The sequence below is a fragment of the Pseudomonas sp. MF7453 genome, assembly GCF_016405455.1.
In the GTDB taxonomy this organism is placed as follows: Bacteria; Pseudomonadota; Gammaproteobacteria; order Pseudomonadales; family Pseudomonadaceae; genus Aquipseudomonas; species Aquipseudomonas paralactis.
Genome location: NZ_JAEKCN010000003.1, coordinates 342027 through 439696, shown reverse-complemented (window position 1 = coordinate 439696; position 97670 = coordinate 342027). Strand labels below are relative to the sequence as shown.

The 97670-nt window shown below is 59.6% G+C and carries 87 protein-coding genes and 3 pseudogenes (1 of these 90 only partly in view); 37 read left to right on the top strand and 53 right to left on the bottom strand.

Features of this window, described 5'->3' with window-relative positions:
• Positions 1–3 precede the first annotated feature (3 nt).
• Both JFT63_RS07855 and JFT63_RS07850 read left to right on the top strand, forming a co-directional pair.
• On the top strand, positions 4–237 hold the full coding sequence (locus JFT63_RS07855; protein WP_186563110.1) for a hypothetical protein: 234 nt from the start codon (positions 4–6) through the stop codon (positions 235–237).
• A 162-nt stretch (positions 238–399) separates the two neighbouring features.
• A complete protein-coding gene (locus JFT63_RS07850) occupies positions 400–1182 on the top strand; it encodes a transporter substrate-binding domain-containing protein (RefSeq protein ID WP_198843726.1) in 783 nt (260 codons plus the stop codon).
• Between the two features lie 46 nt (positions 1183–1228).
• On the opposite strand, the gene JFT63_RS07845 is transcribed toward JFT63_RS07850, so the two are convergent.
• The 4 genes from JFT63_RS07845 to JFT63_RS07830 form a co-directional block, all read right to left on the bottom strand.
• Entirely contained in the window at positions 1229–1972 is a 744-nt protein-coding gene (locus tag JFT63_RS07845; RefSeq protein WP_198843725.1) for a YkgJ family cysteine cluster protein, read from the bottom strand.
• Positions 1973–2079: 107 nt separating this feature from the next.
• Positions 2080–2562: a GNAT family N-acetyltransferase gene (locus JFT63_RS07840; RefSeq protein WP_186563104.1), complete on the bottom strand. Its 483-nt coding sequence runs from the start codon at positions 2560–2562 to the stop codon at positions 2080–2082.
• A gap of 3 nt (positions 2563–2565) precedes the next feature.
• Entirely contained in the window at positions 2566–3468 is a 903-nt protein-coding gene (locus JFT63_RS07835; RefSeq protein WP_057701537.1) for a chemotaxis protein CheV, read from the bottom strand.
• A 176-nt stretch (positions 3469–3644) separates the two neighbouring features.
• Entirely contained in the window at positions 3645–4619 is a 975-nt protein-coding gene (locus tag JFT63_RS07830) for a 2-hydroxyacid dehydrogenase (RefSeq protein ID WP_057701536.1), read from the bottom strand.
• A 234-nt stretch (positions 4620–4853) separates the two neighbouring features.
• On the opposite strand from JFT63_RS07830, the gene JFT63_RS07825 reads away from it, so the two are divergent.
• Positions 4854–5246 (top strand): hypothetical protein, encoded by a 393-nt coding sequence (locus JFT63_RS07825; RefSeq protein WP_198843724.1) that lies wholly within the window; start codon positions 4854–4856, stop codon positions 5244–5246.
• Between the two features lie 54 nt (positions 5247–5300).
• Here JFT63_RS07825 and JFT63_RS07820 read toward each other — a convergent pair whose 3' ends face one another.
• Entirely contained in the window at positions 5301–6269 is a 969-nt protein-coding gene (locus JFT63_RS07820; protein WP_034134550.1) for a LysR family transcriptional regulator, read from the bottom strand.
• Between the two features lie 181 nt (positions 6270–6450).
• Between JFT63_RS07820 and JFT63_RS07815 the strand changes: the two genes are divergently transcribed.
• Genes JFT63_RS07815 through JFT63_RS07800 form a run of 4 tightly spaced genes read left to right on the top strand, consistent with a single transcriptional unit; the run spans position 6451 to position 11235 of the window.
• Positions 6451–7986 (top strand): efflux transporter outer membrane subunit, encoded by a 1536-nt coding sequence (locus tag JFT63_RS07815; protein WP_198706570.1) that lies wholly within the window; start codon positions 6451–6453, stop codon positions 7984–7986.
• 10 nt (positions 7987–7996) lie between these two features.
• Positions 7997–10174: an FUSC family protein gene (locus JFT63_RS07810; protein ID WP_198843723.1), complete on the top strand. Its 2178-nt coding sequence runs from the start codon at positions 7997–7999 to the stop codon at positions 10172–10174.
• Complete coding sequence (locus JFT63_RS07805) at positions 10164–10364, top strand: DUF1656 domain-containing protein (RefSeq protein ID WP_005784982.1); 201 nt, start codon at positions 10164–10166, stop codon at positions 10362–10364. The genes JFT63_RS07810 and JFT63_RS07805 overlap by 11 nt, the downstream gene beginning before the upstream one ends.
• Positions 10365–10374: 10 nt before the next feature.
• Positions 10375–11235 carry an efflux RND transporter periplasmic adaptor subunit gene (locus JFT63_RS07800; protein WP_198843722.1) on the top strand — a complete coding sequence of 287 codons (861 nt, stop codon included), beginning with the start codon at positions 10375–10377 and terminating at the stop codon, positions 11233–11235.
• A gap of 180 nt (positions 11236–11415) precedes the next feature.
• Here the strand turns inward: JFT63_RS07800 and JFT63_RS07795 are convergent, their stop codons facing one another.
• Both JFT63_RS07795 and JFT63_RS07790 read right to left on the bottom strand, forming a co-directional pair.
• Positions 11416–11817 (bottom strand): hypothetical protein, encoded by a 402-nt coding sequence (locus JFT63_RS07795; RefSeq protein ID WP_034126358.1) that lies wholly within the window; start codon positions 11815–11817, stop codon positions 11416–11418.
• Positions 11810–12997 carry an MFS transporter gene (locus tag JFT63_RS07790; protein ID WP_198843721.1) on the bottom strand — a complete coding sequence of 396 codons (1188 nt, stop codon included), beginning with the start codon at positions 12995–12997 and terminating at the stop codon, positions 11810–11812. The genes JFT63_RS07795 and JFT63_RS07790 overlap by 8 nt, the downstream gene beginning before the upstream one ends.
• Before the next feature lie 111 nt (positions 12998–13108).
• Between JFT63_RS07790 and JFT63_RS07785 the strand changes: the two genes are divergently transcribed.
• Positions 13109–13966 (top strand): LysR family transcriptional regulator, encoded by an 858-nt coding sequence (locus JFT63_RS07785; protein ID WP_198843720.1) that lies wholly within the window; start codon positions 13109–13111, stop codon positions 13964–13966.
• Here JFT63_RS07785 and JFT63_RS07780 read toward each other — a convergent pair.
• Positions 13963–14775: an SDR family oxidoreductase gene (locus tag JFT63_RS07780; RefSeq protein WP_198843719.1), complete on the bottom strand. Its 813-nt coding sequence runs from the start codon at positions 14773–14775 to the stop codon at positions 13963–13965. The two genes, JFT63_RS07785 and JFT63_RS07780, sit on opposite strands and share 4 nt — an antisense overlap.
• Positions 14776–14790: 15 nt before the next feature.
• Positions 14791–15255, bottom strand: coding sequence for a hypothetical protein (locus JFT63_RS07775; protein WP_034126362.1), 465 nt, complete (start codon positions 15253–15255; stop codon positions 14791–14793).
• A 443-nt stretch (positions 15256–15698) separates the two neighbouring features.
• Between JFT63_RS07775 and JFT63_RS07770 the strand changes: the two genes are divergently transcribed.
• On the top strand, positions 15699–19217 hold the full coding sequence (locus JFT63_RS07770) for a dermonecrotic toxin domain-containing protein (protein ID WP_233102237.1): 3519 nt from the start codon (positions 15699–15701) through the stop codon (positions 19215–19217).
• A gap of 303 nt (positions 19218–19520) precedes the next feature.
• On the opposite strand, the gene JFT63_RS07765 is transcribed toward JFT63_RS07770, so the two are convergent.
• The 25 genes and pseudogenes from JFT63_RS07765 to JFT63_RS07640 form a co-directional block, all read right to left on the bottom strand.
• A complete protein-coding gene (locus JFT63_RS07765) occupies positions 19521–20972 on the bottom strand; it encodes a mannose-1-phosphate guanylyltransferase/mannose-6-phosphate isomerase (protein ID WP_057701524.1) in 1452 nt (483 codons plus the stop codon).
• Positions 20973–21159: 187 nt separating this feature from the next.
• Positions 21160–21816: an alginate O-acetyltransferase AlgF gene (locus JFT63_RS07760; protein WP_198843717.1), complete on the bottom strand. Its 657-nt coding sequence runs from the start codon at positions 21814–21816 to the stop codon at positions 21160–21162.
• A gap of 16 nt (positions 21817–21832) precedes the next feature.
• A complete protein-coding gene (locus JFT63_RS07755; RefSeq protein WP_038448978.1) occupies positions 21833–23005 on the bottom strand; it encodes an alginate O-acetyltransferase in 1173 nt (390 codons plus the stop codon).
• Between the two features lie 11 nt (positions 23006–23016).
• Entirely contained in the window at positions 23017–24549 is a 1533-nt protein-coding gene (locus JFT63_RS07750) for an MBOAT family O-acyltransferase (RefSeq protein ID WP_032877692.1), read from the bottom strand.
• 228 nt (positions 24550–24777) lie between these two features.
• Entirely contained in the window at positions 24778–25887 is a 1110-nt protein-coding gene (locus tag JFT63_RS07745; RefSeq protein ID WP_198843716.1) for a mannuronate-specific alginate lyase, read from the bottom strand.
• An 8-nt stretch (positions 25888–25895) separates the two neighbouring features.
• Positions 25896–27344: an alginate O-acetyltransferase gene (locus JFT63_RS07740; protein WP_186561331.1), complete on the bottom strand. Its 1449-nt coding sequence runs from the start codon at positions 27342–27344 to the stop codon at positions 25896–25898.
• Positions 27345–27355: 11 nt separating this feature from the next.
• A complete protein-coding gene (algG, locus tag JFT63_RS07735; RefSeq protein WP_054921026.1) occupies positions 27356–28924 on the bottom strand; it encodes a mannuronan 5-epimerase AlgG in 1569 nt (522 codons plus the stop codon).
• Entirely contained in the window at positions 28924–30411 is a 1488-nt protein-coding gene (locus JFT63_RS07730) for an alginate export family protein (RefSeq protein ID WP_198843715.1), read from the bottom strand. Before JFT63_RS07730 ends, algG begins: the two co-directional genes overlap by 1 nt.
• Positions 30408–31928: an alginate biosynthesis TPR repeat lipoprotein AlgK gene (algK, locus tag JFT63_RS07725; protein ID WP_233102236.1), complete on the bottom strand. Its 1521-nt coding sequence runs from the start codon at positions 31926–31928 to the stop codon at positions 30408–30410. Before algK ends, JFT63_RS07730 begins: the two co-directional genes overlap by 4 nt.
• A gap of 8 nt (positions 31929–31936) precedes the next feature.
• Positions 31937–33103: an alginate biosynthesis protein Alg44 gene (locus tag JFT63_RS07720; RefSeq protein ID WP_005785015.1), complete on the bottom strand. Its 1167-nt coding sequence runs from the start codon at positions 33101–33103 to the stop codon at positions 31937–31939.
• Positions 33104–33140: 37 nt separating this feature from the next.
• Positions 33141–34622: a mannuronan synthase gene (gene alg8 / locus JFT63_RS07715; protein WP_198706559.1), complete on the bottom strand. Its 1482-nt coding sequence runs from the start codon at positions 34620–34622 to the stop codon at positions 33141–33143.
• 81 nt (positions 34623–34703) lie between these two features.
• Positions 34704–36020, bottom strand: a complete 1317-nt coding sequence (locus JFT63_RS07710; protein WP_198843714.1) for a nucleotide sugar dehydrogenase — start codon at positions 36018–36020, stop codon at positions 34704–34706.
• A gap of 878 nt (positions 36021–36898) precedes the next feature.
• Positions 36899–37678, bottom strand: coding sequence for a peroxide stress protein YaaA (yaaA, locus tag JFT63_RS07705; protein ID WP_198843713.1), 780 nt, complete (start codon positions 37676–37678; stop codon positions 36899–36901).
• A 244-nt stretch (positions 37679–37922) separates the two neighbouring features.
• Positions 37923–38021 (bottom strand): contractile injection system protein, VgrG/Pvc8 family, encoded by a 99-nt coding sequence (locus tag JFT63_RS29960; protein WP_244885944.1) that lies wholly within the window; start codon positions 38019–38021, stop codon positions 37923–37925.
• A 116-nt stretch (positions 38022–38137) separates the two neighbouring features.
• On the bottom strand, positions 38138–39040 hold the full coding sequence (locus JFT63_RS07695; protein WP_198843712.1) for a hypothetical protein: 903 nt from the start codon (positions 39038–39040) through the stop codon (positions 38138–38140).
• Positions 39037–39436 (bottom strand): annotated as a pseudogene (locus JFT63_RS07690) (bacteriophage T4 gp5 trimerisation domain-containing protein); the annotation flags it as partial. The pseudogene JFT63_RS07690 and the gene JFT63_RS07695, both read right to left, overlap by 4 nt.
• A gap of 3 nt (positions 39437–39439) precedes the next feature.
• Positions 39440–40102, bottom strand: a pseudogene (gene vgrG / locus JFT63_RS07685) (type VI secretion system tip protein VgrG); the annotation flags it as partial.
• Positions 40103–40108: 6 nt separating this feature from the next.
• Entirely contained in the window at positions 40109–40507 is a 399-nt protein-coding gene (locus tag JFT63_RS07680) for an immunity protein YezG family protein (RefSeq protein ID WP_198843710.1), read from the bottom strand.
• Between the two features lie 13 nt (positions 40508–40520).
• Positions 40521–41532: pseudogene (locus JFT63_RS30030) on the bottom strand (DNA/RNA non-specific endonuclease).
• A 138-nt stretch (positions 41533–41670) separates the two neighbouring features.
• Positions 41671–42126 (bottom strand): DUF4150 domain-containing protein, encoded by a 456-nt coding sequence (locus JFT63_RS29875; protein WP_269835566.1) that lies wholly within the window; start codon positions 42124–42126, stop codon positions 41671–41673.
• Positions 42127–42200: 74 nt separating this feature from the next.
• Positions 42201–43205, bottom strand: a complete 1005-nt coding sequence (locus tag JFT63_RS07660) for a hypothetical protein (RefSeq protein ID WP_057701513.1) — start codon at positions 43203–43205, stop codon at positions 42201–42203.
• A gap of 11 nt (positions 43206–43216) precedes the next feature.
• Positions 43217–44308 (bottom strand): hypothetical protein, encoded by a 1092-nt coding sequence (locus tag JFT63_RS07655; RefSeq protein WP_198843707.1) that lies wholly within the window; start codon positions 44306–44308, stop codon positions 43217–43219.
• A gap of 3 nt (positions 44309–44311) precedes the next feature.
• On the bottom strand, positions 44312–44668 hold the full coding sequence (locus tag JFT63_RS07650; RefSeq protein ID WP_057701512.1) for a DUF4150 domain-containing protein: 357 nt from the start codon (positions 44666–44668) through the stop codon (positions 44312–44314).
• Position 44669: 1 nt separating this feature from the next.
• Positions 44670–46019, bottom strand: a complete 1350-nt coding sequence (locus JFT63_RS07645; protein WP_198843706.1) for a DUF2169 family type VI secretion system accessory protein — start codon at positions 46017–46019, stop codon at positions 44670–44672.
• An 8-nt stretch (positions 46020–46027) separates the two neighbouring features.
• The gene (locus JFT63_RS07640; RefSeq protein WP_198843705.1) at positions 46028–48040 is read right to left on the bottom strand and encodes a type VI secretion system Vgr family protein; all 2013 of its coding nucleotides are present in this window, start codon (positions 48038–48040) and stop codon (positions 46028–46030) included.
• 285 nt (positions 48041–48325) lie between these two features.
• Here JFT63_RS07640 and JFT63_RS07635 point away from each other — a divergent pair, with 285 nt between their 5' ends.
• The 6 genes from JFT63_RS07635 to moaE all read left to right on the top strand — a co-directional run bounded on the left by JFT63_RS07635 (position 48326) and on the right by moaE (position 56570).
• Positions 48326–49450, top strand: coding sequence for a polysaccharide deacetylase family protein (locus JFT63_RS07635; protein WP_198843704.1), 1125 nt, complete (start codon positions 48326–48328; stop codon positions 49448–49450).
• 339 nt (positions 49451–49789) lie between these two features.
• A complete protein-coding gene (locus JFT63_RS07630) occupies positions 49790–51184 on the top strand; it encodes a PhoH family protein (RefSeq protein WP_057701508.1) in 1395 nt (464 codons plus the stop codon).
• 312 nt (positions 51185–51496) lie between these two features.
• The gene (locus JFT63_RS07625; RefSeq protein ID WP_198843703.1) at positions 51497–55225 is read left to right on the top strand and encodes an autotransporter domain-containing protein; all 3729 of its coding nucleotides are present in this window, start codon (positions 51497–51499) and stop codon (positions 55223–55225) included.
• 180 nt (positions 55226–55405) lie between these two features.
• The gene (moaC, locus tag JFT63_RS07620; protein ID WP_046071003.1) at positions 55406–55879 is read left to right on the top strand and encodes a cyclic pyranopterin monophosphate synthase MoaC; all 474 of its coding nucleotides are present in this window, start codon (positions 55406–55408) and stop codon (positions 55877–55879) included.
• Entirely contained in the window at positions 55876–56118 is a 243-nt protein-coding gene (moaD, locus tag JFT63_RS07615; protein ID WP_057701506.1) for a molybdopterin converting factor subunit 1, read from the top strand. Before moaC ends, moaD begins: the two co-directional genes overlap by 4 nt.
• Before the next feature lie 2 nt (positions 56119–56120).
• Positions 56121–56570, top strand: coding sequence for a molybdopterin synthase catalytic subunit MoaE (gene moaE, locus JFT63_RS07610; RefSeq protein WP_198843702.1), 450 nt, complete (start codon positions 56121–56123; stop codon positions 56568–56570).
• Between the two features lie 143 nt (positions 56571–56713).
• Here the strand turns inward: moaE and rhlB are convergent, their stop codons facing one another.
• Both rhlB and JFT63_RS07600 read right to left on the bottom strand, forming a co-directional pair.
• The gene (gene rhlB, locus JFT63_RS07605) at positions 56714–58180 is read right to left on the bottom strand and encodes an ATP-dependent RNA helicase RhlB (RefSeq protein ID WP_057701504.1); all 1467 of its coding nucleotides are present in this window, start codon (positions 58178–58180) and stop codon (positions 56714–56716) included.
• Positions 58181–58275: 95 nt separating this feature from the next.
• The gene (locus JFT63_RS07600) at positions 58276–58932 is read right to left on the bottom strand and encodes an alpha/beta hydrolase (RefSeq protein WP_057701503.1); all 657 of its coding nucleotides are present in this window, start codon (positions 58930–58932) and stop codon (positions 58276–58278) included.
• Between the two features lie 346 nt (positions 58933–59278).
• On the opposite strand from JFT63_RS07600, the gene JFT63_RS07595 reads away from it, so the two are divergent.
• From JFT63_RS07595 to JFT63_RS07580, 4 genes are all read left to right on the top strand, one after another.
• Positions 59279–60310, top strand: coding sequence for an amino acid ABC transporter substrate-binding protein (locus tag JFT63_RS07595; RefSeq protein WP_057701502.1), 1032 nt, complete (start codon positions 59279–59281; stop codon positions 60308–60310).
• Between the two features lie 72 nt (positions 60311–60382).
• A complete protein-coding gene (locus JFT63_RS07590; protein WP_198843701.1) occupies positions 60383–61564 on the top strand; it encodes an amino acid ABC transporter permease in 1182 nt (393 codons plus the stop codon).
• Between the two features lie 10 nt (positions 61565–61574).
• The gene (locus JFT63_RS07585; protein WP_014717022.1) at positions 61575–62672 is read left to right on the top strand and encodes an amino acid ABC transporter permease; all 1098 of its coding nucleotides are present in this window, start codon (positions 61575–61577) and stop codon (positions 62670–62672) included.
• A 10-nt stretch (positions 62673–62682) separates the two neighbouring features.
• Positions 62683–63447: an amino acid ABC transporter ATP-binding protein gene (locus tag JFT63_RS07580; protein WP_010444394.1), complete on the top strand. Its 765-nt coding sequence runs from the start codon at positions 62683–62685 to the stop codon at positions 63445–63447.
• Between the two features lie 159 nt (positions 63448–63606).
• Here the strand turns inward: JFT63_RS07580 and JFT63_RS07575 are convergent, their stop codons facing one another.
• Positions 63607–64095 carry a type II toxin-antitoxin system MqsA family antitoxin gene (locus JFT63_RS07575; RefSeq protein ID WP_198843700.1) on the bottom strand — a complete coding sequence of 163 codons (489 nt, stop codon included), beginning with the start codon at positions 64093–64095 and terminating at the stop codon, positions 63607–63609.
• Positions 64092–64403, bottom strand: coding sequence for a type II toxin-antitoxin system MqsR family toxin (locus JFT63_RS07570; protein ID WP_198706547.1), 312 nt, complete (start codon positions 64401–64403; stop codon positions 64092–64094). Before JFT63_RS07570 ends, JFT63_RS07575 begins: the two co-directional genes overlap by 4 nt.
• Before the next feature lie 159 nt (positions 64404–64562).
• On the opposite strand from JFT63_RS07570, the gene JFT63_RS07565 reads away from it, so the two are divergent.
• A complete protein-coding gene (locus JFT63_RS07565) occupies positions 64563–65222 on the top strand; it encodes a FadR/GntR family transcriptional regulator (protein ID WP_057701497.1) in 660 nt (219 codons plus the stop codon).
• Positions 65212–66477, top strand: a complete 1266-nt coding sequence (locus JFT63_RS07560; RefSeq protein ID WP_198843699.1) for a CynX/NimT family MFS transporter — start codon at positions 65212–65214, stop codon at positions 66475–66477. Before JFT63_RS07565 ends, JFT63_RS07560 begins: the two co-directional genes overlap by 11 nt.
• Here the strand turns inward: JFT63_RS07560 and JFT63_RS07555 are convergent.
• From JFT63_RS07555 to JFT63_RS07520, 8 genes are all read right to left on the bottom strand, one after another.
• On the bottom strand, positions 66474–67118 hold the full coding sequence (locus JFT63_RS07555) for a DUF1120 domain-containing protein (RefSeq protein WP_198843698.1): 645 nt from the start codon (positions 67116–67118) through the stop codon (positions 66474–66476). The two genes, JFT63_RS07560 and JFT63_RS07555, sit on opposite strands and share 4 nt — an antisense overlap.
• 11 nt (positions 67119–67129) lie before the next feature.
• Complete coding sequence (locus JFT63_RS07550; protein ID WP_198843697.1) at positions 67130–68269, bottom strand: DUF1120 domain-containing protein; 1140 nt, start codon at positions 68267–68269, stop codon at positions 67130–67132.
• 11 nt (positions 68270–68280) lie between these two features.
• Positions 68281–70695, bottom strand: coding sequence for a fimbria/pilus outer membrane usher protein (locus JFT63_RS07545; RefSeq protein WP_198843729.1), 2415 nt, complete (start codon positions 70693–70695; stop codon positions 68281–68283).
• 138 nt (positions 70696–70833) lie between these two features.
• Positions 70834–71538, bottom strand: a complete 705-nt coding sequence (locus tag JFT63_RS07540) for a fimbria/pilus chaperone family protein (protein WP_034128691.1) — start codon at positions 71536–71538, stop codon at positions 70834–70836.
• Positions 71539–71569: 31 nt separating this feature from the next.
• The gene (locus JFT63_RS07535) at positions 71570–72199 is read right to left on the bottom strand and encodes a DUF1120 domain-containing protein (protein ID WP_186561310.1); all 630 of its coding nucleotides are present in this window, start codon (positions 72197–72199) and stop codon (positions 71570–71572) included.
• Positions 72200–72278: 79 nt separating this feature from the next.
• On the bottom strand, positions 72279–72902 hold the full coding sequence (locus JFT63_RS07530) for a DUF1120 domain-containing protein (protein ID WP_057701495.1): 624 nt from the start codon (positions 72900–72902) through the stop codon (positions 72279–72281).
• Positions 72903–72914: 12 nt separating this feature from the next.
• Positions 72915–73529: a DUF1120 domain-containing protein gene (locus JFT63_RS07525; RefSeq protein WP_198843696.1), complete on the bottom strand. Its 615-nt coding sequence runs from the start codon at positions 73527–73529 to the stop codon at positions 72915–72917.
• A 34-nt stretch (positions 73530–73563) separates the two neighbouring features.
• Positions 73564–74319: a DUF1120 domain-containing protein gene (locus JFT63_RS07520; protein ID WP_332875224.1), complete on the bottom strand. Its 756-nt coding sequence runs from the start codon at positions 74317–74319 to the stop codon at positions 73564–73566.
• Positions 74320–74589: 270 nt separating this feature from the next.
• Between JFT63_RS07520 and JFT63_RS07515 the strand changes: the two genes are divergently transcribed.
• The 6 genes from JFT63_RS07515 to dacB all read left to right on the top strand — a co-directional run bounded on the left by JFT63_RS07515 (position 74590) and on the right by dacB (position 81587).
• Positions 74590–75408, top strand: coding sequence for a response regulator (locus JFT63_RS07515; protein ID WP_198843695.1), 819 nt, complete (start codon positions 74590–74592; stop codon positions 75406–75408).
• A 196-nt stretch (positions 75409–75604) separates the two neighbouring features.
• Entirely contained in the window at positions 75605–76240 is a 636-nt protein-coding gene (locus JFT63_RS07510; protein ID WP_034128686.1) for a response regulator transcription factor, read from the top strand.
• A gap of 408 nt (positions 76241–76648) precedes the next feature.
• Complete coding sequence (locus JFT63_RS07505; RefSeq protein ID WP_186561302.1) at positions 76649–77119, top strand: nuclear transport factor 2 family protein; 471 nt, start codon at positions 76649–76651, stop codon at positions 77117–77119.
• Between the two features lie 37 nt (positions 77120–77156).
• The gene (locus tag JFT63_RS07500) at positions 77157–77462 is read left to right on the top strand and encodes a GIY-YIG nuclease family protein (protein ID WP_057701490.1); all 306 of its coding nucleotides are present in this window, start codon (positions 77157–77159) and stop codon (positions 77460–77462) included.
• 83 nt (positions 77463–77545) lie between these two features.
• Positions 77546–79960 carry a TonB-dependent siderophore receptor gene (locus tag JFT63_RS07495; RefSeq protein WP_198843694.1) on the top strand — a complete coding sequence of 805 codons (2415 nt, stop codon included), beginning with the start codon at positions 77546–77548 and terminating at the stop codon, positions 79958–79960.
• Positions 79961–80129: 169 nt separating this feature from the next.
• Positions 80130–81587 (top strand): D-alanyl-D-alanine carboxypeptidase/D-alanyl-D-alanine endopeptidase, encoded by a 1458-nt coding sequence (gene dacB, locus JFT63_RS07490; RefSeq protein WP_198843693.1) that lies wholly within the window; start codon positions 80130–80132, stop codon positions 81585–81587.
• A gap of 1 nt (position 81588) precedes the next feature.
• Here the strand turns inward: dacB and JFT63_RS07485 are convergent, their stop codons facing one another.
• A complete protein-coding gene (locus tag JFT63_RS07485) occupies positions 81589–82368 on the bottom strand; it encodes an IclR family transcriptional regulator (protein WP_057701487.1) in 780 nt (259 codons plus the stop codon).
• Positions 82369–82488: 120 nt separating this feature from the next.
• On the opposite strand from JFT63_RS07485, the gene hmgA reads away from it, so the two are divergent.
• The 4 genes from hmgA (at position 82489) to JFT63_RS07465 (ending at position 87326) form a co-directional block, all read left to right on the top strand.
• The gene (gene hmgA, locus JFT63_RS07480) at positions 82489–83772 is read left to right on the top strand and encodes a homogentisate 1,2-dioxygenase (protein WP_198843692.1); all 1284 of its coding nucleotides are present in this window, start codon (positions 82489–82491) and stop codon (positions 83770–83772) included.
• Positions 83773–83775: 3 nt separating this feature from the next.
• On the top strand, positions 83776–85062 hold the full coding sequence (gene fahA, locus JFT63_RS07475) for a fumarylacetoacetase (protein ID WP_198843691.1): 1287 nt from the start codon (positions 83776–83778) through the stop codon (positions 85060–85062).
• 12 nt (positions 85063–85074) lie between these two features.
• A complete protein-coding gene (maiA, locus tag JFT63_RS07470; protein WP_198843690.1) occupies positions 85075–85710 on the top strand; it encodes a maleylacetoacetate isomerase in 636 nt (211 codons plus the stop codon).
• Positions 85711–85961: 251 nt separating this feature from the next.
• A complete protein-coding gene (locus tag JFT63_RS07465; RefSeq protein ID WP_198843689.1) occupies positions 85962–87326 on the top strand; it encodes an MFS transporter in 1365 nt (454 codons plus the stop codon).
• 108 nt (positions 87327–87434) lie between these two features.
• Here the strand turns inward: JFT63_RS07465 and JFT63_RS07460 are convergent, their stop codons facing one another.
• Positions 87435–88238: a SirB1 family protein gene (locus JFT63_RS07460; protein ID WP_198843688.1), complete on the bottom strand. Its 804-nt coding sequence runs from the start codon at positions 88236–88238 to the stop codon at positions 87435–87437.
• A 186-nt stretch (positions 88239–88424) separates the two neighbouring features.
• Here JFT63_RS07460 and JFT63_RS07455 point away from each other — a divergent pair, with 186 nt between their 5' ends.
• Positions 88425–89444 (top strand): Glu/Leu/Phe/Val dehydrogenase family protein, encoded by a 1020-nt coding sequence (locus JFT63_RS07455; RefSeq protein WP_198706531.1) that lies wholly within the window; start codon positions 88425–88427, stop codon positions 89442–89444.
• A gap of 55 nt (positions 89445–89499) precedes the next feature.
• On the opposite strand, the gene JFT63_RS07450 is transcribed toward JFT63_RS07455, so the two are convergent.
• Positions 89500–89760 carry a YebG family protein gene (locus JFT63_RS07450; protein WP_003188807.1) on the bottom strand — a complete coding sequence of 87 codons (261 nt, stop codon included), beginning with the start codon at positions 89758–89760 and terminating at the stop codon, positions 89500–89502.
• A 424-nt stretch (positions 89761–90184) separates the two neighbouring features.
• On the opposite strand from JFT63_RS07450, the gene JFT63_RS07445 reads away from it, so the two are divergent.
• From JFT63_RS07445 to JFT63_RS07440, 3 genes are all read left to right on the top strand, one after another.
• Positions 90185–90430, top strand: coding sequence for a DUF6124 family protein (locus JFT63_RS07445; protein ID WP_082629579.1), 246 nt, complete (start codon positions 90185–90187; stop codon positions 90428–90430).
• 178 nt (positions 90431–90608) lie between these two features.
• The gene (gene relB / locus JFT63_RS29525; RefSeq protein WP_057701480.1) at positions 90609–90791 is read left to right on the top strand and encodes a type II toxin-antitoxin system RelB family antitoxin; all 183 of its coding nucleotides are present in this window, start codon (positions 90609–90611) and stop codon (positions 90789–90791) included.
• 120 nt (positions 90792–90911) lie between these two features.
• Positions 90912–91400: a phosphate-starvation-inducible protein PsiE gene (locus tag JFT63_RS07440; protein ID WP_003188808.1), complete on the top strand. Its 489-nt coding sequence runs from the start codon at positions 90912–90914 to the stop codon at positions 91398–91400.
• Here JFT63_RS07440 and JFT63_RS07435 read toward each other — a convergent pair.
• From JFT63_RS07435 to JFT63_RS07425, 3 genes are all read right to left on the bottom strand, one after another.
• Positions 91397–91714: a DUF3509 domain-containing protein gene (locus JFT63_RS07435; protein ID WP_020301218.1), complete on the bottom strand. Its 318-nt coding sequence runs from the start codon at positions 91712–91714 to the stop codon at positions 91397–91399. The genes JFT63_RS07440 and JFT63_RS07435 overlap by 4 nt on opposite strands.
• Positions 91715–91981: 267 nt before the next feature.
• Positions 91982–93271 (bottom strand): serine/threonine transporter, encoded by a 1290-nt coding sequence (locus JFT63_RS07430; RefSeq protein WP_198843687.1) that lies wholly within the window; start codon positions 93269–93271, stop codon positions 91982–91984.
• Positions 93272–93332: 61 nt separating this feature from the next.
• Positions 93333–94709, bottom strand: a complete 1377-nt coding sequence (locus JFT63_RS07425; RefSeq protein WP_198843686.1) for an L-serine ammonia-lyase — start codon at positions 94707–94709, stop codon at positions 93333–93335.
• 137 nt (positions 94710–94846) lie between these two features.
• On the opposite strand from JFT63_RS07425, the gene JFT63_RS07420 reads away from it, so the two are divergent.
• Positions 94847–95794 carry a LysR substrate-binding domain-containing protein gene (locus JFT63_RS07420; protein ID WP_198843685.1) on the top strand — a complete coding sequence of 316 codons (948 nt, stop codon included), beginning with the start codon at positions 94847–94849 and terminating at the stop codon, positions 95792–95794.
• Between the two features lie 213 nt (positions 95795–96007).
• Positions 96008–96418, top strand: a complete 411-nt coding sequence (locus JFT63_RS07415) for an HPF/RaiA family ribosome-associated protein (RefSeq protein ID WP_005785111.1) — start codon at positions 96008–96010, stop codon at positions 96416–96418.
• Between the two features lie 54 nt (positions 96419–96472).
• On the opposite strand, the gene JFT63_RS07410 is transcribed toward JFT63_RS07415, so the two are convergent.
• Positions 96473–97670, bottom strand: the 3' portion of a protein-coding gene (locus tag JFT63_RS07410; protein ID WP_198843684.1) for an MFS transporter. 314 nt of this gene lie beyond the right edge of the window; the window shows 1198 of its 1512 coding nt (coding positions 315–1512); its start codon lies beyond the right edge, outside the window; it ends in the stop codon at positions 96473–96475.

Sequence of the window (97670 nt, the reverse complement as noted above, 5' to 3'; positions counted from 1 at the left end):
CCTATGACTTCCCCCACCCAACCCCCTGTCGAAGCGGCCGACTTCGTCGATTCGGCCACCGCCGACGGCGCTGAAAAAGCCGAGATCCCGGCGTTCAAGTTCCCCTTCAAACCGGGTGAACTGGCAGGCGCCAAGAATGCCAGCCAGCCCTGGTATAAAGGCGGCGCCAAAAACGGCCATACCAAGACGCCAGGCATGGCGCCCCCGGGCACCCGCCGTTCGATGGGTAAACGTTAAGGCTAAGGTTATGCCTGCGTTATAGGCACTTGCCTACGTTGCCTGTCGTTATTTCTACTTGTAGGTTCGCGGTCGATTCTTGAAAGCTTGCACAGCGTTTGCTTCGTCCCGATAACGCCTATCGGGACGCTGTGAGTCAGCTTTCCGGAATAGGACGTTCTCGTGGCCCTGATACACCTCTGTGCCGTGCTTGCCCTCTTGCTCTCGACGCTTGCCGTTGCTGGCGACATTCAACCGCGGCGCGAGATCCGCTTTGCCGTGGCCGCGCATTTTCCCCCGTTTCAAAGCCGTAACCCGCAAGGGCAACTGGTGGGGCTGAATATCGAACTGGGCAACGCTTTGTGTGTACAGCTCAACGTCCGCTGTATCTGGGTTGACCAAGTCGTCATGGAAAATTTTCCGGCCCTCGAAGCCAGGCAGTTTGATGCGATCATGGGCATGGCACCGACATGTCGACGCCGACAGCGGGTGAGTTTTACCGATGACCTCTACCCGATCAGCACCCGCCTGGTGGGCCGCAAAACTTCGGGTTTGACCCCTGATCGGCGCTCGCTCAAGGGCAAACGCGTGGGTGTACTGGTCAGGAGTAATCGTGAAGCCTTTGCGCTCTCGCAGTGGGCGCCGGCCGGGGTGATCATCAGAAGTTTCTGGCTTAACGACCAACTGGTTCAGAGCCTGGTGGCAGGTGATATCGATGCGACCCTGCAAGGTGCCGTGGAGATCCGTGAGGCACTGCTCGACAGGGCCGACGGCCTGGACTTCGGTTTCCTTGGGCCTGTGGTGTCATCGAGCCTGTTGGGCAGCAGCGTGGCGATCGCGGTGCGCAAACCCGATACCGCACTGCGCAATGAGCTGAACCATGCGCTTGAACAACTGATGCAAAACGGCGAGTACCAACGCATCCTCCAGCCCTATCGTCTGGATGTAGCGCCTTCCAGGTCGTGATGGCTGTGGATCCCCTGCGTGGGCGCACCATTAGCCTCCTCAGCGGTCAGGCCGCCCGCAACGAGATAAACGCATAGTTGGCCGGGACTTGGGTGGCAATCTGCGCCCCGGCGTCCAGCAGTTGTTCGGCGATGTCCATGCCGGACACATGGAACACCCATTCATTGGCCACGTTCGGCTGGACTGCCGCCTGCTCAATAGCCTGGGCAAATGCCTGCATATCCGGCAGGTAGGCGGTAAAACCGTCGCCCTTGAGTGCTGTGGTATGAATGCCGAGCAACGCACATACCGCCTCCTTGGTCTGCACGTCATCACGGTCGGCCTGGCGCGAGCGGCGGATCAGCTCAGCAAGCTCCTTGTCCATCAACTCGCCACCGACGATCAATGCCGGGCCCTGCTCCCAGGATTCTGGCGGGCAATCCTTGGCACTCGGGTTCAGCGGAATGTGCGGGTTGATCTCCATCGGATAGATTCGGCATACCAGCGGGCGCCGTTCATAGATGCGGCAAAGGTTGTCTTCGTCAAGATTCCGGCAGCGCCCGGCGTTATAGGCGGCAAAGGTAATTGCCACAAACGCCTCGGTAGTGCCGCTGGGCACGATCACCGAGCGGCGTTCGGCGTGTTCACGTTGTTGCAGGGGCAGGCCCAGGCCGTTGCCCAGGAAACCCTCGACCAGGACGATGACGTTACCGCCGTCCGCCGCCCAACTGCGGGCTTCTTCAAGGGTCAGGGGGACGTGATGGTCGCTGCAGCATTTGCCGCAACCTACGCAAGAAAATTGAGTGTTCATGGCGGATCTGTCACCAGGCTAGGTCAGAGGGCACGCTTGAGGGGTGACGGGTTTTTACCTCTATTCACCGCTCGGCACTCTGGAAGCAAGTTATGCGCCAGTGATTGTCAGTCTTTGGGCACTATGTCGCGCAGCACAAATCTCATACCGGCGCTTTCATACAGATGCCGGGCACGCAGGTTGCTCTCCAGCACCTTGAGATCCACATAGGGTTCGCCGCGCTGCTTGAACACCTGGAAGCTGTGCAGCAACAAGGCGCGGCCCAGCCCCTGGCCCTGGGCGCAAGGGTGTACCGCGAGGTTCTTGATGAAGGCGCTGGTCCAGCACTGGGCGACACCGAGAATGCCGTCGCCGTTGATGGCGACCAGGCACAACGTCGGGTCGCACTCGGCATCGGTCACGAACTGTCGGCGCCATTCATCCAGGCTGGCGACACGGCCGCCGCCCTGATCCTGGGTCAGGCGCAACACGGCATGGATCGCCGGGGCCAACTCATCACGGTAATGATCCAGCCGGGTATTCGCCGGCCACTGCGGGGCGGGCAGGCTGCCCGTGAGGTCGCGGCGCAGCAGCTGGAAATACTCGGCCACCGCTTACAGGCCCTTTTGCGCCACGGTTTGCGCGGCGATGACCAGGTACTTGGTCAACTCCGGCGAGGAGAATTTGGTGAGCACTGCATCGGCACCGGCCAGACGGGCTTTTTCGCTGTTCATCGCGCTGTCCAGGGAGGTGTGCAACAGCACGTAGAGGTCCTTGAAGTCCGGAGTTTCGCGCAGGGTGCGGGTGAGGGCGTAGCCGTCCATCTCGGACATTTCGATGTCCGACACCACCACATTGATCTGCTCGCCCGTGCCTTGCAGCTCCAGCAACACGTCAATGGCTTCCTTGGCACTGCGCGCGGTATGGCAGGTCAGGCCAAGGTTGCGCAGGGTGTGTACCGACTGCTGTAAGGCCACCTGGCTGTCGTCCACCACCAGGATGCGGGCGTTGCCCAGCACTTCGGCTTCTTCCATGGTCAGGTCGGTCGGCGCCGTTTCAATCGGTGCCGGGGCGATGCCGTGGATGACTTTTTCGATATCCAGCACCTGCACCAGGCCACCTTCCACCTGGGTTACCCCGGTGATAAACGCCCGATTGCCACCGGAGCCGTAGGGGGGTGGGCGGATGTCGGTGGTCAGGCAATGCACAATCTTGCTCACCGCCTGCACATGCAAGCCCTGCTTGGAACGGCTGACATCGGTGACGATCAGGCAGCCTCCGTCCGGGTCTTGCAAGGGCATTTCACCGAGGGCGCGGCTCAGGTCGATCACCGACAGCGAAGCGCCGCGCAAGGTGGCGATGCCTTTGACGTGCGGGTGGGACTCCGGCAGTTTGGTCAGCGGCGGGCAGGGGATGATCTCACTGACTTTCAACAGGTTGATGGCCATCAGCTTGCCGCTGCGCAAGGTAAAGAGCAGAAGCGAGAGCGAGTCTGCGCGGGCTTTGGTGGTGGACATAAAAACCTTCTGTGGATCAGGGATGACGATCTATACACCGTTATCGACCCTGGCCCCGAAAACTGTAGGAGCGAGCTTGCTCGCGAAGAACTTGAAAGCGCCGCGTTAAAACAGATTTTTCGCGTTATCGTTGACGTCTTTCGCGAGCAAGCTCGCTCCTACAGTGGGGCGGGGTATCAGCCCTTCCAGACCTGTGGGTTCACCAGATCCTGGGGGCGCTGGCCCAGCAGGGCGCTGCGCAGGTTGTCCAATGCGCGGTTGGCCATGGCTTCGCGGGTTTCACCGGTGGCCGAACCGATGTGCGGCAGGGTGACCGCATTGCTCAGTTGGAACAGCGGCGATTCGGCCAGCGGTTCCTTTTCATACACATCCAGCCCCGCACCGCGAATGCGCTGGCTTTGCAGGGCTTCGACCAGTGCCGGCTCATCCACCACCGGCCCGCGGGAGATATTGATCAGGATTGCGCTGGGTTTCATCAGCGCAAGCTCGCGGGTGCTGATCAGGTGATGGGTCTTGTCGCTCAGTGGTACCACCAGGCAAACGAAATCCGCCTCGGCCAGCAGTTGATCCAGGCTACGCAACTGCGCGCCCAGCTCTTGCTCCAGCGCGGTCTTGCGGCTGTTGCCGCTGTAGAGGATCGGCATATTGAAGCCCAGGCGCCCGCGCCGGGCCACGGCTGCGCCGATGTTGCCCATGCCGACGATGCCCAGGGTTTTGCCGTGTACATCGCAGCCAAACAATGGCGCGCCGACGCTGGCTTTCCATTGACCGGCCTTGGTCCAGGCGTCCAGCTCGGCCACCCGGCGGGCGCTGCTCATCAGCAGGGCGAAGGCCAGGTCGGCGGTGCTTTCGGTGAGCACATCAGGGGTATTGGTGAGCATGATCCCGCGCTCGTTGAAGTACGGCACGTCGTAGTTGTCGTAGCCCACCGACACACTGGACACCACTTCCAGCTTGCTCGCGCCTTCAAGCTGCTCACGGCCCAGCTTGCGACCCACACCGATCAAACCATGGACGTGGGGCAGGGCTTCGTTGAACTGCGCGTTGATGTCACCCAGCTTGGGGTTGGGCACGATCACCTCGAAATCCTGTTGCAGGCGTTCGATCATGGGCGCGGTGATGCGGCTGAAGGCCAGGACAGTCTTTTTCATTGCAGGCGGACTCGTCGACTACGGAAGAATGCCAAGCACGCTAACATTCCTGGTTAGGGTTGTCAGGCTGACATGTCCAATCAGAACTTTGCAGGTTTTTAACCTGTCAGCTGGCGCTTCATTAGTTTTAATGCATGTCAACTGTGAAGGTTACGAGCTGTTCGAACACTACACGAACGCCTATTTTCGCCTTTTGAGGCAGGTGTTGAGGCCTTTGAACAGGAGATAACCCTTATGTATATCAATGAAGAAATTGCTCGCATCAGAAAATTGCTGGCCACTGGTAAGGCGAACGATGAGATTGACACGAACTTGCCCAAAGCCCCCACGATCGATTTGATCGTCAACGGCGAGTTGCACGTCGACCGTGTGCCTGATACCGGGCTGGAGGTCGGGGTGGATTACGACACTATGCAGGTGGGGCAGAACATCGATGTGTATCTGTTCGGCAACAGGCCCGGGCCGGGCGACCATAACGTTTGCTTCACCGTGCAGGAGGTGAAGCCTCACACCGTTCTCTTCCCCAAAGCGTATGTTGAACAACTGTATAAAGACGAACTGGGTTTGTGTGTTTACTTCATTGATGGCGCACAAACCTCTAGCTGGACCACCTTCACCGTCAAGTGACACGCCATATCAATGCCTGCCGACCCTTTCAGGACGGTGCACGGCAGGCACGGCTCAATTGCTCAAGCGAGCACCACCCAAACCACCGCTCAACTCATACGCCACCAATTCTGCCTGGTGCGCCGCCAGAATCTCCGGCAACGAACCGCGCAGGTACTCGACCCAGGTCTTGATCTTCGCATCCAGGTATTGGCGCGAAGGGTAGATGGCGTACAGGTTCAATTCCTGGGAACGGTAGGTCGGCATCACCCGCACCAGTGTGCCGTTGCGCAGCCCTTCAATAGCGGCGTACACCGGCAGTAGGCCAACGCCCATGCCGCTGGTGATCGCGGTTTTCATCGCGTCGGCCGAGTTGACCAGAAACGGCGAGCTGTTGATTGCCACGCTTTCCTGGCCTTCAGGGCCGTTGAAGGTCCATTTATCCAGCTGTACCACCGGGCTGACCAGGCGCAGGCAGGCATGGTTGAGCAAATCCTGGGGCCGTTGTGCGCAACCTTTGGCCTTGACGTAGTCCGGCGAGGCACAGGCAATGCTGTAGGTGATGCCCAGGCGCTGGGACACGAACCCCGAATCCGGCAGTTCACTGGCCAGCACGATGGACACGTCGTAGCCCTCATCGAGCAAGTCCGGCACGCGGTTGGCCAGGGTCAGGTCGAAGGTCACGTCGGGGTGCGTGCGGCGGTAACGGGCAATCGCATCGATGACGAAGTGCTGGCCGATGCCGGTCATGGTGTGCACTTTGAGCTGCCCGGCGGGGCGGGCGTGGGCGTCGCTGGCCTCGGCTTCGGCTTCTTCGACGTAGGCCAGGATCTGCTCACAGCGCAGCAAATAGCGTTTGCCGGCTTCGGTCAGCGCGATGCGTCGGGTGGTGCGGTTGAGCAAGCGGGTTTGCAGGTGGGCCTCAAGGTTGGAGACCGCGCGCGAGACGTTGGCCGTGGTGGTGTCCAGTTGCACGGCGGCGGCGGTGAAGCTGCCGGCTTCGGCCACGCAACTGAAAGCGCGCATGTTTTGCAAAGTGTCCATGGAGTGTTCTCAAGGGAGATGACAAATTGTGACAGAAAGTTACGCCGACCAGTGATCCCTACCAACGGATTATCGCCTGAACGGTAACAAAGATTCACAGGAATGCCAGCTTATCGTCCTCCATGCCGCCGCCTAGAATTGCGCCACCTCTTGCGCAACACCTCTCAGGAATTCGCTTGCCGTGCCGCGTCACATCAGCAGAGAGCTGAAGACTCTCATCAATAGAGAGCTGAAGGCTCTCTGTGTTTGCGCCTTATCGTTAGCCATCGGCGGTTGCATCGGAACCGGAGGAATTGCTCCCCAAGGCCAGGCCCTCAACGCCAATACCCTGGCCACCGATGAAGCCATTCAAGACGCCGCTCAGGATGCCCATTGGCCCACCGCTCAATGGTGGCAAGCCTACGGCGACCCGCAGCTTAACCGTTGGGTCGCGCTGGCGACCCAGAACAGCCCCAGCCTGGCCATGGCTGCTGCACGCGTGCGACAAGCCCGAGCGCTGGCCGGGGTGGCTGAATCAGCCGAGTCATTGCAGATCAACAGTGACACTACTCTCAAGCGCCACAACTGGCCGAAAGATCAGTTCTATGGACCCGGTGAATTGAGCGGCGCCAATACCTGGGACAACAACTCGTCTCTGGGCCTGAGTTACGCCCTCGACCTGTGGGGCCGTGAAAGCAACAGCACTGAACGCGCCGTTGACCTGGCGCACATGAGCGCCGCCGAAGCGCGTCAGGCCCAGCTCGAATTGCAGAACAACGTGGTGCGCGCCTATATCCAGCTGTCGTTGCATTACGCCAACCGCGATATCGTCGCCGCCACCCTGGCCCAGCAACAGCAGATTCTCGACCTGGCCAACAAACGCCTGAACGCCGGGATCGGCACCCATTTTGACGTCAGCCAGGCCGAAACCCCGCTGCCGGAAACCCATCGCCAACTGGATGCCCTGGATGAGGAAATCGCCCTGAGCCGGAACCAGCTGGCGGCCCTGGCCGGCAAAGGACCGGGGGAGGGCGCACAGTTGCAACGTCCGACCCTGGCTCTCGCCGCGCCATTGAAACTGCCCTCACGTTTGCCAGCGCAACTGCTCGGCCAACGCCCGGATGTGGTCGCCAGCCGCTGGCAAGTGGCGGCCCAGGCCCGTGGCATCGATGTGGCCCACGCCGGTTTCTACCCCAACGTCGATCTGGTCGGCAGCCTCGGCTACATGGCCACGGGCGGCGGTATGCTGGAATTCCTGGCCGGCAAGAAATTCAACTACAACGTCGGTCCGGCGATCACCTTGCCGATCTTTGACGGCGGCCGCCTGCGTTCTCAATTAGGCGAGGCCAGTGCCGGCTATGACATCGCGGTCGCCCAGTACAACCAGACGCTGGTCAATGCGCTCAAGGGCATCAGCGACCAGTTGATCCGCCGCGAGTCCATGGACAAGCAGTCGGCCTTCGCCGCGCAGTCGGTGGCCTCGGCGCAGAAGACGTACGACATCGCCATGATCGCCTACCAGCGTGGCCTAACCGATTACCTCAATGTGCTCAACGCCCAGACCCTGCTGTTCCGTCAGCAACAGGTCGCGCAACAGGTGCAGGCGGCGCGTCTGAGTGCCCATGCCGAACTGGTGACGGCGTTGGGTGGCGGCCTCGGTGCCGGCAACGATGTGCCCCTGGATACCAAGACCCTCCCGAGCAAGACCCCGGCGGCGCTTGCCGTGTTCGACCACTGAGTAGGATTTGATGACTCCCTTGCCTGCACCGCTGCGCTGGTTGCATTCCCTTGAATGGCGCCGTGGCTTTTTCGACTGGGCACGCAGCGACGGCGTGACCTGGGTGTATATCTTCAAAGTGCTGGCCGCCGCGTTCCTCACGCTGTGGCTGGCGATGCGCCTGGAACTGCCGCAACCGCGCACCGCAATGATCACCGTATTTATTGTGATGCAGCCCCAGAGCGGCCAGGTGTTCGCCAAGAGTTTCTATCGCTTCCTCGGAACCCTGGCAGGCTCGGCGGTGATGGTGCTGCTGATCGCCTTGTTTGCGCAGAACACTGAACTGTTCCTCGGCGCGCTGGCGATCTGGGTAGGTATTTGCACCGCCGGCGCTACGCGCAACCGCAACTTCCGCGCCTATGGGTTTGTGCTTGCCGGCTACACCGCGGCGATGGTCGGCCTGCCGGCCCTGGCGCACCCGGACGGCGCCTTTATGGCGGCGGTGTGGCGGGTGCTGGAAATCTCTCTGGGGATTCTGTGCTCGACAGTGGTCAGCGCCGCCATCTTGCCGCAGACCTCCAGCGCCGCCATGCGTAACGCGTTGTACCAGCGCTTCGGCGTGTTCGCGCTGTTCGTCACCGACGGCCTGCGCGGGCGCAGCCAGCGGGAAGGGTTCGAGGCCAGCAACGTGCGCTTTATCGCCGAAGCCGTGGGCCTGGAAGGGTTGCGCAGCGTCACCGTGTTCGAAGACCCGCACATGCGTCGGCGCAACGGGCGGCTCAGTCGCCTCAACAGCGAATTCATGAGCATCACCACGCGCTTCAACGCCCTGCACCAGTTGCTTGAACGACTGCGCGCCGACGCGGCCGATCATGTGGTCGCAGCGATCAAACCCGGGCTGCAGGACCTGGCCGAAGTGCTCGACGGCTTCTCGGGTCGTGCTCTCACCAGCCCCGATGCGGCACGCCTGGCCAGCCAACTGAGCGCCTACAAGGACGGTTTGCCTGCCAAGGTGCGCAGCCTGCGCACCAGCTTTCAGGAGGGTGACCCTACCGAAGCCGAGCAATTGGATTTTCATACGGCCTACGAGCTGCTGTACCGCTTCGTCGACGACCTGCACAACTACGCACAAACCCACGCCTCACTGGCTGACCACCGCCATGCACGCGAAGACTGGCACGAAGCCTATACGCCCAAAACCAACTGGCTGGCCTGCGCCGCCGCCGGGGTGCGCGCCTCGTTTATCCTGATTGTGCTGGGCAGTTACTGGGTGGCCACCGCCTGGCCCAGCGGCGCTACCATGACCTTGATCGCGGCGGCGACGGTGGGCCTGTCTGCCGCTACGCCCAACCCCAAGCGCATGGCGTTTCAAATGGCTTGCGGCACGCTGATCGGTGCTTTGGTCGGCTTTGTCGAAATGTTCTTCGTGTTCCCCTGGATCGATGGCTTCCCGTTGCTGTGCGTGATGCTCGCACCGGTGATCATCTTCGGTGCCTTTCTTTCTTCACGCCCGCAATACGCCGGTGTGGGCGTGGGGCTGTTGATTTTCTTCAGCACCGGTTCGGTGCCGGACAACCTCACGGTCTACAACCCCTACACCTTTATTAACGACTACATCGCCATGGTTATCGGCATGTTGGTGTGCGCGGCAGCGGGGGCGATCATCCTGCCGCCCAACAGCCGCTGGCTGTGGCGCCGCCTGGAGCAGGACCTGCGTGAGCAGGTGGTGTATGCCATCAGCGGCAAGCTCAAGGGCCTGGCGTCGAGCTTTGAAAGCCGCACCCGCGACCTGTTGCACCAGGCTTATGGCCTCGCGGCCGGCCAGCCCCAGGTGCAACGTGATCTGCTGCGCTGGATGTTCGTGGTGCTGGAAGTCGGCCACGCCATCATCGAATTGCGCAAGGAGCAGGCGATCCTGCCAGTGCATCCGGCCTATGCCGAGTCTCAACCCTGGCGCCAGGCGATCCGCGTGATGGGCCGTTCGCTGGTGCGGTTGTTTCTGCAACCGAGCGCCAGCAATCTGGAGCGTGGCTTGGTTGCTGTCGACCATGCGATCAGCCGTGTGCAGGCCACCGACGAACCCTTCGCCCCGCACTTCGACACCTCGGCCCTGCGCCGGGTGAAGAGCTACCTGCACTTTATTCGCACCTCGCTGCTCGACCCGCAATCGCCCCTGGCCGCCCTCAAAGGAGCCCCGAATGCCTCGTGAAATTGCATTTCACGGCATCTATATGCCGACCATGACCCTGATGTTTTTGATTGCCGCGGGGCTGGCCTGGGCGATTGATCGCTTCCTGGCCGGGTTCGACCTGTACCGGTTTTTCTGGCACCCGGCGCTGCTGCGTCTGAGCCTGTTCGCTTGCCTGTTCGGCGCCCTGGCGCTGAGCGTCTACCGTTGAGAATGCCCCGATGAAAAAGTTTTTCAGCCTGCTCGCGACCTTGCTGGTTCTGGCCCTGGCGATCTGGATAGGCCGCACATTGTGGGTGCACTACATGCAAACGCCGTGGACCCGCGACGGTCGCGTACGTGCCGATATCATTAATGTGGCCGCTGACGTTACCGGCGAAGTGGTGGACGTGCCGGTACGCGATAACCAGTTGGTGAAAAAAGGCGACCTGCTGATGCAGATCGATCCTGAGCACTACCGTATCGCGGTCAAGCAGGCGCAATCGTTGGTGGCTTCACGCAAGGCCACCTGGGAAATGCGCAAGCTCAACGCCCATCGCCGCGCCGACCTCGACGCCCTGGTGATCTCCAGGGAAAACCGCGACGACGCCAGCAACATTGCCGACTCGGCCCTGGCCGATTATCAGCACGCCCTGGCGCAACTGGAGGCCGCCGAACTCAACTTGAAACGCACGCGAGTGCTGGCGGCGGTGGACGGTTATGTCACCAACCTCAACGTGCACCGTGGCGACTATGCGCGTATCGGCGAAGCGAAAATGGCCGTGGTGGATATAAACTCGTTCTGGGTGTATGGCTTCTTCGAAGAGACCAAGCTGCCCCACGTCAAGGTCGGGGATGAAGCCGATATGCAATTGATGAGCGGCGAAACCCTCAAGGGCCATGTAGAGAGCATCTCCCGTGGCATCTACGACCGCGACAACCCCGAGAGCCGCGAGCTGATTGCCGATGTGAACCCGACCTTCAACTGGGTGCGCTTGGCCCAGCGTGTGCCGGTGCGCATTCACATTGATGAAGTGCCGGAGGGCGTGTTGTTGGCGGCGGGGATTACTTGCACCGTGATCGTCAACCCAACACAAAACTAAAAAATGTGGGGGGCAAGCCCTAATGCCAGTCAGTTAAGGCTGTTGTAGGAGCGAGCTTGCTCGCGAAAAACTCATAGGCGCCGCGTTCATTCAGGAAGCACGCGTTATCGTTGCGGTTTTTCGCGAGCAAGCTCGCTCCTACAGAGGGCGATGTAAGCCCCCTCACACATTTAGACCGCTTTAAGCCTTGATAAAGGTTTCATGCAAGTGCCGCCACAGCAGCGCGCCACTGGCCTGTTTCTCGAACACCACCGTGGCGCGGCGGTCGGTCTGGGTGCCACTGTCGTCAATCTGATGCTCGCGATACGTGACCGTCGCGCCGCGTGCATGGCGGTCGATGCCGGTCATTTCACTCAGGGTGATTTTCAACCCCGGCCGCATACCGCCCAGGCGCGTGAACAAGGCATTGACCCCGGCCGTGTTGACCCGCGTACCGGTGGCGGGCGCCACCATGCTGAACTCGGGTGAGAAGCGCGCCAGCAAATTTTCCAGCGTGCCCTCAGGCGCAACCCCGGCAAACCATTGTTCGATCTCGACGTGGGTCTGGATCACTTCTTCAAAAAAATCACTGTAGTCAATCATGCTTGGGCTCGCTGCAAGGGTGAAGCAGCGCGCGTACCCTGGAAGCATCCAGGCGCAACACTGCGAAAAGCGGCATCAGGGTCAGAGCTGCCGCTATCGTGAAGGTTATGGTGAAGGAATCCAAGGCCGACAGCACTGCGCTGAGCACGGCGGCGCCCACGCAGAAGCTCACTTGCCGGTTCATGTTCCACAACGCGCTGGCGTGGCCCATACGCTCGGCGGGAATATCCAGAAAGGCCAGGGTTTGCGCGGTGCTGCTGCACAAGCTGCCGCCCAGGCCCATCAGAACGTAGGCCGCAATCATCAGCGCCGGCTCGTTGAGCAGCAGGATACCGCCGCATTGCAGCGCCATGCCGGCCAGCAACAGGGGTTTGGGGCCGCAGCGATTGAAGAGTCGTTTGCTCAGGTAGATTGCCACGGCCGAGGCCAGTGCCCACGGCAACATGAGCGCGCCGGTCTGGGTGGCGTCATACCCCAGGCCACGCACGTAGAGGATGGCGATCAGGCTGGTGCCAATAAATACCCCCGGAATGCACAGGTAGACCAGCATTGCCACGCGCAACATCGGGCTGGCGGCTTGTTTGAATATACCGACCAGGTCTAGAGAGGGACGCACGCTTGCAGGCACATCGGGTTTTATCCACAGCAGCGCCAGCAGCAGGGTCACTAGCGCCAGAGGCAGGTTGGCGTAGAAAATCCAACGCCAGGACAGGCTGTCGACAATCACCCCACCCAACGCCGGGGACAGCGCTGGCACCAGCAACGCCACCGACATCACCCGCGCCGTCAACTGGCTACGCTCGGCAGCCGGAAAGTGTCGGTAAGCCATGGCTTGCCCCACCGGAATCAGCAACCCGCCACCGAGCCCCTGCACAGCGCGCCAGCCAATCAACGCCTCAATGGAGCCAGCCTGGCCGACCATCGCCGATGCGCCGGCAAACAGCAGCAGGCTGGTGGCGATCAGCGTGCGTTCGCCCATGAGCGCCGCCAGCCACACACTTAAAGGAATAATCACCGTCAGCCCAAGCACGTAGGCATTGCTGATCCACGCCAGTTGCGTGACCGAGGCGGTTAGTTCGCGGGCGATGTCCGGATAGGCGACGGTGGCGACAAACATGTTCACCAGGTCCAGGGCAAAGCCCAGTAGAAAGATCCAGGCGATTTTCGAGCGGTAGGTCATGAACGCGATCCTGCGAATGAAGCGTGCAGGGTAGGGCGGGCGCAGGGTTTGAGATACGCCGGTTTGACTGTTAGTTTGTCAAAAATATTTTGACAACGGAGCGCGTGGCCCATGGTGAGTCTGGACCGATTCGACACCTTCAAGGCCGTGGTCGAGGCCGGCTCACTCACTGCCGCCGCGGATCTGCTCGGCCAGACCCGCGCCGTGGTCAGCTTCAACCTCAAACGCCTGGAGGCGGAACTGGGTGTCACCCTGCTCACCCGCAACACTCGGCAATTGGCACTCACCGATGCCGGTGAGCGCTTCTACCTGCGCTGCACGCGTATGCTCGAAGAAGCCCGCCTGGCGGTGGAAGAGGCTCGCTCTGAACATGCCCAGCTCAAGGGCACCCTGCGCATCACCACCACCGTCGAATATGCCCTGGCCGTGGTCGCCCCGGCGGTGGAAGCCTTTCGACGCCTGCACCCGGACCTGAATATTCACTTATCCACATCTTCCACCCACGCCGATTTGATCTCAGAACGTTTTGATGTGGCGATTCGCCTGGGTCGCCTGCTGGACTCCAATCATCGGGCGGTGCAGTTGTCGACGTTCGATGTGTTTGCTGTTGCGGCACCGCAGTTTGCCGAGGTTCAGACCCTGGAAGCGTTGGAGCAGGTCCCCCGACTGGGCCATGGCCGCTTGACCGAGTTGAGCGTGACCGACCCGGCGGGCATTCAACATCAATACCGTGCCGGGCCTGCTGCGTTGGTGGCTGACAGCGCGGCAGTGCTCCAGGCATTTGCCGTGCGCGGCCACGGTGTGGCGATCCTGCCGCAATGGCTGGTGCAGGAAGACCTGGAGGCCGGACGGCTGGTGCGTGTGCTGGCGGATCACCGCTTCGCCCCCCAAGGGGTCTACGCGATGTACCCCGATACCCGGCACCTGCCGCTGAAGGTGCGGGCGTTTATTGATTTTATGAAGGGCTAGAGGCTGCCACTCAAACCAAAGCGCTTCTTCAACACCTTCTCCAACAACCCCTTGGGCAACAGCGCCGCCATCAACGGCAGCGCGCGGCTGCCGTTGCCCGAGCGCAGCAGGCGCGGTGGCTGGGCGTGTTGCACGGCCTTGAGCACATCCGCTGCAAACTCACTGGCTGGGGTGGGATTGTCCTGGGAGGCCTGGCTGCGGGCACGAATGCCTTCGCGCAACGGCCACCAGGGCGACGTTTCGTTGAGCAGCAGTTCGGCCTGGGCACCGGCATTCTTTGCAAAACTGGTATTGATCGCCCCGGGTTGAACCTCCATGACGCGTACGTCAAACGGTGCCAGCTCCATGCGCAGGGCGTCGCTCAAGGCGTGGACAGCGGCTTTGGATGCGCAGTACGCACCGGCGAACGGCGTCACCAATACCCCGGAAACGCTGCCGATATTCACCACAATGCCCTTGCTGCGGCGCAGGGCGGGGAACAGCGCCTGGGTCACGCCGACGATGGAAAACACATTGGTTTGGAACTGGCGCTGCATCGCCTCGGTGCCGCCGTCGAGCAGCGGGCCCATGGCACCGTAGCCGGCGTTGTTGACCAATACATCCAGCTCGCTCAATTGCTCGGCCAGGCGTTGCAAGGCGGCACTGTCATTGACGTCCAACTGCACGGAATTGAAGCCTGCGGCCGCGAGGGCGGCGACGTCATCGGGCTGGCGGGCGCTGGCCCACACGTTGAAGCCTGCGGCCTTGAACGCATCGGCGAGGGCGCGGCCGATGCCGCTGGAACAACCGGTGATCAGTACGTTGGGCATGGATTCCATCCTTTGTCAGTCCGAGAAGCTGCCTTGCAGATGCTCGGCGCGAAATTCCAGAGTTTGTGGGCGATAGCCGGGGCGCAATGGCGGAGTGGGCAGGCAATCGTCCCAGGTCGCACCGGCCTGCAATTCACCGGGGCCACGGTAGCGCGGCGCGGCGTAGACGTTGTCGGCCAGATTGACGGTGTCCCCCGGTGCATAGGCCGCGACGCGCCAGCGCAGTTCGGTCAGCGGGACGTCGTTGCCATTGTTGAGGGTCAGTTTAAGCGGCCGGTCGGCGGGGCAGTCTTGCGGCGCGTAGGTGATGCGCAGCTCAAGGCGCGCCAGTTGCGACGCTTCGCGGTTGTCCAACCATACCACCCACACTGCGACAAACCCCAGGCCGACGGCAGCGGCCAGCGATACCGGCAGCGCCTTGGCCGGGTAGCGCAGCAGCAGGATCAGCCAGGTGATGATCAGAAGAACGCCGAAAAACATGGAGACCACCTCGAATTGGGAACGAGCATCCTAACTTAAGCGTAGGTGGGATTGATTACCTTGAGGTGAGTGCCGGGTTGATACGTGGTCTTATATTTTCAACAGAACTCACAGCGATCTGATAAGTGAACTTACATTCTTGGCAGGAACCGGGGCCCATTAAACGTCCACTTATCTGACGACCTACAGGGACGTAACGGTGACGTTAAACTCCTCTATGTAAGGTTCATTTCATGTTCGCAGCGACCGAAAACTCGACCCGCCGTGCTTCCCCACAAAGCGTTGTAGCCCCAAACGCATTGGCCGCCCAAACCGATATTGGCGCCGAAACATCTACGCAACTCCCTGGTCACCTGCCGCCGGTATCGACCTACGCGCCGGATGGTATTCCTCTTCCCGCCTCGGCCGGCATCTCCCCCGCCAGGCTGGAGTACCCACGGCTCATGCAGCAATTCAAGATTAGCCATCAGGAGGCGTTCGTCACCCAACACGCTCTTCAATCCCGCGACATGCAGCGTTTGCACGGTGAGCAGCCGAGCTTTCAGGACTTCGTGCGCGAGCAAGTGGACCAAATGTTTGCGCACGGCTCGCCCCTGAGGCCAAAAGACCTGATCTTCAAGCGCTGGGTCAGGCAGGACGATGGCTCTATCAAAACACTGTCGTCCGAGACGGTGCTGGAGGCCTTGAGAGGGAAGGTTGTGAATTTGCTGGTCAATCCTGGCCAGCAGCCCGTCGTTGACGACGGTGAACAGTCCGGCATTTTTACCCTGGGCACCGACGCCGGCCCGAGCACCCTTGTCATGCCACAGTTGACCCTGGATACGATTGCCCAGCGCATCGTCACGCAGTTTCCTGCGGCCCTTCAAACCTTCTGGACAACCCCCCGCCCGACGTTGAGAGACCCTCAGGTTCTACAGGCCCCTCAAGACCAGTTGTTGACCTTGCACAAGCAACAACTCTCGACGCTGGCGGCATTACGCGTGAGTGATGGAACATTGAGCGCGGCGAGCAAGCGGTTGATCGACGCAGCACTGCAATACCCTACGCTGGCTCAACGGGAAGCGGCCTTCCCCAATGGCGCCCGCCCAGGCGTCTACCCGCTTACCGTTGATGACGGTACCGAGCGGGGAGCCTTGATGGCGGGCTGCTTCCTGATCACCAGCACCGACGGTTCCGAAGCCACGCCCCCTGTCTGGGCGAAAGGACGGACTCTGGCACTCGATGAGGCCAATGGGCCGGTGGTGCTGTACACCCCGGGTGAGGGGTTCGAGGAGTTCGCGACGCCAGCCCTGGCGCGCCAGGCGATTGCAGAGCGCCTTGACGGGGCAGGTACCGACGCTGAGCTACTGTTGCAAACGCTGCCGTTGTCGTTACAAAACAAATCCGAGCCGCCCTCTGGCAACGATGTGATGTTGAGTGCCGACCCCTTGACGGGGGATGTGCTGGCCGAGGCCATCCCGTGGATGCTCAAGCGCCAGCAGGAGGAAGTCGTTGCAAATCTCGCCCAGGCATCGACACAGCCCCGGCTAACCAAGCGTATGGATGAGGCCGCTGACTGGTCGTACCTGCTCAGTGGCGACAACGCCATGGCGGCGCGGGATGAACAACTGGCTGACAAGCTGGCCCCCGAGTGGCTGAAAAACCTGAGCCCGGCACAGGAAGGAGTGTTTGATTACCTGGAACATTCCGAGGCACGCAGCGCAAATGCATTGGCTTCATCACTGGCAACCCTTCCTTCGCTGGGTGCCTTTTCCCGCGACCGGATGAACGAAGCGATCGAACGGCAGTTCCCTGCTGCACAGGTCGACGCGGACAAGCTGATGGTGCGGGTGGAAACCCGCTCCAATCCTCACACTGGCGGCCAAAGCAGCAGCCATACGCTCAGCATCAAGCACGACCGGGTATCGCTGACTGATCTGGCGCTGAAAAACCCCAGTGAGTTTCCAGCCGTCCAGTACGGCCACTTCACCCAGCTCACCTTCGAACTGCCGCTGACCGACACTCACGGTAACCCTCTGCTGGGCGACGATGGCAAGCAGGTCGTTCTGAATACCGAGCAACTCAAGGCGTTGGTCAACACTGCCGATGTGGGAGGCTCCTATACCAGGATGCTTAAGCAGGCGTTGACCACGGATGCTTCGTCGGGTGCTGCCGGCGAAGTCCGCAAAGCGTGGAAAACCCACCTGAGCGACATGCTGGATAAGGAGGCTTTTCTCGCAGCACTCAACCCCAATACCTACACCGTAGACGCTACCCAAGACACCAGTACCAAACGAGGGGCACAGTGGGTTGCGGCTGTTCTTGATTACCCGGACTCGGCTGACCGGCCTCTGGTGGATGGGAAAAAAATTGTCACCAATGCCCTTATCCAGCGTGGGTTGCCGGTTCAGGGCGCGATGGTGATTGGCAATGACACAGATGCGTCGCTGGTGCTGTGCACGCCGAATGCGCCCGATGGCGTGTGTTTTCGCGAAGTGGCGGATATGAACGCCCTGAACGCTTTGATGGAGAAAAAGGAGTGGAGGCTCTACACCGCGAGCAGAACGTCACCGGTCGATAAAAACGACGTGGTTAAAGCTGGCCAGGCAATCAAGGAAAGCGCATTCGATACGACGAAGAACCCATTGCGTATGCTGGATGCGCTCATCAAGGTGCTCAAGTTGACGAGCGCCCCGGTGACGCTCAAACCCTTCGACGGCAACTTTCAGGAGGAGCTGTACCAGCAGAAAGTAAAGTTACTCATCGATCACGCGGACCACCAAAGCGTCAGCAGCGCAGAAGTCGCGTACCAGTCGAGAATCAACAAAGTTCAGTTCGGCGTTGAGGTGGCCTCCATCTTCCTCGATTTGTTGCCAGTGCTCGGAAAAGGCATCTCCATGGGGGTCCGCTTAGGAAAGGCTGGAGTGACGGCCTTGCGCGCCAATGCCCGAGTCTTGCCGCGGCTACTCAAAAGTCCGGGCGCTATGCGTGCGGTTTACTCCGATTTCACGATGGCGGCCTCTGGTATTCCCAATGTGAGTGCCGTGCCGTTGCGGCCAGTGTTTAAAAAACCGGTGGTCCCGCCAGTCCCTCCAGTCATCGTCAGAGCACCATCGGCTGGCACGCGACCAAACGTCAGTCTGAGCGCCTTCTCCGTGTCGGAAGACGTCATCAAAGGACGCCCTTTGAGGCCAGACGGTACCTATAACGTGGGCAATGATTTTTACGTGCGGTTTACCGACAGTACCGGGGTTAACAAGGTGTATCAGATTGATTCGGCCTTCCACGCACGCGATGGGCGGGTCGCTATCGTGGATCCCCAGGCGCCATTGACGACGTCAAAGCTCTATAGGGTTCAAGCATTTCTGGAATCCGCCGGTAACGGTGAGTGGCGATTGAGCCGATTGCCGGGCGGGGCTCCCACTGCTACCGGGACATCCCGGCCGAGCAAGCGTCCGTTAGACCAAGGCAGCTCTTCAGGCCGCGTCAACATGACTAGCGGGGCAGGTGGCCCATCGGCCAATAAGCGACCAAGAGTGCCGGAAAGCTTTCCGGGTGAAAAAGCGCTGATGGAGCCACCGGTAAAAGGTGAGAATGTTTTTTATCACTACACCAGCGGTAAACCACATGCCGCAATCATGGCCGACAGGAGCCTTTCACCTTCAAGTTCAGATTTGATCGGTAACCGTCTGCCCGGAACGCGAGGCCGGCATTACTTTACCGACTTGGCGCCAGGGGATATGCCTACCCAAAAGATTTCAGAAACCATCTTTGGGAAGCGTAAATATGGCAATGCGATGGATAAAATGTCGCACTACTATGAAGTCAATACGTCGGGGTTAAATGTTATTCAAAGCCCTGATAATCCGCATATTTTCTATGTGGATGTACCGTTTCAAATTCCTTTGCAGTACCGGGGTGGCCCTGACGCTGAGTTAGTCGATCGCGTTATTTCTCATGGGAAAACGCCCATTTTAAAATAAGCCCATGGCGGGGGCCGATATTCGGTAAAGGCCAATGATGGCTGTTGTGTCCCACCCAACCGCGGCGGATAGGAGACGTAGGCGGCTGGCTGGGGTGGGTTACCTTGGAAGGTGTGTTGGTTGGACTGAGGTTATCGGGGCAAGCCCCTCCCACAGGTCCCGCGTCACACCCAAGTTGTGTAAATACCTACGCCCCCGATGAGGCCTGCACAGTCACCATAAATCTAAAGCAAAAAGCCCCCACCCAACCCACTGCGGATAGGGGACGCAATGGGCTGGGCGAGGGCTTCTTGTACGACTGTTTTATTGCGCGATAGTTTTTACCGACACGCCACGTTCAACCGGCGTCGAGCGACCGTAGATATCTTCGAACCGCTCGATATCGTCTTCACCCAGATAGCTGCCCGATTGCACTTCGATGATCTCCAACGGGATCTTGCCCGGGTTGCGCAGGCGGTGCACCGAGGCGATCGGGATGTAGGTGGACTGGTTCTCGCAGAGCAGGAACACGTTGTCGTCACAGGTGACTTCGGCGGTGCCGCTGACCACGATCCAGTGTTCGGCGCGGTGATGGTGCATCTGCAACGACAGGCACGCGCCCGGCTTGACCGAGATGTGCTTGACCTGGAAGCGTCCGCCCATGTCCACCGAGTCGTAGGAACCCCACGGACGATAGACCTCGCAGTGGTTCTGGGTTTCGCTGCGGCCCTGTTCGTTGAGGGTGTTGACCATCTGCTTGACGCCCTGGACCTTGTCCTTGTGGGCAATCATCATCGCGTCCTTGGTTTCCACCACCACGATGTTGTCCAGGCCGATCACCGACACCAGTTTGCCGTTGCCGTGCACCATGCAGTTGCGGCTGTCCTGGATCACCACGTCGCCTTTGCTCACGTTGCCGTTGGCGTCTTTGTCATTGACCGCCCACAGCGAGGCCCAGCAACCCACGTCGCTCCAACCGGCGGCCAGGGGCACCACGCAGGCGCGTTGGGTCTTTTCCATCACGGCATAGTCGATGGAATTGTCCGGGCAGCAGGCGAAGGTAGCATCGTCGAAGGTCACGGTGTCGTGGGTCTGCTCACTGCGCTCCAGGGTCAACACGCACGTGTCGTAGATGTCCGGATCGTGTTTTTTCAGCTCTTCGAGGAAGCGGCTGGCGCGGAACAGGAACATGCCGCTGTTCCAGAAGTAGCCACCGCTTTTGACAAACTCGATAGCGCGCTTTTCATCGGGCTTTTCCACAAACTGCTGCACACGGCTTACGCCTTCGGGCAGCAGCGAGTCGTTGGTGGACTTGATATAGCCATAGCCGGTTTCCGGACGGGTCGCCGGTACGCCGAACAGCACCATCTCGCCACGCTCGGCGGCGACGGTAGCCAGGGCCAGCGCACGTTGCAGGGCTTTCTGGTCGTCGATCACGTGGTCGGCGGGCAGCACCAGCATCAGCTCGTCACGGCCTTCGTTGACCAGCATCATCGCGGTCAGGGCCACGGCCGGCGCGGTGTTGCGGCCAAAGGGTTCCATCAGGATGCGCTGGCATTCGAGCTTGCGCGCGCTCAGTTGCTCGTTGACGATGAAACGGTGGTCCTTGTTGCAGACCACGATGGGGGCGTCCATACCTTCGAACACCAGGCGTTCCAGGGTTTGCTGGAACAAGGTGTGTTCGCCGGTCAGGGCCAGGAATTGCTTGGGAAACTGTTTACGCGAAAGCGGCCAAAGACGTGAGCCACTACCACCGGAAAGGATTACTGGGATCATGGGTGTTTCTCCTTGAATCGATATGGGTCAGAGCTACGAAGGTTTGTCGTTTCACTCTTGTTTTTGTCTCGGTCCTGAGCTGAAAACCGTTCAGTGTGGGAGCTGGCTTGCCTGCGATGGCGCCTTCAAGACCGCCATCGCAGGCAAGCCAGCTCCCACAAGGGGGCGTGTCAACTCAGGGAAATAATCAGCGGGTCGACACGGGGCGTTTCACCCAGACTGGCGAGAGGCTCGAACCCGAGCCGGTGACATACAGCACCGCGGCCTCACCACGCTCCAGCGCAACCGGCTTCACATCGCCGACTTTCTTGTCACCGTCATACAACGCCAGGCTCACTTTCACCGGGTTGATCTCACGCTCGCCACGGCCTTTGGCAGCCACCGACTTGACCACGTCGGTCTTGCCGTCGGCAGTTTTCAGGCTCAGAGCCTTGTCGCTGAGGTTTTGCACGCGCACCAGGGATTTTTGCTTGTTCTTGAACGGCGGTTCTTCGATCAATTGCGGCTGGCCGCTGCCGCTGTTGACCAGGGTGTAGTAGTGGTCGGCGGCGAGTTTGACCGGCACGGTCTGGCTGCCGACCTTGGCGCTGTAGTCACCGCCGGGCATGAAGCTGAAGTCACTGCTGGCCAGCGGTGCAACGTCGCTGAGGTTGGTGGCGCCGACGGTGGCGCTGACTTCCTGGTTGCTGGCGTTGTAGATGCGCACGAAGCTCGAACCCTTTGGCGCGGTTGGGCCGTAGAGGGCGGCGTCACCGGCAGCGAAGGCCGACAGGGATACGACGCTCAGGCCTGCTGCGATAGCCAGGGTTTTAGCGAGACGACGAGGAGTAGTAGTGAAAGTCATGTGAGTTACCTCTCTTTCAGTTTTGCGCCCGGTCGGGCGTCTCGGATTTAGGTGTGTTGATTGCCATGTTCTGTTGGCGCGAACCGGCTTGTTTAAGCTGCGCAACCCAGGCTGGGTCGGCATCACCGATTTCGTTGTTGATAGGCAGATAACGTTCAGGAAACTCCCAGATCAGCACCTGAGGCGGGCTGTTCTTGAAGTCGTCACTTTTGAGGTAGCTGAGCATCGGCAGGATCGGGCCGTGGCCATCTTCGGCGTAGCTGACCACGTCGCTGTGCAAGGCTTGTTTGAGCGCACCCACGAAGTTCCAGTTGGGGTTGGCGCTGTAGCTGGTGCCCACCAGGGCCACCGGGGTTTCGCTGTCGCTGAACAGCGCGTCATCACCTTTCTCTTCGGCCAGGTGGGTGACGCGTTTTTCCAGCGGCTCTTTAGGTGGCATCAGGTTTTCGAACAGCGGGTCCAGGGGCAGGAACAAACGCAAGTCACCTTTATGTGGCTCGGTTTTCTCAGCCTCGGTGACAAAACGCTGCGGCTCGCCGCTCAGTGGGGTCTTTTCGGCAATCGCCTTGGCCAATTGCTTGGCGGCGACTTCGGCACCGTCCGGTGTCCAGTGAGTATCGGTGCGCAGGAACACCTGCTTGCCGGCTAGCTTGGCCTGTTGCAGCGGGCCGAGCAGATCTGGAGCTGGAATGTTGTCCGCCGCCACTCGGGCATGGAAGTCCTGGTACAGGTTGGCGTGCACGCTGGCCGGTTTGACTTCACCCAAATGCTCCGGATACAGGCGTACCTTGGCCGGCACGATCGCCATCACCAGTTGGATACCCTGAGCCTTGAGCTTCTGGCGCACGCCTTCGACCAGCGCGTAGTTGCCTTGCAGGTTCTGGTCTTCGTTGACGGCGGGGTTGAATTCCTCGTCGCTGTACAGCCAGTGATCGCGGCCCAGCACCACGCCAGGGCGGCCTTCATTGAACAGCTTGTAGTCCAGCGCCGCCCACAGGTTGGTGCCCAGGCGCTTGATCGGGAACTCGTCGTCGTAGTGGGTCTCGACGGCTTTGGTCCAGCGACCGTTGAGCACGGTGGCATCGGCGTTGGTGCTGAAGCCAAAGAAGCTGCGCAGCGACCAGGCGCCAAGTGCCAGCAACAGCACCAGGAACAGGCTTATGTAGAGGACGCGTAATGAACGGGTCATGGTCGGCTCCCTCAGAATTGGAAGTAAAGGAACGGCGAGAAACTCTGCGCCGACAGTTTCAGGATCGACGCCACGAACAGCAGCAGCACCGCCGCGCGCATGGCGTAGCGTGGCCAGTCAGCGGTCCAGTAGGCCGGTTGCACGGCAGCGTCACGGCCCACGCTGAAACCGGGCTCGTGGATGCTGCCAGGGTTGTCGCCCGGTACGGCCTTGATCAGGCTCGGGTCGGCTGGCTTGGTTTTGTCGGCAGGGCGGTTGGTGTAGAAGTCGCGCAGGCCGAAGAACGCCAGCGTTGCATAGGCCACCACCAGGGTTGCCACTTGCAGGCCGGTAAGGTTGGCGCGGTTGAGTTCCGACAGCGACCACTCGCTGAAGCTGAACATCGCACCGTACATACGCCCGGCAACGTGCAGGTTTTCGGCGCGGAAGATCACCCAGCCCATTACCACCAGCAGGAAGGTGAAGGCCCAGCGCAACACATTGAAACTGCGCGGCGCGGTGTTCAGGCCGATGGCTTTTTCAATCGCCAGCCACATGCCGTGCCAGGCGCCCCACACGATGTAGGTGATGTTGGCGCCGTGCCACAGGCCGCCGAGCAGCATGGTCAGGAACAGGTTGCGGTAAGTGGTCAGGGTGCCTTTGCGGTTGCCGCCAAGGGTGATGTACAGGTAGTCACGCAGCCAGGTGGACAGGCTGATGTGCCAGCGCCGCCAGAACTCGGTGATCGACTGGCTGATGTAGGGCTGCTTGAAGTTTTCCATGAAGCGAAAACCCATCATCAAGCCCAAGCCAATGGCCATGTCGCTGTAGCCGGAGAAGTCAAAATACAGCTGCGCGGTGTAGGCCAGCGCGCCGAGCCAGGCGTCGCCCGTGGTGGGGTTTTGCAGGGCGAAGCAATGGTCGGCCACCACCGCCAGGGTGTCGGCAATAAAGACCTTCTTGATGAAACCCTGCATGAACCGCGTGCAGCCTTCGGAGAATTTATCCAGGGTGTGGGTGCGGTTGTTGAACTGGTCGGCCAGATCGCGAAAACGCAGCACGGGACCGGCGATCAGGTGCGGGAAAATCGCCACGAACGCCGCGAAGTCGATCAGGTTGCGGGTCGCCGGGGTGTCACCACGGTACACGTCGATGATGTAGCTGATGGACTCGAAGATGTAGAACGAGATCCCGATCGGCAACAACACGTGGGTGAGGATGAACGGCTCCAGGCCCGCGGACTTCATCATCACATTGATGCTGTCGACGCCGAAGTTGGCGTACTTGAAGTAGCCGAGGATGCACAGGTCGACCGCCACGCCAAGCAACAGCCAGCGCTGTGCCGGTTTGGTGCGCACGCCGGCGGCACCGACCTTGAGGCCGATCCAGTAATTCCACAGCGTGACGGCCGCGAACAGCGCCAGGAAGTCCACTCGCCACCAGGCGTAGAACACGTAGCTGGCAATCAGCAGCAGCAGGTTGCGATAGCGTTGCCCGCTCAAGTAGTACAAGCCGAGAAAGATCGGCAAGAACAGAAACAGGAACACATTGGACGAGAAAACCATCCCGATCTCTCCATGTTTAACCAACAGTCAAGGGCCAGAGCCCCCCCAAACCCCCCCACGATTTCGGGGGAGGTTGTATTGCAATTTCACTGAAGGAACCGGGTTAACGGTGGGAGCTGGCTTGCCTGCGATGGCGGTGTTTCAGTCGACATCAATGTTGAATGTCAGGCCCCTATCGCAGGCAAGCCAGCTCCCACAGTTGGACCGAGTCCAACCGGGAGCTATGTATCAGCTGCCTTTGTTGCCTTTTTCATGCGCCGGGTCGTAGACCTTGGTCAGGTCACCACCCAGACGGAAGGTCTTGAACGGTTGCATGCCATGCTTGCGTTCGATCACATCCGGCGCGCAGGTGTAGAGGGTGCAGAAGGGCTCAAGCCAGGCAAATTTCATGTCTTCCTTGAGGTCCTTCATGTCCTGCTCTTTGCCGTTCTTTTGCTCGAAGATGTCCGGGTCTTTCACCCCGGCCAGCACCTTGTCACCCAGGCGCTTGAGCGCGCTGTTGTTTTCCTGGCGCAGGTCCACGCCGTTGACCAGGGCAAAGCTGGCGATCATCGACAGCGGCGGCAGCGCGTAGTTGTGGTACGACAGGGCGCGCTGCTGGCGCTTCAATTCGTTCGGCAGGAAACCCTGATCATCGACCTGGTTCACGCCGACCTTGTATTCCTTCACCGCCCAGTCAAACAGGTCGCGGCGGTTGGTAGCGATGGACGTTGCCATCACCGACCAGGCGGCCCAGTAGGAGTGGTTGTTGGTTTTTTCCAGGGGCAGGTTGTCCCAGTCGCTCACCACCTGGTCGGCCAGCTTGTTGAACCAGGCTTCGATCAGTTGCGACTCCTGCTGGTGGTTGGCCAGCGGGTGCGACTCGGAGAACTTCAGGCGCACATAGGCCGAGGCCATGCTACCCAGCGCCCATTTGCGCATGGACTTGCCGGTGTGGTTGAAGTCTTTGGACATCAACGCATCCGCCTTGGCCCACGACACCAGCCAGTTCAGCGTGCATTCGAGCTGCTGCGGGCGGCCGTCACGCATAAACTGCATCACGCGTTTGCTGGTGTCTTTTTCCAGCTTGGTGATGTCGGCGGTGCTGTCGCGAAAGGCTTTTTCGGACTGCACATTCAGGGTCGAGCGCGCCTTGTCCGAACCTTCGTACTTGCTGCGAAACTGCAATGGCCCGGTGTAGGGCGTTGGCATGGTGTCGCAGTTTTCCTTGAAGTCGCCGGTCTTGAACGCTTCGATCGGTGCGAAGTAACCCTGGGGCGGCCGCAGCGGCGCGGCCGCATTCACGGAACCGGCAAACACGGCCAGGCCCAGCAGGGTAGGGAGCAATAACTTTTGCATAAGTAACCTCACTTCCCGAGTTGGGCGGTCTGCTGACCACCGCTTGGGAATACGTTGCGTGTGCAAATTTTCGCTTCAACCTTCTGCGCCGCAGCGCCCGCTTCAGGGCCCTGCACTTCCACGGCCAGCAAGTTCTGCGAGGCCCAGTCTTCATCGGTGCGCAGTTCAAAGGCGAAACGCCCGTCTGTATCGGATGTTTCGGGTTTCTCGATCTTGATGTCCTCGTGGCGCCCGTTCATGTACCAGAGGGTGGCTTGCAAGGTTTTCACCGACGGATCGGCGAAGCGGATATCGACCTGATGGTTGGCGTTGCGCAGGTCTTTGTTCGCGCTGTTGACCATCAGTTCGTTTTTGCCCGGTTTGAGCGTGGTACTGGCCGACATCTGCGCGGTCTTGCCTTCGCAACCGTTGTCCAGCAGCGCCATCATCTGGCGGTAGATGGTTTCCTGGTCGAGACGGTACAGCGGCGAGAATTCCCAGATCAGGATCTTCGGCGGGGTCTTCTGGAACTCGTCGCTGCCCAGGTACTGCAGCATCGAGCCTTCCAGGCCACCGCCGGGGAAGGCGACGTTGAGGATGTCGGCACCGATTTCTTCTTCGAGGAAGCCGGCGAAGTTGTAGTTCTTGCCACTGTGGCTGGTGCCCACCAGGGTGATCTGCGGGTTGCCCGAATCGCTGAACAGGTCACCGTCACCGGCCTCGCCCTTGGGTTCGGTGGTGAACTGGTCCATGTACTGGATCGCATAGCTGGTGCCGCACAGTTGCCCGGCCATGTTGTGCAGGGTGCCGGTCTTGCCCATGCGGCCCGAGCGCTTGGTCTCGAACTCACGCTTGGGAATCTCGGCATATTCCGGCATCTGCTTGACCTTGGCCGCGACGATTTTCGCGGTGCGCTGGGCGCCGTATGGGGTCCAGTGCTGGTCGCCACGGAAGTAGAAATCGTGGGCCGGTAACTCATCCGGCAACTGCTCGTTGGTCAGCGGCGACAGGTCTGGTACCACGTAGCCCATCTTGGCGAAACGACCGAGCATGGTCTTGTAGTTGGTCAGGGCCTTGTCGAAATCGTACTTGGCCTTTTCCTCGGGGTTGAGCTTGTTGCGGTTCACCAGGCCACGGGTTGGCTGGTAGACCACCACCAGTTCCACGCCCTTGCTCTTGAACGCATCGTGCAACTGCTGCATGCGCTTGTAGCCGGCCGGGGTGGTGTCGAACTCGGTGCGCAGGTCTTCCTGGGTACGGAACAACCAGTCGCCCTGGGCTTGTACCAGGGTGGTGAAGTTCTGCTGGTAGCGCGTGGTGTAGTTCTTCGCGTCATGGGCGGCCGGGCACAGGCTGCAGCACGGTTCGGCGGTGAAGGTAGGCGCTTTGACTTCATCGGCGCGTACGCCCTGGCTGGCCGCCAGCAGGCCGAGGGTCAGACCCGAGAGGCTCAGCAATTTGATCATGTGTGGGTGCATAAGGGTCATCCTCAGTCCTGCAATTCGGTCTGGCGTTCGACGGGGTCGATCAGCACGGCTTTCTGCTGGCGCACCAGCAGGTCGAGAATTTCTTCCTGGCGGTCGCCCAGGATGCCGGAGAAGCTGATGCCGCTGGATTTGGTCGGCGCCAGCATCGACACGCGATACAGCTCGATACTCAACGGCGAGTCGATGGACAGTGGCCCGCTGCCGTTACCCGCCAGTTCACCGCCGACCACGATCAGCGAGACCTTGGCGTCAAACGGGTCGAGGGCGATGTCGCGGTCGGTGTCGGTCAAGTCCTTGATGTGGCCGTACACGCCGGTCAGCCCGTTGGCCATCGAGGTGTTTTCGTAGAGCTTGATGTTCACGCTGTTGCGCACGCGGATCCCGTGGCGCCGATTGCTGATCACCTTGTTGCCCCACAGCAGGTTGTCGCCGCTCTCATAGAGAGTGATGCCGTCGGTGTGGTTGCGGTAGATCTCGTTGTCGGCGATCAGGTTGTTGACGCTGTTACGGTCGATCACCAGGCCCGAGAGCTTGTTGTCGTAGCTGCGGTTGTTGAAGATGAAGCTGTCGTTCACTTCCCGGGAAATGATGATGCCGTGTTTCTTTTTGGTGCCGTACACGGTGTTGTCCGCGATGATCAGGCCGTGGGAACGGTCATGGGGGTCAATGCCGTAGACGATGTTGTCTTTGTAGGTGTTGCCCTTGATCACAAAGCCCGTGGTCTCGTAGCAGTAGAAGCCGTACCACATGTCCGAGAACTCGGAGTCAATGATCCAGCCGGTCGGCTCGGGGCGCTTGAGTACCTTGGCCATGTTCGGCGTGTACTGGGAAATACTCACCCCGTACGACTTACTGTTGGCGTAGCCGAAGCTGGCCATCTTGGTTTTGGAGATATAGGTCTCGGTGCCGCCCCAGGCCAGCAGGAACGGGCGGAATTCCTTGGCCGACTTGAACAGCGCCGGGCCGTTGGTTTTTTCATCCCAGCCGGTGACCTTGGTGTCACGCACGAACAACTGGCCGTCGTTGATCAAGAACGAGCCAGCTTGTTGGGACAGGCGCAACTCCTGGGTGTTCTTGTCGATATCGAGGATGCCTTTACGGCCCACCACGATCGGCAACTTGGCCAGGAACACGCCCGGCGACGTTTCGCTGAAGTACTGCTTGGGCACCTTGCCCAGCAGGTCCTTGAGGTTCATGTAGCCGTCGTCGACGAAGATCGCCTGGGGGATGCCGTGTTGGCGCACTACCCATTCGGCCATCTTGTTATCGCCGCCGATAAAGTCCTTGAGCGCGTCTTCCTGCATCATGCGGCGGATGCTGATTTTGCCGACTTTGGTCTTGACGATTTTCTTTTCCATCGCCTGCGCGGTGTAGCCCGACAGGTCGGGCAGCGCCGGCTTGGCCATTTCCAGCGGCGCGGTGGGCGGGCTGGAAATGGTGTAGGTCTTGGCCTGTTGCAGTTCCTTGGCGATGATCGGCGCCTTGGCCGCCGTATCGGCGAACGCTGTGGCGCTGGCCATCAGCATTGCCGCGACGAGTAGGCTTTGAGCATTCATGGCGCAGGCTCCCATCAGAATTTCCAGACCACGTCGACAAACGCGCGGTGCATGTAGGAGTCGACCTGGCTGCCATAGGCATCGCCGGGCTTGAACACGCCGGCGCGCAAACGCACCAGGGCCGACGGCTCGTCGATCGATTGGCTCAGCGCGGCGGGCAGCAAGCCTTTCTTGAAGTACTTGGTGACCACCAGGTCCATCTCTTGGCCGAGGTCTTTCTTGCCGTCTTCAAGGGGCAGGGAGGTGCTGGAGAGGATCGCGCCGGTAACGTCATCAGTGTTGTTCTGCACCGCGTCGATACCGTTGCTGCCCACCGGCTTGTTGCCGTCCACGCGCCAGAACTTGTGGTACACCAGGCTGGCGTCGTAGTCCTCGCGCAGTTGCCAGGAACCGAACAGGCTCATGGACTGCATGTTGTTCATTTCGCCGCGAAACGCTTCACCGAAGCGATGCACGCGGGACTGGGTGCCGGTCCAGTTCGAACGGTTGCTTTGCAGGCCGTTCTGTTCGTACTCGGCACTGGCGCGCGAGTACGCTGCACCCACTTGCCACTGCGGATCCAGGCGCAGGCGCACGCCGATATCGGTGGCCCAGCCGCTCAGGTCATCGCTGCGCTTGGCGGAGGTGGGGCGGCTGCCGTCGGCGTTCAAGGCGTTGACCTTGTCGCGGTCGCCTTTCATGCCGGTGATGCTCGCCCAGTAGTTGACGGTGTTGGTGTTGCGCCAGTTGTAGGCGTCGCTGTTGGCTTCGATGCCCAGCCAGGTCAGGTCGCCGTTTTCGCGCTTGTCCAACGGGTCGCTGGCGACGCCCGGTTCGGCGTAGTCGAGCTTGCCGTCGTCATGGGTGTGGTGGCCGCGCAGGCCGATCCACTGGCCCGGTGTCCACTGGTAGGCGGCGTCGGCGTAGAAGTGCTGGCGGTCCTTGTCGACCGGCGACAATTCCTTGAGGTCGGTGCGGTATTCGCTGAAGCGTTCGGCGGCGCCGACATTGGCCTTGAGCAAGGTGGTGTCGAAGGTCCAGTTCAACGCTTCGATGTTGGTGTCGCGCCACTGGCCGTCATCATTGCGCAGACGCTGGCGGCCGAACTTGAGAATCTCGCCGGGGTAGGGCGTGAAGCCGCTGTAGCCGACCCAGAACTCGCGCAGGGCCAGGTAGTTTTTCTTGGCCTTGCGATCGTCGTTGCTGGACTGTTCGGTAGTGTCATCGGTCGACTGTTGCAGGGTGTCGGTCTCGATGATGTCGCTGGAGGTCACTGCCTGGCCCATGGCGTAGGCACTCCACGCGCCGCTTTCGCCGTAAATCCAGGGGCGCAGGTCGATGCCGATGCCGTTGACGTCGCCGCCTTTTTGGGTGCCGAGGTCGCGGTCGTCTTCAGACTGCGCGGTGGCTTTGACTTCCAGGCCGAAGTTCTTGGCTTCGGTCAGCGCGGCCAGGGTCGGGCACGACCACAGCAGGGCGAAGGACAGGCCGATACCGGCCTTGACGAATGGGTTGAGCTTCATAGGGATTCCTCGCCGTCTTCTTCTTGCAGGGCGTGCAGTTGCAGCGTGCTTTGGGCCAGGGTGCCGCGGGCGGCCAGTTCCTGTTGCACCAGGCGTTGGCCTTCGGCGCGTTGCTCAGGCGTCAGCGGCGCTTCGAGCTGGGTGGCCAGGTCATTGGCCTCTGGCGTGTCCTGGGCCTTGGCCAGTTGGCTGAAGACATAGGCGTTCAACGGGTCTGGCTTGGTGCCCTTGCCTTGGGAAAACAGTTGGGCGATGGCGAAGTCGGCGCTGTTCTGGCCGTTGCGCGCTGCGGTCAGCAGGTGGTCCAGGGCTTTTTGCGGGTAAACCTTGCCCAGGTAGCCACGGCGGTAGATCTGGCCGAGGTAGTAATCGGCGGCCACTTCCCGGCCCACGGCTTTCTCGAAATGCGCCTCGGCAGCCTTGGCATCGGCCGGCACCCACTTGCCTTCGTAGTAGAGCTTGCCCAGCAGCAATTCGGCGCGTGGCTGGTCGGCGGCGCGGCCGTTGTCCAGGTACTTCATCATCTGCTCGACGTCGCCCAGTTCGGGGAAGTCGTAGAGCAGTTGCGCCAGGCTGACCCAGGACGCCGGGTAGCCAGGGGCGATTTTTTCCAGCAACGCCTGGGCGGTTTTTTCGTCTGGCGTGCCGAGGGTGGCATCACCGAGTACGCGGGCGACGCTGTCGACGCGCTGGGCGGTGACGGTGCCACGGCTATAGCCTGCTTCCATTTGCTTGAGCAGTTCGGCCTGTTGTTCCGGCTGCTGTTTTTTTTGATAGACCGTGGCCAGCTCCACGTAGCAAATATCCGTGGTGTTCAGCGCGGCTTTGCAGATGCGCTCCACATCGTCCAGATGCTGGTCGTAGGTGCCCTGGGTGCGATACAGCAGCACCTGGGCCAGACCGGCCTCCGGGTAACCCGCCGCCTGCCATTGGCTGATCTGCTGTTGGGCATTCACGTTGGGAAAGCTGTGGGGATATTGCAGGTACAGCATCGCCAGCGGGATCAAGGTATTGCCTTCGCCATTGGCAAAGGCTTTTTTCAGCAGCGTTTCGGCTTCGTGGTGTTCGGCTTCGCTGGCGCCGGGCTTGGCCGCCAGCAGGCGACCCAGGCGTGCCTGGGCGCGTGGCGAGGTGTCCGCCGCTGCCCGGTAAGTGGCTTCGGCCTGCTGGATCTGCGCCGGGTCGCGGGTGCTGACCTGGATATCGGCCAGGCCCACCTGGGCCTCGCTGTAGCCCAGTTCCGCCAGTTGCTGGTAATTCTGCTGCGCGGTGACGGTGTCGCCACGCTTGAGGGCTTCGTTGGCCAGGCGCTGGTCGGGCAGGCCCGCGCAACCGGCCAGGCTCACGGCCAGTGCCAGCGCGCAGTACGCAGAGGCCAAGTGAAATCTGCTCTGTATGGGAGCTGGCTTGCCTGCGATGGCATCGCTGCGGTGCAACTGATGCACCGAGTCGCCTGCATCGCGGGCAAGCCCGGCTCCCACATGGGTCAACGGTGTATTTGGAAGAGTCACAGGCATGTCCTCGCTTACAGACCGTGAGCCATGGCTTTGTCGATCAGCCAGTTCAGGGATGGGCCACGGTCACTGGTGACTTCCACCGGGCGGCCGGCGTAGGTGCTGTCCAGCGGTGCGTCGGGCTTGATCTGCACACGGATGTCAGAGGACAGGTCGGCGCTGTTCAGGCTGGTGCTGCTGACGATGGTGCCGGTGCGCACCTGTTCTTCGTCGGCGACCTGGAAGCTCACCGGCGTACCTGGGCGAACATCGCCAAACTGGCGGTAGGTGAAGCGGGCTTCAACATTAGCCTGGCTGCCACGCGGCACCAGTTGAAAGATCACATCGCCCTTGCTGGCGTACTGGCCGTCGGCGACCAGTTGCTGGGCGACCACGCAATCGCACGGCGACGTCAGGGTGCCGGTCATTTGCTTGCCGAACAGCTCTTCAACCTTGGCCGGTTGCAGTTGGTCTTCGTCCAGGTGGCCCTTGAGTACGTCGAGCATACTGGTGCTGAACGTCGCCAGTGGCGCGCCCTTGGCCGCTACCGAGTCACCTTTGAGCAGGCTCTGCACGGTGCCGTCACGCGGCATGGTCACGTTCATGCCCGGTACGCTCACAAGGCCCGCCTGGGCGTGGCTGACGAAGTACATGCCGTACAGCGATTTGAACACAAAGCCGAAGGCGGCCAGGCCAACGAGGAAAATCGCCAGGCTGAACGTCACCGCCCGCAGGCGACCGAACGCGGTCATGCCGCTGCCGCCGTCCTTGACCTTGCGCGCCTTGGTGAAGTTGTCGCGTTGCAGGGTCGCCAACACATCGCCCATGGTCACGATGTCGCCGGACAGGTGCGAAGTGATCAGGTGACGCAGGGTAGAAATATCCTGGGCATCGAGGTTCTGGAACTGGCAGCCGGTGCGGCCGGTCTGGCGGTCGTAGGAGCGAATCTGCAGCTCCACATCCATGGCCAGGCCGAGGTTATCAATCACGAACTGCAGGCGGCCCTTGTGCACTTGGCCGACGGTGAGCGGCTGGGTGGCGGTAAAGGCCAGGCCACCGGCGGACAGGTCGATCACGCGTGCTTCAGTTGGCGTGCGGTCGCTGTTGAAGAAGCGCAGCTTGGCCGGGATTTTCACCCGGGCGTGCTGGCGCTGGGCTTCGGATTCGTGGACAACGTTGGCGTTTACTTGGCTGTTCATAGTATTCGATTTCCTAGTTAATTCAGGCTTGGCAGGGTCAGACCATCATCAGCAACACGGCAACGAAGATGCTGCCGGCGGAGAAGGTCATGGTCCGAGACGACCAGGTGTTGAACCAACGTTGAAAGCTGGCCAAATCGCGGGTCAGTTTGGTGTCCTGGCGGGTCCAGGACTGTTGATCAAGGCGGAAGAACACGTAGATCTTCACCAGCGCGCCCATGATCTGGTTGTAATAGAGAATCAGCGGGTAGGCCGGGCCGATCTTGTGGCCGGAGCACGACAACAGCAGGGTGAGGATCAGGCGGGTGATGCCGATCCACAGCAGGTAGGCGAGGATGAACGCGCCGCCATACTTGAAGGTGGCGATCATGGCCACAGTCAGGCCGAGCAGGGAGGTCCACATCGACACGCGCTGGTCGAACAGCACCACGCTGGTGAACAGGCCCAGGCGACGCACGCCCAGGCCCAGGGCACGGGAGTTCTGGCGCAGGTTGTTGCCGTACCAGCGGAACATCAGTTTGCGGCTGGCCTTGATAAAGCTTTTTTCCGGCGGGTGTTCCACGGTGTTGATGGCGGCGTCCGGCACGTAGAAGGTGTCGTAGCCCAGGCGCATCAGGCTGAACCAGCTGGACTTGTCATCGCCGGTGAGGAACTTGAAGCGGCCCAGGCGCCAGTGTTGCAGCGAGTCGCTTTCCACGTCGGCGATAAAACCCGGGTCAGTCACTACGCTGGCGCGGAACACCGACATGCGCCCGGTCATGGTCAGCACGCGCTTGGACAGGGCCATGGAGCACATGTTGATGTGGCGTTGGGCGAAGCGCAGCTTGTGCCACTCGCTCATGATGTAGCCGCCGCGCACTTCGCAGAATTCGTTGGTGGTCAGGCCGCCGACATTGCCGAACAGCTGGAACCAGGGGACAGTCTTGCGCACCACGCCTTCGGCCAGCACGGTGTCGCCATCGATCACGGCAACCACGGCGCGGTCGTCCGGCAGGTGGCGCGAGATGGCGCGAAAACCGAAGGCCAGGCCGTCACGCTTGCCGGTACCGGCGATGCGCACGAAGTCGAGCTTGACGTGAGCCGGCGGGTTCAGCTTTTCCCAGAGGCTTTTCACCAGCAGCTCATCGGACATTTCCACCAGCGAGCAGACCACGGTGGTCGGGAAGCCGCAGTCGATGGCTTCGCGAATCACCGAGCTGTAGACCTGTGCGGTGGTCAGCGCATCGATACGAAAACTGGTGACCATCAGGAACACATGGGACGGGTCGGCTGCCTTGCCCAGCTTGCGCACTTTGCGGCGCAGGTGCGGGTACACCACGTACAGGAACAACATGCCGCGAAAGAAATGCGTCGCACCCATCGAGTAGCGCCAGATACCCACAGCGCCAATCAGGAAAATAAAATTCTTCGATTGCGAATCGAAGGTACTCGCCGGCAACAGCAGGGCGAGACCCATCAACAGGCTGAGGAATAACAGCCAGCCGGCCGATTGCAGAAATACATGTTTTAACTTGGACATAAGCGTCATCCGGAAGGGGAGGAGGCTTCAGGCTACAAGCGCTTTTGCAAGCCGCTGGCAGCCTGAAACTTGCCGTTGCTGTTACCAGCAAATACCTTCAGTACGGCCACTCACGCTGGTGGCCTTGGACATGAAGCCCACCAGGTCGACCACTTGCTTGCCTTCCGGAGCGTTATGCGCCAGGGCACGGAACTTCTCGTCACGGTTACCGAGGATGATCACGTCGGAGTTGTTGATCACATCCTCGAAATCCGAGTTGAGCAGGGACGACACGTGCGGGATCTTGCCTTCGATGTAGTCCTTGTTCGCGCCGTGCACGCGGGCGTATTCGACGTTGCTGTCGTAGATGCTCAGGTCGTAGCCCTTGCCGATCAGCATTTCCGCCAGTTCTACCAAGGGGCTTTCACGCAGGTCATCGGTACCGGCCTTGAAGCTCAGGCCCAGCAGGGCGACTTTGCGCTTGTCGTGGCTGGAGACGATGTCGAAGGCGTTTTGCACCTGGGATTCGTTGCTGCGCATCAGCGAGTTGAGCAACGGTGCTTCCACGTCCAGGGAGCCGGCGCGGTAGGTCAGGGCACGCACGTCTTTTGGCAGGCACGAACCGCCGAAAGCAAAGCCTGGGCGCATGTAGTACTGGGACAGGTTGAGGGTCTTGTCCTGGCAGACCACTTCCATCACTTCACGACCGTCAACGCCGACGGCCTTGGCGATGTTGCCGATCTCGTTGGCGAAGGTGACTTTGGTGGCGTGCCATACGTTGCAGGTGTACTTGATCATTTCGGCGACGGCGATGTCCTTGCGGATGATCGGCGCGTCGAGTTCTTCGTACAACGACTGCAGGACGTCGCCGGAGGCTTTGTCGAACTCGCCGATAACGGTCATCGGTGGCAGGTCGTAGTCGGCGATGGCAGTGGATTCGCGCAGGAATTCCGGGTTGACCGCAACGCCGAAGTCGACGCCGGCTTTCTTGCCGGAGCAGTCTTCCAGGATCGGGATTACCACGTTGGCGACAGTGCCCGGCAGTACGGTGCTGCGCACCACGATGGTGTGGCGGGTGGTCTTGTCACGCAGCACAAAACCGATCTCGCGGCATACCGACTCGATGTAGTTCAGTTCCAGGTCGCCGTTCTTCTTGCTTGGCGTGCCGACGCAAATCATTGACAGGTCGGTATCGCGAATCGCCTCGGCGAAGTTGGTAGTGCCACGCAGTCGGCCCGTCTGGATACCCTGGCTCAACAGCTCGCCCAGACCCGGTTCAACAATCGGCGACTTACCGGCATTGATCAGGTCGATCTTTTCCTTGGAAATGTCTACGCCGACCACTTCGTGGCCACGGGCAGACAGGCAACCGGCACACACGGCGCCAACGTAACCCAAACCAAATATGCTGATGCGCATCGCAATTACCTCTTTGTTTAATTCATGCCATTAAATGGCCGGAGTTCATGTTTGCAAGCGTCACTGATGCCGCGAAAGTTAGGCGAATAGACGCCGACTTACCGCGTGCAGGCATGTTGAATAACGAGTGACTAACTATTGCACTCAAGTTGTGCGCAACGAGGCCTTATTATTGGGGCTTGCCCTGAAATGCAGCCGTGCTTCCTTGGCGGAAGGCTCCGGCGCCGGTGCGGCAAGGTTTTGATGCAGGCAAAATGCCTTTTTTATCAATGCCTTGTGTGTTTGCACGGGCTCATTTAGGTCAGCGCTGCCTTGGCCTGCAGAGGATAGCAATGCGTACTTATCGCCACCCTTAACTCGATCAGTTGATGTTATGACCATAGAACCAAAGTGCTTTATGACAACTTGGCTACTTCCGTTGGTCGTTATGTAAGTCATCTCTTACGTAAGCAGAGAATTTCGTTACCGGTGGTATGAGCGGTGCTTCAGGACGAAGTTCCGGGCCACTCATCCCCTTTCCCGAAATTTTTTGAAATATTAGAAAAGATGGCACTGGTACTATATTGATAGCACTTGCTATTTAGGCCAGTAGTTATGGGGAGTTGGTGCGAGGGGATAGTTTTGTGCCACTACCGTTTAAAAAAAGTGGTGCCACTACGAAAAAAACCGACGGGTGTCGAGTGAAGAAATCGTTAGGGTTGTGTCTTGATGTTTTTCTGGCGACAAATAAATGACGATCGATGGGGTGAAATGCAGGCAAAAAATGTGGGAGCTGGCTTGCCTGCGATAGCGGTGTATCAGCGACATGTGAGTCGGCTGACCCTCCGCTATCGCAGGCAAGCCAGCTCCCACAGTTGATTTTGGTGGCTGTACAGGCCTTATTCCGGTGCGTGTTCGCGCAAAAACACCAGGTTATCCGGCTTGGATTGCTCCGCATTGAAGCGGTAACCCTGCACATCGAACTGCTTGAGCTTCGCCGGGTCGTTGATGCGTTCTTCAATCACAAACCGGCTCATCATGCCCCGGGCCTTTTTCGCGTAGAAGCTGATGATCTTGTACTGGCCGTTCTTCAAGTCCTTGAACTCGGTGTTGATGATCCGTGCGTTCAGGGCCGTGCGCTTGACCGCCGAGAAGTACTCATTGGAGGCCAGGTTAAGCAGCACATCGTCGCCTTGTTCAGCCAGGGCTTCATTCAACCATTCGCTGATGCGTGTGCCCCAGAACGCGTAAAGGTCCTTGCCGCGGGCGTTGGCCAGCTTGGTGCCCATCTCCAGACGATACGGCATCATCAGGTCCAGCGGACGCAGCAGGCCGTACAGGCCCGAGAGCATACGCAGATGGTCCTGGGCATAGCTGAAATCGGCATCGCTGAAAGTCTCGGCATTCAGGCCGGTATACACATCGCCCTTGAACGCCAGCAGCGCCTGCTTGGCGTTGGCCGGAGTGAAGGCCGGCGTCCAGCTGCCGAAGCGCGCGGCGTTGAGGCCACCGATCTTGTCGGAGACGTGCATCAACTCACTGATTTGCGCCGGGCTCAGTTCGCGCAGTTGCTCGATCAGTTCCTGGGAGTGGTCCAGGTACTGCGGCTGGGTGAAGCGCGCAGTGACCGGCTTGGACTCGAAGTCGAGGGTTTTGGCGGGGGAAATCACCATCAGCATGAAGTTGGCTCCTGGAATCGTGGCGTGTAGCGTGGGCGCGATTCTAGGGGGTTGGGCGTTTTGACTCCACCTATGATGGTGATAGGCACATTATAGCGGCCGAGGTAGCCGTAGCGTTCGTCCTTGTGCTGGTTTTTCGGGTCTTGTTCGCCGGTAGCGGTGTGCTGCTGGTTGTAGCGCGGGTGTTCGAAGGTGTAGAGCAGACTTTCCTCGCCGGCCTAGATTTCGCAGCGGATGTCGGATGCTAAGCCAGCATGCTGGTGATGATGTCGGGCACGGTCTGGTTCTGGAAAGTTCGCCAGTTGGAGCGCAGGTTGAAACGCGCCAGAGTCGGTTCGACCACGGAGGTGTAGCGGGTACGGCTAAAGCTGTTGTCACCCGGCTGCCAGGTCGAGCATGCGGTAGACGTGGTGATCTGATACTCGACTTTCTGTGCAAGGATTTTCGTCCTCGATGCTTTCAGTTATCGAGAGGAAACTCTTTTTTGAATTTATCAATAACATTATTAAAGTGTTCATTATTTGGTTCGATGAGAGTAGCAGGGAGCTGAGCTAGTGAGTGTTGCATTAGTGGGTGATCAAAGCTTGATGGATTTTTAAGGTTAGCCCACTCCCGGATTCTGAGAAATGCAAGAATTTCGTATGGGAAGAGCATGCGTTCTTCATAATCAAATTCAAGCACGTTATTCTGTTGTGGTGTTCTTGCATTTGAAAGGTGAAAGTCCGCCATTGAAGAAATTAATACTTGTAAGAGTGCCTGGTCTGCAGTGTCCCAGTTAATGAGGGCTTGCTGGTATGGGGAGAGTTCTGGCGGGTATGAGTATGGTGATGTGTCTATGTCTTTGTTAGTGCTTTTTGCGTAGAGCTCTATCAGAAACCAGAAGTGGCGAAATAGCGTGCCTACTTGATGTTTCTCATTGTTCTGGAAGTTCAGTAGTGGCGTATCTAGACCCCTTATTATTATGTTGAATAGTAGGGCGCATTGATTCTTCCAGCCCGAAATTGCTGCCAGGGAAAGTGAAAGCACTGACACTGCCGGGAGAATTGATCCGCCTTTTCCGCTATTGGCCAGTGTTTCTTTCAGCTCAACCATTTGGCCATAATAGAACGATGCATTTGCCAGTTCTTTAAAGTCGTGGTTGTTGTTAAGTGCAGTGCTTTCATAGTGAATTAGATGCCAGGTTGCTAGATTTTCGGCTTGATCTCCTAAGGTGTGCGCAATATCTTGTCCATTCAGGTAGTCGGTAAATGCCCTTGCCGGCTCATCTAGAAATAGTTCTTTTGGTGTGGGGGTGCTGATCCAGTTATTTATCCATTTTCTGACTTTTTTATCAAGCTTAATTGTATTTGTAATTGAATTCATTTGTTATGTCCTTGTTGCTGGGTTGTAAGTTTTGCCGATCGATTGGGAAGCTTGCTGCATCCTTTCTTAAGATTATCTACAAATACATCATACTTTTCGTGTGCCGGAGGAAGTTTGTTTTTTTTGCATCTTGTAACCAGCCTTGTTGTTTCGAACATTGTGCATCGTAGTCGGAACTTTGCTGTAGTTACCGCTCCACTGATGGTTACGCTGCGGTTGCCACCGATGCTGATGGTTTCGTTCTGGCCGACGTCCTCCGCGCGGTGGTTGCCGATTGAGATGGTTGCGTTGTGCTCGACCCGCTCCTTGCGGTCCTTGCCGACGAAGATGCCGTTGTTGTTTTTGATAGGGACGTCGTTATTTTTTGGCATGGATAAGCACCTCTTGGTGCCCCAGCTCATCCTCAAAGCGCAGCTCATTGAAGCCATCGCTTTTATGGGTTCGGCTCTTGATGGTGATCCGCGTCTTGTGTTTGGGCAGCTCATACGGCGGCAAATTGGTCACGCGGTAGTTGCGGCCCGTGGTGATGGGCTGGTCGGGGTCGCCATCCAAAAAGCTGATGATCAGTTCCTGATCCACACGCGGCAGGGCCATGGCGCCCCAGGTCGCACCGGTCCAACCGTGAGCCACACGCATCCAGCACCTACTCTGGTCGTTGTTTTTGTCCGAGCGGTCCCACGTGAACTGCACTTTTACTCGCCCCCCTTCATCGCAACATTCTTCGGCGGCGAGGCGGGCGATGAAATCGAGGTCGGTTTCACCGGCCTGAACGCAGTATTCGCGAGGTTGGTGTTCGAAGCAGATTTCGCTGCGGATGTCGGTCAGTTTCTGCTCGGCCAGCATGCTGGTGATGATGTCGGGCACGGTCTGGCTTTGAAAAATTCGCCAGTTGGAACGCAGGTTGAAACGCGCCAGATTCGGTTCGACTACGGCGGTGTAGCGGGTGCGGCGAAAGCCGGTGTCGCCTTGTTGGAACAGGCTAACCAGGCCGTGGACGTAGCGCACCAGGGGGGGGCAACCGCCGGTTGCCAAATATGTGTGGCTTTCATGAAGAGTGCGCAATCAATATTAATACCAATCGATTTGTGGTGTTTCACCTAGATTGTGTTTTATCCATGTTTCACGCCTTTCGGAACTTAAGCCGAAATCGGAAATGTCTTCGTACCCTAAATCAAGACTCATTTTAAGGTCTTTGGAAAGGTGAAAGGTGGCGGTGGTCCATGGTGAATTAGTGTCCTTTTTGTATATGCGTCGAAGTGTTTGGAAGTGTTCTTCCAGTTCTTCTATATTCTCGTTTATGTAGCCGTAACTGCCTTGAGGCTTTTTGTAGAAGATACTTATGCTCCAAACGTCTTCAATCATCTCGGTTCTTATCCATGCTTCTATGAAGTCATCAGGCACGGTGTCAATTAAAAATTGACCGATTAGAGTATAGACTTGCTCTTGTGGTGGTAGGTTCTCTTGCATGAATTACTCCTGGCTATCCGCCATACTTATTTGCATAGGTTATTGGGTCTTGTGGTATGCCATCTATCCATTGCTTAATTGTTACTTTGTCGGGTCTGAGTGAGTCTCCATTGTATCTTGGGTTTATTTCGATGCGTACATCTTTGTTGTCTTTTAATGCTTTTTCCCAAGAATTTTCTAGCTTTTTGTAGGCGCTGTTATTGAAATTGCCATTTTGTGCAAAATGGTTCATCTCGTCAGTCGGGCCGTCAAACCGACGTCCTATGAAATGCCCGCCTTGGTCATCAGGTAGTCGATCTTTTCCTCCTGCAGTTTTTTTGGGCATTTTGGTTTCTCGTCTGAGACTTGTTTAGCGTTAAAGTGCCTTCAACTTTTGTCACTCGTCCATGACTGTCAAGCTGATATGTGTATCCGTTTTTTGTATGCGTAGTCGGCCTTTGTGGTTGTATCTTTGCGCCGTTGTCTGCTTTTGGGGCTAAAGGCTGCTCCGACGCATGTCGTTCTGCTGCATTTTTTGAAAGTCGTTCCGATGCCTCTTTTTCCCCACGTTCCGCTGACTCTTTTATTGCTCTCTGCGTTGCCTGTTGCGCGGCCTCTGATCCGAGACGGTTCGCGCCCTTGCCAACCAGCACACCTCCCTTTATTGCATCTCCCACAAATGGTATCGCCGCGACTGCGCAGAGGCCAGCATTGACTGCATCGCCCTCTGCCGCATAGATCCCTGCGTTGATCAGGTCCGGGATAGCCCCCAGTCCAGGCACGAAGCCCAACGCGTCCAAGCCGCCGTGAACCCATGGGCTCGCGCTGCCCCACCAGCCTTTTTCCGAATCTGTTTCGGCCTTGATCGGCGGATTGGCCTGCGCGGCGGGGACCGCAGCGGGTGCGGTTTCTCCCACCACGCGGCCAATGGTATTGCCATTGGCGTTCGTCCCACCTGGAGTTCGATTCAGGCGTGGATGAGGGTAGTCGGGCAGGGGAACAGGTAGTGCTTCTTTTTGTAGCGCCACATACTCGGCATAGGTCATTTCCTGTTGGGTCAGGAGCGTCGCTCCTTCATAGACCTGAACAGTCACGCCCCAGCCGTTCTCAAAACTAGCGAAGACCTTGCCGCCATAAGGTACGAAGGACCTGTTGACGTTGATCTCTAATGGCTCCGCCATGCTCTAGACCCCATTCATCCAAAACATGTCGTCATGGCGCACCACCAACTTGCCTTCGGCGCGTACGCTGCTGCTCTTCTCCAACGGGTAGCATTTGCCGCCGACTGTGTTGCTCTTGATGCCTTTGGCAGCGCCGGCTCCATCACCCTTGGTAGTCGGTACCAGGCTCTTGTCGAACACCACCACTGGCCTGCCGTTGGCACGTACCGATTTGGCCACGCCGGTGGCAGTTTTCAGCTCGGCAGTGACCGGGTAGGGCACCGGTGGTATGGCGCTGCCCATCGGCGTCTTGCACACGTCGGGGACGATACTGACGACCTTCCATTTGCCTTGTTTGCGAGCGATGACGTTATCGTCCTTTGTTGATGCAGTTACGATTGCGAACTTCCATGCGTAGGAGGTTTGAAGGTCGTGAACGCAACCGATTAGACTCGGCCAACACAAGCCGCCCGTATCCATGTCCGATCTGGTTACGGCAACTCGATCTGAATGAATCGTTGAATATGCCTTTTGGCTTAAAAGCAGGTCACCCACTAAATGTTATCAATGTGTTCAAATATATCCCACTTAGCTCCGTCAAATCTAAGTAGCTCTTTTGCAGCTAGGGCCCATAACACTCCATTTTTGCTCTCAATGGTGTCTATTTCTCTTATTTTGTGAGCGTTATGTATGTCTAGGGGGATGGGCTTGCCATCAATTATTGTGTATATGCCGTCACTGGCTCCGATATAAAACGTGTTTTTGTAATTGGTTATGGAATAGAAATCGCAATCCATGTTCTTTCTGTGATGAACTTTGAAACCCGTGTGGGCATTCCCACAAAGAAGAGTTCCTCTGGAGCCGACGATCCAAATTTCTTGTGGTGACATTACGTGCATTCCATATAGACATGCTTTGGTCACTGCTGGCAAGGTTGACCAGTTTATTCCATTGTAATAGGCGATGAAGCCATCATCGCCTATTGTATAAATTTCGGACTCGCTGCTGCCGTTTATATCAAGAAGGTCAATGCTTTCTGGAGCTGGCGCAATCAAATTTTTCGAGTGCTTGTCGTTCGGAGCTTGGTTAAAGATTTTTGAGTGGGGCTGGAGAATGCCGTCGTCGAAATGTTTCCAATTGCTAGATGAATCTTTCTTGTAAATTTGACCATGATATCCACAGGCATAAATCGACTCTCCTATGCAGCGGATGCGGCTCATGTAACCAAAATTTTGACCATGGCCGGAGAGCCCTGCATCTAAGATTCTATCGATCCTGCTCCCGTCTCTGCTGTAATATTCCACTTCGCCTTCCTCACTAAGCGCGCAAACTTGTCTGGGTGAGTTTTTTGTTTCTGGGATGAGGCAAGTTGATACGACTCTCCATCTGTTTAAGTCGTGATGGAACCATTTTTGTGCCGTCTGATCTTGATAGAAAAACAGTCGAGAAAATGGCGTGTCCCTGTCAAGAGAATCTAGGGTGCATGCCATATAATACATATTCTTATCAATGGCTGTCCCGGCGCCCATGGTTACTTTCGAATGTGCTCTTACTTTCATTGTTTACTCCTTTAAAAGGATCCTGGTCCGCCGGAAGATTTGGAACCATAAATTTCCTTTGGGATTGTTTTTGCGAATCTTCCATACGGATCAGCCCTAACGATGAAGTCTGGCCCCATTCCTTTAGCTTGGTGGTAAGTTCGAAGTTGCAATAATAGATCTTTTTGCCTGCAACCTGTTACCTTGCTGGCTGCCTTTGCACCAAGTGTTTCAAGTGCTATCAAGGGCGCGGTACCTTTAGGGGTGCTGATTAACGCTAACTTGTGCTCATCGGCATCGTAATATTTATGAATACGGCCATGCTCATCTTGTCGCCCCTTACCCCTAACACAAATTACCAAACCTTCTGAGTTGTTGAGACCTCCAGGAATTCGATCAGGGCCAGATGGATTCCCAAGTCGAAACGCTCGGTCTGGTACTACGTGGTGCCCGGTTAAAGGGGTGCACGGTGATTTTCCATTGATTTTATAAGGTCGCAGTATACATTTGCTTCTGCCCTTGGCTTTTGCTTGCCCTCTTCCTATTTTGCTAGAAGCTCTTTCAAGTTTTCCGGCATGCTTTCCGACTAGTACACCTCCTTTGACGACACCTCCTGCGAAAGGGATCATAGCGAGTGCTGAGGTCGCAGCGCCAGTATAGTCACCCCGTACGATGCTGATCGCGGCGCTAGCTCCACCGGTCACGATACCTAGTCCCGGTACAAGGCTAGCTACATCTAGACCAAGTTGCACTCCATCAAGCACTTTATCTGTCGTGCTGGTCTCTTCATCTGTCTCGTTGTCAACGGAAGGGTTTGCCTGTGCAGCAGGAACGTCAGTAGATGCTGTTTCCCCAACTACACGCCCCAATGTGTTTCCATTTGAATTCGTCCCGCCAACGGGGTTTTCTTTATTGGGATGGGGGTAGTCTGGGAGTTCATATTCAGGGACCCTTTCGCGAAATTTGTCATATTCTTCATGAGTTAGTGCTTGCTGGTATTGGATTGCGTTTCCGTCCCAGATCTGCACAGTTACACCGCTACCGCTTTCGAATGTTGCGATACTTTTGGTATCACCAATTGGGCGCTGAAATTTCCTGATATTTATGTTTAGGGGCTCAGTCACACACTACACCCCGTTCATCCAAAATAGATCGCCATTGCGCACCATCAACTTGCCTTCAGCTTTCACGGTGCTGCTTTTCTCCAAGGGGTAGCACTTGCCACCCACTGTATTGCTCTTGATACCTTTGGCGGCACCGGCTCCATCACCTTTGGTGCTGGGAACCAGACTCTTGTTGAACACCACCACCGGTTCGCCGTTCACACGTACCGACCTGGCCACGCCAGTGGCGGTTTTCAGTTCGGCGGTGACGGGGTAGGGAACGGGTGGGATGGCGCTGCCCATCGGGGTTTTGCACACGTCGGGGACGATGCTGACGACCTTCCATTTATCTTGCCTGCGGGCGATGACGTTGTCGGCCATGTCAGAGCATCTCCTTGGCTGTGCGCTTGATCAGCAGTGCGTTCGGATCTGTCTCGAAACGAGCTTCCAGAACGCGGATATCCAGGTGATTGGGCAGGCTGATGCGATGGGTCAGCGCCAAGGTCATGGCTTCGGTGTCGATGCGCAGCGTATCGGTGAGCATGGGCAGCGGCAGCATGGCGCCGTTGTGCAGGCGCATCAGGACAAACGGGCGATGGCCGGGCAGTTCGACGCACAATGTGCCGTCGGGTGTAGGGCCTGGGGCGGTCAGGTTGAACAGTTCAAGACGAAACGCGGGCGGCGGAAATTCGATCTGTTGATCAACCGGCGCACCGTTCCAGTAGGCAAAGTCGAAATCCCGTGGCAAGCCCGGCCAGCGTTCCCGCTGCCAGACCTCGTCATAGCTCCCGGCCAAGGGCAGGCGAGGCGCCCAGGCACGCCCAACCACGCCGAATCCAACCGGTTGGTTTTTGTAGCTGGCCGCGAGCTGCGCCATGCCACGGGCGTCCGGTTCATCCTCGGGGTGTTTGACCCGATCCAGACGCCACACCGGTTTGTCGATGGGCTCTATCTGTGGCGCGCGGAGTTCGCGCAGCGGCTTGTCCAGTTGATAGCCAAGGTCTTCTTGACGCTTGTCGATCCAGCCGCAGCCCAGTGGGTTGCTGTAGCAAACTTCGTTGAGCAGATAGGGCGGGGTGTTTTCATCAATCGCGTGCTCGGGATTAGGCACTACGCTGCTGCCACCGAAGGCATATTCCCAGCGCAGCGGAACACACGTTGCGGGCTGAGGCTCGGACAATTGCCAGCCGCCGAACAAGCTGTGACGGAAGTGGCGAGGGCCGGTGAATTTCAGGTGCTTGTCCAACAAGTAATGGCGCCTCGGCGCATCGGCCCGACGCTTAAAAGCTTCTTGCCGGGCGGCTTGCCATTCCATTAGCTGGTACTCGGTCAGTCGTTCGCCGGGACTCAGCGGCGTCGGCAGGGGCACCTCGATGCTGGGCGGCGGCGCCAGCGGAGCACTGATGCGCAGCCCGGCGGTCCACTGCGTTGCTGGTTGGCCTTGTGGCGCATGAGCATGGCCCGCAACGATCACATCACAGCGTGGTTTGAATGGCGCCAGGTCGCTTTCCTCGCAGACGCTGCTTGCCCCTTCCTCGCCGTAGTAGCGATCAGCGGTGCATAGGGCCAACGGATCCTCATCCAGTACCTCGGCCCGAAACTGCCCCGGTTGGTCGTCAATGGGTATCAACCGATAGCCCACCTTCAAAACCAGCACCGGGTACTCTTGGTCGTCCATGCCCAGGGCACTGAAACACAGCGCATCAAAAGGCGTCAGATTGCGAAATTCCATGACGCCCCCTAGTTGATATCCACGTCTTTGCCGTTGATCTGCACCGCGCCGCTGGCGCTGAAATCGAAGGTGCGGCCATTGATCAGTACGGTGCCGTCGGACTTCATTACCAAGGTGGATTTGCCCACCGTGACCTTGAATTCATCCCCCGCGTCGATGGTGAATTTCTTGCCCACCGCCACCGATTTGTGGATGCCGACCTGCTCGCTTTGGCTCAGGCCCACGGTAGTGTTCATGGCCGCGCCAACGCTGGTTTGGTAGGCCGCGCCAATGGTCAGCGCCTTGGCCAAGCCGATGGTTTCGGCTTTGGCCAGCTTGATGGTCTCTGCCTTGTTGCCACCGATGGTTACGCTGCGGTTGGCACCGATGCTGATGGTTTCGTTCTGGCCGACGTCCTCGGTGCGGTGGTCACCGATGGAGATGGTTTCGTTGTGCTCGACTCGCTCCTTGCGGTCGTTGCCAACGAAGATGCCGTTGTTGTTTTTGATGTGGACGTTCTTGTCCTTTTCGGCATGGATAAACACTTCCTGATGCCCGAGTTCATCCTCAAAACGCAGCTCATTGAAGCCTTCGCCTTTATGAGTTCGGCTTTTGATGGTCATCCGTGTCTTGTGCTTGGGCAGCTCATACGGTGGCAGGTTGGTTTGCCGGTATGCCCGACCGATAGCGATAGGCTGATCGGCATCGCCATCAAGGTAGCCGATGATCAGTTCCTGACCCACACGTGGGATGGCCATGGCGCCCCAAAGCTCTCCCGCCCAGCCTTGAGCTACACGAATCCAGCATGAGCTGTGATCGTTGTTTTTGTCCGAGCGATCCCACGGAAACTGAACTTTCACCCGGCCCCATTCATCGCAATAAATCTCCTCCCCTGGCGGCCCAACCACCGTGGCAATCTGTGGGCCGTCGATGCAGGGTTTGTCGCGCAGCGGGGCTTTCCAGTCGGAGGTCCAGCGGATGGCGCTGGCGGTCATTTCATAAGAGCTACCGTGGTCGCTGCCGAACGCCTCTTCCTCCAGGCTGGTGTGCTGCTTGCCTTCGTGGGTGATGGTGATGGTGCGCCAGCGGTCGTTGAAGTCTTCGCGGGGATGTTCGTTGAGGTCGAACGCCAGCCCCGGTTGCAGGCGCGCGTCGTCACCGGCCAGGTGCGCCAGTTTGGCGTCATTGCGCAGGGCGGTCAGCCGGGTCTTGGTGAAGGGTTTGCCGGCGATGTCGCGTTTGTAGCGGCCGGGGTAGTCGTAGCGCTCGTAGTCCTTGTGCTGGTTTTTCAGGTCCTGGTCGCCGGTGGCGGTGTGCTGTTGGTCGTAGCGCGGGTGGGTGAAGGTGTAGTCGCGTTGTACCTGGCGTGCGGTGCGTACTTGTTCGGTGTAGTGAAAACGGGTCAAGGCCGGTTCTGTGGCATCGCCGCCGGCCATGGGTTGGTAGATCACGGGGCAATTTTTGTGCGTGCCGATGGTGCCCAGGCCGCCGACGCGGTCGGTGAGGACGAGGGTGTGGCCGTCGTCGCGGTGTTCGAAGGTGTAGAGCAGGCCTTCTTCGGCGGCGAGGCGGGCGATGAAATCGAGGTCGGTTTCGCCGGCCTGTACGCAGTATTCGCGGGGTTGGTGATCGAAGCAGATTTCGCGGCGGATGTCGGTCAGTCGGTGCTCGGCAAGCACGTTGGTGATGATGTCGGGCACGGTCTGGCCCTGGAAGATGCGCCAGTTGGAGCGCAGGTCGAAACGCGCCAGGGTCGGTTCGATGATGGCGGTGTAGCGGGTGCGATGGAAGCCGGTGTCGCCCTGGGTGAACAGGCTGACCAGACCATGAACGTAACGTACTGGGGTTTCACCACGCCATATGGTGAATAACCCCGCCAAGTCGAGCACCCGATTGAAGTCGATGGCCGCGTTGTGGCTGGCCAGTTGCAGTTCCAGTTTGAACGGCTGTGACAGGCCTTCTTCAAGCGTGAAGGACACCACATCGAAGGCATCGCCTTTCAAGGGCTCGAATGTGAAGCGCATATCGCTTTGGCGGGGCATGGAACTTCCTTCTTTCCTGTTGACCCGCCAATTGCAATTGCCGTCAGCCGGGACACGATGGGGAACATGCTGCTCGCAGAGCCGCAGATGGGCCGATCTTAGGAAGCCGTAAGCGAGCCCTTCAATAGGGTGGAGGGAATCAAGAGGTCTCTTACTTATTGGAGGGGCAATAGCTGTAGGACTTATCCGTCATGGCCAGCCAGAGGCCCGTCGAACCTGGCCAATGCCATCTGGGCGGACGTGATCAGCTATAGTGGCCGACGACTCTGCAGAGGGAGACCCCGTGTGCGATTAGCGCTTTTATTGTCCGCTTGCCTGCTGTGCCTGAATGCCCAGGCCGCGCCGGTGGATGTCGCCAGCCTCGACCGCAACACCTGGCCGGAAAAACTCAGCAGCCCGGCGCTGTTCGATGTGGCCTCGCGGGCGGAAATCCTGATGTTTGCCCATGGTTTAATCGCCAGCGAAGCCCAGGACGAAACCGCGCTCAAGCAACGGCTGGGGCTTAAGATCATCAACCTGGCCGCCATCGATGACCTGCGTCGCCAGCTCTGGCAACGGCTGTTGGAGAACTACACATTCGCCCAGCAGAGCTGCGAAGAAGATGCCTCGTTCTGTTACCTGGTGGAAAACATGGACGATCTGCGCGAGCAGGCCGGCAAGTTCGAGGTCAGTGACAACTCTTTCTATATAGGCTGGGCTGCCCCCAGTCGGCACTTTCACGAACGCTATCTGGACGAGTTGTTGCGCAAGGCCGCGCTGTTTCCGCAGATCAGCAGTGAAGTGGCGCGCTTTGGCGATCATGAGCGCAATGGCGACGAGCTCAACGATCGCATGTTCTTGCTGACCTTCGACGGTGGCCCGGCGTTGATGGGCGGTAATACCGATTGGCTGACCGACTACCTGCGCAAGCAAAAGATGAACGCGATGTTCTTTGTCCTTGGCAGCAGCTTGCAAACCCGCGTGGAGCGCAGTTCCGCCGCCGATGTGCAGGCGCTGTACCAAGGGCAGTGCGTGGGGCTTCAGGGCTGGCAGTACCGCTCCCACAGCCATTGGGTCGACTGGCAAAGCTCCATCACCCGCAGTGCCGGGCTGGTGCAAAATCTGCTGCCGGAAAACTATGTGCCGCTGTTCCGTCCGCCCTATGGGCAGCGCCGTGCGGACAGCCAGGGCTTCTTCCAGCAACAGGGTTTGCAGGTGGCGTTATGGGACATCGATTCCCAGGACGAGCCGGGCAAGCTCAAGGCCGATGAGTCGGCGCAACGGGTGCTGACATTGATGCTGCTATGGCGCAAAGGCGTGATCGTGTTTCACGACACCCAGGACAAGGCGCGGGTGGCATTGCCGATGGTATTGCAGGCAACGGCGCAGAGTGGCCTGGGTTGGCAGGAGTGTCGCGAGGCATTTCGATGAAGTGCCCGGCTTTGCTGGGGATGGGGTGTTTTCGGGGCGATTTGCTGCGACATTTCGATGCAGGCGGACTTCCGACTTTAACGGGGTACATGGTACTCGGCTAGTGCTATTCGTCATCCTGAAAAATAAACTTCAAAAAAGCGTCAAAGTGCTTTTTCCTGTCATGGGTTTTGCGGTATTACGAAGTCAGACCGCCGAAACCTGCAACACAGGTGGCGTCTTCCAAGACTCCGCATGTGGGCACTGCACTTGACGTCCCTCAGGTGCATTCGGTGGTCGAATCGAGGCGCAGCACCGCCCAGGTATTGCGTCGACTGGCTCCCACAAAGGTGACCGAGTATGGATGATCATGGACGTAACCCTTCTTCCGACCAGCCAATCCTTTATGTGCTTGATACCAACGTATTGATTCACGATCCAAACGCATTGCTTAACTTTGAAGAACACCACGTCGCCATTCCGATGATCGTGCTTGAGGAGCTCGATAAACTCAAAAGCGGCCACCACAGCGTTGCCGCCGAATGCCGCCAGGCCATCCGCCTGATCGACAAAACCCTGGGCGAAGCCTCGCCCGAGGACGTTGAGGTCGGTGTGCCGATCCAGCGTGGCAAAAGCGGGCCCAAGGGCTTGCTGTCGATCCTGATGAGCAAGCGCAGCGAGCCCAACAGCCTGCTGCCGGAAAACCTCAACGACAATAAAATCATCAACCAATTGATCGACCTGCACGCTCGCGACAAGGACCTGCGCGTAGTGCTGGTGACCAAAGACATCAATATGCGCCTCAAGGCACGAGCGTGTGGGATCGCTGCCGAGGACTACAGTACCGACCAACTGGTCGACGATGTGTCGATGCTGTCGCGGGGTTATCACATGATGACCGGCTCGTTCTGGGACCGTGTCAGCAAGGTCGAAACCCGTCAGGACCATGGCCGCACCTGGCACCAGGTGCAATTGACCGACAACCTGCCGGCCGTGCATATCAATGAATTCATCGTCGACGAGCAGGGCTTCGTGGGCTGGATCAAAGAGATCCAGGTCGACAAGCTGCTGATTCTCGACCTGCATCAGGAACCCCTGTTGCACCAGGAAGCCTGGGGCCTGAAACCGCGTGATATCTACCAGAGCCTGGCGCTGTATGCGCTGCTCGATCCGGACATTCACCTGGTCAACCTGACCGGCGCCGCAGGTTCGGGGAAAACCATCCTCGCCCTGGCCGCCGCCATCGAACAAACCATGGTGACCAAACGCTATCGCCGCATCATCGCCACCCGCAGCGTGCAGGGCCTGGACCAGGAAATCGGCTTTTTACCCGGCACCGAAGCGGAAAAAATGGAGCCGTGGCTGGGGGCGATCACCGACAACCTCGAAGCCTTGCACATGGATGACGAAAACACCCATGGCAGCGTCGACTACATCCTCAGCAAAGTGCCGTTGCAGTTCAAATCACTCAACTACATCCGAGGTCGCAGCTTCCAGCAAAGCCTGATCCTGATCGATGAATGTCAGAACCTTACACCGCACCAGATGAAAACCATCATCACCCGTGCCGGCGCCGGTTCCAAAGTGGTGTGCCTGGGCAACCTGGCGCAGATCGACACCCCTTACCTGTCCGCGACCAGCTCCGGGCTGACCTACCTGACGGAACGCTTCAAGGATTTCCCGAACGGCGTGCATATTGCGCTGCAGGGTGTGCCTCGTTCGATTCTGGCTGAATACGCCGAATCTCACCTGTAACCGCCTACTCACCAAAAAGTGGCTAAGTGCCACGAACTGCCCCGGATTTTTCACGAAGTCCGGGGTTTTTGTTGTGCGCGACATTTGTCTGCGATAACGCGTCCTGGGTGCTTGTGGTTTTTGTAATTATTTTGTTACATTTTTTCTTGCGGTAAAAAAACAACAAGAACTCTGCGTGACCCCGTCGGAGCACTCCTCCTTGATTCGACGAACGTTTTGAAGACCTGTCTAGGTTCTTCACCGTGACCCTGCCTATTACAAAAGCCCGATACATCGCTCATTGACGACGCACATATCCAAAGGGAAAGGAAAATGGACGTAGCAGGTAATGGCTTCACTTTGTCGCAACACAAGCACGCCACTCGTTTCAAGCAGATGCCTCTAACACCCATCGCGCTCGGCCTGGCTCTTTGGCTGGGCCAGGGAACCATGGCCTGGGCCGAAGACAATCCGTACACGTCTCAAGTACTGGAATCGGCATTCCGCAGAGCCGTCGCCTCGTTCGGCCCCGGCACCGACGTGTACAAGAATCTGCGGTTTGCCTACTCGGATATCGTCGACCTGGCGGCCAAGGACTTCGCTGCCCAGTCCGGCAAGTTCGACTCGGCCCTCAAACAGAACTACGAACTGCAACCCGAAAACCTCACCATCGGTGCCATGCTCGGCGATACTCGGCGGCCACTGGATTACACCTCGCGCCTGGATTACTACCGCAGTCGGCTGTTCAGCAACAGCGGCCGCTACACCACCAATATTCTCGATTTTTCCAAGGCCATCATCGCCAACCTGCCGGCCGCCAAACCTTACACCTACGTAGAACCGGGCGTGAGCAGCAACCTCAGCGGGCAGTTGAATGCAGGCCAGTCCTGGGCTGGCGCAACCGGCGACTGGAGCGCCAACGCGCAAACCTGGAAGACCCCGGAAGCCCAGGTCAACTCCGGCCTGGACCGCACCAACGCGTATTACGCCTATGCCCTGGGCATCACTGGCAAGGGGGTCAATGTTGGCGTGCTTGACTCGGGCATCCTCACCGAACACTCCGAGTTCCAGGGCAAGAACGCCCAGGGCCAGGAGCGGGTACAGGCGGTGACCTCCACTGGGGAGTACTACGCCACTCATCCACGCTACCGTCTTGAAGTGCCCAGCGGCGAGTTCAAGCAGGGTGAACATTTCAGTATTCCCGGGGAATATGATCCGGCGTTCAATGATGGTCACGGTACGGAAATGTCCGGTGTGCTCGGCGCCAGCCGCAACGGCACCGGTATGCACGGGATCGCCTTCGACGCGAATATCTTTGTCGCCAATACCGGCGGCAGCGACAACGACCGGTACCAGGGCTCCAACGACCTCGACTACAACGCGTTCATGGCCAGCTACAACGCCCTGGCGGCAAAGAACGTGGCGATCGTCAACCAGAGCTGGGGGCAAAGCTCGCGCGATGACGTGGAGAACCACTTTGGCAATGTTGGCGACAGCGCCGCGCAAAACCTGCGTGACATGACCGCCGCCTATCGCCCGTTCTGGGACAAGGCCCACGCCGGGCGCAAAACCTGGATGGACGCTATGGCCGATGCGGCCCGTGAGAACACCTTTATCCAGATCATCTCGGCGGGCAACGACAGCCACGGTGCCAACCCGGACACCAATGCGAACCTGCCGTTTTTCAAACCGGATATCGAAGCTAAGTTCCTCTCCATCACCGGCTACGACGAGACCAGCGCCCAGGTCTACAACCGCTGCGGCACCTCGAAGTGGTGGTGTGTGATGGGCGTTTCGGGCATCCCGTCCACAGGGCCTGAGGGTGAAATTATGCCCAACGCCAACGGGACCTCCGCGGCTGCGCCGAGTGTTTCCGGAGCCTTGGCCTTGGTGATCCAGCGCTTTCCTTACATGACCGCCAGTCAGGCGCGGGATGTGTTGCTGACCACCTCCAGCCTGCAAGCGCCGGATGGCCCGGACACACCTGTCGGTGAACTGACGGGCGGCCGCACCTACGACAACCTGCAACCGGTGCATGATGCCGCGCCGGGCACGCCGCAAGTGCCGGGTGTGGTCAGCGGATGGGGCTTGCCCAATCTGCAAAAAGCCATGCAAGGGCCGGGGCAGTTCCTGGGTGCCGTGGCGGTGGCCTTGCCTACCGGTACCCGCGATATCTGGGCCAACCCGATTTCCGATGAAGCCATTCGCGCCCGCGGCGTAGAAGACGCTGCCGAGCAGGCCGTTTGGGCGGCGACCAAGCAGCAAAAGGGCTGGCTCAATGGCCTGCCCGCCAATGCCTCGACCGACGATCAGTTCGAATACGAGATCGGTCATGCCCGGGAGCAGGCGATGCTCACCCGTGGCCAGGACCTGCTCACCGGCACCACCTACGTCGGTAGCCTGGTCAAGTCCGGAGATGGCGAGCTGGTATTGGAAGGCCATAACACCTATTCAGGCAGTACTTGGGTACGCGGTGGCAAATTGTCGGTGGACGGTGCGTTGGCCTCGGCCGTGACGGTGGATGGCAGTGCCGTGGGCACCCGTAATGCGGACAATGGCGTAGTGACCACAGTGGGCGGCATCCTGGCCGGCAACGGCACGGTGGGCGCCTTGACCGTCAACAATGGCGGGCGCGTGGCGCCGGGGCATTCAATTGGCACACTGCGCGCTGGCGACGTGACCTTCAATCCAGGCTCGGTGTATGCCGTCGAAGTCGGTGCCAATGGCCAGAGCGACCAGATCCAAAGCAGTGGCGTGGCCACGCTCAATGGCGGTGTGGTGAACGTTTCCCTGGAGAACAGCCCCAACCTGCTGTCTGCCAGCGAGGCGCGCAGCTTGCTGGGCCAGCAGTTCACCATTCTCAGCGCCAGCCAGGGTATCAATGGTCAGTTTGCGGCGTTCGCGCCCAACTACCTGTTCATCGGCACGCAACTCGCTTACCAACCGAACCAACTGACCCTGGCGATTGCGCGCAACCAGACCAGCTTCGCCAGCGTCGCACAGACGCGCAACGAACGCGCGGTGGCGACGGCGGCGGAGACACTTGGGGCTGGCAGCGCGGTATACGAAAGCCTGTTGGCTTCCGATTCCGCCGCCCAGGCTCGGGATGCATTCAAGCAATTGTCGGGGCAACTGCATTCGGATGTTGCGGCGGCGCAAATGGCCGACAGTCGATACCTTCGCGAAGCGGTCAATGCTCGTCTGCAGCAGGCCCAGGCACTGGACTCCAGCGCGCAGATCGATAGCCGTGACAACGGCGGCTGGGTGCAACTGCTCGGTGGGCGCAATAACGTCAGCGGTGATAACAACGCCAGTGGCTATTCCTCGTCCACCAGTGGTGTGTTGCTGGGGCTGGATACCGAGGTCAGCGACGGCTGGCGCGTAGGGGCGGCGACCGGTTATACCCAGAGCCACCTCAATGGCCAGTCGGCTTCAGCGGACAGCGACAACTATCACCTGTCGGTGTATGGCGGTAAGCGCTTCGAGGCGATTGCCTTGCGCCTGGGTGGCGCCACCACTTGGCACCGTCTGGATACTTCGCGGCGGGTGGCTTACGCCAACCAGTCGGACTACGCCAAGGCCGATTACAATGCGCGCACCGACCAAGTGTTTGCCGAGATCGGCTACACCCAGTGGACACCATTCGAACCCTTCGCCAACCTCACATACCTGAACTATCAGAGCGACTCGTTCAAGGAAAAAGGCGGTGCTGCAGCCTTGCATGCCAGCAAGCAAAGCCAGGACGCGACACTTTCTACGGTGGGCCTGCGTGCGCATACGCAGTTGCCGGTCAGCTCCACCTCGGCAGTGACGTTGCGTGGTGAGCTGGGTTGGGAGCATCAGTTCGGTGATACCGATCGCGAAGCCTCGCTGAGGTTTGCCGGCAGCGACACCGCTTTTGCCGTCAACAGCGTACCCGTAGCCCGGGATGGCGCGGTGATCAAAGCCAGTGCGGAAATGGCCCTGACCAAGGACACCCTGGTGTCGTTGAACTACAGCGGCTTGTTGTCCAACCGTGGTAACAACAACGGGATCAATGCCGGGTTTACCTTCCTGTTCTAACCTTGAATGTAGGAGCGAGCTTGCTCGCGAAAAACGTCAACGATAACGCGTGCACCCTGGGTAAACGCGGCGCCTGTGAGTTTTTCGCGAGCAAGCTCGCTCCTACAGAATGGGATAAACAGCCCTGCGCAAATTTGACCCACAGGTTTACAATCGCTGCTCCTGATCAGGAGTATCGCTGTGCTGACTCATCTCGATTCCCAAGGTCGCGCCCATATGGTCGACGTCACCGACAAAGCCGTGACGTTCCGTGAGGCCGTGGCCGAAGCGCGGGTGCGCATGTTGCCCGAAACCCTGACAATGATTGTCGACGGCGCTCACCCCAAGGGCGACGTATTTGCCGTGGCCCGCATTGCCGGGATCCAGGCGGCAAAAAAAACCAGTGACTTGATCCCCTTGTGTCATCCGCTGATGCTCACGGGCGTCAAGGTCGAACTGCGCGCTGATGGCGTGGACGCCGTGCATATCCTGGCGCGCTGCAAACTCTCCGGCCAGACCGGCGTCGAGATGGAAGCGCTGACCGCGGCCAGCGTCGCTGCGCTGACGATCTACGACATGTGCAAGGCCGTGGACCGTGGCATGACCATCGAGAGTATTCGCCTGCTGGAAAAGCTGGGCGGTAAAAGCGGGCATTTCAAGGCGGACCAGGTATGAGCATCAACGTATTGTTTTTTGCGCGTTACGCCGAAGCGGTGGGCTTTGATTCGCTGGAGATGGAAGGTGAGTTTGCTACGGTCGATGCTGTGCGCCTGGCGCTGGCCGGTGATCCGGAGTTTGCAGTGCTCAACGAGACCAGCCTGATGTGCGCACGCAACGAAGAACTGTGCGACCTCGATGAGCCGGTGCAAGCCGGTGATGAAATCGCCTTCTTCCCGCCAGTGACCGGGGGCTGACCATGGCCATTCGTGTGCAGCTCGAAGCCTTTGATCCCGGTGCCGAAGTCAACGCCATGCACGCGGCCAATGTGGGCGTAGGCGCGGTGGTGAGTTTTGTCGGGTATGTGCGCGACTTCAATGACGGGCGCGAGGTGTCGGGGATGTTTCTGGAGCACTACCCGGGCATGACTGAAAAGGCCCTGGCCAAGATCGCCGTTGAGGCTGAGCAGCGCTGGCCGTTGCTCAAGTTGGAGGTGCTGCACCGTATTGGCGAGCTGGAGCCGGGTGAGCCGATTGTGTTTGTCGGCGCGGCCAGTGCGCACCGGCAGGCAGCGTTTGATGCCTGTGCGTTTGTGATGGATTACTTGAAGATGCGGGCGCCGTTCTGGAAAAAGGAAAACACCAGCGAGGGGGCGCGTTGGGTAGAAGGGCGCAGCAGTGACCACGCCGCAGCGGATCGCTGGAAGTAGCCAGCCAGACGCAGAAACCAATGTGGGAGCTGGCTTGCCTGCGATAGCATCACCTCGGCGTGACTGAAAAACCGAGGTGTCTGCATCGCAGGCAAGCCAGCTTCCACACAAGCCCGCTCCCGCATTTTTTACCGCATTTGAGCTTAAGGGCGTTTGCGTTCTACGGCCCGCAACAAATGCGTCGGCGGTGTCTCACAGCTGATCTTGCGCCCCAGCAACGCCTCGATGGACGGCAACTGGTACGAGTCATCCTCGCCCGCAAAGCTGATCGACACACCCGCAGCCCCAGCACGTCCGGTACGGCCGATGCGGTGCACGTAGTCGTCCGGCACTTCCGGCAGGGTGAAGTTGATCACATGGCTGATGCCGTCGATGTGGATCCCGCGTCCGGCTACATCGGTAGCCACCAACACTCGGATCTTGCCTTCGCGGAAACCTTCCAGGGTCTTGATGCGTTTGTGCTGCGGCACATCGCCGGATAGCTGCGCGGCATTGACGCCGTCGCGCACCAGGCGTTCTTCGATGCGGCGCACTTCGTCCTTGCGGTTGGCAAAGACCATCACGCGTTCCCAACCATTGTCGTTGACCAGGTTGTAGAGCAGCTTGTACTTGTCGGCACCGGCCACGGCGTAGATATGTTGCTCGACGTTTTCGCTGGCGACATTGAGCGCTTCGATCTCGACGATCGACGGGTCGGTTGTCCACTGCTTGGCGAGGTTCATCACGTCTTCGGTGAAGGTGGCGGAGAACAGCAGGGTCTGGCGCTCGGCTTTTGGCGGGGTCTGGCGAATGATCTGGCGTACTTGGGGGATAAAGCCCATGTCGAGCATCCGGTCGGCTTCGTCCAGCACCATCACTTCGACCATGTCCAGGTGCACGTCGCCGCGCTGGTTGAAGTCGAGCAGGCGGCCCGGGGTGGCGACGAGGATGTCGCAGTGACGGGCTTCAAGGTGCTTGAGCTGCTTGTCGAAGTCCATGCCGCCCACAAACGTCATAACGTTGAGGCCGGTGTACTTGGTCAGGTCGGCGGCGTCCTTGGCGATCTGCACCACCAGCTCGCGGGTCGGGGCGATGATCAGCGCACGCGGTTCACCCATGTAGCGCTCTTTGGGCGGCGGCGTTTGCAGCAGCTGGGTGATGATCGAGATCAGGAACGCGGCGGTCTTGCCGGTGCCGGTCTGGGCACGACCGATGGCGTCTTTGCCCGCCAGAGTAAAGCCCAGCACCTGCGCCTGGATCGGCGTGCAGTACGGGAAGCCCAGGTCCTGGATGGCGTGCATCAGTTCCGGAGCCAGTTTGAAGTCGTGGAAGCGGGTTTTGCCTTCCTGGGGTTCGACGACGAAGTCTTCGAGTTTCCACGGGGTCACAGGCGGCTTGGGCGCGCGTTCGCGACGAGGCTTGGCCGCAGGCGTTGGGGCGGCCTCGGCCGGCGTTACCTGTTCAGGCGGCGCCACCGTGGTTTTTTTCGGTGAGGCGCCAGGCGCGGTGCGGCCAGGCTGGGGACCGTCATTGCGGCTGCCGGGCTTGGGGGCAAGAGCACTGGGAACAGGCGCGAGCGGCTCAGCCTCGCTTTTGCCGAACATCTTCTTGAGTGCTTTGAGCACGGTCATCTCATTAATTGATTAAGGAATGTACGCCGGCCAGTGTAATGCAAGAATCGGGCGCGGCGTAGTGCGTCTGTCATACGGCTACATAAACGCGGGTTTCAGCGCAGGCGTTCAGTCAACCAGGCGCCGATATCGCGTATCTCTTCGGGTAACACTTCGTGGCCCATTGGGTATTCCTGCCATGTCACGGTGACACTACGGGTCTTCAAATGCTCGTAGGCGCTGCGGCCCATGGCGTTCTGCACAACGTCATCGTACTGGCCATGCAGGCAGAGGACGGGGATGCGTTGCTGGCTGGCGGACAATTCCAGTTCATCGTCGAAGGTGGGTGCATAGGTGGAGAGGGCAATTACGCCACCCAGTGGACCCTCCCAGTGTTTGAATGCTGTGTGGAAAACCACTGCGCCACCCTGGGAAAAGCCCGCGAGGAAAATTCGCGAAGCGTCTATTCCGGTTCTCTTTTGTGCCTCGATCAAATCCGTGACCATTTTGGCCGACGTTTCCAGTTCTTCCAGGCTGATCGAACGCGCCGGGCTCATGGCCTTGATGTCGTACCAGCTTGGCATCTCATAACCGCCGTTGATGGTCACCGGGCGCATCGGCGCCTGAGGCAAAACGAAGCGCGTGGTCAGCAAGCTTTCCTGCAGCGCCTCGGCCACCGGCAGGAAGTCGTAGCGATCGGCACCCAGGCCATGCAACCAGATAACGCAAGCGTCTGCGGGCTTGGTGGGCTGAAGAATCAAGGGGTCGGTCATGTCTGCTCCATATATGTGCGCGCGCTTCGATTGGGGGCGTCGGGACGGTGCGCGACAGGTTGATCTGTTAAGAGAATGTCGCAAGGGTGAATCTTTTACCACTGAACAAGACGGGCAACGACTCGGCCAGCACTCTGGTACGCGCCTTGCTATGTGTAGGTCGATGTCAGAACTCTCCCAGGGCGGTAACACTATCAGTGACTGCCGCCTGTGGGAAAGCAACTGGAATTACCGCAAAAATCTCATGCTGCTTGACCCCAAAAAAAGCCAACACGGGTCGATATCGCCTCATAAGGGTGCGCTGAGGTTGGAGCTCCGACACAACAAGAGCAATTGGAGGTATGTAATGAAGGTATTGAAGTCCACCCTGGCCATCGTCACCGCGGCGGCTGTACTGGGTGTCAGTGGTTTTGCCCAGGCGGGCGCCACCCTGGATGCCGTGCAGAAAAAAGGTTTTGTGCAATGTGGCGTGAGTGACGGCTTGCCGGGTTTCTCGGTGCCGGATGCCAGCGGCAAGATCCTCGGGATCGACGCTGACTATTGCCGCGCCGTAGCCGCTGCGGTTTTTGGTGACGCCACCAAGGTCAAGTTCAGCCAGTTGAATGCCAAGGAGCGTTTCACCGCGCTGCAATCGGGCGAAGTCGACATCCTGTCGCGCAACACCACCATGACCAGTTCCCGCGATGCGGGCATGGGCCTGAAATTCCCGGGCTTCATCACCTACTATGACGGTATCGGCTTTCTGGTTAACAACAAGCTGGGCGTGAAAAGTGCCAAGGAGCTGGACGGTGCCACCATCTGCATCCAGGCCGGTACCACCACCGAGCTGAACGTCTCCGACTACTTCCGCGCCAACAACCTCAAATACACTCCGATCACCTTCGACACTTCCGATGAAAGCGCCAAGTCGCTGGAATCCGGGCGTTGCGACGTGCTGACTTCCGACAAGTCCCAACTGTTTGCCCAGCGCAGCAAGCTGGCTTCGCCGAAAGATTACGTGGTGCTGCCGGAAACCATTTCCAAGGAGCCGCTGGGCCCGGTCGTGCGTAACGGTGACGACGAGTGGCTGGCCATCGTGCGCTGGGTGGGTTACGCCATGCTCAACGCCGAAGAGGCCGGTGTGACCTCCAAGAACGTCGAAGCTGAAGCCAAGGCCACCAAGAACCCGGACGTTGCGCGTCTGCTCGGTGCCGACGGCGAATACGGCAAAGACCTGAAAGTGAAGAAGGACTGGGTGGTACAGATCGTCAAGCAGGTGGGTAACTACGGCGAGATGTTCGAGCGCAACCTGGGCAAGAGCACGCCGCTGGAAATCGACCGTGGCCTGAACGCGCTGTGGAACAACGGCGGTATCCAGTACGCACCCCCTGTGCGCTGATCGCTGATGGTTCTATCACCCGGTGGGCCAACCGCCGGGTGATGTTCTGTTCCATTACTTGCGGGGCATTCCATGCAAAATCTAATCGGCGCACCCAAGCAGAAGCTCAGCTTCAGCGATCCCAAAGTGCGCGCGTGGCTCTTCCAGATCATCACCATTGTGGCGGTGGTCTCGCTGGGCTGGTACCTGTTTCACAACACCCAGACCAACCTGCAACACCGGGGCATTACTTCCGGTTTCGACTTTCTTGAGCGCAGTGCCGGCTTTGGCATCGCGCAGCATTTGATCGACTACACCGAATCGGACAGCTATGCCCGGGTGTTTGTCATCGGCCTGCTCAACACTTTGCTGGTGACCGTCATCGGTGTGGTGCTGGCAACCCTGCTCGGCTTCATCATCGGCGTGGCGCGCTTGTCGCCCAACTGGATGATCAACAAGCTGGCGACGGTCTATGTGGAGGTGTTCCGCAACATTCCGCCGCTGCTGCAAATCCTGTTCTGGTACTTCGCGGTGTTCCTGACCATGCCAGGGCCGCGCAACAGCCATAACTTCGGTGACACCTTCTTTGTCAGCAGCCGTGGCTTGAACATGCCGGCAGCACTGGCGTCCGATGGGTTCTGGCCGTTTGTCGCCAGCCTGTTGGTCGCTATCGTTGCCATCGTGCTGATGACCCGCTGGGCCAACAAGCGCTTCGAAGCGACGGGGGTTCCTTTCCATAAATTCTGGGCGGGCCTGGCGCTGCTGGTGGTGATCCCGGCGTTGTGCGTGTTGATCTTCGGTACGCCATTGCATTGGGAAATGCCCAAGCTTGCTGGCTTCAACTTCGTCGGCGGCTGGGTACTGATCCCTGAGCTGTTGGCGTTGACCCTGGCGCTGACGGTGTACACGGCAGCGTTCATTGCCGAGATCGTGCGCTCGGGCATCAAGTCCGTCAGCCATGGCCAGACCGAAGCGGCACGTTCACTGGGCCTGCGCCCGGGGCCGACGCTGCGCAAGGTCATCATCCCGCAAGCGTTGCGCGTGATCATTCCGCCGCTGACCAGCCAATACCTGAACCTGGCGAAAAACTCGTCGTTGGCCGCCGGTATCGGTTATCCGGAAATGGTTTCGCTGTTTGCCGGCACGGTGCTCAACCAGACCGGCCAGGCCATTGAAGTCATTGCCATCACCATGAGCGTGTACCTGGCGATCAGCATCAGCATTTCCTTGCTGATGAACTGGTACAACAAGCGCATTGCGCTGATCGAGCGGTGAGGACACACCCATGACTACGCATACGTTCAAACCTGATATGCCACCGCCGAGCAAAGTCTTCGGGCCGGTGGCCTGGATGCGCGCCAACTTGTTCTCGAGCTGGCTCAATACACTGCTGACCTTGCTGGCGATCTACCTGGTGTACCTGGTGGTGCCACCGATCCTGCACTGGGCCATCCTCGATGCCAACTGGGTGGGCACCACCCGCGCCGATTGCACCAAAGAGGGCGCCTGCTGGGTGTTTATCCAACAGCGCTTCGGGCAGTTCATGTATGGCTATTACCCGGTCGACCTGCGCTGGCGCGTAGACATGACGGTCTGGCTGGCCATCGTCGGCGTGGCGCCGTTGTTCATCTCGCGTTTCCCACGCAAGGCGATTTACGGCCTGGGCTTTCTGGTGCTGTACCCGATCATCGCCTACTGCTTGCTGCACGGCGGTGTGTTCGGGCTGAGCAACGTGGCGACCAGCCAATGGGGCGGCCTGATGCTGACCCTGGTGATCGCCACCGTGGGCATCGCCGGCGCCTTGCCGCTAGGCATTGTGCTGGCGCTGGGACGGCGTTCGAACATGCCGGCCATTCGGGTGGTCTGCGTGACCTTCATCGAGTTCTGGCGCGGCGTGCCGTTGATCACGGTGCTGTTCATGTCGTCGGTGATGCTGCCGCTGTTCCTGCCCGAAGGCATGAACTTCGACAAGCTGCTGCGGGCGTTGATCGGTGTGATCCTGTTCCAGTCGGCCTATGTGGCCGAAGTGGTGCGCGGTGGTTTGCAGGCGATTCCCAAGGGCCAATATGAAGCCGCTGCGGCGATGGGTCTGGGCTATTGGCGCAGCATGGGCCTGGTGATTTTGCCGCAAGCCTTGAAGATGGTGATCCCTGGGATCGTCAACACTTTCATTGCCCTGTTCAAGGACACCAGCCTTGTGATCATCATCGGCCTGTTCGACTTGCTCAACAGCGTCAAGCAAGCCGCCGCCGACCCCAAATGGCTGGGCATGGCCACCGAAGGCTACGTGTTCGCCGCCCTGGTGTTCTGGATTTTCTGTTTTGGTATGTCGCGCTATTCCATGCATCTGGAACGCAAGCTCGACACTGGCCACAAGCGTTAGGAGTTTTTTGATGAGCGAAGCAATCAAACAGCCTGTGAGCCCTGAAGGCATTATTCAGATGCAGGGCGTCAACAAGTGGTACGGGCAGTTCCACGTGTTGAAAGACATCAACCTCAACGTCAAGCAGGGGGAGCGTATCGTGCTGTGCGGCCCGTCGGGCTCGGGCAAGTCCACCACCATCCGCTGCCTCAACCGCCTTGAAGAGCACCAGCAAGGCCGCATTGTGGTCGATGGGGTGGAGCTGACCAACGACCTCAAGCAAATCGAAGCGATCCGTCGTGAAGTGGGCATGGTGTTCCAGCACTTCAATCTGTTCCCACACCTGACCATCCTGCAAAACTGCACGCTGGCGCCGATGTGGGTGCGCAAGATGCCCAAGCGCAAGGCCGAGGAAATCGCCATGCATTACCTGGAGCGCGTGCGCATTCCGGAGCAGGCCCACAAGTTTCCCGGGCAGCTTTCAGGTGGCCAGCAACAGCGTGTGGCGATTGCCCGTGCGCTGTGCATGAAACCCAAAATCATGCTGTTCGATGAGCCGACGTCGGCGCTGGACCCGGAGATGGTCAAAGAGGTACTGGACACCATGATCGGCCTGGCCGAAGACGGCATGACCATGTTGTGCGTGACCCACGAAATGGGCTTTGCCCGCACCGTGGCCAACCGCGTGATATTCATGGACAAGGGCGAGATCGTCGAGCAGGCGGCGCCGAATGACTTCTTTGATAACCCGCAGAATGAGCGGACCAAGTTGTTCTTGAGCCAGATACTGCATTGATGGAAGGTTAAAAAATAAACCTGGCCTGATACCGTTCAGTTAAGGCTTTTTGTAGGAGCGAGCTTGCTCGCGAAAAACTCACAGGCGCCGCGTTCAATCAGGAAACACGCGTTATCGTTGACGTTTCTCGCGAGCAAGCTCGCTCCTACACGGCATGGTTCAGGAGGCTTGGGCCGCACGTTGTTGCTGATCTTTTGCAATGAGCAGGCGATTGAGGTCATCGCCGACATTGAGCGCCTCGATCTCGGCCAGCAGATGCGGATGCTTATCCAGTAGGCGCATAAGTGTAAACAATGGTTCAGGAGGGAAAACCTCAGCCCTTTCGTAGCGAGAAAACGAGTTTTGCCCGCGCACAGTCAACAGCTTCACTGCCTCCTTCTGAGTGAGGTGCAGTTTGCGACGGATTCGCTTCATTTCAGCCGCGATGATTTTTTTGCCATCCATCAATAATCGGTCACTGGCGTCGGAATAACGCTCTGCGCTGTCATCGTCATGATCGAATTCGATTTCCTTACAAACCTGGCATTCCCAGCCCGCGATGTTTGGAATGTCGCGCATCATGCCGCGTGTGTTGATGGTGAAGGTGCGACCTGCGAAATACTGCATTCCATCATGGGTTCCGCAATTCACGCATTGTTGGGTTTTCATAAGGTTTTCTCCTTGAAGGAGATTACGGGAGCTTCGCCGCCTGGGCGGTGAGTCACCTTGATGTAAATCTCCATACCGTACATTTTGATCAGATAGACGTCCTGCCATATCCGGTGATCTGCATAGGTTGTCATCGATTTGTACAACATTCGCGTTTCAAGGGCGCAAACCGCCAACCGCATCTGGCCGATGCTCAATTCAAGTTGTCGAGCGCTCTCCCGCGCGGTTGCAGTAAAGGCTCTGTTGCCCAGCCGGATGACTTGCGCCTTGATCAGGGCTAAATCGTAATGAGGTGTGTACTTTTCCATAAGACACCTGAGTCCAATAATTACCCTCTGAGGGTAATTTTACCAATCGAAAATACTGCTCCTTTCCCTGCCTAAAAACCCTAGTGCGTTGCCTTTGTAGGTGACTCCTAATAGGCTGTAGGAAAATTCATCCCATGATTGGACGAAAGCGTTAAACCCATGACAGACATCGCCCCGCTGATCAAACGCTCGCTGGTTGACCAGGCGCTGGAACAACTGCGTTTGCGCATTGCGCAGGGTGTGTGGGCCGTTGGCGAACGCCTGCCCACCGAGCCCGAACTGTGCGCCGAGCTGGGTATCAGCCGTAACACCGTGCGTGAAGCCATGCGTGTATTGGCATTCTCCGGGTTGATCGAAATTCGTCAGGGCGACGGCAGTTATCTGCGCTCGATGACCGACCCGTTGGGCACGATGCGTGCGTTGTCCCATTGCACCCTGGGGCAGGCGCAGGAGACGCGGCAAATTCTGGAAGTGGAAGCCATCGGCCTCGCTGCACAACGCCGCACTGCAAGTGACCTGCGAGCATTGCGCACTGCGCTGGATGCCAGCGCCGCGCTGTATCAGGGCGACCTCGAGGCCTATATCAGCGCCGACCTGGCGTTTCACCAACGTTTGGTGGATGCCGCACACAACCCGGCCTTGAGCGAGCTGTATCAGTATTTCTCCGCCATCGTCGGCGCGCAGTTGCGCCAGACCCTGAACCTTTCACCGCGTCGCCAGGCCGTGTTCGACTTGCACATTGCCCTGCTTGACGCCGTGGAGCAGCAAGACCCCGAACGTGCCAAATCCCTCTGCCGGCAGTTGATCAATGAACCCTGAAACCCAACACACACCCGAACTTGAAGAGTTGTTGATTGACGCCGAGGCCGATGATGACGTGGTGCAAGATAGCCACCCGCTGGTGAGCCGGCCCTGGTTGCTGTTGCTGGGCCTGATCCTGGTGGCGCTCAACTTGCGCCCGGCATTGTCGAGCCTGTCGCCGCTGTTGGCTGATGTCTCCAGCAGCCTGGGCCTGTCGGCCGCGCAAGCCGGTTTACTGACTACCCTGCCGGTGTTGTGCCTGGGCCTGTTCGCGCCCACTGCGCCGATCCTGGCCCGACGCTTTGGGGCTGAGCGGGTGGTGTTCGGCGTCTTGCTGGCGCTGGCTGGCGGGATCATCCTGCGCAGTTCATTCGGGGAAGTGGGCCTGTTTGCCGGCAGCCTGATTGCCGGCGCCAGCATTGGCATCATCGGCGTATTGCTGCCGTGTATCGTCAAGCGCGACTTCGCCGCACGTGCGGGCGCCATGACCGGCGTCTACACCATGGCCCTGTGCCTGGGCGCCGCATTGGCGGCAGGGGCCACGGTACCGTTGAGTCATTACTTCGGCGACAGTTGGCCCCTTGGCCTGGGGTTCTGGATTCTGCCAGCGCTATTGGCGGCGTTGTTCTGGTTGCCGCAAGTCGGGCAGAAGCACGGCGCCCATCGCGTCGCTTACCGTGTGAAGGGGCTGCTGCGTGACCCGCTGGCCTGGCAAGTGACCTTGTACATGGGCCTGCAATCGTCCCTGGCCTACATCGTGTTCGGCTGGTTGCCGTCGATTCTGATCGGTCGTGGCCTGAGTGCCACAGAGGCAGGACTGGCGTTGTCCGGCTCGATCATTGTGCAATTGTTCAGTTCCCTGGCCGCGCCATGGCTGGCCACCCGTGGCAAGGACCAGCGCCTGGCGATTGTGGTGGTGATGCTGCTGACCCTCGGCGGCCTGTTCGGTTGCCTGTATGCGCCGCTGGACGGTTTGTGGGGATGGGCGATTCTGCTCGGCCTGGGGCAGGGCGGTACCTTCAGCCTGGCGCTGACCTTGATTGTGCTGCGCTCGCGTGACGCTCACGTAGCCGCCAACCTGTCGAGCATGGCCCAGGGGGTCGGTTATACCCTGGCGTCCCTTGGCCCTTTCGCTGTGGGCGTGGTGCATGACTGGACCGGCGGCTGGACGGCCATCGGCTGGATCTTCGCAGTGATCGGCCTCGGCGCCATCGTGGCGGGCCTGGGCGCCGGACGTGCGCGCTACGTGTGCGTCACCTGCGAGAGGGTCTAGAGATAAACCACCTCCAGCGTGGCCGAGCCGTCAATCGGGGTTTGCGTGCTCAAGTCCAGATTCTTGCGAGCATTGATCACGGTCTGCACCGTGACGTGGCTGCCTATTATGCCAATGGCGGTGGGGCCGCTGACGCTGCCCTCGATCGACGTAAAGCCCAGGTAGCTGCGGGAACCGATGTCGATGGGGTTGAGGTTGGACGTGCGCCATGCCAGGCCCCCGGTGGTGGATTCGGTGCCGTAGAGTTGCCCGTTGTTGCTGGCCTGGGTCTGCCGAGGATCGAAGGTCATGGAGTAGACGCCCAGGGGCGTGCCGTTGCTGTCGAATCCCAGCCCGTAGTAAATCTCGCTTTCGACCAGGGTCGAGTCGCTGCGGTTGTCTTGCATGCGCAGGGCATAACGTACCGGGCCGGTACACGCCATGCCGAAGAACAGGGTCTTGGCGGGAAGACGGGTGCGGGTTTCCAGGTTCAAGTCTTGTTGAGATATTTTGCCGTAGTCAATCAGACCGCCGTTTGACAGTTGTGGCAGGCACGCGGCGGGCGTGACCAACCCCTGGACGCTGAGGTCCACCGTCGAGGCCGCCAGCGCCGCCTGAGCGCTGGTCAATAACAGCAGGCTGCAAAGGGCAGGAATTTTCATGGTACGCACTCCTACAAGTAAATGATTTCGAGGGTGCCGGACCCATTGATACGCACGACGTCGCGCAGATCCAGCGATTGGATGGGGGCCAGGTACGTCTTGATGCGCATCGTGCCGGTCAGGACCTGTATGGCGAGCGGGCCCGTAGTCACGCCGGTCTTGTCGGTAAAGCCCATGAGGCTGTTGGCAGCCATGGGGATCTGCCGCGCAGTGGAACTGCTCCAGGCTGCGCCATTGCTGGTGGAGTCAGTGCGATACAGCGTGGACACGCTGTCGGCGCTGAATTCCGCTGGGTCGACCGTCAGGTAGAAACGTCCGATTTTGTTGTTGCTGGCGTCCAGGTCCAGGCCATAGGCCGTTTCATCGGTGCCGCCGGTAGCCGAGCCATCGCGGTTGTCTTTCATGCGCAGGCCGAAGCGGGCCGGAGCATCGCAGGTCACGCTCAGACGTACGGTGCGCGTGGGTAGCGGTGTTTCGTGGGTGGCACTCAGATCCTTGGCGTACAGCGTGCCGTAGTCCACGACGCCCTGGTCCGACAGTGTCGGTTGGCAGGCGGTCGGCGCGAAGTGGGCGCGCAACGTGAGCTCGCGGTAACGCCCGCTTGCGCTGTGGTACATCATCCCGCTGACTTCCCAGGTGGTGGCGTCGCGTACCTGGGTGACGGCCGGGTCGGCCCAGGCGCGCAGCGTCAACTGCAACGCCAGGGTTTTGCCCTGCAATACCGTGCCTTGGTGCAGCGGCGCGATGCCATGGTCGGGCCGCCATTCCAGCACGCTGGCGCTGCTCACCGGCGCCTGGCCTGCGCCGGGCAACAAGCCCAGTTCCACCGCCCGACCGTCGAGTACGGCGTTGCCGACCTCGATGGCGTAGCTGCCGTTGGGAGTGAATTGCAGGTGTTGCGCGGAGGCGGCGGTGCCGCGATAAAACAGGCTCAGGTCCTGGGCCTGGGGGCAGGTGAACGTCAGGCTCAAACGGCGCTCGCCGAGCAGGCGTTGCGGCGCACTGTCGCTTTGCGCCAGGCGACTCATCAAGCCCAAATCCACCAGCGGTTCGCTGAGGTTGATTTGGCATTCCTCAAAGGCTTGAGCAGTGCCGGCAAACGCGAGCAATAACCCCAGGCTCACGTGGCGCAAACAGATTGCAGGGTGCATGGCAGTAGTTCTCATGGTGTGTGGCAACGAGCAGGTGCGGTTTCGAAATACACCGTAGGGTCGGCTTTTGCCGGCAGTTCGTAGCGCAATTCACAGCGTTCGCCTTGCGAGGTGGTGATCCACAGCGCTCCTTGGTCCAGCACATTGGGCAGGAACACCTGGCTGGCGTCCTGCACCAAGGTGATGAACTCACCTGTGTTCGTCGTAACGGACGCTCCCACCGGCATGGGGTTTCCCCGATCGTCGCTGACGGTGAGCAGCATGCGGCGGGTCAGGCCCACGCCGAACTCGACCCGATCGACAGCGCCACGCCCGGCCGAGATCACCGCCAGGCCATTGTTGATGTCGGCGTTGCGCGGTAGAGAGCGGGTCTGCACTTCCACTGGGCTGCGCCCGTAGGCGGCCACCTGCGACACCACGGCCTGGCCTTGCCAGTCGGTCCATACCGGGCCACTGGGGGTGCTGAGTTTGATGCCGCTCATGTCGCCGACGGAAACCAGAGCGAAGGTGTCGCGCACCGGGTAGGGGGTAAATGTCATACCGTCGCCATGCACGACCACACCGCCGCGGGCGCCGCCCTGGTAGCTCGAACGCTCGGCATCGGAGCGGCTGTAGCTCAAGTCGAGTTGGGTATAGCGTGGCAATGCCGAAATGCCCACGCTGGTTTCCACTTCATGGTCACTGCTGTCGTGTTCGGCGCTGACGCGGTAGCTCAGTTGGTCGTCAAGCTGTTCGGTCAGGCCCAGACCGGTACGGTTTTGGCCGCCGGAGTTGCGCACCCAACTGCGCAGCCGGCGGCTTTCGCCCAACGGCACGCTGACAGTGAGGTAGACCGCGTTGTCCTGTTGCTGGCGTCCGCCCATCTGCCACTCGGCACTGGCCGATAACGAGACTGCGCCAATGCTCGTGCCCCACGCTGCGAGCGCGCGGCTACTGCTGTTGCCATCGAAGGTGCTCGAACGTGAAACGCCGGCGCTGAATGCGCCCAACTGCGGATGTGACCACCCCAGGTTGATACTTTGCTGGTCGCGATAGCGTGAGTTGCGCTGACTGCCGTCGCGCTCGTAGGTGCTTTCCTCCAGTTCGCGGTAGCCGCTGCTGCGCCAGGAATTGGCGGCGCTGAACGACCATCGCTCGCTCAGGCGCTGTGACCAGGAAAGATCGGTCTGCACGCCCGAGACTTTTTCCCACGACTGGGTGTTGGACAATTGGGTAGACACCTGTATCTGACTGTCCAGCCACGGCAGCCAGCCCAAGCTAGCGCCCGCCGAGCGATACTCGCCGGTCGCCAGCACGCCACTGCCCAGGGTCAGTTGCGGATGCAAGTTCCCGGTCCAACCGGCGCTGACCACCCACGGCGCCTCTGCTTCGGCCCCGCCGACGTTACGTACGCGCCCCGCTGCGACCGAATACCCGGGCGCAGGCAGGCCGAGACCGAGCATGGCGGCGGGTACAGTGAAACGTCGTTCCCCGCCGACACTTTCCTTGACCGTGACTTCGACATCCGAGCGCGTATTCAGGCGACGTACATCGTTCAGCACAAACGGCCCGGCAGGCACCACGGTGGAGTGAATCAGCGCGCCGTTCTGGCGCACTTCTACCTGTGCCGGGCTGTTGGCGATCCCCTGGATTTGTGCGCTCTGGCCTTGCTCCTGAAGGGCGTGCTCGGTCAGCACCTGGACGCCGGTGATCTGTGCGCCAGACAACACCGGGTTATAGAGGTTGATCTGCCCGGCCTGCAGCACTGCCTGATGGCTGGCGAAGGTCCGTTGCGCATAGGCCTCCAAGTGGGTGCTGCGCGATAAGCCATCCTGCCAGGTCTGCACCTGGCGGCTGCGCACGATCCAGTCGCCGGCGTTGAAGCCGACTTCGGTATTGGCTGAGCCAAACCGGCTGGCGTCTTCGCCGAAGCGGTTGTAGAACCCGCTCAGGTCGTAGTTGAGCATCCCGGCAAACCCGCCGGTCTGGTAGCCCGAGATATCCTGTTGCACGGGGCGCAGTGCTTCGGTGGGCACGACCAGTGCCAACGTCAGTGTCGACGGGTCCGGTTCCACCAGGCTTTGCGGATACCGCACGAGAAAATCCTGACAACCCACGGGTTCAGCGGGTATCACCAGGTTGGCGGCGTCCAGCAACGCACGGTCCAGGCAGGGGTTGCCCTGTGGATCGAAACTGACCTCCAGGCGTCCCCGGCGCAGGCCATTGACCCGCAGGTTGACGCTATGACGGCCGGCGGCAAAGCGCGGTGTTGCCAGCAGCAGGCTGGCCAACTGTGGATCGATGCCGCGCTGATGCAAGGTCTGGGCGTCGAAGCCTGCGGGGCTGCTGTCGTCGGCCCACGCGTTGTCCGGCATAAGCGCATACAGCAGCAACACCAGCGGCAAGGCTGGGCGAATGGGCACGGCTTCGCCGTCACGGTAACTCAATACTGTTTTCACGCAAGGTACTCGTTTAGTGAACGCACAGCCCTCATTGGGTTCGGGGCTTTGGGCGTTCTGGTGACGGTCGATAAGCCGTCACTTCGTTATCCAGGCGGCGGTCTTGGCGACGCCTGTGGTTTTCTGTCAGAGGGTGATGGGGGCGTCGTAGGCCTTGACCGCAAACCCGTACACAGTGGCCGGTTGCAGCCTCACCGTCTTGGCTTGGCCACCGCTGGCAGGCACGCTCAAGGCTTCACCTGGCAGCACGTAGGTGCGCGGCAGCATCGCCTTGCCGTCGCCGGGCAACAGTCGCAGCTCCTGGGCCAGGCGCACCACATAAGGCGTGTCATTACGCACCTGCAATTGGCCGTCGCGCAGGGTCCATGTCAGGCCGGTCCAGGGGCTGCGATTGGGTGCCAGGCCCTTGGGATGCACAATCACCGGCAGGTTCTGGCGCACGGTCACGCCCACGCGGGCATGACCGGCGGCAGTGGCTGCGCGGCCCTGGGGCATGCCTTCGAACACGGCGCGTTTGAGCCGCTGGGTGAGCAACGGTTTTTGGTTTTGCAGAATAAAGCGCACCAACTGGGATTTGGACGCTTCGACTCGGGACAGCGGCGGCGTCACCACCAGCAGGGGTTCGGTGTCTTCCGGAATATCCTGCAAGGTCACATGCAACAACGAGAGCTGGCTGTCGGAGTTGGTCACCGAAACGGAAGCTTCACCATCGGCCTCGTGGACGATCACCACGGAGGTGTCCGGGACCATGCCGTCAGCCTTTGCTTGGTTGCCGAATATCAGCAGCAGGGCAATAAGGCCGAACGCGGTGTTTGAGCATGTCATCGTCATGATGGGTTTTCCATTAGGCGAAATGAGTGGGTCAGAGGTAACGCAAATCCAGGACGATGGAGCCGTCGAGGGGCACTTCCTGATTCAGGGTCAGGTACTGCGAAAAGTTGATGGCGGTGTCCACTTGAAGCTGGACCCTCAACTGGCTGATGAAGTCGGGCTGACGGTCGCCCGTCGGAGCAAATGCCATATAGGATCGTGGATAGCCATTGGGCTCGGGCGTCCAGCTTTCGCCGCTGTTGGTGGAGGCCAGGACTTGCATGGCCTGGGAGTCCCCCACTGGGTTGCGGTACGACAACGCCACGGAGCCGAGACGCTCGTCCGGTGCATGGATGTTTCTGCCCAGCCCATAGAAAAAATCCGGTGCCAGGGAAGACTCCGCACGATTGTCGATACCCACCAGCGCAAACAGCATGGGCCTGGCGCATTGCACCTGCAGTTCGAGTTGTCGGCTGGGCAGCACGGTGAATTCGTCGACAAGGAGGGTGTGTGCGGGGATCTTTCCGTGGTCGACAAAGCCTTCATCCGACAGCTCGATATAGCAGGCATCCGGTGTCACGCGACCGGTTACCGTAAGCTCGGCAGCGGTGCCCGCACTGGCCTTGGCCGCAGCGCACAGGGATAACAACAGCACGGTAAAGAAACGGGTGAACATAGTCATCGATTCATCACTGGCACGGGTGAGCACAGCCCACGGCGAAGCCCATGCCCTTCAAGGGTAAGGGCATGGGGGCCATGGGTCAGAGGTACTTCACTTCAAGGGTGGCGGAGCCGTCGATGGTCACTTCGTTGCTCAGGTCCATGCCATCGGCGCGGTTGATAGCGGTGTACACGTTCAGGTCGACGGTCAAATCCTTAACTGCCAGGGGCTGGGTGTGGTCCTCCATCGAGGCCACCGACATGTACAGGCCTGCGTCCCACTCTGGCCATCTCATCCAATTCTGAAGGTCAGTGGAGGAAATCGTCTGCACTACCACGCCTTCATCGGCGACCGGGTTGCTCATGCGGATGTAGTAATAACCCAGTTGCTGGGTCTCGTTGATAAAGCCCAGCCCATAATATCCTGAGCCTGACGGGCTTGAAGTTGCACGGTTATCCACCGAGTGCAGGGCAAACTGAATCGGGGCGTCACAATTGACTGTCATTGCCAGGGTCTGTCTACCGAGAAATGTCTCCCTGTCTGTATTCAAGTCCTTGGCGGAAATCTTGCCATGGTCGATCACGCCACCGCCGGACAAGCTGGGTGTGCAAGCGCTGGGCACGATCAGGCCTTTGACGGCCAGGTCCACGCTGGAGGCAGCGAAGGTGGTGGCCGAGCCGAGCAGCAATACGCCGGCGGCCAGGGTGGTCAATCGGGTTTTCATCGTAGGGACTCCTTAAAGGTAATTGACTTGTACGGTGGCGTGACCGTCGATAGGGACTTCGTCGGTCAACGTCAGGTTGTTGGCAGGTGCGATGTGGGTGATCAGGCGGATCTCGGCGTCCAGTTCCTGAACTGCAATCGGTATCACGTCGTCGCTGTGGGCGATCGCCGTCAGCAAGGTATGGCTGAGCATCACCGAAGGCATCCAGGTCACGCCGCCATCCCTTGAGGTGATGGTGCGCACGGAGACGCCGTCGGCCACGGGCAAATAGAGACCCAGCCCGGCATCGCCGACTTTTTCATCGCTGGGTGTGGTGCCCAGCCCATGCCAGCTGAAGTGGCTGGCGGCGGTGCCTGAACGGTTGTCGATGGTGTTGAGGGTGAAGTACGTCGGCCCGTCGCAGCGCACACTCAACAGCATGGTTTCCCTGGGCAGATCGGTGTAGGTATCGGTGTTGAGGTCCTTGACCGACACCTTGCCGAAGTCCACAGTCCCGCCGCCTGCGATGACTGGTGAGCAAGCGCTGGGGGTGATGCTGCCGCGCACGAGCAAGTCTGTGTTGCTGGCGGCGAAAGCGGTCGGGCAGAGCAGCAAGGCACCTAGCAGGCTGGATGCAAAAACATTCATGTCAGTGAATCTCCTTGGGCATGGGGCAGAGGCGTTATAGGTATTTGACTTCAAGCGTGGCGGACCCGTTGATTGGAACCTCTGTGGTCAGATCCATTCCTGCTGTCGGCGCGATGATGGTTGCCACCATGAGGTCTGCCAACACCTGCTGGACCGGGGTGGGTGCCCAGCTGCCGGTGGTGTTGTCGCCAAACGAAGCGAGGTAGGAGGCTGGCCACATGTCACCCGGGAAACTTGCCCGCCAGGTGAGGCCGTTATCCGAGGACTCAATCATGGAGATCGCTGCGCCATCGGCGATCGGATTGCTTAAGGTCAGGGAGAAACTGCCTAATTTTTTTCCGCTGACCAAGCCCAGGCCATAGCTGTTCATCGGATCGTGGGCGTCACCAACGTTATCAATGCCCTTCAGGGCTAGCAGGGTTGGCGCATCGCACGTGATGCCCAGTTGCAGGTTGTGACTTTTAAGCACGGTCCATCCATCCAGCCTCAAATCCTTGGCCGAAATTTTTCCGTGGTCGACAATCCCGCCGCTTGAAAGGCTAGGTGCACAGGCGCTGGGTGTGATCAGCCCTTTGACGGCCAGGTCCACGCTGCTGGCTGCGAATACCGATGAACTCATGGCGAGCAGCAGGGCACTGCTCAATAGGGCTACAGGGCTCTTCATTTTTCTGTTTTTTCCATTGCAGGCTGGCAGATAGAGGTGTGTGCAACGCAACGCCCGCGCTGGTGTCGGCGAGTGGTTGTCGATGCGACGGTCTCGATATTTTTTGCGGCTGCCGGGGAGTGGCAAGCCGTCCCTCTTTTGGGGTGGGGCACAATTTAGCGAGGAGCGTGCGCGGGGGAAATACAACTAATACGACATTGGCAGGGTGGATCGAATAGGGTGAGTTCGCGTTTTTTCGTAGTTGTTGTATCGGCTTTAAGCCATTCAAAAGGTTATTGGTTTTTTGTCGATAGCATTCAAAGGAATGTGGCGATCGTTGCTGCCTGAGTAGGCCTCTATGGCTATTGCGCCAGTGCCGAAGGTTGCTGCCGGATCAATAGCTACGAAGAGGTACTGATGGGTTCGCTGTCAGGTTCAACCGCAGGCGCGAGCCGCAAATCGAAATCGCCTGTTACTCCCCCGCCTCACTGGCGGCAGTTGCATGTCCTGGTGGCGGAGGACCATTCAGCCCACCGTCTATTGCTGGGTTGCTTGCTGCAAAAACTCGGGTTGGGCCATGAGCTGGTCGCCGACGGGTATCTCGGGCGGGTGGCTTATGCCCGTCGGCCCTTTGACCTGGTGATCACTGATTGCCAGATGCCCGTCATGGACGGTTACAGCATGGCCCGCGCCATTCGCCAATATGAGCACCACTTCGGCTTGAGGCGAGTGCCGATCATCGCGTTGACCGCCGACCTGCAAAACGACAGCCCCCAGCGCTGCTGCGACGCGGGCATCGATGCGTGGCTACTCAAGCCTCTGACCCTGGAACAATTACGTGCCGTACTGGCGCGATGGCTCCCGGATGCCGATCACGTGCCCATCGGTGAGGAGTCTGTTGCGCGGGTTTCGGGGTGGCCCGCCCGCGCGAGCCTGGTCGCGACGTTTGGCAGCGAACAAGTGGTCAATCAACTGTTGGAAAATCTGCTGGTCGAGGCTTGGCAAGATCACGACCTGTTAGGTCGTGCCTGTGCCGCATTGAACGCATCATTGACCGCTGAACGCCTGCATCGATTGACGGGTAGCCTGGTGTTTGTAGGAGCGGCGGGGCTGGAGTCCTGTGCGGTGAGGTTGATCGAGCAGGTTCAGCGCGATGGCGTGTCTGCGCACCAGGCGGAGTTGGTATTGTTCCAGGCACGCTTGCGCACCTATCTCGATTATCTGTCCACTCTATGAAAGGTGTTTGCAGAGGGTTTAAGTTATTTGGAAGTCTAGTTTTTGCTGTAGGTAGTTTCCTATTATGTTGTAGTCCAAAAAGTAGCCACTACTAAACATTGGTTTCGGCTGCAAGCGGGTCTTTGTTAGCAGTTGTTGATAATCGCTGGCAGGGGTATTTTGCGCGGATTCAAGTTGCCACCATTCGTAGGTATCTATGCTTCGAGTAATTATTGCTGACGATCACCCTATTGTCCGAGTCGGGCAGAGAGTCGTGATTGAGGCGAATGGCAAGTGCAAGGTGGTCGGCGAAGCCGACGGTCCCGATCAACTGCTCGGGGTGTTGAGTACTACGGCATGTGATGTGCTGGTCACCGATTTTGCAATGCCGGGCGGTCAGCAAGCCGATGGCTACAGCCTGTTGAGCCTGCTGCGTCGTCAGTACCCGAACGTGCCGGTGATCCTGGTGACGATGTTCGCCAACGTTGCTACCTTGCGCGCCTCCTTCGCCCATGGTGCCAAGGCGGTGGTCGCCAAAAGTGCGTCTGCCAAGGAGTTGCCCCTGGCGATCAAAGCCGTGTGCGCAGGCCAGACCTTCGCCAGTGAATGCCTGCGGGTGCAACTGGTGGAGGCGGGGACAGGCAATCAGTCCCATGAGCCGCAGTTGTCCGGCAAGGAGAGCGAGGTGGTGCGTATGTTGGCCAGCGGCATGACTGTCAGCCAGATCGCGGCCAAGGTCCACCGGAGTATTTCCACCATCAGCAAACAGAAAAGTACAGCGATGCAGCGGCTGAGTATCTCTACCGACGTGGAACTGTTCGCCTATGCGCGTGCATCGGGAATGGTGCCTTAGAAAGTTGCAGTTTTATGACAGCGGTTTAACTAAAGGCCAAGCGCAGGATTCGTATTAGTTGTATGGGGCTAGTGCGCTAAGTGCTCTAACTTGTTGTTCGCGCCTGCTGGCATTAGTTGAGAGTTGTTTAAATTTCCGGTCAAATTAATTGAGACGAAATATCCATTGGGCGGTGTACTTGCTTGTGCCCGTTTTACCGCGGGTTAATCGACCGTAAGTGATGCGACCCTGACGGAGGTCAGTTGCAACGTGCCTGCATTGATAGCCGCTAGTGTCCAAGTCCGCACTGCCGACCGCTGAAGAGATCCCGATCGACGGCAGCGCTATTTTTGTCATGAATGCCCATGGTCTTCGCGGCCTGCGCGGATTATCGTGCAGGCTTGACAATAATTGCTGCGGAACCTGCCCATGAGTGCTGCCCACGATGCCCTGATCCACCGCTTCTATGAGGCCTTTGAGCGCCTTGACGCCGAGGCCATGGCCGCTTGCTACACCGACGATGTGGTCTTCAGCGACCCGGCGTTCGGCGAACTGCGCGGGCGAGACGCCGGTGATATGTGGCGCATGCTTACCACGCGGGCCAAGGATTTTTCCCTGACGTACGACCATGTGCGCAGCGATGACAGCAGCGGCAGTGCCCATTGGGTGGCGACGTATTTGTTCAGCGCCACCGGCAATACCGTGGTCAACGATATCGGTGCGCGGTTCGTGTTCCGTGACGGCAAGATCTGTGAGCATCACGACCACTTCGACCTGTGGCGTTGGTCGCGCCAGGCGTTGGGCCTCAAGGGCCTGTTGCTGGGTTGGTCGCCCGCGTTGAAAAACGCGGTACGTGCCCAGGCGCTCAAAGGCTTGAAGGCATTTCAGGCCGGGCGTTGATAAGATTGGCGCTCTTCTGGTTTGCCGACATCGACTTGTGACTGATCCCTCTGAACCCAAACCCTGGTTCGTCTACCTGGTGCGTGCTGCCAACGGCTCGCTGTACTGCGGCATCAGCAATGACCCGGTGCGCCGATTTGCCTCGCACCAAAGCGGCAAGGGCGCACGGTTTTTTCTGTCCAGCCCTGCCGTGGCGTTGGTCTATACCGAGCAATGTGCGAGCAAGGGCGAGGCGCTGCGTCAGGAGCGCTTGATCAAGAAATTGAAGAAGAGTGCCAAGGAGTGCCTGGCAGCGAGTAGCCTTGAGGGCGGCAAAAACAAAAATAGTTGCAAACCCATGTGAGGTAAACCTGCGCCCCATCCGTGTAGTGCTTGAAACTGCGATCTATTCGCATTAACAGCGTTTTCAACACGGGTTCTCAGAGCATGAAGTCGACGGCGGGCGGTTGGGTAAAACAGTGGCTGGGAGCTTCGGTCTTGGCGGTGTCGGGGCTGGCGTTGCTGCCCTTGAGCGTTGCACGTGCGCAGGAGCAGCACAGCGCCCAGTTCAATTTTGCCCTGGCAGCCAAACCATTGCCGCAGGCCCTGAGCGAGTTCAGCCGGGTCACCGGCATCAGCGTGATCTATACCGATGAAGCGCCCTACGGCCTCAATGCCCCGGCGGTCAGTGGGCCGATGACGGCGAGCCAGGCGCTGCAACGCCTGTTGAGCCAGTCCGGCTTCACGTTCCGCCAGATCGACGCCCGCACCCTGGCGCTGGAGCCGGTGCCTACAGATGGCGCGGTCAACCTCGGCGCTACCACCATCAGCGGCGCCAACCTCACCCAGGACAGCACCAGCTACCAACCGCCGCCGACCAGTTCGGTGATGCGCTCCCATGGGTTGCTGCTGGAAACCCCACAGACCGTCAACGTAGTGCCTGCTCAAGTGCTGCGCGACCAGCAACCGCGCAACCTGGATGACGCGCTGGGCAATATCAGCGGTATCACCCAGACAAACACCCTCGGCAGCACCCAGGATGCGGTGATGTTGCGCGGCTTTGGCGACAACCGTAACGGCTCGATCATGAAGGACGGTATGCCGATGGTGCAGGGCCGTGCCTTGAACGCGACGGCCGAGCGCGTCGAAGTGCTCAAGGGCCCGTCGTCGCTGTTGTATGGCATCCAGGATCCAGGCGGTGTGGTCAATATCGTCAGCAAAAAGCCTGAGCTGGTGCAGTCCACCTCCCTGACCGCACGCGGTTCGACCTTCGGCAGCGGCAAGAACGGCAGCGGCGGTAACCTCGACACCACCGGCCCTCTGGGTGATAGCGGCCTGGCTTATCGCCTGATCGTCGACCATGAAGACGAAGACTACTGGCGCAACTACGGCACCCACCGCGAAACCCTGGTGGCGCCGTCCCTGGCCTGGTATGGCGACACCACCCAAGTGCTGCTGGCCTATGAGCACCGCGAATTTCTCGCGCCGTTCGACCGTGGCACCGCCATCGACCCCAAGACCAACCATCCGTTGAACATCCCCGCCACCCGCCGTCTGGATGAACCGTTCAACAATATGGAAGGCCGCTCCGACCTGTATCGCCTGACTGTCGATCATGATCTGAACGACGACTGGAAAGCCCATTTCGGTTACAGCTGGAACCGCGAGACCTACGACGCCAGCCAGGTGCGCGTGGTCAAGGTCAACACCAACGGCACCCTGACCCGCAGCATGGACGGCACCCAGGGCGCGCTGACCACCGACCGCTTCGCCACCGCCAGCCTTGAAGGCAAAGTAGGTGTCGCAGGTATGCAGCACGACCTGGTGTTCGGCCTGGACGATGAGTACCGCAAGATCTACCGCGCCGACCTGATCCGCCAAGCACCGCGGGGCAGCTTCGATTACACCAACCCGGTATACGGCAACGAAGTCGCCGGTTCCAAAGTCAGCGCGCCGGACAGCAACCAGACCGATCTTTTGCGCAGCGATTCGCTGTTCTTCCAGGATGCCATCCACCTCAACGATCAATGGATTCTGGTCGGCGGTGCGCGCTACCAGATGTACGACCAATACGCCGGCAAAGGCGTGCCGTTCACCGCCAACACCGACGGCAACGGCCAGAAGTGGGTGCCTCGGGCCGGGTTGGTGTATCGCTACAGTGACGAATTGTCGTTCTACGGCAGCTACACCGAGTCGTTCAAACCCAACTCCACCATCGCGCCACTGGCCAATAAAACCGTGTTGAATGGCAGTTTGCAGCCGGAGGAATCCAAAGCCTGGGAGCTGGGTACCAAGTTCGACCTGCCGGGGCGTATCACCGCCAGCGCAGCGTTGTTCACGATCGATAAGCGCAACGTGCTGGTGCAGGTGGGCGAGGGCCTGACCTCGGAGTACAGCGTGGCCGGCAAAGTGCGCTCCCGTGGTCTGGAGCTGGATGCCAGCGGCCAGCTGACGGACAAGTGGAGTCTGATCGGCAGTTATGCCTACACCGATGCCGAGGTCACCGAAGACCCCAAGCTCAAAGGCAATCGCCTGCAGAACGTGGCAAAAAGCACCGGCTCGCTGTCGGCGGTGTATGACTTCGGCAGCATCCTGGGCGGTGATCAACTGCGCGTCGGCGCCGGGGCGCGTTATGTCGGCGAGCGGGCGGGGGATGCGGCCAACAGTTTCGAACTGCCCAGCTACACCGTCGCCGATGTGTTCGCCAGCTATGACACCAGGCTTGAGGGACAGAAGGTCAAATTCCAGCTCAACGTGAAAAACCTGTTCGACCGTACCTACTACACGTCCTCGGTGAATACGCAGTTTGTGTCCATGGGCGATGCGCGGCAGATGTCGGTGTCCAGCACCTTAACCTTCTGATTCATTTATCTGTGGGAGCTGGCTTGCCTGCGATGGCATCGACCGGGTTTGCCTGATACACCGAGTTGTCTGCATCGCAGGCAAGCCAGCTCCCACAGGAAAGCGGTCGCCACATTGATAGCGAGCTGTTAGCGTTGCCGCCATTGCATGCTTATGGAAAACGCTACTGATGTACTTTGGAAAATGGCTACGCACCGGCACCCTGCTGGTCGGTTTGAGTTTTTTACTGGGCGGCTGCGCCAGTGTCTCCCAAACTTCCACTCCGGCAACCCTGGATAAACTGCTGAGCGATCCGGCGCTGCAAGGTGCTACGGTCTCGCTGATGGTACGTGACGCCCGCACGGGCTCCACGCTGTATCAGCACAACCCACGCAGCCGGTTGGTGCCCGCGTCCAACCTCAAGCTGTTGACCACGGCGGCGGCCATGGATGTGCTGGGGCCGCAATACCGCTTTGCCACCCAACTGCTGAGCAATGGCATACGCCAGGGCGACCGCCTGACCGGCAACCTGTACCTGCGTGGCCTGGGTGACCCGAGCATTCAGTTTGCCGATTACCAGGCGCTGGCCGCGCAATTGGCCAGCCAGGGCGTGCGCCAGGTGCAAGGCGATCTGGTGTTCGATGACACCTGGTTCGATGCCGAGCGATTGGGGGTGGATTGGTCCCATGACGATGAAACCACCTACTACGGCGCGCAGATTTCGGCGCTGACCGTGGCACCCAATGCGGATTTTGATGCGGGCAGCGTACTGGTCACAGCCAAGGCGCCATTGCGGGTCGGCTCGCCGGTGAGTGTCGATATTTTCCCGCCTACTGATTACCTGCAACTGAGCAACCGTGCCGTGAGCGGACCGGGCAACAGCTATGGGATCAATCGTCGCCATGGCACTAACCTGTTGCAACTCAGCGGCGCAGTGGCGCCGGGAAAGCAGAGCCAGCAATTGGTCAGCGTCTGGGAGCCAACGCAACTGGTCGCGAATCTGTTTGAACAAGCCCTGGCGCAACAGGGCATCACCGTACTGGGGCGTCGAGTGATGGGCGGGGCAAGCCCGGCGGCGGTAACGGTGCTGGCCGAGCACCAATCGGCGCCGTTACAGGCGTTGATCACGCCGTTGCTCAAGCTCTCGAACAACAACATGTCAGAAGCCTTGCTCAAGGCCATGGGGCGCAAGACTGCCAACAGCGGCACGGCAGCGGCGGGCGCCGTGGCGGTGGCCGGGTTCCTCAAGCGCCAGGGGCTGGACACCGCGACATTCAGTCAGGTCGACGGCTCGGGCCTGTCGCGGCGCAACCTGGTGTCGTCGCAAACCCTTACCGAACTGCTGCTGGCCGCCCGCAAACAGCCGTGGTTCGACGTCTGGTACAACGCGCTGCCGATTGCCGGCAACACCGACCGCATGACCGGCGGCAGCCTGCGCTATCGTCTGCGCGACACACAGGCGCAAAACAACCTGCACGCCAAGACCGGCTCCATGGGCGGTGTGTCGTCATTGAGTGGTTACATCACCGACGCCGACGGGCGCAAGCTGGTGTTCTCGATGCTGACCAACAACTACGTGGTGGCCGGCGCGCAGGTCAAGGCGTTGGAGGATCGCGTGGCCGTGGCGCTGGCGCGCAGCGACGATTGATTCAGGGCTGATAACCCATCCGCCAACTCACGGCCCGGGTCGCCGCCAGCAAGTGCTGCGCCGCCGGGCCATCTTCATCGGCATGGAACAGCGAGGTTGGGCCGACCACGGTCATCACCGCCGCCACTTGCCCGACCGCATTGAACACCGGCGCCGACAACGCGTCCACGCCGGGCATCAGCAGGCCATGTACAAAGTGCAGGCCGCGGCTGCGGATTTGCTCGCACACGCTGGCATAGGCTTGATCGTCCGCCAAGCTGTGGGCGGTGCCGGCCTGAACCTCGCGTTCGCGCAGTTCTACAGTTTCCCGTGACGGCAGATAAGCGCTGAACACCAGCCCGGTGGAAGAGCTGAGCAGCGGCAACACTGAGCCCAGTTGCGTCACCACGGTAACGGCGCGCACTGCCGGCTCAATCTGCACCACGGTGGCGCCCTGGTTGCCCCACACCGCCAGAAAGCAGGTTTCATTCAATTCATCGCGCAGTTCGGCCAGGGGCAGGGCGCCGACTTTCAACACATCCATGCTGCCCAGCGCCGCCAGCCCCACGCGCAACGCCTCACGGCCCAGGCCGTAATGGTTGGTGGCAGTGTTCTGCTCGGCAAAGCCCGAGGCGATCAGCGCCTGCAAATAGCGATGGACCTTGCTCGCGGGCATCTGCACATGCTCGGCCAGGCGTGACAGCGAGGTGGCTGGGGACAGTTCGGCCAGGGCCTTGAGAATATCGGTGCCGACCTCCGCCGAGCGGACTTTCTGTTTACCGGTGTCGCGGGGCTTTTCCATGGAAGGGCGAGAATCCGAGAGATGAATGGGCGTCTTTATAGCTTGACGGTCAACAGTGATCAAATTACGTTATGCGTAACTGGATTACGATAAAAACAACTTCTGTACAGAGGAAGATCCATGGACCTCGAATACCTGTCGGGTTTCGGCAACGAGTTCGCCAGCGAAGCCTTGCCTGGCGCGCTGCCGGTCGGCCAGAACTCGCCGCAAAAGGCCCCCTACGGGCTCTACACCGAACTGTTTTCCGGCACTGCCTTCACCATGGCGCGCAGCGAAGCCCGGCGCACCTGGCTGTACCGCATCCAGCCGTCGGCCAATCACCCGGCGTTCATCAAACTTGCACGGCAATTGGCCGGTGGCCCGCTGGGGGCGGTGACGCCCAATCGCCTGCGCTGGAACCCGCTGGATATTCCGAGTGAACCCACGGACTTTATCGATGGACTGGTCGGCATGGTTGCCAACTCGGGGTCGGAAAAACCTTCGGGCATCAGCATTTATAACTACCGCGCCAATCGTTCCATGGAGCGCGTGTTCTTTAACGCCGACGGCGAGCTGCTGATCGTGCCGGAGCAGGGCCGCTTGCGCATCGCCACCGAACTGGGCGTGCTGGATGTCGAGCCGCTGGAAATCGTCGTGCTGCCCCGTGGCCTCAAGTTCCGTATCGAACTGCTGGAGGCACAAGCACGCGGTTACGTCGCCGAGAACCACGGCGCCCCGTTGCGCCTGCCCGACCTGGGCCCCATCGGCAGCAACGGCCTGGCCAACCCGCGTGACTTCCTTACGCCGGTGGCCCGCTACGAAGACCTCAAACAACCGACCACGCTGGTACAGAAATTCCTCGGTGAACTGTGGGCCTGCGAGCTGGACCATTCACCGCTCAATGTGGTCGCCTGGCACGGCAACAACGTGCCGTATAAATACGACCTGCGTCGCTTCAACACCATTGGCACGGTGAGTTTCGATCATCCGGACCCGTCGATCTTCACCGTGCTGACCTCGCCCACCAGCGTGCATGGCCTGGCCAACCTTGACTTCGTGATCTTCCCGCCGCGCTGGATGGTGGCCGAAAACACCTTCCGGCCGCCGTGGTTCCATCGCAACCTGATGAACGAATACATGGGCCTGATCCAGGGTGCCTACGATGCCAAGGCCGAAGGCTTCCTGCCCGGCGGCGCGTCTCTGCACAGCTGCATGAGCGCCCACGGCCCGGATGGCGAGACCTGCACCAAGGCCATCAATGCGGACCTGGCGCCGCACAAGATCGATAACACCATGGCCTTCATGTTCGAGACCAGCCAAGTGCTGCGCCCGACCCAGTTCGCCCTGCAATGCCCTCAACTGCAACCTGCTTACGACGCGTGCTGGGCCTCGCTGCCCGTCACCTTCAACCCGAATCGGAGATAACCCATGACGCAACCAACGCAGACCCGCAGCTGGGTGGCCTCGGCCAACGGTCACGCGGATTTCCCCCTGCAAAACCTGCCGCTGGGCGTGTTCAGTATCAACGGCTCGGCCCTGCGCTGTGGCGTGGCGATTGGCGACATGATCCTCGACCTGCACGCTGCGCTGGATGAATTTGACGGTGACGCCCGGCGTGCGGTTGAAGCGACAGCGGGTGGCCAATTGAACGCCTTTTTCGAACTGGGCCGTGGGCCACGCGTGGCGTTGCGCGAACGCCTGCTGGCGCTGCTGGCCGAAGGCAGCCCACTGCAACAGCGCCAAGCGCAGGTGCTGCACCGCGCCGCCGATTGCCGGATGCACTTGCCGGCGAAGATCAATGACTACACCGACTTTTACGTCGGCATCGAGCACGCGCAGAACGTCGGCAAACTGTTCCGCCCGGATAACCCCTTGTTGCCCAACTACAAGTACGTGCCGATTGGTTACCACGGCCGTGCATCGACCATTCGCCCGTCGGGTATCGAGGTGCGACGCCCGAAAGGCCAGACCCTGCCGGCCGGTCAGACCGAGCCGACCTTCGGCCCTTGCGCGCGCCTGGACTATGAGTTGGAGCTGGGCATCTGGATCGGCCAGGGCAATGCCATGGGCGATGCGATTGCCATTGGTGATGCCGCCGAGCATATCGCCGGTTTCTGCCTGCTCAACGACTGGTCGGCGCGGGATATCCAGGCCTGGGAATACCAGCCGCTGGGCCCGTTCCTGTCGAAAAGCTTTATCACCAGTATTTCGCCGTGGGTGGTGACCGCCGAAGCGCTGGAGCCCTTTCGCAAAGCGCAACCGGCGCGTCCCGAGGGCGATCCGCAGCCGCTGCCGTACCTTTTGGATAAGCGTGATCAGACCGCGGGTGCCTTTGATATCGAACTGGAAGTGCTGCTCACCACGGCCTCAATGCGCGAGCAAAACCTGCCTGCCCATCGCCTGACCTTGAGCAATACCGAGCATATGTACTGGACCGTGGCGCAAATGGTTGCGCACCACAGCGTTAACGGTTGCCAGCTGCAGGCCGGCGACCTGTTTGGTTCAGGCACCTTGTCCGGGCCGCAGCCGGGGCAATTCGGCAGCCTGTTGGAGATTACCGAGGGCGGCAAGAAGCCGATTGAATTGGCCTCCGGCGAGGTACGTAAATTCCTTGAAGACGGCGACGAAATCATCCTGCGTGGCCGTTGCCGCCGCGAAGGGTTTGCCAGCATCGGCTTCGGCGAATGCCGCGGTACCGTGGTCGCGGCGCGTTAAGAGGGCAGGGCTATGAAGCTTTATACCTACTACCGTTCCACCGCGTCGTATCGGGTACGTATTGCCCTGGCGCTCAAGGGTCTGGATTTCACTGCGCTGCCGGTCAACCTGCTGGTGCCTGCAGGCGGCGCCAATCATCAGCCCGAGTACCTGGCGATCAATCCCCAGGGGCGCGTGCCGGCGTTGTGTACGGATCAAGGGCAGACGTTGATCCAGTCGCAGGCGATCATCGAGTATCTGGAGGAGCGTTATCCACAGGTGCCGCTGCTCTCCAGCGACCCGGCAGCCCGTGCCCATGAACGGGCGGTGGCGTCGATCATTGCCTGCGATATCCACCCGCTGCATAACTCCAGCACGCAGAACCTGTTGCGTCAGTGGGGGCACGATGAAGCGCAATTGCTTGAATGGATCGCCCATTGGGTCAGCCAGGGGTTGGGCGCGGTGGAGCAGTTGATTGGCGATAAGGGGTTCTGTTTTGGCGAGCAGCCGGGCATGGCGGACACGTTTCTGATTCCCCAGCTGTATGCGGCCGAGCGTTTCAAAGTACCGTTGGCGGCATACCCACGCATTGGGCGGGTGGCGGCATTGGCGGCCCAACATCCAGCCTTCGTGCAGGCCCACCCCGCCAATCAACCTGACACCCCCTAGGACCCCTGTGGGAGGGGGAAGCCCCAATGCAGTTCAGTTAAGCGAGCGCAATGCTCACAGACATGAAGATCAAATGTGGGAGCTGGCTTGCCTGCGAAAGCGTTAGTGCAGTGGCAGATGCGGTGACTGACACACCGCCTTCGCGGGCAAGCCCGCTCCCACAGGGGATGCGCGCTTAACTGACTGGCATTGGGGTAAACCCCTCCCACATTTGATCGCGCCAACCTAATAAAAAATAAAGGTACCTTGCGATGCACAATCAGATTGCCAGCTTTCGCGCGGCGCTCGACGCCCGCCCGGTGTCGCGCTACCAGTGGTTGATTCTCGTGTTGCTGGCGTTGCTGCTGGTCACCGATGGCTATGACGCCCAGGTGCTGGGTTATGTGGTGCCCGCACTGGCTCAGGATTGGGGCCTGGAAAAGGCCGCGTTCGGGCCGGTGTTCAGCGCCAACCTGCTCGGGTTGACCCTCGGCTCGCTGCTGGTGACCCCGCTGGCGGATCGGTTCGGCGTGCGGCGCATCCTGTTGGCCTGTGTGCTGATCTACGCCAGCCTCACCGTCCTGATGGTGTTCGCCAATTCCCTCACCACATTGATGGCGGCGCGGTTTATCTGCGGCATCGGCATGGGCGGCGCGATGCCCAGTGCCATGGCGTTAATGTCCGAATACTCGCCGCCGCGTATGCGCACCTTGATGGTGACCCTGGCGGCCTGCGGCTTTTCGTTCGGCGGGGCGGCAGGCGGCTTTGTAGCGGCCGGGTTTATCGATGGGTTTGGTTGGCAGGCGGTGTTCCTGGCCGGGGGGGTGACGCCGCTGCTGCTGTTCCCGTTCCTGGTGTGGCTGTTGCCTGAATCCTTGCCGCGTCTGTTGCGCGATGCGCCGCCGTACCTGCGATTGCGCAAAGTCACGGCGCGGATGCTGCCCGAATGGCAACCGCCGCCTGCGACCGAAGCTGAAAACCTTCAGGAGCAAGGCAGCAAACTGACGGTGGTGGAGCTGTTTCGCAACGGCTACGCGCGCCCGACGCTGCTGATCTGGGCGACCTTTTTTGTCAGCCTGATTTTGTTGTATTTCATGATCAGCTGGTTGCCATCGCTGTTGCTCGAAAGCGGTCTGGCGCTGAACGAAGCCAACCTGGTCACCTCCATGTTTCTGTTTGCCGGCACTTTGGGCGCCATCCTCATGGCCTGGTTTGCCGACCGTCTCAAAAGCAAAGTGCGTCTATTGTCCGGGGTGCTGGCGGCGGCCGCGCTGTGCACCATCCTGCTGGGCTTGAACCACGACAATCCACGTTACCTGGTGGCTTGCGTGTTTGCCGCGGGGTTCTGCATCATCGGCGGGCAACTGACCCTCAATGCCTTTGCCAGCAATTTCTACCCGGCGCAGGTGCGTGCCACCGGCACGGGCTGGGCGTTGGGGGTAGGGCGTTTCGGATCAATCCTGGGACCGCTGTTCGGGAGTATGTTGCTGGCGATGCATATACCGGTGGAGCAGATTTTCTTCTTCTGCGCGATTCCGGCGGTGATTGCGGCGCTGTTGATTATTCAGGTGCGCTCGCCGGGACCCACTACGCCCCAAGGGCCGCTGCACAGCGACATTCTCAAACCCTCACTGTAGGAGCGAGCTTGCTCGCGAAAAACGTTAACGATAACGCGGGCATCCTGGGGTAACGCGGTGCTCTTGCGTTTTTCGCGAGCAAGCTCGCTCCTACAGTTGGGAGTTGGGTCAATGCACCACTGAATTGGGCGGCAGGTGCCCCAGCCGCTCGGTCAGGCGCAGGCGCTGAATCGGGTCATCACTGAGCATCAACGCGTGCTCCAGGTCAAAGCGCTCGGCGCTCGGGCAGTCCAGGCGCTGGTACAGGCTGGCGCGCGCGAGGTAGTCGGCGGCGTTGGCGTTGCCCAGCTCCAGCACACGCTCGGCGTCCACCAGGGCCGCCAGGGGCTCGTCGTTGGCCAGGTGCAGTTGGCGCAGGTTGCGCGACAGCCGTTGCAGGATCGCCCTGGGCTCGGCGGTGTGCAGGTGATCGGCGTGCAGGTTGAGTTTCGGCCCGTATTGGCGGTGCAGCAGTTCGCGACAGTCATTGGGGTACAGGCGTCGACCGCCGCACGGGTCCAGCAGGTGGTCGGCACCGGGCACGCGCAGCAGGAAGTGCCCGGGGAAATTCACGCCGACCATGGGGATCTCCAGGCGCCGTGCCATTTCCAGTGCGATCAGGCCCATGGCCAAGGGTTGCCCGCGTTTGCGCAGCAGCACTTTGTCCAGCAGCGCGGCGGCGGGGCGCAGGGGGGTGTGATCATCCTGGGCAAACCCCAGGTCATTCAGGCGTCGCAACAGCGGCTGGCCGAGCTCATCGGCTGGTAGCAGGGGCATGCCCAGGCTCACCTGCTGTTGCAGCACACGCAGTTCCTGCAGGATCAGCAACGGCTGTACGCTGGCATCGTGTTCGGCAGCCAGCCACAGCGCGGCTTCAAACAGCGCAGGGGGTGAACGGTCCAGGCAGGCGAAAAAGGCTGTGCGGGGATTCATCGCGTTCTCCGGCGGATGCCTCGTTTTAGCCTTGCCAGGAATTTTCGTCCAGTACCTTGAGAAATTACCGACGCGCTTATGTCCTGGATCTTACGAAACAGCGTGGCTTATTCCAGTGCAATCCAGCAGTTTTCTCCCGCAAGCCTATACTTTGCCCACTACCAAAAGTGATTCGGGAGCTCATTGATGTTTGCGCTCATGCACAGCACCCGCCTTGAATCGCTGCACCTGAGCGTCGACCCGGTGACCGGGCTGAAAGCGATCATTGCCATCCACAACAGTCGCCTGGGGCCTGCCCTGGGTGGGTGTCGCTACCTGGCTTACCCCGACGATGACAGCGCCGTGGCCGATGCCGCGCGGCTGGCCCAAGGCATGAGCTACAAGGCTGCATTGGCCGGGCTGGCGGTGGGCGGCGGTACGGCGGTCATCATCCGCCCGGTGCATGTGGAGAGTCGCGCCGCGCTGTTCGAAGCGTTTGGCCGCTGTATCGAAAAACTCGACGGCCGTTTCATTACCTCGATCGACAGCGGCACCTCGGTCGCCGACATGGACTGCATCGCCCAACACACCCGCTTCGTCACCAGCACCAGCGCCGCCGGCGACCCTGCGCCCCATGCCGCCATGGGTGTGTTTACCGGCATCCGCACCACCGCCATGGCGCGCCTGGGCAGCGACAACCTTGAGGGCCTGCGCGTAGCGGTACAGGGCTTGGGCAATGTGGGTTATGCCCTGGCCGAGCAACTGCACGCCGCGGGTGCAGAACTGCTGGTCAGCGATATCGACCACGGCAAGGTGCAGCTGGCCATGGAACAACTGGGCGCCCACCCGATTGCCAACGACGCCTTGCTCAGCACCCCCTGCGACATCCTCGCACCGTGCGGCGTCGGCGCCGTATTCAACCGCAACAGCGTCGGCCAACTGCGGTGCGCCGCCGTCGCAGGTGCCGCCAGTGCACAACTGACCAACCTGGACATCGCCGATCAATTGGAAGGCCGCGGCATCCTCTACGCGCCAGACTATGTGATCAACTCTGGCGGGCTGATCTACGTCGCCCTCAAACACGCCGGCACCGACCTGCCTGGCATCACCGCGCACCTGTCGAACATTGGCACGCGCCTGACAGAAATCTTCGCCCACGCCCAAGCCGAAAAACGCTCCCCCGCACGGGTGGCCGATGAGCTGGCCGAACGCCTGCTGTACAAATAGGCCAGGCATTAAAAAGGCCCTGAATCCATGATTCAGGGCCTGTTCAATTCGGGCTTTACTCTGCTGCCGGGTTCAGCAACTCGGACAGCGCGTCCGGTTGGCTCTTGAACGCCTTGGCAAATACATCACGGTTCTTCGCCATGTAAATCCCGGCTTCCTCCACCTGCTGCTCGCTCAACGACGGCACGGCTTTTTGCAACACCTCTGCCAGCAACTCAGCGAGTTCAAGCATCTTGTCATGACGGTCAGCTTCGGCTTTATCCATGAACAAACGCTCCAGATCTCGGCTGCTGCGGTATACCACTTCGACGGCCATTCACCACCTCACATGCCTTCACGATAGTTGTCTTTTGCGACTACTGTATTTATATACAGCGAAAAGGATAAGCCAAACGTCGGGGTTTGGGTAGTAGGTTTTTAATGTAGTTGGGAAATGGGGGTTTGCTACACCGGAAATTTCTGACAACTTGCCGGGGTTGCGCTGGAATTGTCCGGTGGCTTACCTTCTTCGGGCGCTGCATTTGCAGCGAGCGGGCTTGGCGGCCCGGTACGAAAGGCGCAATAACGCTTTAAACAGATGCAGACGCTAATGGCGTTTGAGTTTCTGTGTAATGGCGGGTTGCGCACGGACCCTTAGGGGTGCCGGTTCTTTCGTACCGGTCCGCCAACCTTGTGCAATCCGTCACCCAACCTGCTTGGCGGCAGGCGGTGCTTGGTTTCCCTACGAAAGGTGCTGTCTCATGAAAAAAATTACCCCCAATCCCCCATCTAACGATTCGACGCTATTCAGTGTCACGCCTGAAGCAGATGTAGAAACCTTACTGGTCAATGCCAGCGAAACCCTCAGCAGCGCTCGGGAAATGGCTAGTACGCTGGCCTTTGAACTTGAAGGTCCTCAGCGAAGCTTGGCGTTGGCTATTCACCAAGTGGTAGAACTGGGTGGCTTGTTAGTTGACCGAGCGCTGGAACAAGTAGCACCCGTTTGAGTCCCCACCACGCCTTTGCCGAGTGAGTTGGATGTGGCGAGCGAGCTTGCTCGCGCTGGGCTGCGCAGCAGCCCCAATTCAGGCAAGGGTGTGCTTTCAGGAATCACAGTGACACGCTCTTGGGGGCGCTTCGCACCCCAGCGGGAGCAAGCTCCCTCGCCACACAGGAGGCGTTCATATGAAAAATAAGTGTTCTGAAGTTTCTCAACGCATTGAGGACCATTCGTCCTACGAAGAATGGTTCAGAGCCCGAGTGCAAGAGGCCTTGGATGATCCAAGCCCAGGCATCCCTCATGACGAAGTCATGAGGGAGATGAAAGCGGTCATCGAGTCGAAGCTTTCACTCCATCCGGCCGATTAAGTGCCTAATATCAGCCCGCCACCATCTCACTATCCTGCCTATGGCCTTGTTTCTGCATACAGAACAACCGTCACGTCCAACCCGCATTATCCGGTCGAATCGACCTAAGGAAGCCTCATCGTGAAAATCAACTGGGCCGAAAGGCTGCGTCAGCAAGTACACGGGCTGGCCGAGTCGCTGGGTAATCTGTTTGTCGAGTCGTTCCATTATCTGGCGCTGTTCGCCATTGGTGCGGTGACCGCCTGGGCGGCGGTGATGGAGTTCCTGGGGATGCTGGAGAACGGGCACATCAAGATTGATGACATCTTGCTGCTGTTCATCTACCTGGAATTGGGTGCCATGGTCGGGATTTACTTCAAGACCAACCACATGCCGGTGCGCTTCCTGATCTACGTGGCAATCACCGCGCTCACACGTTTGCTGATCTCCAACGTGTCGCACCACAACCCGCCGGACGTGGGCATTATCTACCTGTGCGGCGGGATTCTGCTGTTGGCGTTCGCGATCCTGGTGGTGCGCTATGCCTCGTCGGCCTTCCCTTCGGTGAAGGTTGAAAGCCCGCGTCGCAAGGGCGAAGCGAGCCTTGAGACCGAGAAAGGCGAGCTTTAAAGCCCCACGCTGAAGGGCAGGGTGCGGGCGGGCGGTCGCTGCAGAAGCTTGTGGCTGTCGCCGTCCGTCATCAGCTCCAGGATTTCTACAGCGCTATGGCCTTGCTCGATGGCAATGCCGAACTGGATGCTTTGCACCAGGCGCTTGAGGCGCTGCGGATCGTTGCGTTGTTCGGCGCTGATCATGCGCTTGGCCACCACGCCAGTCTCGTTAGAGAGGGTGAGCATGATGCTGCCGTCCAGACGCTGGATGCTCAGGTTGACGCGGTATTGGGGGCTGAACGTGTCGGTGATGATCTGAAAAGGATTGTCCATGGTGCGTTACCGCCTGATAAGAACATGCAGTCATTGACGGCCGGTGTCGGGATTAGTTCGCATTGCCTGACCGTCGGCCAAAGTCCGTTTTCCTCAGAAGCTCTACAGCAAGGGCCGTGCCGTACAGGCTCTGGGTTCGCAATGTGGGAGGGGGCTTGCCCCCGATAGCGGTGTATCAGCCAATAAATACTCGGCTGAAAGACTGCTATCGGGGGCAAGCCCCCTCCCACATTGGGTCTGTGTTGTTACTCAGGCAGGTGAGCTATTTCAGGGCATCACGGAAAAAACGATCGCAGACAGCGCAATCAGCCCGATCACCACCACAAACACATTCGATACCTGCCCCGAATACTGGCGCAGCGACGGTACGCGGCGAATCGCGTACATCGGCATCAGGAACAGCAGGCACGCGATAATCGGCCCACCCATGGTTTCGATCATGCCCAGGATGCTTGGGTTGAAGGTGGCCACGGCCCAGCAGGTCAGCACCATGAACAGCGCGGTGCAGCGTTCCAGCCATTTCGCCGACATCGAGCGGTTGCGCCCGCGCAGGGATTTGACGATCAAACCCTGGAAGCCTTCGCTGGCACCAATGTAGTGGCCCAGGAAGGACTTGGTAATCGCCACCAGCGCGATCAACGGTGCGGCGTAGGCAATCACCGGCGTCTGGAAGTGGTTGGCCAGGTACGACAGGATCGAGATGTTCTGCGCCTTGGCAGCGGCCAGGTCAGCCGGTGACAGCGCCAGTACGCAGCTGAAGCAGAAGAACATCACGGTCAGCACCATCATGGCGTGGGCGGTGGCGAGGATGCCGCTGCTTTTGCGCTCGGCCTGGGCGCCGTAGACGCGCTTTTGGTCCACGGCAAAGGCGGAGATGATCGGCGAATGGTTGAACGAGAACACCATGACCGGGATCGCCAGCCACAACGTCTTGAAGAACAGCGGCAGCGGCATGCCCTCGCTGGCGGAGGCGAAGAACGCACCGTTCCAGTTGGGGATCAGGCTGAGGGCCAGCAACAGCAGCGCAGCCACGAATGGGTACACCAGCACACTCATGGCCTTGACGATCACGCCCTGGCCGCACCGCACGATAGCCATCAGGCCAAGAATCAGCACCAGGGACAAGATCGCCCGGGGCGGCGGGGTCATGTGCAGTTGGTGTTCCATGAAACTGCCCAGTGTATTGGTCAGCGCCACGCTGTACACCAGCAGGATCGGGAAGATCGCAAAGAAATACAGCAGGGTGATCAGCTTGCCCGCGCCGACCCCAAAGTGTTCCTCGACCACTTCGGTGATGTCGCCGGATTTGCCCGACAGCACAAAGCGCGTCAGCCCACGGTGGGCGAAGAAGGTCATCGGGAAGGCCAGCAGCGCCAGCACGATCAGCGGCCAGAAACCGCCGACGCCGGCATTGATCGGCAGGAACAGGGTGCCGGCGCCGATGGCGGTGCCGTAGAGGCCGAGCATCCAGGTGGTGTCGTGTTTGGTCCAGCCGGTGGTTACTGTGTTTTCTCTGACATCGGGGTTTTCGGCAGCAGGTGTACGTACATCAGTCATCGGTATTGCCTCGTTATTATTTTTGCGCGGGCTCACGTTGGGGCGGGTAGCAGTGCTCCGATCAGCACTCCACCCAGCTGACCGCCAGGCCGCCCCGTGAAGTTTCTTTGTATTTGTCATGCATATCGGCGCCGGTATCGCGCATGGTGCGGATGACCCGGTCGAGGGAGATGAAGTGTTTGCCGTCGCCGCGCAGGGCCATCTGCGTGGCGTTGATCGCCTTGACCGCCGCAATGGCATTGCGCTCGATGCACGGCACTTGCACCAGGCCACCGACCGGGTCGCAGGTCAGGCCGAGGTTATGTTCCAGGCCGATTTCGGCGGCGTTTTCCAGTTGCTCGGGGGTGGCGCCGAGAATATCGGCCAGCCCGGCTGCGGCCATGGCGCAGGCCGAACCCACTTCGCCCTGGCAGCCGACTTCGGCGCCGGAGATGGAGGCGTTTTTCTTGCAGAGGATGCCGACGGCAGCGGCGGCCAGGAAGAAATTGACCACATCGTCGTCAGACGCGTCGGCGTTGAATTTCATGTAGTAGTGCAGCACGGCGGGGATGATACCGGCCGCGCCATTGGTCGGCGCGGTGACCATGCGCCCGCCGGCAGCGTTTTCTTCGTTGACGGCGAGGGCGAACAGGTTGACCCACTCCATCGCCGACAAGGTCGAGGTGATCACATTGGGCTTGCCGATTTCCAGCAGGCTGCGATGCAGTTTCGCCGCCCTGCGCGGTACGTCCAGGCCACCGGGCAGGATGCCTTCATCGCGCAGGCCCTGTTCCACGCATTCGCGCATCACCGACCAGATATGCAGCAGGCGGCTGCGGATCTCTTCGTCGCTGCGCCACGCACGTTCGTTGGCCATCATCAGTTCGGAAACCCGCAGGCCATGCTTGTTGCACAACGCCAGCAGTTCGACGGCGCTGGAAAAGTCGTAGGGCAGTTGCACGTCGCTGGACGGCGCAACGCCCGATGCGGCTTCGGCAGCTTCGATGATGAAACCACCGCCCACCGAGTAATAGGTTTGTTCGCTCAGCAGGCCGCTGTCGCCATAGGCGTGCAGGGACATGGCGTTGGGGTGGTAAGGCAGGCTTTCGTCCAGCAGCAACAGGTCGGTGTGCCAGTTGAAGGTAATCTCCTGTTGACCGGCCAGCAATAGCCGGCCGGACTCGCGCAATTGCTGGATACGCCCGTTGATCGAGGTGGGGTCGACGCGGTCTGGCCATTCGCCCATCAAGCCCATGACACAGGCACGGTCGGTGGCATGGCCGACGCCGGTGGCGGACAACGAGCCATACAGACGCACTTCGACGCGGCGGGTTTGGCTGAGCACACGCTGATCGCTCAGGGCCTGGGCGAACGTCGCGGCAGCGCGCATCGGGCCAACGGTATGGGAGCTGGAAGGGCCGATGCCCACCTTGAATAGATCGAAAACACTGATAGCCATGCTAAAGCCTTACAAGCAATGGAGTAGAAATCGCTGCCATGTTTTGTAGAGCAGGCGGAATTGGCGCGATACTGAGCCTCTGGATCGGCACTGACCAACGAATTATCCTAAGACACCCTTTAGCAGGACTAAACGCTATGACTCGCCCCCTCCATGGCCAGACCTACGTGTGGCTGCATGTGTTTTCTTGCGCTGCACGGCATCTGTCGTTCACTCGCTGCGCCGAAGAGTTGCACATCACGCCGGGGGCGGTGAGCCAGCAGATCCGCCAGTTGGAGGAGCGCCTGGGCTTTCGGCTGTTTCATCGACGCGCCCGGGGTGTGGAGCTCAGCGCCGAGGGGCAGCGCCTGGCGACGGTGGTCGGCGAGGCGTATGGCAGCATTGATGCGGAGTTACAGCGCCTGGACGCCGGCATGATCAGCGGCACCCTGCGCCTGCGCTCGATCCCCTCGTTTCTCGGCAAGTGGCTGACCCCGCGCCTGCCACGTTTGCAGCAGCGCTTTCCCGACATTCAACTGCGCATGGTCGCCGAAGACAGCAGCATCGCCTTGCATGAGGGTGACTTCGACCTGGCCATCGACCTCAACGACGGCAGCTACCCCGGCCTGTTATCCACAGCCCTGCTGGACGAGCAGATCTTCCCGGTGTGCGCCCCCGGCCTGTTGCGCGGCCGCCCGCCCTTGCATGGCCCGGCCGACCTGGCGCATTTCCCGCTGCTGCACGACATCACGGCTTGGCGTGGGAGTTATGAATATGCCGAGTGGGAGTTTTACCTCAATGCCATTGGCTACCACGACGCCGACGTACGACGCGGGCACACCTTCAACCGCAACCACTTGACCATCGAAGCGGCCATTGCCGGCATGGGCGTGGCGATTGCGCGGCGCACGTTGCTCAATGATGAACTGGAACGCGGCACCCTGATCGTGCCGTTCGGCCTGGCCGTGCCCAACCATAAACGCTACGTGCTGCTGTATGCGCCGGGTGCATTGAACCACCCCGTCGTGCGCGCGGTGCATGACTGGCTGGTGGAGGAAGCAGGGGTTTTTCGCGGTTTGCACCCATTGGGAGAGGGGCAATTGTGAGGAAAACAGGACGTAAGAAGTTGTAACTAACTCCCCACCCTACCAGCGTTTTTGCTCGTCGTCAGGGTTAATTTGTAATGTAGGATTTATCTTTGCAAAGGGGTTGAAATGTTTCAGCAGGTGCTCAATTGTGTAATCAAGAGGTCATGGTTTCACCACCCCGGTGTTGCAGTTTGTGATCTCTGGCGAGCTAGCTGAAATAAGGGAAGAACTATGCAAATCCAAGTCAATAGCGATAACCATATTGAAAGCAGCATCCGACTGGAGGAGTGGGTACGTACTACCATTGAGAGCACGCTCGAACGTTATGAAGAAGACCTGACCCGCGTTGAGGTCTACCTGCGGGACGAGAACGGCGACAAGCCCGGCCCCCACGATTTAAGTTGCCGCCTGGAAGCACGGCCAAAGGGCCATCAGCCAGTTTCCGTGTGCCATAAAGCCGATACGCTGGAACAAGCGATCGATGGCGCCGCCACCAAGCTGGATCATGCGTTGGAACACTTGTTCGGCAAACTGCAAGGCAAGCCTCGCGCTGCCGGTAAAAACCAGCCGATCAACAAAGTGAATGAAGACGCGCTTGAAGAGGAATTCCTGGAAAACGAAAACGCGGTTATCAACAGCTGACTGTTTTTTCATTCCCCACTGAAAACGGGCCTGCACATGCAGGCCCGTTTTCGTTTAACGCCCCCGCTGGAAAAAATACCGGCTCAACGCCGCCAGTGCGCAAGCCCCCAGACCTGCAAACAGCATGGCCCAACCGGTGCCGCTACGCAGCGCTGACTGTGCATCCTGGCTGGTCAGCCCCGGCGCGTTCAGCTTGCCCGCCGCAACATGCTGGCTGAGGGTTGCCCAATCCGCCGCCGTGCTGGCCGGCAATACATTGGCCAGGTGATGGCTGATTCCGAGCAACAGTACCAGCCCCATCAATGCGATGTTGAGCGCCAGGGTGATCAGCCGCGCGCTGAAATCGATGCCCGAGGCCATGCCTGCGCGGTCAGTTGAGACGGCGCCGGTGGTGGTATTAGTGGTCGGCGAATTGGTCAGCGCCAGGCCGATACCGGCGATCACACAACTGAGCAGCACCAGCGCCGTGCTGGGCTGTTGGGCGAAATTAACCGCGGCCATGCACAAAAAACCTGCGCCCATCGTTCCCAGGCCCAGGGGAATGATGCGTTCGGCGCCAAAGCGCAGGGCCAGGCGTTCGGCCAATGGCGGCACCAGCAAAGTGGGCAAGGTGTACGCGAGCAGCGCGGCGCCGGTGGTCAGCGTGTCGTAGCCCAGGCCCGCCTGGAAATACAGTGGCAAGTAGATCATGAATGGCCAGAAGCTGAAGTTCATGCCGATTGAGCCCATCAATGCGCCGTTGAACCGTTGGATGCGGAACACCGAGAAGTCGAACATCGGATGGGCGCTGCGTCGCTCGATCAAGATAAACAGCAGCAGCCCGAAGCCCGACAGGCCGGCCCAGCCAAGCATCGCTGGGGTGTCAAAGCCGCTCTCGCTGCCTTGGGTGATGAAGTAAACCAGCGCAAACACTGTGAGCGTCATGGTCAACATGCCGGCAATGTCGAGGCGATGGCTGGCCGGGTCTCGGGATTCCTGCACGCTGACGTGCAGCAGCACCAAGGTGAACAGGGTCAGCGGCACATGCACCACGAATACCCAGCGCCAGTCCGCCACGGCCAGGATCAATGCCCCGATCATCGGCCCGAAACCCAGACCCACTCCGGCGATCACGCCCCATATCGCGAACGCTCGCGCCCGTGCTGTCGGTTCGCGGAACTGGTGGGACAAGATGGCGAATTGGCAAATCATCATCGCCCCGGCGCCAATGCCCTGGACGAACCGCGCCACGATCAGTGTCGGCGCATCGTTG

Coding starts and splice junctions, on each gene's coding strand:
- JFT63_RS07710 (WP_198843714.1), bottom strand. CDS start 36,020: ATGCGCATCAGCATATTTGGTTTGGGTTACGTTGGCGCCGTGTGTGCC.
- JFT63_RS07565 (WP_057701497.1), top strand. CDS start 64,563: ATGACAGACATCGCCCCGCTGATCAAACGCTCGCTGGTTGACCAGGCG.
- JFT63_RS07745 (WP_198843716.1), bottom strand. CDS start 25,887: ATGCAAAAGTTATTGCTCCCTACCCTGCTGGGCCTGGCCGTGTTTGCC.
- moaE (WP_198843702.1), top strand. CDS start 56,121: ATGGCCATTCGTGTGCAGCTCGAAGCCTTTGATCCCGGTGCCGAAGTC.
- yaaA (WP_198843713.1), bottom strand. CDS start 37,678: ATGCTGATGGTGATTTCCCCCGCCAAAACCCTCGACTTCGAGTCCAAG.
- JFT63_RS07595 (WP_057701502.1), top strand. CDS start 59,279: ATGAAGGTATTGAAGTCCACCCTGGCCATCGTCACCGCGGCGGCTGTA.
- rhlB (WP_057701504.1), bottom strand. CDS start 58,180: ATGACCGTGCTCAAAGCACTCAAGAAGATGTTCGGCAAAAGCGAGGCT.
- JFT63_RS07800 (WP_198843722.1), top strand. CDS start 10,375: ATGAAAAAGTTTTTCAGCCTGCTCGCGACCTTGCTGGTTCTGGCCCTG.
- JFT63_RS07455 (WP_198706531.1), top strand. CDS start 88,425: ATGTTTGCGCTCATGCACAGCACCCGCCTTGAATCGCTGCACCTGAGC.
- JFT63_RS07450 (WP_003188807.1), bottom strand. CDS start 89,760: ATGGCCGTCGAAGTGGTATACCGCAGCAGCCGAGATCTGGAGCGTTTG.
- JFT63_RS07835 (WP_057701537.1), bottom strand. CDS start 3,468: ATGTCCACCACCAAAGCCCGCGCAGACTCGCTCTCGCTTCTGCTCTTT.
- JFT63_RS07805 (WP_005784982.1), top strand. CDS start 10,164: ATGCCTCGTGAAATTGCATTTCACGGCATCTATATGCCGACCATGACC.
- JFT63_RS07590 (WP_198843701.1), top strand. CDS start 60,383: ATGCAAAATCTAATCGGCGCACCCAAGCAGAAGCTCAGCTTCAGCGAT.
- JFT63_RS07555 (WP_198843698.1), bottom strand. CDS start 67,118: ATGAAAATTCCTGCCCTTTGCAGCCTGCTGTTATTGACCAGCGCTCAG.
- JFT63_RS07750 (WP_032877692.1), bottom strand. CDS start 24,549: ATGGTTTTCTCGTCCAATGTGTTCCTGTTTCTGTTCTTGCCGATCTTT.
- JFT63_RS07795 (WP_034126358.1), bottom strand. CDS start 11,817: ATGATTGACTACAGTGATTTTTTTGAAGAAGTGATCCAGACCCACGTC.
- JFT63_RS07660 (WP_057701513.1), bottom strand. CDS start 43,205: ATGAAAGTAAGAGCACATTCGAAAGTAACCATGGGCGCCGGGACAGCC.
- JFT63_RS07770 (WP_233102237.1), top strand. CDS start 15,699: ATGCAGCAATTCAAGATTAGCCATCAGGAGGCGTTCGTCACCCAACAC.
- algG (WP_054921026.1), bottom strand. CDS start 28,924: ATGGGAGCCTGCGCCATGAATGCTCAAAGCCTACTCGTCGCGGCAATG.
- JFT63_RS07535 (WP_186561310.1), bottom strand. CDS start 72,199: ATGACTATGTTCACCCGTTTCTTTACCGTGCTGTTGTTATCCCTGTGC.
- JFT63_RS07570 (WP_198706547.1), bottom strand. CDS start 64,403: ATGGAAAAGTACACACCTCATTACGATTTAGCCCTGATCAAGGCGCAA.
- JFT63_RS07415 (WP_005785111.1), top strand. CDS start 96,008: ATGCAAATCCAAGTCAATAGCGATAACCATATTGAAAGCAGCATCCGA.
- alg8 (WP_198706559.1), bottom strand. CDS start 34,622: ATGTCCAAGTTAAAACATGTATTTCTGCAATCGGCCGGCTGGCTGTTA.
- JFT63_RS07780 (WP_198843719.1), bottom strand. CDS start 14,775: ATGCCCAACGTACTGATCACCGGTTGTTCCAGCGGCATCGGCCGCGCC.
- moaD (WP_057701506.1), top strand. CDS start 55,876: ATGAGCATCAACGTATTGTTTTTTGCGCGTTACGCCGAAGCGGTGGGC.
- JFT63_RS07510 (WP_034128686.1), top strand. CDS start 75,605: ATGCTTCGAGTAATTATTGCTGACGATCACCCTATTGTCCGAGTCGGG.
- JFT63_RS07425 (WP_198843686.1), bottom strand. CDS start 94,709: ATGGCTATCAGTGTTTTCGATCTATTCAAGGTGGGCATCGGCCCTTCC.
- JFT63_RS07445 (WP_082629579.1), top strand. CDS start 90,185: ATGAAAAAAATTACCCCCAATCCCCCATCTAACGATTCGACGCTATTC.
- JFT63_RS07640 (WP_198843705.1), bottom strand. CDS start 48,040: ATGCCCCGCCAAAGCGATATGCGCTTCACATTCGAGCCCTTGAAAGGC.
- JFT63_RS07585 (WP_014717022.1), top strand. CDS start 61,575: ATGACTACGCATACGTTCAAACCTGATATGCCACCGCCGAGCAAAGTC.
- JFT63_RS07525 (WP_198843696.1), bottom strand. CDS start 73,529: ATGAATGTTTTTGCATCCAGCCTGCTAGGTGCCTTGCTGCTCTGCCCG.
- JFT63_RS07740 (WP_186561331.1), bottom strand. CDS start 27,344: ATGCACCCACACATGATCAAATTGCTGAGCCTCTCGGGTCTGACCCTC.
- JFT63_RS07695 (WP_198843712.1), bottom strand. CDS start 39,040: ATGAATTCAATTACAAATACAATTAAGCTTGATAAAAAAGTCAGAAAA.
- JFT63_RS07485 (WP_057701487.1), bottom strand. CDS start 82,368: ATGGAAAAGCCCCGCGACACCGGTAAACAGAAAGTCCGCTCGGCGGAG.
- JFT63_RS07765 (WP_057701524.1), bottom strand. CDS start 20,972: ATGATCCCAGTAATCCTTTCCGGTGGTAGTGGCTCACGTCTTTGGCCG.
- fahA (WP_198843691.1), top strand. CDS start 83,776: ATGACGCAACCAACGCAGACCCGCAGCTGGGTGGCCTCGGCCAACGGT.
- JFT63_RS07550 (WP_198843697.1), bottom strand. CDS start 68,269: ATGCACCCTGCAATCTGTTTGCGCCACGTGAGCCTGGGGTTATTGCTC.
- JFT63_RS07730 (WP_198843715.1), bottom strand. CDS start 30,411: ATGAAGCTCAACCCATTCGTCAAGGCCGGTATCGGCCTGTCCTTCGCC.
- JFT63_RS07720 (WP_005785015.1), bottom strand. CDS start 33,103: ATGAACAGCCAAGTAAACGCCAACGTTGTCCACGAATCCGAAGCCCAG.
- hmgA (WP_198843692.1), top strand. CDS start 82,489: ATGGACCTCGAATACCTGTCGGGTTTCGGCAACGAGTTCGCCAGCGAA.
- JFT63_RS07760 (WP_198843717.1), bottom strand. CDS start 21,816: ATGACTTTCACTACTACTCCTCGTCGTCTCGCTAAAACCCTGGCTATC.
- JFT63_RS07575 (WP_198843700.1), bottom strand. CDS start 64,095: ATGAAAACCCAACAATGCGTGAATTGCGGAACCCATGATGGAATGCAG.
- JFT63_RS07630 (WP_057701508.1), top strand. CDS start 49,790: ATGGATGATCATGGACGTAACCCTTCTTCCGACCAGCCAATCCTTTAT.
- JFT63_RS07560 (WP_198843699.1), top strand. CDS start 65,212: ATGAACCCTGAAACCCAACACACACCCGAACTTGAAGAGTTGTTGATT.
- algK (WP_233102236.1), bottom strand. CDS start 31,928: ATGCCTGTGACTCTTCCAAATACACCGTTGACCCATGTGGGAGCCGGG.
- JFT63_RS07540 (WP_034128691.1), bottom strand. CDS start 71,538: ATGACGATGACATGCTCAAACACCGCGTTCGGCCTTATTGCCCTGCTG.
- JFT63_RS07775 (WP_034126362.1), bottom strand. CDS start 15,255: ATGTTTTTCGGCGTTCTTCTGATCATCACCTGGCTGATCCTGCTGCTG.
- JFT63_RS07645 (WP_198843706.1), bottom strand. CDS start 46,019: ATGGAATTTCGCAATCTGACGCCTTTTGATGCGCTGTGTTTCAGTGCC.
- JFT63_RS07430 (WP_198843687.1), bottom strand. CDS start 93,271: ATGACTGATGTACGTACACCTGCTGCCGAAAACCCCGATGTCAGAGAA.
- JFT63_RS07825 (WP_198843724.1), top strand. CDS start 4,854: ATGTATATCAATGAAGAAATTGCTCGCATCAGAAAATTGCTGGCCACT.
- dacB (WP_198843693.1), top strand. CDS start 80,130: ATGTACTTTGGAAAATGGCTACGCACCGGCACCCTGCTGGTCGGTTTG.
- relB (WP_057701480.1), top strand. CDS start 90,609: ATGAAAAATAAGTGTTCTGAAGTTTCTCAACGCATTGAGGACCATTCG.
- JFT63_RS07435 (WP_020301218.1), bottom strand. CDS start 91,714: ATGGACAATCCTTTTCAGATCATCACCGACACGTTCAGCCCCCAATAC.
- JFT63_RS07460 (WP_198843688.1), bottom strand. CDS start 88,238: ATGAATCCCCGCACAGCCTTTTTCGCCTGCCTGGACCGTTCACCCCCT.
- JFT63_RS07790 (WP_198843721.1), bottom strand. CDS start 12,997: ATGACCTACCGCTCGAAAATCGCCTGGATCTTTCTACTGGGCTTTGCC.
- maiA (WP_198843690.1), top strand. CDS start 85,075: ATGAAGCTTTATACCTACTACCGTTCCACCGCGTCGTATCGGGTACGT.
- JFT63_RS07810 (WP_198843723.1), top strand. CDS start 7,997: ATGACTCCCTTGCCTGCACCGCTGCGCTGGTTGCATTCCCTTGAATGG.
- JFT63_RS07495 (WP_198843694.1), top strand. CDS start 77,546: ATGAAGTCGACGGCGGGCGGTTGGGTAAAACAGTGGCTGGGAGCTTCG.
- JFT63_RS07755 (WP_038448978.1), bottom strand. CDS start 23,005: ATGACCCGTTCATTACGCGTCCTCTACATAAGCCTGTTCCTGGTGCTG.
- JFT63_RS07515 (WP_198843695.1), top strand. CDS start 74,590: ATGGGTTCGCTGTCAGGTTCAACCGCAGGCGCGAGCCGCAAATCGAAA.
- JFT63_RS07505 (WP_186561302.1), top strand. CDS start 76,649: ATGAGTGCTGCCCACGATGCCCTGATCCACCGCTTCTATGAGGCCTTT.
- JFT63_RS07785 (WP_198843720.1), top strand. CDS start 13,109: ATGGTGAGTCTGGACCGATTCGACACCTTCAAGGCCGTGGTCGAGGCC.
- JFT63_RS07820 (WP_034134550.1), bottom strand. CDS start 6,269: ATGGACACTTTGCAAAACATGCGCGCTTTCAGTTGCGTGGCCGAAGCC.
- JFT63_RS07600 (WP_057701503.1), bottom strand. CDS start 58,932: ATGACCGACCCCTTGATTCTTCAGCCCACCAAGCCCGCAGACGCTTGC.
- JFT63_RS07625 (WP_198843703.1), top strand. CDS start 51,497: ATGGACGTAGCAGGTAATGGCTTCACTTTGTCGCAACACAAGCACGCC.
- JFT63_RS07680 (WP_198843710.1), bottom strand. CDS start 40,507: ATGCAAGAGAACCTACCACCACAAGAGCAAGTCTATACTCTAATCGGT.
- JFT63_RS07845 (WP_198843725.1), bottom strand. CDS start 1,972: ATGAACACTCAATTTTCTTGCGTAGGTTGCGGCAAATGCTGCAGCGAC.
- JFT63_RS07530 (WP_057701495.1), bottom strand. CDS start 72,902: ATGAAAACCCGATTGACCACCCTGGCCGCCGGCGTATTGCTGCTCGGC.
- JFT63_RS07465 (WP_198843689.1), top strand. CDS start 85,962: ATGCACAATCAGATTGCCAGCTTTCGCGCGGCGCTCGACGCCCGCCCG.
- JFT63_RS07580 (WP_010444394.1), top strand. CDS start 62,683: ATGAGCGAAGCAATCAAACAGCCTGTGAGCCCTGAAGGCATTATTCAG.
- JFT63_RS29875 (WP_269835566.1), bottom strand. CDS start 42,126: ATGGATACGGGCGGCTTGTGTTGGCCGAGTCTAATCGGTTGCGTTCAC.
- JFT63_RS07855 (WP_186563110.1), top strand. CDS start 4: ATGACTTCCCCCACCCAACCCCCTGTCGAAGCGGCCGACTTCGTCGAT.
- JFT63_RS07420 (WP_198843685.1), top strand. CDS start 94,847: ATGACTCGCCCCCTCCATGGCCAGACCTACGTGTGGCTGCATGTGTTT.
- JFT63_RS07830 (WP_057701536.1), bottom strand. CDS start 4,619: ATGAAAAAGACTGTCCTGGCCTTCAGCCGCATCACCGCGCCCATGATC.
- JFT63_RS07650 (WP_057701512.1), bottom strand. CDS start 44,668: ATGGCCGACAACGTCATCGCCCGCAGGCAAGATAAATGGAAGGTCGTC.